The sequence below is a fragment of the Flavobacterium phragmitis genome (assembly GCF_900112575.1).
Taxonomy (GTDB): domain Bacteria; phylum Bacteroidota; class Bacteroidia; order Flavobacteriales; family Flavobacteriaceae; genus Flavobacterium; species Flavobacterium phragmitis.
Genome location: NZ_FOMH01000004.1, coordinates 1 through 95,055 on the forward strand (window position 1 = coordinate 1; position 95,055 = coordinate 95,055).

Here is a 95,055-nt window from a genome sequence, read left to right on the forward strand (position 1 = left end):
ACAGCATTGTTTATGAAATCTGTGAACTGAACACAACCAATTGTAAAACAGCTACGGCTACCGTTGATGTTGTAAACACATTGGTTGCCAATGCAGATCCATTCGGAACCAAAACATCAGGTGCAACAGCGGTAACTGTTGGAAACGTTAAAACAAATGATACCTTAAACGGAATTGCGGTTACGGCAGACAACACTACAGTAACACCAAAAACAGACGGCATACTGAGCGTGGATGCAACGGGAGTGGTTACTCTTGCAGCCAATGCACCAAGCGGAAGCTACAGCATTGTTTATGAAATCTGTGAACTGAACACAATCAACTGTAAAACAGCAACAGCTTCAGTTGATGTTGGGAATGAAATAAAAGCGGTTAAAGAAACAACGACTGCTATTAATGGAAGTATAGGTGGAACAACTATAACATTAACGACGAATGATACTTTAAATGAAAATCCAGTTAATATAGGAACTAATCCGGGCCAAGTAAGTATTAGTATTGTTGGTACATTACCAACCGGATTAACCTTAAATGCTAATGGAACAATCACAGTTGCTCCAAATACACCTGCAGCAAATTATAATGTGGAATATACAATTTGTGAAGTTGGTGCTAATCCTGTAAACTGTTCTTCTGTAATCTCAGTTGTACCGGTTACAGCAGGAGATTTGGTTGCCAATGCGGACACAACAGCATCAGTTACGGGATCAAACACTCCACAGACATTAGGAGTAAATGTTCTGGACAATGATACTAAAAACGGAGTGAAACTAAATCCTGCGGATATAATCCTGACAGAATCAACGCCTGATCCAAAAGGATATCTGGTATTGAACCCGGACGGAACGGTAACCCTTGGAGCAAATGCACCGGCAGGAGATTATGAACTGACTTATACCATCTGCGAGAAACTGAATACAGACAACTGTAAATCAAATACGGTTACTGTGACAGTGACTGCGCCGACTATCGAGGCAGTTACAGAAACGACAGCATCAATCAACGGAAATACAGGAGGCACAACCGCTTCATTAACAGCAAACGATACTCTTGACGGAAAACCATTTGTTGTAGGAAGTAATCCTGGAGAGGTAACAATCAGTATTGTCGGGACATTGCCGACAGGATTGACATTGAATGCAGACGGAACAATCACGGTTGCTCCGAATACCCCAAAAGGAAACTACAATGTAGAATATAGAATCTGCGACAATAACAATTCAGGAAACTGCGACACTGTAATCTCAGTTGTACCGGTTACGGCAGGAGATTTGGTTGCCAATGCGGACACAACAGCATCGGTTACAGGATCAAATACTCCTAAGACATTAGGAGTAAACGTTCTGGACAATGATACCAAAAACGGAGTGAAACTAAATCCTTCAGATGTAATCCTGACAGAATCAACACCGGATCCAAAAGGATATCTGGTATTGAACCCGGACGGAACGGTAACCCTTGGAGCAAATGCACCGGCAGGAGATTATGAACTGACTTATACCATCTGTGAAAAACTGAATACGGACAACTGTAAATCAAATACGGTTACTGTGACAGTGACAGCGCCGACTATCGAGGCAGTTGCAGAAACGACAGCTTCAATCAACGGAAACACAGGGGGAACAACAGCTTCATTAACAGCAAACGATACCCTTGACGGAAAACCATTTGTTGTAGGAACTAATCCTGGAGAGGTAACAATCAGCATTGTGGGGACATTGCCGACAGGATTGACATTGAATGCCAACGGAACAATCACGGTTGCTCCGAATACTCCAAAAGGAAACTACAATGTAGAATATAGAATCTGCGACAATAACAACTCAGGAAACTGCGATACGGTGACTTCAGTTGTACCGGTTACGGCAGGAGATTTGGTTGCCAATGCGGACACAACAGCATCAATTACGGGATCAAACATTCCGCAGACATTAGGAGTAAACGTTCTGGACAATGATACTAAAAACGGAGTGAAACTAAATCCTTCAGATGTAATCCTGACAGAATCAACACCGGATCCAAAAGGATATCTGGTATTGAACCCGGATGGAACGGTAACTCTTGGAGCTAACGCACCGGCAGGAGATTATGAACTGACTTATACCATCTGCGAGAAACTGAATGCGGACAACTGTAAATCAAATACAGTTACTGTGACAGTTACAGCACCGGTTATTGATGCAGTTGGAGAAACATTGAATCCATCTATTAATGGAAGCATTGGAGGAACAACTACGGATTCTGTAATTGAAAACGATACCTTAAACGGAAATCAGGCTGTTATTGGAACACTTGCAGGTCAGGTAAAACTAACAGCAGTAAATGTTCCAGCGGGATTAATATTAAATGCAGACGGAACTGTAACTGTAGTAGCGAATACGCCATCAGGAGTTTACGATCTAGCATACCGTATTTGTGAGATTACGAATCCTTCAAATTGTGATGATGCAATTTCAAAAGTGACAGTAAACAATGGAACATTGGTTGCTAACTCAGATGATATCCCTGCTGTTACACCATCAAGTACAGGAAAGAATTTAGGAGTTAATATTTTTACAAATGATACTAAAAATGGCCAGCCTTTAAATCCTTCAGATGTAACATTGACAGTTTCAACACCAGATCCAAAAGGATACTTAACAGTTGACTCTGATGGAAACGTTAGTTTAGGAGCTAATGCGCCTTCAGGAGATTATGAACTGACTTATACAATCTGTGAGAAATTGAATCCAGGAAACTGCAGTTCAAATACAGTAAGAGTAACGGTTAGTGCTTTAATAATAGATGCAGTAGAAGAAACTTTAACGCCTTCTATTAATGGAAGCATTGGAGGAACAACTACAAGTTCAGTAATTGAAAATGATACGTTGAATGGAAGTTCGGCTGTTATTGGAACACTTGCAGGTCAGGTGAAATTAACAGCAGTAAATGTTCCAGCAGGCTTAACATTAAATGCAGACGGAACAGTAACCGTAGCAGCGAATACTCCTTCTGGAGTTTACAATATCGAATATAGTATTTGTGAAAATGCAAATCCTTTAAACTGTGATACTGCGATTTCTAAAGTGTCAGTTAATAACGGAAAATTGATAGCAAATGCAGATATTATTCCATCAGTTAAAGTATCTAATACAGCACAGAATTTAGGAGTAAACATTTTTACAAATGATACTAAAAATGGAACTGCTTTAAATCCATCAGATGTAAATCTGACAATATCAATGCCAGATCCAAAAGGATATTTAACAGTTAATCCGGATGGTTCAGTTAGTTTAGGTGCAAATGCTCCAGCGGGAGATTACGAATTGACTTATACAATCTGCGAGAAATTGAATCCAGGAAACTGTAGTTCAAATACAGTAAGAATTACAGTAGAAAGTAATCTTGTGGCGAATTTGGATTCAGTTCCATCAGTAGTTGGTATTAATACACCTCAAACATTAATTAATGTTTTTGCGAATGATACTAAAGACGGAAATCCTTTAGTGCCATCAGATGTAATTCTAACAACAACTGTTGCTGATCCAAAAGGGTATTTATCGGTTGATGCAAACGGAAATGCAATACTAGCTCCAAATGCACCAGCAGGTGATTATGAGTTAACATACTCAATTTGTGATAAGTTAAATTTATCTAATTGCAGTACAAATGTTGTCAAAGTAACGGTTAAGGATCCAGTAATGAATACAATCGTTGCAAATAATGACGAAGAAGGACCAATTGATGTGAAAAAAGGAATGAATGCTACGATTAACATTTTTGCAAATGACCTTTTAAACGGAGTGAGACCAAATGCATCAGATGTTGTTTTAACAATTGTAGTAGCAAATCCAAATGTAACGCTAAACGCAGACGGAACGGTGAGCATTGCTCCAAATACACCAGATGGAGTTTACAACGTAACTTATCAAATCTGCGAAGCTGCAAATACATCAAATTGCAGTCAGTCGGCAGTTGTTAAGATTACGGTAGTAAACAGTGTAACTCCAATTGATCCAGAGCCACCAATGCCTAATAAGATTACTTTAGTTGATGATACTAATATTAGTGTAGACGGAATTAATGGAGACTTAGAGTTCGTAAATGTTTTAGCAAATGATTTAATAAATGGATTACCTATTAATCCAGCAGATGTTATCGTGAAACCTTTAACAACGGATAACTATTTTGAGTGGAATGCTGACGGAACTGTAAGCGTAAAACCAAACACACCTGGAAAAACGTATACATTAACGTATCAGGTTTGCGAAAAAGCAGATCCATCAAATTGTGCAACAGCTGTATTGACTGTTTTTGTTGAAGTTCCAGCGATTGCAGTTGTTAAAAAAGCAACATTTAATGACGAAAATAAGGATGGTTTTGCAAATGCAGGCGAGACAATTACATACAATTTTACAGTAACAAATACAGGAAATGTACCGCTTAGAGAAGTTACAATAAACGATCCATTGCCAGGAGTGACTGTTTCAGGACAAGCAATTGATTTAGCAGTAAATGAATCTAACGGAACTAATTTCACCGCAGTTTACAGAATAACTCAGGAAGATATCAACAGAAAAACTGTAACCAATCAGGCAATTGCAAAAGGAAGCAGTGTAAGAGGAGTTGTTGTAGAAGATCAGTCAGATGATTCAGATAACAATGGAGATAATCCAACTATAATCAATTTAGACGGATGTACAATCGAAGTCTTAAAAGCTTTCTCTCCAAATGGAGACAGTAAAAACGAGAGATTCTACATTAGAGGAATTGAATGTTATCCAGATAATACAGTTGAGATTTATAACCGTTGGGGAGTTCTCGTTTTCAGTATAGATCAGTATAACAATAATGATAGAGCGTTTAGAGGATATTCTAATGGACGTTCAACAATTAAACAAACAGAAGGTCTGCCAGTGGGTACGTATTTCTATATTTTGAAATACAAAGACAATGCGAATGCTCCACAACAGAAATCAGGGTACTTGTACATTAATAAATAAAATAGATTACGGCTTGGTGTAAGCCAAGCCGTTTTAAAGCTTACTAAATGAAAAAGTTAATTTTAGTTTTTATGTTTTTTTCGATTGTGTCTCATGCGCAGCAAGATGCTCAGTTTACACAATATATGTACAACACAATCGAAGTCAATCCAGCTTATGCAGGTACACGTGGTGTTATGAGTGTGTTTGGATTGTATCGTACCCAATGGGTTGGTTTAGAAGGTGCTCCTCAAACCAGTACATTTTCTGTTAATACGCCTTTAAGTAATAGTGATTTAGGGCTTGGTGTTTCTTTGGTAAATGACAAAATCGGACCTACTACAGAAAATACATTATCAGCTGATTTGTCTTATACCATACCAACTTCGGCAACCTGGAATTTGTCTTTTGGTATAAAAGGAACTGCAAATCTTTTCAACATCGATATTAATAAATTGACGACAGAAGATCAGGACGATCCACAATTTCAAAGTCTTAAAAACAGATTTTCGCCAAACGTTGGAGCAGGGCTTTATTTTCATTCAGACCGTGCTTATATCGGACTATCTGTTCCAAACTTTATTGAAACCGATCGTTATAATTCTGATGATACTGCAATTTTTAAAGACAGAATCAATTACTATTTAATTGCGGGTTATGTATTTAATTTAGATCGTTTAGAATATATTAAGTTCAAACCTGCTTTGATGACTAAAATGGTAGAAGGAGCGCCTCTACAGGTAGACGTTTCCGGAAATTTTATGTTCAACGATAAATTTGTTCTTGGAGCTGCTTACCGCTGGAGCGCTTCAGTTAGTGCGATGGCAGGATTTCAGGTTACAAAAGGAATGTACATAGGATATGGTTATGATCATGAAACTACTAGATTGAGAAAATACAATTCAGGATCACATGAAATTTTCCTTCGTTTTGAGTTTTTCAATAATTATAATAAAATGATATCTCCGAGATTCTTCTAATTAATGCCAGTTATGAAAATTAAAAAAATAGGTTATACAGTTTTATTAGTATGCTTTTTTTTCCAATTAAATGCACAGAAGCAAAAAATGAGCAAAGAGGAAAAACTAAAAAAAGCAAATGAAAAGCTGATAAGCAAAGCCGATAAAAAATACGATGATTACGAATATGTTGATGCCGTAAAAGCATATAAACATATCTTAAAAAAAGGAATAGAGGACGAAAAAGTATTTCAAAGATTGGCTAATTCGTATTATTTTACTGGAGATTTAAGAAATGCAGAAAAATGGTATGGAGAACTTTTCAGAATAAATAAAGAACAACTGCCAGAATATTTATATCGATATGCACAATCTTTAAAATCGGTTGGGCATTATGAAAAAGCTGATAAAATTTTAGAGGTATTCGATACAAAAGCAACGTCACAAAATAGAGCCGCTTTAATTAGAAGTGACAAAAATTATCTAGCAGAAATTAAATCTAATTCGGGACGATATGAAATTGGAGATGCAGGTGTTAATACTGATTTTTCAGATTACGGCGGTACTGTTTACGACAATAAAATCATTTTTACCTCTGCAAGAGATACAGGCGGAATAGCTAAAACGAATTTTAAATGGACAAACAAATCGTTCTCTAAATTTTATACAGCAGATTTACTGCCTGACGGAAGTGTTGGAATAGTAAAACCTTTTCACAAAAGAGATAACGGAAAATACAATGAATCTTCTCCAATTTTTACAAAGGATGGACGTACAATGTATTTTACCAGAAACAATTTCATTGATGGCAAAAGAGGAGAAAACAGTCAAAAGGTAACACTTTTAAAATTGTATAAAGCAGAATTGGTTGATAATGAATGGAAAAATGTAAAAGAGCTGCCATTTAATAGTGACCAATACAGCACAGCGCATCCGGCTTTAAGCATAGATGAAAAAACATTATACTTTGCTTCAGATATGCCGGGAACTTTGGGAGAATCTGATTTGTATAAAGTAGCAATAAATGCAGACGGAAGTTTTGGAACACCAGAAAACTTAGGCGCAGTTATTAATACAGAAGGAAGAGAAACTTTTCCTTATATATCGGGAGAAAATGAATTGTATTTTTCTTCAGATGGTCGTCCAGGTTTAGGAGGACTTGATATTTATGTGACCAAAATTAATGATGACGGAACATTAGATGATATTCAAAATGTTGGCCAGCCGGTAAATAGTAAACAAGACGATTTTGCTTTTACAATTGATAGTAAAAACAGAAACGGATTTTTCTCTTCAAACCGTGAAAGTTCACATGGCATGGATAACATTTACCGATTTAATGAAACCAAAAGATTGGTATGTGAACAAGAGCTTTCGGGATTAATTACCGATGCAGAGTCTAATGAAATTGTAGCAAATGCTTCTCTTTTTTTATTCGATGAAAATTTCAATACTTTACAAACTATTGAGTCAGATGAAAAAGGACATTATGTGTTTAACAAAGTAAAATGCGGAAAGAAATATTCAATTCGAGTAGTTAAAGAAGGTTATAATCGCAAAGATGTTTCAGTTACTCTGAAGAAAGAAAATGGAAAAACAGATTTCCCAATTTCACTTCAAAAAATCATCAAACCAATTGAAGTTAAACAAATCGCAGTTAATAAAGTTGTTGTAAAACCGGTAAAAGTTGCCAACATTAATATTGGAGCAGATTTAGTAAAACTACTTCATATTCCGATGAACTTTTTTGATTTAGGAAAAGCAACAATCAAAAAATCGTCAGAACCGCAATTAATGAAAGTGGTAGGAGCATTTAACCAATATCCGAATTTAAAATTAGATATTCGTTCGCATACCGACAGCCGTTCTTCATCTGAAAGCAATCAGATTTTATCAGACAAAAGAGCGCAGTCAACGAGAGATTGGTTAATAAGCAAAGGAGTTGATCCGAGCAAATTGACTGCAAAAGGATACGGTGAAACACAATTAGTCAATAAATGTGCAGATGGCGTAAAATGTACAGAACAAGAACATCAGCTAAACAGGCGAAGCGAGTTTATTGTCGTAGAAATGTAAAATAAATTAAACCCTTTTCTAAAATTATAGGAAAGGGTTTTTATTTCTGGAATATTAGGATTAACATTATCAGCATATCATTCCGTAGGAATGTTTCGTCGGTAGAAAATAATATTGGTGTAAAAGAGCCGTTAGGCTCGAAACATTTTGTAAGGCCGGATTTTTAATCCGGTTTAATTATACGATCCCAGATTAAAGAGCCGTAGGTTGGACACATATTTAGCAAACAAATGAACCGTTCCTATGGAACTCATTTGATGATGATCAATTTATTTCAACGGATTTCAATCCGTTGCTACAATATTTTACATTCCTCTGGAATTTTTGAAATATTTATAAAGAATAGTTCTCTCACAATTAAAGCCCAAGCGGAGTGAAATGTTGCTCCTTCAGATTTTTTTCTACAGTAATTTTTATTACTATAAAAATGAAATAACTCCGTTAGGAGTTACTCGTCTGTAAAAGTTAAAAAATCAAATTTTCATCAAAAAACAATTCTAAAAAATTTCATTCTTTGCGTTATAATTTTGAAAATTTAGATTTTGATGTATTTTGTTTAAAATGAATTAGTTGGGTTTTAAAAAATCGATTTCGTTGCAAATTGTGTTGGTTTTTATTTTAACTTTATAAAATTAAAAACTTTTCATTATGACTGTAGATCAAATACTTAAAGCAAAAGGACGAAATGTTTATTCTGTTGTTTCCAATTTAACGGTTTATGAAGCCTTAAAAGTAATGGGAGAAAAAAATATTGGAGCAATCTTAATTATTGACGACAATAATTTAAAAGGAATATTATCGGAAAGAGATTATGCCCGTAAGATTGTTTTAAAAGATAAATCTTCCAAAGAAACTTTTGTTCATGAGATTATGGAAAGTAATGTTTTCACAGTAAAACTTTCAGATAATCTTGAAGATTGTATGGAACTTATGAGCGAAAAAAGAATACGACACCTGCCAGTTCTCGAAGACGGAATCGTCGTTGGAATCATCTCGATCAGCGATGTAGTTAAGGCAATTATAGAAATTCAGAAAGATACCATTCAGCATTTGAATTCTTATATTTCTCAATAAAGTATAGCTAAAAGCGATAAAAATTTAAAACGAGTCCAATTCTGTTGGACTTTTTTTATTTATCCAAATAGAATTTCGGAAAAAGAAAACGCTAAAAAGACTCCATTTTAAAACTAGACTTATATCTTTGTAAGCTAGATAAAAGCTAAAATAATGAACAAAGAGAGTAAAAAAAGAGAAGCGTTACTGTACCACTCAGAGCCGACTCCAGGAAAAATTCAGGTAGTTCCAACAAAAAAATATGCAACACAAAGAGACTTATCATTGGCTTATTCGCCGGGAGTTGCAGAACCATGTTTAGCAATTGCAGAAAACATTGATGACGTTTACAAATATACAGCAAAAGGTAACCTAGTTGCCGTAATTTCAAACGGTACAGCCGTTTTAGGTTTAGGAGATATTGGTCCAGAAGCAGGGAAACCTGTAATGGAAGGAAAAGGTTTATTATTTAAAATATTCTCTGATATTGATGTTTTTGATATCGAAGTAGATACAAAAAATGTTGAAGAATTTATTCAGACCGTAAAAAATATCGCTCCAACTTTTGGAGGTATTAATCTTGAAGATATCAAAGCGCCAGAATCTTTTGAAATCGAAAGAAGATTAATCGAAGAATTGGATATTCCGGTAATGCACGACGATCAGCACGGAACAGCAATTATTTCTTCTGCAGCTTTAATCAACGCATTGGAATTGGCTGGCAAAAAAGCCGAAGATGTAAAAATGGTAGTTTCAGGAGCAGGATCGGCAGCAATTGCTTGTACCGATTTATATGTTTCATTAGGAGTAAAAGTTGAAAACATTTTAATGTTTAATAGTAAAGGACTTTTAACAAAAGATAATCCTTCACTTTCGGAACTTCAATTGAAATATGCAATTGACGGAGCTAAAATAGATTTAGCAGAAGCGGTAAAAGGAGCCGATATTTTCATTGGATTATCTTCTGGAAATATCCTTTCTCCAGAAATGCTGCTTTCTATGGCAAAAAGCCCAATCGTTTTTGCAATGGCAAATCCGAACCCGGAAATCGATTATAATCTGGCTGTAGAAACAAGAAAAGACGTTATTATGGCGACAGGACGTTCAGATTTTCCTAATCAGGTAAACAACGTTTTAGGTTTCCCATATATTTTTAGAGGGGCATTAGATGTTCGTGCTAGAAAAATTAACGAAGAAATGAAAATGGCAGCCGTAAAAGCTTTAGCCATTTTAGCAAAAGAACCAGTTCCAGAGCAGGTTAACGTTGCCTACGGAGCTACAAAATTAGGTTTCGGACAAGAATATATTATTCCAAAACCATTTGATCCTAGATTAATTACAGTTGTGGCACCAGCAGTTGCAAAAGCAGCAATGGAATCTGGAGTAGCAAAAAATCCAATTACTGATTGGGTAGCTTATGAAGACACACTGCGTGAGCGCATGGGGAATGATAATAAAATGGTTCGCTTAATTACAAACCGTGCCAAATTAGATCCAAAGAAAATTGTTTTTGCAGAAGCTGATCAATTAAATGTTTTAAAAGCGGCTCAAATTGTATATGAAGACGGAATTGGATTCCCAATTTTATTAGGAAACAAAGAAGTTATCTTAGAATTAAAGCAAGAATTAGGTTTTGATGCTGATCTTGAAATCATTGATCCTAAAACAGACGAAGAAGAAGACAGACGTAACAGATTTGCAAAATCTTTCTGGGAAACAAGAGGGCGCAGAGGAGTTTCAAAATTAGATGCAGAGAAATTCATGCGCGAAAGAAACTATTTTGCAGCAATGATGGTGAATGAAGGTGAAGCTGATGCATTAGTTACGGGACATTCAAGAAGTTACCCTTCTGTTGTAAAACCAATGATGCAGTTAATCCCAAAAGCACAAAATGCTTCACTTATAGCAACTGCAAACATGATGTTGACGTCGCGCGGACCAATGTTTTTATCAGATACTGCAATCAATATTAATCCATCTGCACAAGATTTGATTAATATTGCAATTATGACTTCAAAAACAGCAAAAATGTTTGGAATTGAGCCTGTTATTGCAATGGTTTCGTTCTCAAACTTTGGTTCTTCAACTAGCGAAAGCGCTTCAAAAGTGAGAGAAGCAGTAGCTTATTTACATAAAAATCATCCGGAAATGATTGTGGATGGAGAAATTCAGGCAGATTTTGCTTTAAATCAGGAAATGCTTGAAGAGAAATTCCCATTCTCTAAACTGGCTGGTAAAAAAGTAAATACGTTGATTTTTCCTAATCTGGAATCGGCAAATATCACGTACAAATTGTTAAAAGAATTGTATAAAGTGAATTCAATTGGACCAATTATGATGGGTATGGGTAAACCAGTCCACATTTTCCAATTAGGTGCAAGCGTAGAAGAAATGGTAAATATGGCAGCCATTGCTGTTATTGATGCGCAGGAAAAAGAAAGTAAAAAGAATAAAGTAACACAATAAAGGTTCTAGTAGGGATTGGATAAATTTGTCGTAGTTTTATGGCATTTTTGTTATATTTGATACTAATAAATTATAGGTAATGATAGCACATTTGCAGGGAAGATTAGTTGAAAAGAATCCTACAGAAGTTGTAATTGATTGTGGAGGTGTTGGTTATCAGGTGAATATATCGTTGCATACCTTCTCCTTACTGCCAAATTCTGAAAATATAAAATTGTATACGCATCTTCAGATCAAAGAAGATGCGCATACTTTATATGGTTTTGCTGAAAAATCGGAGCGAGAAATTTTCAGAATGCTGATTTCTGTTTCGGGAATTGGAGCTGGTATTGCTAGAACGATGCTTTCATCAATAGAACCAAAACAAATTATAAATGCCATTGCATCTGGAGATGTTGGCATAATACAGTCCATTAAAGGGATTGGAAACAAAACAGCCCAAAGAGTTATACTTGATTTAAAGGATAAAGTTGTTAAATTGTACGATATAGACGAAGTTTTTGCAGTTCAAAACAATAGAAACCGAGATGAAGCGTTATCTGCTCTAGAAGTCCTAGGTTTTGTTCGAAAAGCTTCTGAAAAAGTAGTAGAAAAGATTGTTAAAGAAGATCCAGAAGCTACTGTAGAAACAATTATCAAGAAAGCTTTAAAAAGCTTATAAATTCATTTTATATAAAAGAATTCTATGCGTAAAATTTGTATTTTGTTGCTGGTCTTACTCTGCGGTAATGTTTTGCTTGCGCAGGTTACCCCGGCAACTCAAGATACAACTAAAACTCAATTTTCGGTTGGTAAAATTGAGCTTGAAGACCCCCCAAGTGTATTATCGGCTTACAAATACGATCCTATCACAGATCGTTATATTTATACCAACTCAGTTGATGGTTTTTCTATCGATTACCCTTTAATTCTAACTCCAAGAGAATACGAAGATTTAGTTCTGAAAGAATCCAGAAGGAATTATTTCAGAAAAAAAATGGATGCCATTGATGGCAAAAAAACTGGAGCAGAAGCTGCTAAAAAAGATTTACTTCCAAGATATTACATTAATTCAAGTTTGTTCGAAAGTATTTTCGGAAGTAATACTATTGATGTAAAGCCCACAGGATCAGTTGAAATGGATTTAGGGTTGCGTTACACTAAACAAGATAACCCTTCATTTTCACCAAGAAACAGATCCAGCTTGACTTTTGATTTCGATCAAAGAATAAGTATGAGTTTAATGGGGAAAATTGGAACACGTCTAGAAGTTAATGCAAACTACGATACACAATCGACTTTTGCGTTTCAGAACTTATTTAAACTGGCTTACACACCTTCTGAAGATGACATAGTCCAGAAAGTTGAGGTGGGTAATGTCAGCATGCCATTAAACAGTAGCTTGATAAGAGGTGCCCAAAGTTTATTTGGGGTTAAAACGCAATTGCAATTTGGTAGAACTACAATTACTGGAGTATTCTCAGAACAGAAGTCTCAAACCAAAAGTATAGTCGCAGAAAGTGGAGGGACAGTTCAGAACTTCGATTTGTTTGCGTTGGATTACGATAATGACCGACATTTCTTCCTTTCGCAATATTTTAGAAATAAATACGATAACTCTTTACGTAATTATCCACTTATCGACAGCCGTGTTCAGATTACAAGATTAGAAGTGTGGGTTACCAATAAACAGAACAGAGTAATTGCAAACAATAATAACTTAAGGAATATTATTGCACTTCAGGATTTAGGTGAAGGACAGGTAACTGGCGTGCCTGATAATGAAGTGGTCGTAATTACAAATACAGCAGGTTTTTTTAATAATCCTATAGATTCTCCTACGGACAATACAAATAATAAATACGACCCAGCTACTATTGGGCAGGCAGGAAGTTTTTTAAATTCTAATATTAGAGAAATTGTTACTGCAAATTCTGGTTTTAACAATGCAAATACCAGCGAGGGAACCGATTATTCGATTTTAGAAAACGCCCGTAAATTAACCACACAAGAATATACTTTTAATCCGCAGTTAGGATATATCTCATTACAGCAGCGCTTAGCCAATGACGAAATTCTGGCTGTAGCATTTGAGTATACAGTAGGAGGAAAAGTGTATCAGGTTGGAGAATTTGGTAGCGATGGTGTAGATGCAACTGTAGTTACAGGAAACAACAATGGCAACCAAGCGATTGTATCACAGAGTTTGGTTTTGAAAATGCTGAAAAGTAGTTTGACAAACGTTAAAAATCCAGTTTGGAACTTGATGATGAAAAACGTCTATCAAATTCCGCAGGCATACCAAATCAAACAAGAAGATTTCAGGCTTAATATCCTTTACACAGATCCATCGCCTATAAATTATATTACTCCAGTGACAGGGACAACATTCCCGACCAATCCATCACCGGAGGATATGGTAGAAAAAACTCCTTTATTGAATGTTTTTAATCTGGATCGTTTGAATTATAATAATGATCCGCAAACAGGAGGAGATGGTTTCTTCGATTATGTTCCTGGAGTAACAGTTGATGTACAAAATGCCCGAATTATTTTTACAACAAAAGAACCTTTTGGAGAACTTTTGTTTAGAAAATTAGGAGGCGGAAACTATAGTGATCCAACGACGTATAACGATAACCAGAGAAAATATGTATTCCAGAATATGTATCGAAATACTCAGGCTGCCGCTTTACAAGAGGGAGAGAAGAATAAATTTTTATTACGAGGAAAATATAAATCATCAGGAAGTAATGGTATTCCTATTGGCGCATTTAATGTACCGCAAGGATCTGTTGTGGTAACGGCGGCAGGAAGACGATTGGTGGAGGGAATCGATTATAGTGTCGATTATCAATTAGGAAGAGTGCAGATTTTAGATCCTTCGCTTCAAGCGTCAAATACACCTATTGAAGTTTCGCTGGAAAACAATTCTATTTTTGGACAACAGACCAGAAGATTTATGGGAGTAAATGTCGAGCATAAATTTTCAGATAAATTTGTTCTTGGCGGGACTATTTTAAAGATGACGGAACGTCCTTTTACTCAAAAATCCAGTTACGGGCAAGAATCTGTAAATAATACTATTTTTGGTTTTAACGGAAACTATTCAACTGAAGTTCCATTTTTGACCAGATTAGCAAACAAACTGCCAAATGTTGATACAGATGTTCCTTCTAATCTATCGATTCGTGGAGAAGTTGCCTTCTTAAAACCTGATGCTCCAAAAGCAAGTGATTTTGAAGGAGAAGCAACCATTTATATTGATGACTTTGAAGGAACCCAGACTACAATCGACATGAGGTCTGCTTATGCTTGGAGTTTGTCATCTGTTCCTTTTATTAATGAAGCCGGAGATCCAACTTTTAATGCTAATTATGAAGACTTAAGGTATGGTTACAAACGAGCAAAGCTTTCTTGGTACACTATTGACCCTGTTTTTTATGCTTCTAAACCTTCAGGAATATCAAATGATGATTTGTCTTTAAATTCTACGAGAAGGGTTTACAGCCGAGAGCTTTATCCAAATACCGATATTGCTCAAGGTCAGATTCAGGTTATTAATACACTAGATTTAACTTATTACCCATCTGAAAGAGGACCTTATAACAATAATCCTGATTTTGCGACAACTAATCCTTCAGGGAATTTTGGAGGTATCATGCGTGCTTTAAACTCAACCAATTTTGAGCAGGGGAACGTGGAGTATATTCAGTTTTGGGTTTTGGATCCGTATGTTGGAAATGGACAGGCGGAGCCGGGAAATAGCGGAAAAATCTATTTCAATTTAGGTGAAGTTTCTGAAGATGTTCTAAAAGACGGAAGGAAACAATACGAAAACGGATTAGGTCCAGGTCAGGTTATGGTAAATCCACGACCAATCTGGGGAGATGTTCCAGCCTCTCAGTCATTAATCTATGCCTTTGATACCAATGCGGATAATCGTAAAAACCAAGATGTCGGTTTAGATGGTCTTCCAAGTTCAAGAGAAGGTGAAGTTTATACAAATTATGCAGGAGAGAAAGATCCAGCAGCAGATGATTATACTTATTATTTAAATACAACAGGAGGAGTCTTAGATCGTTATAAAAATTATAATGGAACTGAAGGTAACTCTGCAGTAAGTGTAGATGATCCAAATCGTGGTTCTACGACACTTCCTGATGTTGAAGACATCAATAGAGATAATACCATGAGTACCATCAATGCATATTATGAATATAGTATTGATATAAAACCAGGAATGGAGGTTGGTGATAAATATGTTACAGATGTTAGGCCAACTACCGTTGATCTTCCAAACGGAGGGACAACCAATGCAAGATGGATTCAATTTAAAATTCCTGTTTCTCAGCCACAAAAAACAATTGGAAATATCACTGATTTTAGATCAATTCGTTTTATGAGAATGTTTATGACAGGATTTAATGATCAAATGACAGTTCGTTTTGGATCTTTAGATTTGGTTAGAGGAGAATGGAGAAAGTATACAGGAGTATTAGATGCAAATTATCCTAATCCCGCAGGTGACGGAGTTGAATTTGATGTAGCGGCAGTAAATATTCAGGAGAACGGAACAAAGCAACCAGTAAACTACGTAATTCCGCCAGGAGTTCAAAGAGAACAATTGTATAACAATAATACAATTATTAATCAAAATGAACAGTCATTGGCTATGAGAATTGGCGGGACTGGTTTACAATATCAAAATGCAAAAGGAGCGTTTAAAAGTGTGAGTGTTGATATGCGACAGTATAAAAAACTAAAAATGTTTTTACACGCAGAATCGATAACAGGAGAAGTTCCGTTAGAAGATGATGAAATGATTGGATTTATTCGTTTCGGAAATGACCTTACGCAAAATTTCTATCAAATTGAGATTCCTTTAAAAGTAACTAAACCAGGTGGCTCAGCTGCTGTAAGTCCAGATTTAGTTTGGATGGATCAAAATAATATTGATTTAGCGATGTCATTGCTGACAAGAATGAAAATATTAGGAATGAATATCGATATTAATTCTCCAAAAAGAGATATTAATGGTATTTATTATCCTGATAACGATCCCGATGTTGAAGGAGGAGATAAAGATTCTAAATTAAAATTAGGTATTAAAGGTAATCCGAATTTTGGTTTGGTTCGAAATTTAATGGTCGGAGTAAAAAGCCAGTCAGACCACAAAGATTTGAAAGGAGAAGTTTGGTTCAACGAACTTCGTATGTCCGATTTGGAAAACAAAGGTGGTATGGCAGCTCTATTAAATGTAGATACCAATATGGCCGATTTGATGACATTGTCTGCATCTGGTAAAAAGAGCACAATTGGTTTTGGATCTTTGGAACAAGGTGCGAACGAAAGAGATCGTGAAGATATTCAGCAGTATAACATTGTAACCAATATAAACTTTGGAAAATTACTGCCTCAAAAGTGGGGTATAAATCTTCCGTTTAACTATGCAATTGGAGAAGAAGTTATAACGCCGGAATATGATCCTTTTAATCAAGATATCAAACTGAAACAATTAATTGCAGAGACTACAGATCCAGCAGAAAAAGATAATATTAGAACACGTGCAGTAGATTATACCAAGCGTAAAAGTATTAACTTTATTGGAGTAAGAAAGGATAGAGCGCCAGAGCAGAAACCTCATGTTTATGATGTAGAAAACTTTACATTTTCTCAATCCTATAATCAAGTTGAAAGACATGATTACGAAGTCGAAGATTATGAAGATGAACAGTCTAGTACGGCTGTAAATTATGCGTACACTTTCCAGCCAAAAGAAATAGTGCCGTTTAAGCAAAACAAATTCATGAAAAAAAGTGATTATTGGAAAATGTTGAGTGATTTTAATTTTAATTACCTGCCTTCTAATATTTCTTTTAATTCAAATATCATCAGACAGAGCAACCGTCAACAATATAGACAAGTGGAGTTGGAAGAGGGAAGCATTGGTCTTGATCCGCTTTACAGAAGAAATTTTGCCTTTAATTATCAATACGGATTTGCTTTTAATTTAACCAAATCATTGAGATTAAATTATACAGCTGCTTCTAATAATATTGTTAGAAACTTCTTGAATGATGATAATACACCAAAACCAGATTTTAATATTTGGGATGATTATTTTGATATTGGTATACCAAACCAGCATTTACAGCAATTAAAATTAGATTATGATATTCCAATCAATAAAATTCCAATTTTTAGTTTTGTAAAGGCACAGTATTCCTATACTGCCGACTACAATTGGCAGCGATCATCAACAGCTATGTCTACTTATGTTGAGAATGATGTAACTTGGGATTTAGGGAACACAATTCAAAATGCCAATTCAAATACTTTATCTACAACATTAAACATGAATTTGCTGTATAAATATTTAGGGCTGACTCCAGGAGGAAAACCCGCAGCAAAGGCTAAACCGGCAGCACCGCCAAAGCCAGGAGAAAAAATTGTAAATACACCTAAGCAAGCTACTAGCAGCAGTCCTTTTTATGATGGATTGATTGGCGTATTGACTAGTGTTAAAAATATTCAGATTAACTATACAAAAAATAGCGGAACTGTTTTACCAGGTTATATTCCAGGTGTTGGTTTCTTTGGTACATCAAAACCATCTTTAGGATTTGTCTTTGGAAGTCAGGATGATGTACGTTACGAAGCAGCTAAAAACGGATGGTTGACGACTTATCAGAACTTTAATCAAAACTTTACACAGGTAAGCAATAAACTTTTAAAGATTACAGCAAACGTAGATTTATTTCCAGATCTAAAAGTTGATTTATCAATGGATCGTTCGTATTCAGAAAACTCTTCAGAGCAATATAGCGTAGATCCAACTACTGGAAAATACATGCCTTTGTCTCCGTACACTTATGGGATGTTTTCTATTTCGACTGTATTGATAAAAACGGCTTTTTCTACAAGCAACGAAACACAATCTGCTGCATTTGATGATTTCAGAAGTAATCGTTTGATCATTGCCAATCGTTTGGCTGAAGATCATTACGGTCCAGGACCTATTCCAAGATATGATGCGTCTACTTTGCCTGCAGAAGATCCGTCAGCACCTGCAGATGATCTCGCAAATCCAAATAATGCTCAGAGAAAGATAATCCAGTCAAATGATGGTTACCCTATTGGTTTCAGTAAAAGCAATCAGGCGGTTTTACTACCGTCGTTTTTGGCAGCTTATACCGGCGCTGATGCATCGAAGTCTTCTACTGGAATTTTTAGAAGTTTCCCAATACCAAACTGGACTGTGAAATATAATGGTTTAATGCGTTATAAATATTTTAAAGATAATTTTAAACGTTTCTCTTTACAGCATGCCTATAGAGCTTCTTATACCATAAGTCAGTTTAGATCTAACTTTGATTATTTGGAGAATCCGAATGGACAGGATGTTAATTCTAACTTCTATAATAAAACCATTATGTCGAATGTCAATTTGGTAGAGCAGTTTAGTCCGCTTATCAGAGTTGATTTTGAGTTGAAAAATTCATTACGATTATTGACAGAAGTTAAAAGAGACCGTGCTTTGTCTATGAGTTTTGACAATAATTTATTGACAGAAGTGAAAGGAGTAGAATATGTAGTAGGGTTAGGATACCGTTTTAAAGATGTTATTTTCTCTTCAAGGCTGGCAGACAATCCAACAGGAATTATCAAAAGTGATATCAACCTTAAAGCAGATTTTTCATTTAGAAATAATGAAACGTTAGTAAGGTATTTGGATTATGATAATAATCAGCTGGCGGCAGGACAGAATATCTGGACTTTAAAGTTAACTGCTGATTATTCTTTCAGTAAAAACTTGACTGCGATATTCTATTACGACCATTCGTTCTCGAAAGCTGTGATTTCGACATCATTCCCTTTAACGAATATTAGATCAGGTTTCACACTTCGTTATAATTTTGGAAATTAATTTTAGGTTTCTAAACTAGATTTCATTAGAAGATTATTACATTTGTGGCTTAAATTTTAAATTATCAATTTTCAAACATACTATTATGAGCATACCAGCAAATTTAAAGTACACAAAAGATCACGAATGGGTTAGCATCGAAGGAGATGTTGCGACTGTAGGAATTACTCATTTTGCACAAAAAGAGTTAGGAGATATCGTGTATGTTGAGGTAGAAACTTTAGATCAGACACTTTCAAAAGATGAGGTTTTTGGAACTGTTGAGGCTGTAAAAACAGTTTCAGATTTATTCTTGCCATTAACAGGTGAAATCATTGCTTTTAATGAAGATTTAGAAAGTGCTCCAGAAACTGTAAATTCAGATCCTTACGGAGCTGGATGGATGATTAAAATTAAAATTGCTGATGCTTCAGAAATTGATACTTTATTATCTGACCAAGCTTATAAAGATTTAATCGGTGCCTAAACAACTCTTATTAATTTGGGCGATTATCTGCTCGGGAATTATAGCGTATCTGTGTCTAACAGATTCGGGTAATTTGCCGGTAGTTAATTTTCCAAGTTTGGATAAAATTGTACATTTCTGTTTCCATTTTGGATTTACAATTTCGTGGATTTTGTTTTTCAAAAAAGAATTAAAAGGAAAAGAAGCAGACGATTATAAAGCGTATTTGATTTCGTTTATATTCTCTGTCTTTTTTGGGATTACAATCGAGATTCTGCAAAATGCCCTTACAGTTACAAGAGCGGCAGATATTTCAGATGTTTTGGCCAATGCACTTGGGGCGTTTGCGGCAGTTTTTTCTGCTATCGCTTTCAAAAAGCAGATAGATAAGATATAAAATAGTAAAACCCACTTCGGTGGGTTTTTTTCTGCAAGAAAATCAAAGTTTTAAAAGACTATTTTTTATCAATATAAAATGTACTTTTGTGCTGGTTTTCTGCAACTTTGATTGTTATGAATGTAAAGCAATATTTAGATTCCACTTATTTAAAAACTGCCTCGCAAGCTGGTCTTTCTGAAGCAGAAAATACTATTGTTGTAAAAAAAGCAATTGCCGAAGCGATTCAGGAAGGTTTCAAGTTGATTATGATTCGTCCAGAATATGTTTCTTTAGCCAAAGAAATGATTGTAAAAGCCAATTCAGTTTTATTGGTTGGAACTGTAATTGATTTTCCAGAAGGAAAGTCAAGTCTGGAAACGAAAATTAAGGAAGCTAATGAAGCAATTGCAAACGGAGCTGACGATCTAGATTTTGTATGCAATTACGAAGCTTTCAAAAATGGGGAAATAGATTTAGTAAAAAAAGAAATCTTAATAGGAACCCAGATTGGTTTAGCCAATAATAAAACAGTAAAATGGATTATAGAAGTTGCGGCTTTGACAGATAAAGAGATTATTCAATTGTCTGCACTAATCAAAAATGTTGTGGTTTCTCATTTTAATGAAGAAGATTTTGGTTCTGTTTTTGTAAAATCTTCTACAGGTTTTTACAAAACGGAAGACAATCTTCCAAATGGAGCGACAATTCCAACCATAATTATAATGCTCGAAAATGCTTCGCCATTACCAGTAAAAGCAGCTGGAGGTGTTCGTTCGTTTGAAGAAGCATCAGAAATGATTCGTTTAGGAGTCAAACGAATTGGAACTTCGGCAGCGAAAGCCATTGCTAATGGAGAAATTTCCCCAAATCAATATTAAACAAATACCAATATTTTAAGTGAATAAGTTTTTTTTGTCCCTTGTTTTTATTTTTTCATTTTTCATTGTTTCAGCACAGCAAAATGGTAATAATTCAATTCAGCCTGGTTTTGCAGCAGAAATGTTTCCTGTTTTTCCAAACTGCGAAAATTTAGATGGTAAAAAACTAGAAAATTGTTTTTATAAAGAAGTTCAGGATTTTGTATTTGCTAATTTTCAAGTTCCTGAGAATCTGAAACAGAATAATTACAAAGGACAAGTAAAAGTACTTTTTGAGGTAAATGCTGAAGGAGAATTTAAAGTCATTTATGTTTCGGCAGTAAATGAAGAGTTGTCTGAAGAATCAAAACGTGTATTTGGAAAATTCCCCAAAATAAAACCATCTACTTATAACGGAAAAGCAACTTATTCAAAATATACCATTTCCATTGATATTCCGCTTAAGAGTTCAGAACAGCTTGCAGCAGAAGCTTTGGCAGCAGCCGAAATTTTAAAACCAATCGAAAAACCAATGACAGAGCTGGATAGTATTGTCTATAAAAAATACAATAACCCAGAATTTGAAAGTCATTTGAATATTCCATTTTCTCATAGTTATTATGCACAGTTTGATGCGGCAATGAATCAAGTTGGAAGTAATAATCACACGGCTTCTAAACCTTATACCTACACTGAGGTTTCAAAGTATTATAATTTAAAAGCTGTTAATCAATCATTACAAAAGAATGTTTCATCTTGGCTGGGAAGAAAATGGTGGAACGAAAATATGGTTCAGATTCAGGGAGAAGATTACTGGTTTTCTTTGAATCCAATTGTCGATTTGCAGCTTGGAAAAGCTTCGGATAGTGATGCTTCCTATACTTATGTGAATACAAGAGCCTTGAATTTTAGAGGTGGTTTGGGAAAACAAATCAATTTTACGACTACATTTTTTGAAAGTCAGGGGAGATTTGCGGGGTACTTCAATGATTATGCAGAATCGATTAAGCCATCGGGAGGAAACCCGGCAATTATTCCAGGAGTTGGAATTGCGAAAAGATTTAAAACTGATGCATACGATTTCCCTTTGGCGGATGCCAATATTACTTTTGCACCAAGTAAAATTTTTGATTTGCAGTTGGGTTATGGCCGAAATTTTATTGGTGATGGGTATCGTTCACTTTTGGAAGGAGATGGGGCAAGTCCGTATCCATATTTTAAAATCAATACTAATTTCTGGAAAATAAAGTATACCAATACCTATATGTGGATGAAAGATGTTCGTCCAGAAGTGACAGAAGAAAGAACCTACGCGACCAAGTTTATGGCGAATCATTATTTGAGCTGGAATGTTTCGAATAGATTAAACTTAGGTTTCTTTGAGTCTGTAGTTTGGACCGATTCGAACAACAGGGGTTTTGATATCAATTTTGTGAATCCTATTATATTTTATCGTGCCGTAGAATTTGGCTCTTCATCAAGAAGTGGAAATGCACTTTTAGGAATCACAGGTAAATACAAATGGAACAACAGCATCAATTTATATTCTCAATTCTTAATTGACGAATTTTCTGTTTCTGATGTTGGTGCAGGAAATCAAAGCTGGAAAAATAAATTTGGTTTTCAGTTAGGAGCAAAATATTTCAATGCATTTAATGTGAAAGATTTATTAGTTCAGGTTGAATTTAATCATGTTCGTCCTTATGTGTATTCGCATAGTGCAGTTATCACGAATTACGGGCACAACAATCAAAGTGTCGGGCATCAATGGGGAGGAAATTTTAAAGAGTTAATTTTAATTGGACGCTACCATAAAGGCCGTTTGTTTGGAGACGCTAAATTTACCATTGGAACAAGAGGTTTGGATTTTGATACTGCGGCTGATTCGTATAATTATGGAGGAAATATTTATAAAAGTTACGATGATAAGCGTCCTTATAATACAGGCGTAAAAGTAGGTCAGGGAAATAAAACGAGTGTCTTTATTGCAGATGTTCAAGGAGGTTATTTGATTAATCCAATGACGAATTTAAAATTATTTGGAAGTTTAATCTATCGCAATTTTGATCCAACACAGGAAACAGCAACCACTTTTAAACAAAGTACAACTTGGTTTAGCATCGGATTACGTTCGGATATTTTTAACTGGTATTTCGACTACTAGTTTTTAATAAGATTTTTCGAAACAATAGTGTTAAAGATTTGTAAGTTCTTATTTTGTGCAGGTTTTATTGAAAAAAATCTATTTTTATAGGTTTATATTCTACAATCTAATTTGTACATTTGCAGCACTCAAAAAAAATACACAAACAATAACGGTATTGAACGCTTCGAAAAATACATTATCACTCAAATCAATATTTCTAGATTTTAAAGAGATTACTAAAGCTGGTTTGGCCATCAGTGTTTTGTTTTCATCTATTGCAGGATATTTATTAGGAGTTGACTCCGATCATCCTTTTAAATGGAGTGTTTTGCTGGTTCTGTCTATTGGAGGATATTGTATGGTTGGGGCTTCAAATGCTTTTAATCAAGTAATTGAGAAAGATATAGATTCTTTAATGGATCGTACCAAAAACCGTCCCGTTCCTTCCGGACGTATGTCTCCAAAAGTGGCATTATTGGTAGCGAGTCTTTTGACGATTTTAGGGATTGTACTTCTTTATACAATCAATGCAAAGTCAGCAATGTTTGCTGCAATTTCGATATTTCTTTACACCAGTATTTATACACCATTAAAAACAGTTACTTCATTATCTGTTTTTGTGGGAGCCTTTCCGGGAGCAATTCCGTTTATGTTAGGATGGGTTGCCGCTACGGGGGAGTTTGGTATCGAAGCAGGAACTTTGTTCTTAATTCAGTTTTTCTGGCAGTTTCCTCATTTCTGGTCTATCGGATGGTTTTTGTATGAAGATTATGAGAAAGCAGGAATCTTTATGCTTCCAACAGGAAAGAAAGATAATGGAACTGCATTACAGATTATTTTGTATACAATTTGGCTTATAATAGCATCATTGCTGCCGGTTTTAGGTTTTACAGGACAATTGTTTATTTCTCCAATTGCAGCAGTTTTGGTTTTTCTTTTAGGAATCTGGATGCTTTTTTATACAGTCCGTTTGTATAAATTAAGAACGGCAAAAGCGGCGAGAACATTAATGTTGGTAAGTGTATCTTATATTTCGCTGTTGCAGATTGTATTTATAGTAGATAAATTTTTAAGATAGTTATGGAAATGACAATGAAAATAAACGAAGAACAAGAAAGAAAGTCAAAATCGGCTAAATTGATATTGCTTTTTGCTATGGTTAGTATGACCATGATGTTCGCAGGATTAACAAGTGCATTTGTGGTAAGCAAGTCTAGAGCAGATTGGTTGAAAGATTTTCAAATTCCTGTAGCATTTTATTATAGTACCGCAGTTATCATTGGTTGCAGCGTTGCTTTTTATTTTGCAAAGAAAGCAATTCAAAAAGACAATAGAAGTGCTGCTTCGGCGTTTCTTTTAGGAACTTTGGTTTTAGGAGTTCTATTTGTTGTTTTGCAATTTATAGGTTTTGGACAAATCATCGAAAGCGGTTATTACATGACGGGACAAGGTAGCTCAATTACTACAACTTTCCTTTATGTTATCGCTCTAATGCACTTATTGCACGTTGCAGGAGGATTAATTTCACTTTTAATTATAATTTATAATCATTTTAAACAAAAATACAACTCGACTCAAACTCTTGGGATAGAGCTAGGTGCGATGTATTGGCACTTTTTGGATTTATTATGGGTATTATTATTTTTATTTTTATATTTCTTTAAATAAGAAAAAAACGTAAATTTGGGAACTTTTTAACGAATATCTTTTATGGGAGCGACAGTTACTACTGCAAACAACGACGAAAAAACTTGGGGAGGCGGTCACAATGAGCCTTTAGGAGCAAGTTATGGTAAAATGATGATGTGGTTTTTTATCGTATCAGATGCCTTAACATTCTCTGGATTTCTAGGAGCTTATGGTTTTTCTAGATTTAAATTTATTGAAACTTGGCCTTTGGCTGACGAAGTGTTTACTCACTTCCCATTTATGCATGGTGTTGCGGCTCCAATGTATTATGTAGCATTAATGACTTTTATTTTGATCTTTTCTTCTGTAACAATGGTTTTAGCTGTTGATGCGGGTCACCAATTGAAAAAGACAAAAGTTGCAATCTATATGTTCTTAACTATTATTGGAGGTCTTATTTTCGTTGGTTCTCAAGCTTGGGAATGGAAAAACTTCATTAAGGGAGAATATGGTGCAGTTGAAACAGTTGGAGGTAGTTTACTTCAATTCGTGGATAAAGATGGTAAAAGAGTAGCTTTAGCTGATTTTGCTGTTAAATTGCCAGAACAAAGAGAAGCTTTAACAAGAAGCCACTCAACTTGGTTTATGGAAGATGCTGAATCTCAACCAAGCTTTACTGTTGCTGAAGTTCAAGCAGGATTTAAAGCACATCCTGAAATTTTAATTAGAACAGAAAAACTTACAGATAAAAAGAAAAAGACAATCTTATCAAGAGAAGAATCTGAAAAACATTTAGCTAGTGCTAAATATGTAGTAGAAGGTGCTAACTTGATCAGAAACGAGTACGGTAATAAATTATTTGCTGATTTCTTCTTCTTTATTACAGGTTTCCACGGATTCCACGTATTCTCTGGAGTTATCATCAATATCATTATTTTCTTTAATGTATTATTAGGTACTTACGAGAAGAGAAGAAGCTACGAGATGGTAGAAAAAGTTGGATTATACTGGCACTTCGTAGATTTAGTTTGGGTATTTGTATTTACAGTTTTCTACCTAGTTTAATTTTAGAATTTAATTATTATGTCACACGAGCACGTATCAAATACAAAAAGAATCTGGTTTGTTTTCGGATTGCTTTCAGTAGTAACTACAGTAGAAGTTATCTTAGGTATCTACAAACCTGCATCATTAGAATTCACGCATTTTATCGGTTTGAATTTGTTAAACTGGATTTTCTATATCCTAACAATTTTCAAAGCATATTATATTGTATGGGCATTTATGCACATGGAAGGTGAAAAAAGCAGCCTTAGATGGTCTGTTGTTTCTCCTGTTATCTTCCTAGTTTTATATTTATTGTTTATTCTGTTAACAGAAGGACATTATATTTATGGGGTTTTTAAAGATTCTACTATTAAATGGAATTTTTAACATGATATTAATTCGAAAAGAGTCCCGATAACATCGGGATTTTTTTATTTTTGTACCTCAATAATTTCCGTTAATACAATGAAAAAAAATATAGTTCTCTTTGTACTTTTTGTTCTGCCAATTGTAGCTTATTTATTTTTTGCTTCTGGTGTAAATAGTTTTACAACTCTTCCTGTAATAACACCAAAAGTGGCCGATTTTGGAAATTGGAAATCATTGAACGGAAAGAAAGTTTCTCTAGATAAAAAAATTACAGTACTTGGATTTTCAGGTTCAAATATTCTGGAGAATAGAGGAAATTATTTCAACTTAAATGAAAAAATATACAAACGATATAATGGTTTTGAAGATCTTCAGTTTGTAATTTTATGCCCACTTGGTACAGAAAAAGAAGCGCAGAAAATTGTGGATGCTTTATCACCTTTTACAGATGTGAAAAACTGGAATTTTGTTTTTGCATCAAATCAAGAAATTCAGCAGTTTTATGATCAGCTTCATCTAAAAGGAAAACTAAATCAAAATCTTGGAACTTCAAACGTTTATATCGTAGATAAAGAACGCAATCTAAGAGGAAGAAAAGATAAGGACGAGTATAAAGAAGGATATGATACTTTTCATCCTTCAGAATTAAGCAATGAAATGCTGGATGATTTTAAAATCATTTTATACGAATACCGCGCCGCTTTAAAGAAAAATCATAACGCTACAAAGCAACTTTAATAATCATTTATAATGTTCAAAAATAAATCATATATAGGAATCTCCTTTATCATTTTGATTTTTGGGATTTATGCTATTCCGAAAATTGTAGATCGAGTAAGTAACGGAGATGTTGTAAAAGGAAACCGTTTAGACAATGTTGAAGCTAAATCTTCAAAAGAAGCAAAACTTTTAACAATTGGTCCAGCTCCAAAGTTTGAATTAACGAATCAGGATAATGTAAAAGTTTCAAATGAAACGTACAAAGGGAAAGTGTATGTATTGGAGTTTTTCTTTACAACATGTCCTTCGATTTGCCCGAAAATGAATATGAGTATGCTGGAAATTGAAAAGACATTTTTCGGAAATCCTAATTTTGGTATTGTTTCTATTACAATTGATCCCAATCATGATACACCGCAGGTTTTAAAAGATCATGCTAAATTGTTAGGTGTAAAATCCTCGAACTGGAATTTCTTAACGGGAGACAAGAGCGTAATTATGGATTTGTCCAATAAAGGTTTCAATCTTTATGCTGGAGAAAATGATAAAGTAAGCGGTGGTTTTGAGCATTCTGGTTTATTTGCTTTAATTGATAAAGACGGAAATATCCGTTGCAGAAAAGATGAATTCGGAAATCCGACGATTTACTATGATGGGTTAGATAAAAAAGGAGTTCGAGATATTCAACAAGACATTAAAATTTTATTAGAAGAATAAAAATGGAAGACAATACTTTAGAAAAAAAATACAGCAAATTTATTATTGCAGTTTCAATTATAATTCCAGTTGTGGTTGCGATTTTATTTGGGGTTAAATTAAAAGATTTTGGTTATAATGTAGAACCGTTATCAATGCTTCCTCCAATTTATGCGACAATTAATGGTTTAACAGCTATTGTTTTGGTTTGGGCTGTTTTAGCGATTAAAAAAGGAAATCGTCTGCTTCATGAAAGATTAATGACTCTGGCTATTGCTTTTTCTGTTGCTTTCTTGGTTATGTATGTAGCGTATCATATGACTTCAGATTCTACTAAATTTGGTGGAGAAGGAGTAATTCGTTATGTGTATTTCTTTATTCTTGTGACTCACATTTTATTGTCAATTGCTATTATTCCGTTAGTGTTGATTACTTATGTAAGAGCGTTGGCGCAGCGATTTGACAGACATAAAAAAATTGCTAAAATTACTTTTCCACTTTGGTTATATGTTGCTGTAACAGGAGTTGTAGTTTACTTAATGATTTCTCCATATTATGTATACTAAAAATAAAATCCAAAAAACAAATTCCAAAATTCAAACCTTGCTATTTGGAATTTGTTTTTTCCTAATAGGAATTTCGGCTCAAGCCCAATGTGCTATGTGTCGTGCCGCTTTATCGGGAGATTCTAACACCAAAAAAGCAGAAGCTGTAAATGATGGAATTGTTTACTTAATGGTCATTCCGTATTTACTGGTAATCATAATAGGCTATTTGATTTATCGAATGTATAAAAAGAAAAAAGCAGCGTAATTTTACGCTGCTTTTTTTATCTATTACTTCAATCCGTTGACCGAAACATTAACCGTTCCGTTTATCTTTATAAAAGCGATTATTGCTTGATTTGTGAGTTGGATTTTGTCAAACTGAATATCTTCCATTTTTCCATTTACAAATACACCAGGCATCGGAGAATAATTTTTCAAATAACCTGCCATGCTCTTTTTGCCTTCTTCTAAATTAGGCTGAATCGAATAACGACAGCTTTCTTCCATTTTTCTAAGAATGTATCCTTGTGCGAGCCAGTTTGCTGTACGCATCAATTTGCTTTTGGTGTCTAAAACATAGTCTAATTTCTCAAAGTAAATTTCTTTTGTTTGAGCATTGTATGATGGAAAACCATTCAAATAAAGTGTTCCGTTAATATACCCTAAAACATCTAACGCAATAATCATTTTGCCCTCCTTATGCCAGATGGAAACATTTTTCACGGTTATTTTTTTGCTTCCCGAGCCAAATTCCTGTCCAGCAAAATTTTTGGTCATAATTTTCGAAGCATCAACATAACTTGAAATAGCAGCAATATTGGCTGAAATCTGATTCGGAATTTTAGCAACTGGTTTTAATGCAATTTTGTTAGCGTTAAATTTTGATTCAGGTTGTTTGCCGACAATGGTTTCCATATTACATTTCATACCCATATCCAATAAAAACGAATCATTTTTAAGTTTGGCATTTGTAGAGTAGATTTCGATAGGAACAATTCGAAGCCAGCTTTCATAAGTATCACTCATTTGAAATGGTGTACATATTTTTTCAACAGCTTGAAGAACATTTGGTTTAAAATCCATTGATTTCTCAATTGCTTCGTCTATTGTTTTTTCCAGTTTGCCTTTGAAAATAGAAATAGCGGGGTTTATTAAATAAGTAATCGGCATATTTTTGCCAAAAACATTCATAGTCGGGCTTTCGCTCCAATCAATAGATTTGAATTCTGTTTTTGTAGTGAGTTTCCAGTTTGTTAAAGCAGTTTCACTGGATAATGTTATAATTCCGTTTAGATTAAATTCTCGAACATCATATAATTCTACACCCAGTTTTTTAGTGCCAATACGGTATTTGATATTCGCTTTAAGCGGTAAAATTGTTTTTATTCTTTTGTCTGGATTGGCTGGATCATTTTGGATTTTGATAGGTGCCTGTTTCCAGATTTTTATTTGAATATCGTCGTCTTCGATATTGTTGTCTTCGTAGATTAATCCGTTCAGCAGAGAATTTGTCTGGTTTTCAATATCACTTAATTTGATTGTAATGGGTAAGTTGATAAATGAAGGACTGCTGTCGTAAACTAAGGGGCTTGCATCGTCTGGTTCTGGTTTTAGAGTTTCTAATTTTTGAGCTGTAGAACAGCCAGTTAGTACGGCAAGTACTGTAAATATTGAAATAATCGAAGTCAGCTTCATTAAGGTAGGGTTTAAAAATGTAGTAAAAATACGAAAACAATCATATTTTATTAAAAAAGTGTAACAATTGATACTGTTTGAAGTCTAATACAAAATAGGTAACAAAATTATTAACTTTTTATTATCATAAATTACTTAATAAAAATGTTATTATTGTCTAAAAATTTAACAATACCATGATCGAAATCAAAGATTTACACAAGTCCTACAAGATGGGAAGTTCGGAATTACACGTACTAAAAGGTATTAATTTTAATATTGAAGAAGGTGAATTAGTTGCGATTATGGGATCATCTGGTTCTGGTAAATCCACACTTCTTAATATTTTAGGAATTCTAGATGAAGCCGATTCTGGAAGTTATATTTTGGATAAAACTCCAATCAAAAAATTAAATGAAACTCTTGCTTCAAAATATCGTAACAAATTCTTAGGCTTTGTTTTTCAGTCTTTTAATTTGATCAATTACAAAACGGCGCTTGATAATGTTGCCATGCCCTTATATTATCAGGGAGTTAAAAGAAAAGAACGCTATGATATTGCGATGAAGTACTTGGAAAAAGTAGGGTTGGGGTCTCATTCTCACCACTTGCCAAATGAACTTTCTGGCGGACAGAAACAACGTGTGGCTATCGCAAGAGCATTAGCTTCAAACCCAAAAGTTTTATTGGCCGATGAGCCTACAGGAGCATTGGATACTAAAACTTCTTATGAAGTAATGGAATTGATTCAAGGGATTAATGATGAAGGTAAAACAATTTTGATTGTTACCCACGAACCTGATATTGCTGCAATGTGCAAAAGAAACGTAGTCCTAAAAGATGGATTAATTATCGATGATAAAAGAGTAGAACAAGTTAGAGCTTCGTCTTATGTTTAATATTGAACGCTGGCAGGAAATATTTGAAGCCATTTCGAAAAACCGTTTGAGAACATTCTTGACAGGAATTTCGGTAGCTTCGGGAATTTTCATTTTGGTCATTTTACTTGGTGCAGGTAAAGGACTTCAAAATGGAATTGAAAAACAATTTGAACGTGATGCAGCAGGAATTATTGAAGTTTGGTCTGGAACAACTACAAAAGAGTTTAAAGGACTAAACCCAGGAAGACGCGTTCAATTTAGAAATAGCGATTATAACCAATCGGTTCAAAAATTTGAAGATAAATTGGACTTACGTGCTTCAACCAATAATTATTGGGGTCAGTCTTTTGCGTATGGAAAAGAATCTGGAAATTATCAGTTTCGAGGTGTTGATCCAGATTACGGTGGTATAGAAAACCTTACGATTGTTCAAGGACGTTATATAAATGCTAAAGATCTTGAAAGTAATGCAAAAGTGGCTGTTATTGGAATGAAATTGAAACAGGATCTTCTTAAAGACAAAGAGGCGATTGGAGAGGAAATCTTAATTAACAATATCAGTTTTAAAGTAGTTGGGGTTTTTACAGACCCTGGAGGAGAAAGAGAAGAAACTCGTGCTTATCTTCCTTTAACTACTGTACAAAAGACATTTGGCGGAGGAGATAAAATCAGTAATTTGTTTTTTACACTAAAAAAGACAGATAATTATGATGAGGCTTTGGCGCAATCTGAAAAATTTACGCAGGATTTAAAAGACCTGTTAAAGAGTAAAAACATGGTTGCACCTGAAGATGATAGCGGTGTGGGAGTATATAATTCGGTTAAAGATGCCAAGCAGTTTTATGATCTGAATTTATATATTAGACTTTTTTTCTGGTGGGTTGGTATTTGTACAATCATAGCTGGAGTAGTTGGAGTAAGTAATATTATGCTTATTATAGTGAAAGAAAGAACAAAAGAAATTGGAATTAGAAAAGCACTTGGGGCATCACCATTTTCAATTATTTCTATGATTCTTCATGAATCAATATTTATTACGACTATTGCAGGTTTTGTTGGATTATTGGCAAGTCTTCTTTTATTGGAGTTTGTTGGTCCAATGGTTCAGAGTGAATTTTTTAGAAACCCGGAAGTAGATTTTGGCGTAGCGTTGACAACCTTAATTTTGCTTGTATTCGCTGGTGCAATGGCAGGTTTTTTTCCTGCATATAGAGCCGCTAAAATCAAACCTATTGTAGCACTTAGAGACGAATAATTATGTTTAGTAGAGATAATTGGGACGAGATTTTACAGGCTTTGACAGCCAATGTGTTCAGAACTGTTCTGACCGCTTTTGGTGTGTTTTGGGGAATATTTATTTTGGTCATATTGCTGGCTGCAGGTAATGGACTAGAAAACGGTGTTAAGAAAGGTTTTGACGGAATTGCAACAAATACGATGTTTATGTGGAGCCAGAGTACATCTAAAGCGTACAAAGGACTGCCAAAAATACGTCGTTATGATTTTAGAAACAGCGACGTTGCAGCTTTAAGACAAGCAATACCAGATTTATTGTATGTTTCTCCGAGAAACCAGCTGGGAGATTTTAACGGAACTAATAATGTGGTCAGAGGAACAAAAAACTCGGCTTTTACAATTTATGGAGATTATCCTGAATTGATAAAACAACAGCCAATGGATATTATTAAAGGCCGTTTTGTAAACCAGCAGGATATTAATGAAAGAAGAAAAGTAGCTGTTATTGGAAAAGGGGTTATTAGTGAACTTTATGGTAAAGAAGAAGAGTCTGTAGGCACCTACATAAAAATAAACGGAATAAATTTCATGGTTGTTGGAGTTTATGCTTCTAAACAACAGGGAGGAAATGCAGAACAGGAACAGAAAAATATTTTTATCCCTTTTACTACTTTTCAACAAGCATTTAATTATGGGGATAAAGTAGGCTGGATGGCGCTCACAGCAAAAGATGAAGCGTCGATTACGGAGTTGAAGCCTAAAATTTTAGAAATAATCAAAGCGTTACATTCTGTGAATCCAACAGATGAGAGAGCAGTTGGAAATTTCGATTTATATGAGCAGTTTAATAAAGTACAGAGCTTATTCAATATCCTAAAAGTAATTGCTTATTTTGTAGGAACATTGGTACTTATTTCTGGAGTAATCGGAATTTCTAATATTATGCTTATTGTGGTTAAAGAACGTACAAAAGAGATTGGAATCAGAAGAGCTTTAGGGGCAACACCAAGTGCTATTAGAAGTCAGATATTAACAGAGTCTATATTTTTAACGATTATTTCAGGGATGCTTGGAATTGCTGTGGCAACCGGAATTATTGCACTATTAAACATGGCACTCGATTCGATGCCTCCTGGTGGAAATACAATGTTTGCAAATCCAAGTGTAGATTTGCGTGTCGTATTTGTAGCATTATTAATATTGGTGGGGTCTGGATTGCTTGCAGGTTTTATTCCGGCACAGACAGCAATCAACGTGAAACCAGTAGATGCATTAAGAACAGAATAAATTATCAATCAAAATAAATCGATTAAACCAAAAACAAATGAAAAAAGGAGTAACCGTAACCATTTTAATATTTATTGCGATCATTTTCTTTGGCGCATTATATTATTTGTACGCTAAAAATCAAGAATCGCCAATTGTATTTAAAACGGAAAAACCAGAAACGAAAACAATTGTAAAAAATACAATTGCGACCGGTAATATTCAGCCTGATGAAGAGGTCTTAATCAAACCAAATATTTCAGGTATTATTGAAGAAGTGTATATCAAAGCGGGTGAAAAAATCAAAGCAGGAGATATGATTGCTAAAATCCGAGTGGTGGCAAACGTTTCAAATGTAAGTAGTACCCAAAATCAAGTTCAGACTGCTAAAATTGCTTTGGATAACCAAGAAAGGTTATACAAAAGACAAAAAACATTGTTCGAAAAAGATGTAATTTCTGCAAATGATTTTGATGCTGCGCAAGTGGCATACAATCAGGCAAAACAGACTTATCTTGCCGCTAAACAAAGTTTAGATATTGTAAAAACAGGAACGACAGCTTCTTTTGGAAGTTATGCCAATACTTTAATTCGTTCTACTGTAAACGGAATGGTTCTAGATGTTCCTGTAAAAGTGGGTAACCAAGTAATTGAAAGTAATAATTTTAATGAAGGAACAACAATTGCCAGCGTTGCCGATGTTGGAAGAATGATTTTTATTGGAAAAATTGATGAATCTGAAGTAGGGAAAATCAAAGAAAAAATGCCTATCGAGATTACAATTGGTGCTATCGAAAACAAAAAATTCGACGCTGTTTTGAATTATATTGCGCCAAAAGGAGTGACAGAAAATGGAGCAATCCAGTTTGAGATTAAAGCTCAAATGGTAAACAGAGACGATACTTTTATTCGCGCAGGTTTAAGTGCTAACGCTTCGATTATTTTGGAAAAAGCAGAGAAAGTAATGGCGATAAAAGAATCTTTGGTTCAATTTGACAAAAAAACACAAAAACCTTATGTTGAGATAGAAACTACTCCACAAAAATTCCAAAGAAGAGATTTAGTCCTTGGAGTGAGTGATGGAATCTATGTTCAAATTAAAAGCGGTTTGAAGGCTACGGATAAGATAAAAATCTGGAATCAAGGCTTGATAAATGAAGGTGAAAAAAAATAATTTAATTTGAAGGTTTAGGGATTTTTTTGGTTTTAAAAAATGTTAAATTTGCGTAGTTCGGTTTACTGCGCTTTCATCAAAAGTATATGAAAATAAATAAATATAATAGTCTCGTTTTTGCAATGTTATTCGGTTTTGGACTAACTGGGCAAGCGCAATCAAAACAATGGACACTTGAAGAATGTGTGAGATACGCATTAGAAAATAATATTACAATCAAATTGACGGAGTTAGATTTAAAATCTGCTGCAATTGATAAAAAAGGAGCTATTGGTAATTATCTTCCATCTGTAAATGCAAATGCATCACACTCATGGAATATTGGTTTGAACCAGAATATTACAACTGGTTTACTTGAAAATCAAACGACGCAATATTCATCTGTAGGAGCATCAGTTGGAGTAGATATTTATAAAGGACTTCAAAATCAAAACAATTTAAGAAGAGCCAATCTTTCTATTGTTGCTTCAAAATATCAACTATTAAAAATGCAGGAAGACATTTCTTTAAATGTTGCCAGTGCATTTTTACAGATTTTGTCTAATAAAGAAGATTTAAAAGTCAAAAAAGAGCAATTAGCCATTGATGAAAAACGTTTTGCGCGTTCTGAAGAAATGGTAAATGCAGGAACAATTCCGCGTGGAGATTTGTTCGATTTAAAAGCGACTGTTGCCACAGACAAACAAAATATTGCAGTTTCTGAGAATAATTTATTGATTTCGAGATTAAGTTTAGCACAGCTTTTACAATTAAAAGAATTTGCAGATTTTGATGTTGTGGATAATAACAATCTGGCAGACGAAAATAATATTCTAGCACAATCACCTATTGAGATTTATAACAAAGCAAAAGATATAAGAACAGAATTAAAGCTGGCTCAGACTAATCTTGAAATTGCAGAGAAAAATGTTGCAATAGCAAAAGGAGCGTATCAGCCAACATTAAGTGCTTTCTACAATTTTAATACAAGAGCAAGTTATTCTGATATTATTACTGGTTCAACTCCTAATACGACAAACCCAACATCCCAGATTGGATATGTTCAAGGAACCAATCAAGCGGTTTTGCAAAACAATTTTTCTCCTGTTTTAGGCAGTGCAGCACCTATTTTAGATCAATTTAAAGATAATAAAGGGCAGTCTTTTGGATTGCAGCTTTCTGTTCCTATTTTTAATGGCTTTTCTGCAAGAAATAATGTAGAAAGAAATAAAGTAAGTTTAGAGAAATCTAAAATAGATTTAGAGCAAAAAAGTTTAGATTTGCAACGTAACGTTTATACCGCTTTTACAGATGCTAAAGCTGCTTTAAATACTTATGAAGCATCTACTGTAACTCTAGAAGCAAGACAACAGGCTTATAATTTTGCCAAAGAAAAATATGAAGTTGGCTTGATGAATGCATTTGATTTCACCCAAGCGCAGACATTATTGACTACAGCGCAGTCTAATGTTATTACAACAAAATACGATTACATGTTTAAAATTAAAATACTTGAATTTTATTTCGGAATTCCAATCGTTCCAATTATTACAAAATAATTCATTATGAAGAAAAAAACAGTTTATTTCTTATTAGGGGGAGCAGTAATACTTATTGTAGCTTTAATTGGTCTTTCAAAGGCTGGAGTAATAGGGAATAAAGATGAAGGAAAAGAAGTGGAAACCGCAAAAGTAACAGCTTCAACAATTGTTGAAACAGTTTCTGCAACAGGTAAAATTCAGCCGGAAATAGAAGTTAAAATTGCCTCAATGGTTTCGGGTGAGATTATTTCGCTAAATGTAAAAGAAGGCCAAGTAGTAAAAAAAGGCGATTTATTAGTAAAAATAAATCCTGATTTATATACTTCTGGATTAGAAAGATCTGTTGCAAATTTAGCTGGAACAAAAGCAAGTTTAACACAATCTGATGCTAGTTATAAAGAGGCAAAATTAAATTATGACCGTAATAAAACTTTGTACGATAAAGGAGTTATTTCAAAATCAGATTGGGATAAAGCAGTTTCAACTTATGAAGTTGCAAAAGCTACAAAACAAAGTGCTTATTATAATGTTCAAAGTGCTTCGGCTTCGGTTACTGAAGCTAAAGACAATTTAGGACGTACCACAATATATTCTCCAGCAGATGGAACAATTTCTGTTCTGAATGTAGAACTAGGAGAAAGGGTTTTGGGAACACAGCAAATGGCTGGTACCGAACTTTTGCGTGTAGCCAATCTTAACAATATGGAAGTTGAAGTTGATGTGAATGAAAATGATATTGTTAAAATTAAAATTGGTGACGAAGCAAACGTAGAAGTGGATGCTTATCTGAAAAAGAAATTTAAAGGAGTTGTAACCAGTATTTCAAATTCTGCAAGTACAACTCTAACATCAGATCAAGTAACCAACTTTAAGGTTAAAGTTCGTATTTTAAAAGAATCGTATTTGGATTTATTGGAAGGAAAACCAAGTGCGTATTCTCCGTTTAGACCTGGAATGACTGCCACTGTAGATATTATTACTACTACTAAAACAAATGTATTGGCAGTGCCAATTAGTTCTGTTGTGGTAAAATCGGATACTACGGCGGTAAAAGAATTTAAAGTGGAAGATCCTAACGAGAAAAAAGCAACTCCAAAAAGTGATAAAAAATTCGAATGTGTTTTTGTAAAAGTTGGAGACAAAGCTAAAATCAGAGTGATTAAAACTGGAATTCAGGACGATACCAATATTGAAGTAATGTCCGGTCTAAAACCCGGAGACGTGGTAATTACTGGACCTTATACAACAGTTTCTAAAGAACTTAATTCTGGGGATAAAGTAAAGCTTAAAAAAGCGGAAGCTCCTAAGAAATAATATATTTTATAGGTGTCAGGCTGAGCGAAGTCGAAGCCTTTTCTAGCTTCTACTTCGCTTATTCTGATATTAATAACTAATAATTAAAATTAAATATTTTGTCTTTTATTCTCAACATCGAAACGGCTACTAAAAATTGTTCAGTATCTGTCGCAAAAGATGGTAAAACCATTTTTTGCAGTGAACTTGCAGAGGAAGGATATTCACATGCCGAAAAACTTCATGTTTTTATTGAAGAGGTAATCGCAAAAGCAGGTATTTCTGTTCAAGATTTAAATGCGATTGCAGTAAGCCAAGGACCAGGATCGTATACTGGTTTAAGAATTGGTGTTTCGGCGGCAAAAGGGTTGTGTTATGCTTTAAACATCCCATTGATAGCGGTTGATACGCTTCAGACTTTGGCTTCTCAAGCAGGCGTTACAGATGGAAAAATTGTTCCAATGTTAGACGCACGCCGAATGGAAGTGTACAGCGAAGTTTTTAATACAGACTTAACTGTTGAAAGAGCGATTAAAGCTGAAATTATAGACGAAAATTCATTTCAAGAATATACAGACAAGCTTTACTTTGTAGGTGATTGTGCCGAAAAATGTAAAGCCGTTTTAACTAAAGAAAACTTTGTGTTTATAGAGGAAGTAAAATATCCTTCAGCACAAGCGATGAGTAAAATTAGTTTTGATAAGTATCAAAAAAGCGACACTGTAGATGTCGCTTATTTTGAACCTTATTATTTAAAAGATTTTATGATTACTGCTCCTTCTAAAAAAGAGTAATATTATTTTTGTATAGTATACGGCTGCACGGCAATTCCGGCTTGGTCTAGTGCAGCTTTGCAATTTTCTAATGTTTCAGTAAAAACAGATCCATAATCAGCATTTTTAGCCCAAGGACGCACAGCAAAATCAACGGAACTAGCGGATAGGTTTTTTACAAAAACTTCTGGAGCAGGCTTTTTCAATACTTTTGGATTTTGAACTAAAACATCTAGTAAAATTTCTTTTGCTTTCTTAATGTCTGAATCATAAGAAACAGCAAAAGTCAAATCGGCTCTTCTTTCTCCCTGCATCGAATAGTTAATGATATTCCCGTTAGATAATGCTCCATTAGGAACAAATACTGTCTGATTGTTTGCTGTAATCATTTTAGTGACGAAAATCTGAATTTCAAGAACAGTTGCAATCACACCTTGTGCTTCAATTGTATCACCAACTTTAAAGGGTTTGAAAACGATAATAAGCATTCCGCCAGCAAAGTTAGAAAGTGACCCCTGCAATGATAAACCAATTGCAAGTCCCATTGCCCCTAAAATTGCTACGAATGAAGAAGTCTCGATTCCAAGGTTTGAAATAAAGGTTACGAATAATAAAATTCGTAAAGCCCACAACAATATATCGGCAAGGAATTTAGTAAGAGTTGGGTCAAGATTTCTCTTCTCCATTATTTTCCTAATAATTCGGTTTATTAGTTTTATAGCATATAAACCAACAAATAAAACTATAAATGCCGAGATTAATTTAGGCGAATAATCAATAAAAATATTAGTAAATCGAGTAACGTATTTACCGACTTGTTCTGGGTTCAGATTCATGATTTTTAAAATAAAAAACCTTCTCAAATGAGAAGGTATATTAGTTGTGCAAATATAAAAATATTTACCTTATTAGAAAACAGACATTATATCTTGTCTGCAGCTTCATCGCCGATTTCTTCTACTGCTGCAGCCGATTTTTCGCTTGAATCAACAACCGTTTCAGAAATTGTTTCAGTGGTTTCATGAGTTAGAGAAGCTGTTTTTTCTTTAACAGTGTCAATGACATCGCTTATTGCGTCTGATGCTTTATCGGCATATTCGCTTACAGTTTCTTTTGCTTTATCAGCATAATCTGCAGCTTTATCAATGATAGGCTCAGAAACTTCTTTTACTTTGTCAATAGCTTCTTCTGCAAAAGTTTCTGCTTTTTCAATATAAGGAGCAGCAGCTTCTTTAGCGTGCTCAAAAGTGGTTTCGGCATTATTTGCCAATTCTGTTACTGATTCTTTGGTTGAACCAAACAAGTTTTTAAAAAATGAAGATAATCCCATGGTTTTTAATTAATTGGTTATAAATACAATATTAATTAATTTTATAGAATTACTCGTTTTTTTGATGGTAAATAATTGATAACTAATGTTTAAGTGTAAAAAAAAGCGCCTCAAAGAGACGCTTTAAATAAAATATATCTAACTTTAGATTTAAGCATTTGAAGCTTCTACTTTTATAGCTTCATCATTCAGCATGCTTTTCAGCATATTTTCGATCCCGCTTTTTAAAGTAAAAGTCGAAGATGGGCAACCGCTGCAAGCACCTTGTAAAAGGACTTTTACTGTTTTATCTTCTTCATTGTAAGATTCGAAAGCAATATTTCCGCCATCTGCAGCTACAGCTGGTTTAACATATTCTTCTAAGATATTAATGATTTGTTGTGATGTTACATCTAGCTTGTCAAAGGCTTCATCTTTCGCAACTTCATTTTTTGTAGCTGTTTGAATCAGACTTTCGTCTAAAACCGTACCGCCGTTTTCAATAAACTGTTTAATAAAAGTTCTTAATTCTAAAGTAATTTCAGACCAGTCATTAATTTCATATTTCGTTACCGAAATATAGTTTTCATCAATAAAAATTTCTTTTACATAAGGAAATTTGAATAATTCCTGAGCTAATGGGGAAGAAGCAGTCTGGTCGATATTTTTGTATTCAACAGCATTACGAGTCAGCATTCTGCTTACTACAAATTTTAAAGCAGAAGGATTTGGAGTTGTTTCTCCGTAAACTGTAATAGGCTGTTTTTTAGCTTTGGTTTCATCAATTTTAATGATAACCCCGCCTTTTTCAACAAAAGAGCTTATTTGTTCAGCAACAGCGTCTTTAACATCATCCCAATCTACAATGCTGTATCTTTCGATAGCAATAAAATTCCCAGATATATAAACAGTCTTAACGAATGGTAAATAGAATAATTGTTGAGCCAAAGGAGAAGCCTGGGCTTCGTCAATGTTTTTGAACTCAAAGTTTTGATTTTGAGTAATAAAATCCTCAAACTCGAACTTTAAAATAGTTGGATTTTGAGTTTCTTTTATAGTGATTTTTGTCATGGCAGTATATTTTTTGCAAATTTACTAAAGTTATTTTCTACTAATAACTATATTTGATTTTTTAATGAAATAATTAAGACTCTTCTCAAGGAAATCGTGTTAAATTGCAGGAGTGAAAATTATATTGATACAAAATTGCCTTTATGAAATTTAAAATCAGGGTTTTATTAATTTTTCTTATTTGCTCCTTTTTTTCTTACTCTCAAGAAGGAATACCTGTTTATTCGGATTATTTATCAGATAATTATTACTTAATTCACCCTTCGATGGCAGGTGCAGCCAATTGTGCCAAGATTAGATTAACTGCTAGAAAACAATGGTTCGGACAAGAAGATGCGCCAACTTTGCAAACATTAAGTTTTAATGGAAGAGTAGGAGAACGTTCTGGAGCTGGTATAATTGTTTTTAATGATAAAAATGGATATCATTCTCAAAAAGGAGTCAAACTGACTTATGCGCATCATATCATGTTTTCGAGAGATGAGATTGATTTGAATCAGCTTTCTTTTGGTATCAGCGGAGGTTTAATACAGAGCCAGTTGGACGAAACGAAATTTGGAGGAACTTTTGATCCTATTGTTTTTGGTTCTATTCAAAAAGACTCTTATTTTAATATGGATATTGGTGCTTCGTATAACTTTATGGACTTTTATGCACATGCAACGGTTCAGGGTTTATTAGAAACGAGAAGAGAGTTGTATACAGAATATGAAAGTGATAACCTGAGAAAGTTTTTATTAAGTGCCGGATATGTTTTTGGTAAAAATAACAACATTACCTGGGAACCTTCAATCCTTTTTCAGTATTTTGATAAAACCAAAGAAAAAACTCTTGATTTAAACATAAAAGCTTACAAAAATATGGACTTTGGAAGTCTTTGGGCTGCGTTATCGTACAGAAGAGGTTTTGATGGAGGACAGTATCTTGCTGGAAATAATGGTGTAGCTTCTCAAAAATTACAATTTTTTACGCCTATAGTTGGTGTTAATTTCAAGAACTTTATGTTTGCTTATACCTATTCTCAAGTAATGGGAGATGTGAAATTTGATACTGGTGGTTACCATCAGATTACTTTGGGGATTAATTTATTCTGTAGAAAAGAACGTTACGACTGCAACTGTCCTGCGGTTAACTAAATATTATTTTTATGCTGATTAAGTCTGTGAACGGAAAAGCGCCTCAAATTCCAGAGGATTGTTATGTTGCTGAAAATGCTACAATTGTGGGAGATGTTACTTTTGGTGATTCCTGCAGTGTCTGGTTTAATGCCGTGGTAAGAGGAGATGTTAATTTTATTAAAATCGGAAATAAAGTAAACATCCAAGATGGAGCTGTTATTCATTGCACCTATCAAAAGCACCCAACTGTAATTGGAAATAACGTTTCTATAGGTCATAATGCGATTGTGCACGGTTGCACTATTCACGATAATGTCCTGATTGGAATGGGAGCCATCGTTATGGATAATTGTGTTGTAGAAAGTAATGCAATTATTGCAGCAGGAGCTGTAGTCACTCAAAATACTGTTGTAACTTCTGGAAGTATTTATGCAGGAGTTCCTGCCAAAAAAGTAAAAGATATTGATCAATCTGATTTTGCTGGCGAAATTGAGCGCATTTCGAATAATTATGTAATGTATTCAGGCTGGTTCAAAAACGAAGAACAATTATAAAAAATCCAAAAAATAAAATTCCAGATTCCAAGGTTTAATGCTTTTGGAATTTTTGTTATTAGAATTTTAAACAATTATAGGTTGATTTTCTCAAAAAAGGCATTTTTATAGCTTTCGCTGATTGGAACTCTTTTATCACTTATCAAGACCTTATTTTTCTGAATCGATTTTACATGTTTGATATTGATAATGTACGACCTGTGAATTCGCGAAAAACCTTTGCTGGAAAGCAGATTTTCTAATTTGATTAAACTGATAAGGGTTAGTGTAAATTTGTTGTCTGTCGTGTAAATTTTGACATAATCTTTTAATCCTTCGATAAAAAGAATGTCCGCAAAATTTAATTTCACATTTTCGTATTCTGCTCTAACGAACATAAAATCCTGTTCGATTTCAGTTGCATTTGTGGTTTCAGAAATAGTCTGTGGAACAACTGCCGGCTGTAAAACCTGCTGTGCCCTTACGACTGCTTTTAAAAATCGATGAAAAGGAATTGGTTTCACCAAATAATCAACTGCACCGAGATTAAAACCTTCTACGGCATAATCTGAATAGGCAGTGGTAAAAATGACCAAAGGTTTTTTCTCGATAGTATTTATAAAATCAATTCCAGAAAAATGAGGCATTTCGATATCCAAAAAAATCAAGTCAACATTGTTCTGGTTAATAAATGAAACAGCGTCAATCGCATTGTTAAAAGAATTCATTAATTCCAACGAATCTACTTTTTTGACAAAATCCTGCAATAATTCTACAGCTAAAGGTTCGTCATCAATAATTACACATTTCATTCTTTCAGAATTAAGTTTTATAAATTGTTTTCGGCATTCAAAAGTAATTTTAAACCAGTGAATTAAGTTTTAAAATTTTCATAAAATACTGGTTAAGAAATTAAAATTATATTCTAGATAGAATAGTTCAATGTACTAGATGCCTGTTTTAATTTCATCCAATTTTAAATTTAAATGAACTCTGTAATATGCATTATCTTGAGTAATGTTTAATTCGTGTGCATTTGGATAGAGTAAATCAAGACGATTCTGAATGTTTACCAATCCAATTCCCGAGTTTTCAGGATCTTTAACATAGTTTTCAATAGAGTTTTCAATCCAGAAATCAAGATTATTGTCGGTAATGAGAATTTTAATTTTCACATGCGCAGCACCTTTGTAATCTGTTCCGTATTTAAAGGCATTTTCAACAAAAGAAATCAAAAGTAATGGTTCGATAAATTTGTTTTTGGTATCGCCATGTACATTTATTACAATGTCTTCGATATTGTTTAATCTCAGTTTTTGCAGTTCAATGTAATTCTGAATATAGTTAACTTCTTTTTCTAAAGCCACCGTTTTGTTATCTGTTTCATAAAGCATATAGCGCATAAGTTCAGATAACGTGACGATGGCATCAGGGACCAAATCAGATTTTTTGTGTGCCAAAGAATAGATGCTGTTTAGAGAATTGAATAAAAAATGCGGGTTAGTTTGCTTGCGCAGATATATTAATTCTGTATTTGTTCTATGCGTTTCGGCAATCAGTTTGTTTTGCTGATTATTATAAAACTCGGTTAATGTTCTAATAATCGCACTAATTGTTATAATCAAAATATAAAAAAACGAAGGCCCCAGTTTAAAGAAAATTGGTTGTCTCATCTCAATTCTTTGAGGCATCATGTGGCCAGGTCTCGGAAAAAAATGAGGTCCTTGCGGAATCATTCGTGCAGGCATTATATTTTCAGGTCTTAAATGTCTGAATTCAGGAATCGTATAATTGATTCTAATAATCATGAAAACAGCAATAAGGCCAAAAGCAAACCAAAAGTAAAGCCAGTATTTTTTTTGTAAAAGATAGGAAGGAACCAAATAAAAATAGTTCAGATAAAACAATGCAATTCCTGTGGTCCATTGTAGATAAAAATCACTGCTCATCTTAAACGGACTTTCGTAAAACTGAATTAATGAAGTTAAAATAAAGAAAACCCATATTGCGCAATGAAATAGAATTTTGTTATATCCGGTATTTTTTAAGGTATCTAACTGCATTTATAATTTTATTTTTAATAAAATTAAATCTTTTTTGGTTACCGCTGGTGATAAGTTTTGTTTGAGTTTTTGTTTTACAAGATCGGCTACTTTCATAGCATCACCTTCTGTTGCAAAACTTTTGTTTTCGCTAATTACCGGAATAACACTTTGTTTAATTAGAATTTTTTCTTTGTAAGCAATCGTGTATCCCCATCCTGAATTTGTTTGAAAAGAGGCAGATGTAAGAGCTTCTTTTTTGGTGCAGGAAATAAAGAACAAAAAGAATATAAAAAATAGGAAACACTTCTGGATCGACTTCCAGAAGTGTTTTTTAGCATTAGTTATCATCATCACTTTGTTCATCTAATGGTCTAAATTCCCAAGCATCATCAAAATAGGTAGAGCCAATTCTTCCTAACATATAATATCCTCTATTATTAATTGCAAAAGCTACAGCATCTGTTCTGATAGCACCTTCCATTGGAGTTCTTTCTTCCCATAAATCAGTTGTTGGATTATATTCCCAAACTGTTTTTACATTTTCACCACCTACAATGTATCCAAGTCCATTCATAGAGAAACTAGAAGCATTTGAACGTACAATCGCATAATCATCGTTGTATGAGTAATCATCGTCAGTATCTTTATCGACGTCACGTTTTCTTGTCCAAGTATCTGTTGATGGATCAAATTCCCAAAAATCTTCTTGGTAAGTACCATTGTTTACACCAGTTACTAAGTACGCTTTGTCTGCAATTACAAAAACGGTTGCATTACGTCTTTTGTTACCGCTGAAACCGTTTACAAGTGTCCAAGCATCAGTTTGATCATTGTATTGATAAAAATCTTTTAAATAATTTCCATCATATCCAGTACCAAAATAAGCTTTACCGCCTACTTGAAAACCAACGGCAGCATAACGAGCTGTTCCTGCAAAATCTGCTTTTTGTGACCAGCTGTTGCTGACAGGGTCGTATTGATAAAAATCTTTCAGTTTGTTTGTCCCATCATAACCAAGACCAACATAACCTTTATCGTTTAATGCAAAACTAGAAGCAGAACTTCTTCCTATTCCAGTAAAATCTGCTTTTTGTTCCCAATAATCCCCATTAGAATTGTAAATCCATAAATCTTTTAAATATTCATCGCCGGTATAACCGCCAACAACATAAGCGAAATCTCCAATAACGAAACTTGTTGCACTAGATCTTGCAGGGCCGTCAAAGGCTGATTTTTTAATCCAGTTTCCCATTAATTCGTCATCTTCATCATTACTGCAGCTTACAAAAAAAAGGCTCGAAAAAAGCGCTGTGAATAAAATTCCTTTTTTTAGATTAATCATAGTGTATTTAATTTTATTTATTGTTTGTATTTGATCCCTATTCCTAAGACGTAACCATTTCCTATGTTATAGTCATATATTTGACGATTACTGCTGTCTGCTAATTTGTATTTTTTATTAAAATCATAACCGGCCTTAAAATTTAAAAACCAATTTTTACTAACATTGCGATCGTATTCAAATGCTGTTGTTATTTGCGATAAAACTGCTTTATTGACGGCATCTGATGTGTCTAAATGATAAAAATTTCCGTTAAAACTATTCGTCAGTTTAAATTCATTTCTTTCATTATTCGAATACTTAATTTGAGAATCGGGAAATCCAACTCTTAAATTAGCTTTGTCACTAAATTTATAATCTAAACCCGCAATTGGAGTAAATTTTGGTGCTCCAAAAATGGAGGTTCTTCCTGCCCCAATAACCAAGTTTAATTTTGAACTCAACTGCTGGTTAATTGCTATATTTCCTAAAACAGTAATGTCGGATAGATCTAAATTTTGCTGAAAATTAGCTGTCGGAATAATAGAAAACTGCCATTTTGTTTTTTCTGATATTTCATGCGAAAATTCAAACCTGTTTTGAATCTGATTGAATTTATCTTGTTCCTGATAAAAGTCAAATTGATTCAGTTCATAACTCACTTTCAAATTCGAATATTCCAACGTGTTGGCTATTTTGTATTTAGTTCCTAAATTCTTTTTATACGAAACTGCAATATCAGTTTCATTAAAATTTATCTTATTTGTAGGCTCTATTTTGATATTTGCATAAGCAGCAAAATTTTCTTGTGCTTTGATACTTAAAAATGTAACCGAAAAAAGAGAACAAATTAAAAACCTTACTATCATTATCTATTTTATTGATTTCAAAAGTAAGCGGACAGCGTTCTTAAAAAAAAGAAGATATATATATGACGTGTTTTGATAGACTAAATCCTCTTTTTTAAGGTTGAAATGATTTTTTTGATGCCAATGTATATCATAGATAAATTTATGCGATTTGTAGCTTAAAAAAGCTTGATAGTATATGTTATAGTGTGGCGCGAAGGCTTGCATTTTATATTTGTTCAAAAAATAAATTATGCACAAGTTTATATTGATCTTGCTTTTTGTACTAAGCTTATTTTCATGCGGTACAGATACAGATACTGGAGATTTTTCTGTTGGGTCAGATTATCTGGCTTTAAGTAATAAGGTGGTTTTGATTGATACGGCTACAGTTAACATGTCAACTATCAATTTTGATTCACTTGCCACTTCCAGCACGGGGAGAATTTTAATCGGAAATTATGATGACCCTCTTTTCGGAAAAGTAAAGTCGGACAGTTATTTTCAGCTATCTGGAAATAGTTATGCTTTAAATAGTGTTGGATCTGATACTGAATCTACCAATTATGTTTTCGATTCTATTTCTATGATTCTTAAGTATGATAAGTATTATTATGGAGATACTACAAGAGTGCAGACCTTTAATATTTACAGATTAACTCAAAAAGTTAAACCTAATAAAGAAGATGATCAGTTTTATAATAATTCAACTTTGACTTATGATTCTGAAAGCCTTGGGAAAATTTCTTTTAAACCAAGACCAAAAGAAAAAGATTCTATAAATGTTCAAATGAGTAAGGTATTTGGGGAAGCACTTTTTCAAAAAATCAAAAAGAGAGAGGTTACGGATTTTGATAGTTTTACAGAATATCTAAAAGGGCTGGTACTGGTTCCAGAAAATTCAACTTCTTCAAATGTCATTGGCTTTAGTGTTTCTTCTAGTAAGGTTCGATTGTATTATTCTAAATACCAATCAGACAATGAAAATGCTTCAAATATATTAGATTTCTCAATTTTAGATACTTCCAAGCAGTTTAATTCTATTTCGTTGGATAAGACAGGCACTTTAATACAAGACCTCCCCATTTCAACCAGTAAATTGTCAAGTTTACTGACTAATAATCAGGGATTTATTCAAGCTGGAACTGGAGTAGCCTGTCGGATTGATTTTCCTAATATAAAACAACTTAAAAATATTTCGACAAATGGTGCTATTGTAGATGCAGAACTGATTCTTAAACCAGTTAATAATTCTTATTCGGATAAATATCCTTTGGCAGATTCCTTAAAGGTTTATGTTGGTAATAATTTAAACAGAATAAGTGGTACTCTCGCAAATTCTGCAGGTGGGGCAGTTTATGGGCGATTGAGCAAGAAAAGTGATGAATTTAATGAGAATGTAGGGTATTCAATTTCAGTTGGAAGTTTTCTTCAGAAAGAAATGCTGAAACAGTCTGATTCGAGATCTTCTCTGATATTAACCTTACCAGAACTTACTCAATCGGTTAACAGATTGATTTTAGGAGATCAAAAGCATTTAAACAATAAAATTCAGCTTAAAATTTATTACATCTCATATTAATGAAAAATAAAATTGTTTTATGGAGCTGCTTCATGTTAATGTCGCTGACTTCGTTTTCTCAAAGTATATCGAGCTCGCCTTATTCATTGTATGGTGTTGGAAGTTTGTATGATTCAGATTTTGGTTATCTGCCTTCTATTGGTTCTTCTGGAATTGCTTTACCGTCAGATAGTTTTATCAATAATTTAAATCCGGCTTCTTTGGGGTTTATGTATCAAAATCACTTTTTATTTGATATTGGTGGAAAAGCAATTGCCACTACCTATCAAAGTGGTTCACGTAAAGAAAGTCGAAATAATTTTCAGTTTTCACATTTGGCATTTGCATTTCCTGTCAGTAAGAAATCAGCATTTAGTCTTTCTCTTCGTCCTTATTCTAGTTCTACGTTTAAAATTTCAAATTTAAAACTGCCCATAATGGATGGACAAGAGTATTATTATCTTACAGCAGAAGGATCAGGAGGATTAAACAGCTTGGATTTTTCGTATGGATATCGAGCAGGTAAAAAACTCACAGTGGGAGCAACTGCTACTGTTCTTTTTGGAAATACTGTGGATGATCGTACTTTTCAAATTGGAAGCACGCTTACCACAATTAATAAAAAAACAGATTATAGTGGAGTACGTGCTACATTGGGAGCTCAATATAAAATCGATTCAACTTTTACAATTGGAACAACATTTAAGGTTCCGTCAAAAATCAATGCATCTAAAGTACAATCTGTAGCAGCAATTGCTGATGGAGTAACATCTACAATTGAATCTAATGTTGCTTCTGATACAGATGATTACTATATGCCGTTAGAAATCGGAATTGGTTTAAATAAACGATTTAAAAATAATTTGAGTTTTACTCTAGATTATGAGAAAAGTTTTTGGCAGGATACCAAACAGTCTGATTTGTATGGTAATTTTGTGAATCAAGATCGTTTCGCAGCTGGATTTACGTACAGTTCTAGAAAGAATGCCCGAAAATATTGGGATAGAGTAGGGTATGCAGCAGGTGTGAGTTATGATACGGGTTATCTTGAAGTTGATGCACATCGTGTTAATAATGCATCATTTTCGGTGGGTTTAAATCTGCCTATTGATAATACTTTTTCTTCCTTAAATATTTCGTATTCGTATGGTCAGAAAGGAAGAATAGCAAATGATTTAATAAAAGAAAACTACCATAAAATATCACTTAATTTAGCGTTGGACGGAATTTGGTTTGTCAAACGAAAAATTGAATAAATTAAAAGTCCTTTTGAATAACAGGATATTTATATTCTAAGATAGATTCCAATACTTTTGGGTCTGAATTGACATAAAAAATCGGATCATTTTGTTTGATTTCTGAAAAGCCTACTTTATCTTGAAGTAGGTTTTTTGTTTGTCTGGCTACAGCCTCACCAGAATCAATAATTTTAATATGATCTGGGATGATTTTTTTTATTTGAGGAATTAAATACGGATAATGACTGCATCCTAAAACCAGATAATCGATATTGGCTTCGACCATTGGTTTTAGATAAGACTCCAAAAGCTGTGTCATTTCTGGAGAATATAAATTGCCATCTTCAATAAGCTGGACAAGTCCATAACCAACTTGTTCCACTATTTTGGTATTCTGAAACATTTCGGCAGTTTTGTTGAACAACTCACTGTTTAAGGTTCCTTTTGTGGCCAAGATTCCAATTACTTGTGTCTGTGAATTATTTGCCGCAGGTTTAATAGCAGGTTCAATTCCAACAAACGGAATATCGTAATCTGCGCGTAGCTCTCGTATGGCATTTGTTGTAGCAGTATTGCAGGCAACAACAATTAGTTTGCAATTATTTTCAAGTAAAAACTCTACATTTTTTTTGCTTAATGCGACAATTTCATCCTTAGTTTTCTGACCGTAAGGAGCATTTTTGCTGTCAGCCAGGTAAATGGTTTTTTCGTTTGGAAGGAGATCGTGAATAGCGCTCCAGATGGAAGTTCCGCCAATACCAGAATCAAAAACGCCTATAGGATTATTGTTTGTCATAAAGCAAAATTACTATTTTTTAGATAAAATTTGTTACTCTAAGTTAATTCAATTCTTCAAATTATATAGAAGATTTATTTTAATTTTTTGTAAAAAAAAACTGCTCAATTTTGTAGAATTGAACAGTTGATTTTTGATTTTTTAGGGTTCTTAGAATCCTAAATCTTTTTTAACGTCAGCAGTGATGTTTGGACCATCAGCTAATAATAAAGTAGAACCGTCTAAGATGTATTGGAAACCTTTAGCTTTTCCAACTTTTTGGATAGAATTTTTAACTTTTTCCATCAAAGGTTTTACGATATCAGTTTCTTTTTGTTGTAGTTCTTTTTGTGCATTGTCTCTGTAATCAACAATTCTTTTTTGCATATCTTGAACTTCTTTAGAACGCTCACCGTTAACAGCATCAGTTACTGTAGCAGCTTCTGCTTCATACTTTTTGATTTTTACTTGATATTCATCAACCATCTTTTTGTATTCAGCATCATATGTCCCACTTAATTTTTGCAGCTGATTTTGAGCATCTAGCATAGCAGGCATTTTCGACATAATCTCGCTGACATCAACATGAGCTACCTTCGCTTGTGCGTTCATTGTGTTACTTGCTCCTAAAATTAGAATTGCAGCAATTAGTAAAGTTTTGATTTGTTTCATCATTTTTAAAATATTAATTAATTATTGGTCGTATTTGTTTTTTGCGTTTCAGTTTCTTTTGCTTTCTTAGCAGCTTCTCTCTCTTCTAAAATTTTCTTTCTTTTTTCTTCTAATTCTTTTTTACGCTGTTCGTAAAGTAACTGTCTTTCTTCTGCTTTTGTCATAGCTGGATCAGCAGTCGTTGTTGTTTGCTCTGTTCCAGTTGCAGCAGGTTTGGCAGTTGTATTTGTTTTAGCCGCTTCTGTTGCTGCAGGTGCTGTTGTGGCAGGCGTTGTTTTAGCTGTTTCAGAAACCGTGCCAGTTTTTTTAGCCTCTCTTTCAGCCGCTAAAGCTTTACGTCGGTCATCATATTCCTTTTTCTTAGCTTCCTGCTCCAATTTTCGATCTTGAATAAGTTTTTCTCTAGCCGCTTTTTTCTCGTCAAGAGCTTTTTGACGTTCTGCCATTGCTGGGTTTTCGTCTATTGCATTTTCAAGATTTTCTTTTGCTTCCTGTTCTTTTAATTGTTTTTTAGAAAGCTGTTCCCGTTTTTCCGTACGATTTAAAACTCTTAAAACCTGATCGCTGATGTCAAATCTTTTGTTGCTGAAAAGCATTGTAAGATCTGATGATTTATCAAAAATAAAGTCATAATTTTTAGCTTCTGCAATATCTTGAACCGCAGTAAAAACTTGATCTTGGATTGGCTTAGCCAAAGCCGCTTTTTGTCTCATCAAATTACCATCAGCACCAAATTGTTTCTGCTGGTAATCCATCATTTCTTGTTCTTGAAACTTAATTTCAGTTTCTCTCTCTTCAATTAATTCTTTTGTAAGTAAAGCTTTTTCTGTTTTTAAGCTTTCCTTCAGTGTATTTATATTTAATTTTTTAGCCTCAACTTCTTGTTTCCACTTCTGAGCTTTTTGCTCTAATTGGGATTTAGCTTCTTTATAATCGGAAACATTTTCTAAAATATATTCCATGTCGATGTAGCCAATTCTAGTCGTCTTACCTTGTGCCTGACTTGTATTTGCTACAATCAAGGCTAAAAATATAAATAAAAATTGTTTTCTCATAACATAACTTTATTTGATGATTTTTAACCAAACGCTATTTCTCTAAAATTGTTGTCCAATAATAAAGTGTGTTTCCCAGCCATTAGCTTTTGTTTGTCCAGGAAGCGCATCAAATCCGTAACCAAAGTCAATACCTAACAATCCAAATGCAGGCATAAATACGCGTAAACCAGCACCAGCGGAACGGCTCAAATCAAACGGATTGTAATCTTTAAACGTTGGATATGATGAACCTGCCTCTAAGAATGTTAAAGCATAAATAGAAGCTGATGCTTTTAATGTAATTGGATAACGCAATTCCATAGAGAATTTATTATAAATAGTTGCTCCAATTGGGTCTCCATTTGTATTTACCGGAGTTAAAGAGTTGTTAGGATAACCTCTCAACTGAATAGTCTCTCTACCATCCATTGAGTAATTTGCCATACCATCTCCTCCTAAGTAAAAACGCTCAAACGGAATAACACCTCTATCTTGATTATAAGCTCCTAAGAAACCAAATTCTGTAAGGGTTCTTAAAACTAATTTTCCATAAACTTTAGTATACCAGTCTCCTTTAAATTTAACTTTATAATATTCTAACCAATTGTATTTTTTCTGATCGACTTTAGATACATCTGTATCGGCACTTGCATAATCTGACCCAACGCTTGAAACTCTTCCTTGAGTGTCAGTTTTGATATAGTCACCATTATTTAACGGTTGACCAAAATCATCGTATCCATTAGTACCAGTATATTGTCTCTTATATTCTTTTTGATTTTTTAAATCGCTGTAATCAATTCCATTAAACAAAGAATATGGAGGCGTAACTTTTGCAGAAATACTAAACTCAGAACCATAAGTTGGAAATATTGGGTTAACCCCTTTATTACTTCTCGAAATTCCAATTGTATATGCTAAGTTTCTTGATGCACCATTACCAAAGGTAAACAAACCTGTGTTGTAATTGTTCAAGTCATAATGCTGATAACTTACAGATTGTGATAATACAAAGTAATCATCAGGAACAGTTAACCTTTTTGCTAAACCAACTTGGACTGTAAAAATATTAAAACTTTTGCTTCTATCAACAGTTCTGGTAATGTAATTGTTAAGAAATTGCTTACTGTATGAAATAGAAGAACTAAATTGTACTGGTTTCTTTCCTCCAAACCAAGGTTCAGAGAACGATAAACTATAGGTTTGGAAATAAGTACTTCCTTGTAAACGCAAAGCAACTTTTTGTCCATCTCCCATTGGCAAAGGCTTATAGGCTTCTTTGTCAAAGAGTTTTCTAGCCGAGAAGTTATTAAATGAAAGTCCTAACGTTCCGATGAAACCTCCACCACCGTAACCTCCTTGAAGCTCAACCTGGCTAGATCCTTTTTCTACAACATTATACTCAATATCAACAGTTCCTGCTCCAGCATCTACATTTTTGAATTTTGGATCAATTGCCTCAGGATCAAAGAATCCTAATTGTCCAATCTCACGAATTGTTCTTACCAGCTGTTCTTTACTGTATTTTTCGCCTGGTTTTGTTCTTAACTCACGATAAATAACGTGGTCGTTTGTTTTGTCATTACCAACGACAGTAATTTTGTTGAAGTATGCAATTGGACCTTCTGTAACTCTAATCTCAAAATCAATTGTGTCGTTAACCGTTTTAACCTCTACAGCATTAATATTTGAGAATAAATAACCGTTATTTTGGTATAAATTGGTGATGTCTTCAGCATCTGGTTTAGACTTATCAGCAATTCTTTTTTCCAGTAAAACTCCATTGTAAGTTTCTCCTTTTTTGATTCCTAAATAACTGCTTAAAAGGCGGTCTGAATAAACGGTATTTCCTAAGAATTTAATGTTACCAAAGTAGTATTTATTTCCTTCTTCTACATTAATCTTAATGGCAAGTGTGTTTTTTTGTTTGTTATACTTCACAGAATCGTAAATAATACGAGCATCACGATATCCTTTTTCTTTATAGGCAGCGATTACTTTTTCTAAGTCTGTTTTATACTTTTCTGGAATAAACTTAGACGCTTTAAAAACACGAATAAAGTTTTTCTGTTTTGTGTCTTTCATTGCAGCGCGCAATTGACTTCCCGTAAGTTGTTTATTCCCAATGAAGTCAATATTGCTGATTTTTACTTTATCTCCTTTGTCAACTCGGACAAGCATGTTTACTTGATTTCCTGCAATGGTATCGGGAGTAGTGGTAATAGTAACTTTTGTATTATAGAAACCGTCTTTTTTATATTTATTTTCAATGTAATTCTTTGTCGTTGTAATTAAGTTTTCATTGACTATTTTGTTTTTAGTCAGGTTGTTATCCTTAATTAAACCTTCCACTTTACCTTTCTTAACTCCAACAAATTTCACTTCGTTAAGTTTAGGGAGTTCAATAATATCTAAATCCAGATAGATACTATCGTGTTCTATTTTATTTACGTAAAAAGCAATTTCATCAAATAAACCAAGTTTACCTAATTTTTTAATTGCACTACTAATTTCTTCTCCAGGAACCGTGATTTCCTGACCTTTTTGAAGTCCTGAAAAGGTTACAACGGTTTGTTCATTGAAGCTTATTTTACCAACTACGGAAACTTTGGCTAGGATATATTTTTTCCCTTGATCAAAAGGAACTCTTTCTTGTGCTTTAATTTGTGAAAAACCACCCAGCATTAGGAGGGTAAGGACTATTTGTATTTTTTTTTGCAACACTAAAAAATTATTTAATTTGTTCACTGGTTTTTCCAAATCTACGTTCTCTTTTTTGATAACTAATAATAGCCTCATATAAATCTTGGTCTTTAAAGTCTGGCCACAAGACATTAGTAAAATACAATTCTGCATAGGCAATCTGCCAAAGCAGAAAATTACTTATTCTATGTTCTCCACTTGTTCGTATTAATAAATCTACGTCTGGTAAATTTTGCGTGTAAAGATGCTCATTTATAATTGAATCGTCAATAGTGTCTATTGAAATTATATTATTTTTAACTTTATCACTTATTGTCTTTACGGCACTTACCAGTTCTTCTCTAGATCCATAGCTTAAAGCAAGAGTTAGTGTTAGTCGAGAATTGTCTTTAGTTTTTTCCATAACATCCAAAAGCTCTTTTTGGGCTGTTTTTGGCAATTTGTCAAGATTTCCAATTGCATTAAGACGGATATTGTTTTCTTGAAGAGTAATGAGCTCTTTTTTTAAAGAATTAATCAATATTTTCATTAATGCTTGAACCTCAAGTTTTGGGCGGTTCCAGTTTTCTGTAGAGAAAGCATATAAGGTCAGATATTCAATACCCAGCTTAGCAGAAGTTTTGATAATCTCTTTTACAGATTTTGTTCCATTTTCATGTCCAAACGCACGAAGATAGCCTTGTTGTTTTGCCCATCGTCCGTTGCCATCCATAATAATGGCTAGGTGTTTAGGTAAGTTTGTGTGATCTATTGATTCTATTAAATTCATTTTATTCTGCGCAATAGCAAGGTTTTTTTCCGAAGGTGTATGTTAAGGTAACACCTGAAAAAACATACCAGTCATTATTATTTAAATTTCCAAACTTTAAAATGTTTGAACTACTTGTTTTAGGGTTACTTCCGTCGATATTGTCTGTAAAAGTATAACGTACTCCTGTTTCAAGTCCTAAAACGAAACGCGGTGTTATGTTCGATTTTATACCTAATATAAAAGGTATTGCAAGAGAGCTTGAATGTTCAGAATAAATTTCATTTGGACTTGCAGTATACCTATATAAGTTATCGAAGATAAAGAAATTTAATCCCGAATATACGTAAGGTGTGATTTTTGTGTGATAATCGTGCAGATTGAAATCAAAAAAATTAAACTCTAATCCCGCAGAAAGCTCTTTAATATTGTTGTCAAAATGATATCCTCTTTGATTTCTTCCTGTTTCTTCCGATTTATAATCATTTCCAGAAACTTCTGATTGTGTATAAGAGAATCTCCATGAGTGTCTTGGGCTTCTGTTCCATTTGTAAAGAACACCAAAAGCTATTTTTTCTGGAGCGATATAAGTTGTTTTGCCAACATCGCCAACAAAGTTGCTTCCGCCAAGAAAAACACCAAGCTCATTGATTTGAGCATTTAGTGTAATAAGCGGGAAAAAACATAACAATAAATTAAAAATTTTCTTCATTTAATTCAAAATTGCGTGCAAATATAATAATTATCAATACGAATCAAAGTTCCTTTAGTTAAATGTGCTTCTTTTTCAATTTACGTTATGATTTTGAGCCATTTAATGATGATTCACTATATGCAGAACGAGAAAATGTGGCATTATCGTATAGTAGAGAATTAGAAAAGAGTTTAATTTCTTTTATCCTCTCCCCAGAGTAATTTGTTTCTTAAGGTTTTCAAGAAAGTTTCCCCTGGAATTTCGACCATTTTAATTTTATAATCTGTTTTTTTAATTTTTAAAGTAGATTCGTTTTTCACCGAAGAAATTCTCGAATCTAATGAGACCAAATATTGGTCTTCTCTTCCTGTAACTCTTAAAGTGATTTCAGTATCATCCGGAATTACAAGTGGTCTGGCGGTTAAATTATGCGGAGCTATTGGCGTAATTACAAGACTTTTTACATCTGGAGTTAATATTGGGCCGCCACAGCTTAGGGAATATCCTGTAGAGCCGGTTGGAGTAGAAATAATCAATCCGTCTGCCCAATAGGAGTTTAAATATTCATTGTTTAGATAAGTTTCAACAGTAATCATCGAAGTAGTATCTTTTCTGCTCACGGTAACTTCATTCATAGCAAAGTTAAGTTCCTCAAAAGCTTCGTTTAGGGGTTCGGCAGTTAAACCTAATAAGGTACGTTCAGAAGTCGTGTAATTTTGATCGATAACATATTGCAATAAAATATCGATGTTCTCTTTCTGTACTTTGGCAAGAAAGCCTAATCTTCCAGCGTTTATACCTAATAAAGGAACACCAGAATTACGAACAAATGCGGCAGCCCTTAAAATAGTGCCGTCGCCACCAATACTAATGAGCATTTCAAAGCTATTATCTAAAGCAGTGCTTGGCGAAAAAGTTTTGTATTCTTTTTTTACAAGCTGTTTTTCATAAAGCATGTTCAGGAAATTTTCTTCAATGACCATTTCAACATTATTGGAATTGAAGAACATGAAAATGTCTTTTATAATGGGTTCTGTACTATTTTGATAATATTGTCCGTAAATGGCTATTTTCATTCTATGTTAAATTAGAGAATTTGTCAATGTGTCAATTAGATAATTGGGAAATGTGAAAATTATCTAATTAACTAATTTTCTCATTGGCACATTCATAACTTATATGTTGAGATATTTGTCTAAATAATCGGAGCGTTCTTTCAAACTGTTAATATAGGTATCTTCCTGATGTTCTGAAATAATCTCATAACCGTATCTTCTGTAAGTCTGAATAATTTCATTAATGGCTCCTAAAGCTATTTTAATGGTAATTTGAACGTTTTCTAAGTCGCCATCAGAAACAAAACAGCCTAAAACTTTACCATTATTGCTTTCTACAATCTGAGTTACCTCGCTCATAGAATAATCCAAAAGCCCTTTTTGAACAATAATAATGCCTCCCGGTTCTTTTAAAAATGGTGTTTCCTGAAAGAATTTCATGATATCTTCCATTTCGTAATAGCCAATGTAAGCGTTATTTTCGTCAAGAATCGGAAGTATATTGGTGTGGTTTTTAGCGAAAACTTCCAGAACATCCAGCCAAATCATCGATTTTCTGGCAAAAAAACGTTCCAAAGTATATTTGTAGTCGATCGCTTTTTTATCGGTGTCAAATGTTTCTACGTCTTCAGAAGAAATACTTCCAATAAAAACCCCATCTTCTAGAATTGGAAAATGAGAAAAATTTACATCAATAAAAAAGTCCTGAATCGATGCTATCGTTTCCTGACTATCAATCGCTCTGAAATCGTTGGTGATATAGTTTGTAATTTCTGTCATAAATCGTTGAAGATATTTGATGCAAAATAATCAAAAAATACCGAAAACTGCTGCGTTTTACTTTGTATTTTTGTCGTAACAAATATAGTGTTACTAGAATTAATTATCTATTTATATGACAAAGTTAAGTGTAAATATCAATAAAATTGCAACGCTTCGAAATGCAAGAGGCGGAAATGTACCTGATTTATTAAAAGTAGCTGTAGATATTCAGCGTTTTGGAGGACAGGGAATTACAATTCATCCGCGTCCAGATGAGCGTCATATCCGCTATCAGGATGCACGAGATTTGAAAGCGATTATTACAACAGAATATAATATTGAAGGAAATCCGCAGCATAATTTTATCGATTTGGTTTTAGAATGTAAGCCGGATCAGGTTACACTAGTTCCAGATGCAATTGGGGCAATTACGTCTTCAGCGGGTTGGGATACCATTAAAAATCAGGAATATTTGACAGAAGTAATTCAGGAGTTCCAAAGAAACGGAATCAGAACTTCCATTTTTGTTGATCCAGTTTTAGAAATGATCGAAGGTGCAAAAAAAACAGGAACAGACAGAATTGAATTGTATACAGAAGCTTTTGCGCACCAATATGATTTAGGAAACAAAAACGGAATCGATCCTTATGTAAAAGCAGCCGTATTAGCAAATGAATTAGGTTTAGGAATCAATGCTGGACATGATTTGAGCTTAGAGAATATTCAATTCTTCAAACAAAATATTCCTGGATTATTGGAAGTTTCAATTGGACACGCCTTGATTTCAGAAGCACTTTATCTTGGATTGGATAATGTGGTAAATATGTATTTGAATAAATTGAAGTAAGAATAAAATTAAAACAATTATAACCTGATGTAATTGGGTTATAATTGTTTATTTTCGCACTTTTCTTATTAAAATCTAAGTGTCGAAATCTGCTATTCTCTTTTTTTTGTTCTGTTTTTCTAACATTTTTGCCCAGTCAGATGTGAGGATAACGGGAATTATAACATCTTCTGATAACCAAAAGCTCGCTGGAGCAAATGTCTCTTTAGAGATTAATAAAAAACAGATTAATGCAGTTGCTGATAGCTTAGGAAGCTTCTCGGAGATTGTTTCTTCGGGAAATTTGATGATCAGAGTTAATCATTTGGATTTTTTATCGAAAACAGTTTACTGTAATGTCTTAAAAGACACTGTAATTTCGATTGTTTTAGAAAAAGATGCTGCACAGTTAAAGGAAGTAATTGTTCCAAATGACAAGAAAAGCGGCATCAAAACTTTATCTGCAGGAAAGCTTTCTCTTAATTTGAAAGAATTAAACGCTGTGCCAACAGTTTTAGGAACTACAGATGTCATCAAATTACTGCAATTGATGCCGGGAGTTCAGAATTCAGGAGATGCAAATGGGTATTTGTATGTTCGCGGAGGCGATCCTGGACATAATGCAATTTTGTATAATGAGTCGCCTATTTATGGAATGTCTCATTTGTTAGGAATCTTCCCTTTTTACAATACAGACCATATTAAAGATGTTGAATTTGATAAATCAAGTTCGAACCCAAAATACGGTGGACGATTAAGTTCTACTACACTTTTAAATACAAATAAAAAAATACCGTCGGAATTTTCTATTCAGGGTAATGCAGGTATTTTGGCTTCACAGTTAACTTTGTCGGTTCCGCTGACAGATAAAACGGGATTTTATGTTTCTGGAAGAAAAACATATATTGACGAAGTTATGGGACCGCTATTAAAATCAGGTTCAAATAACGACGTCCAAAATATGAAATATGGTTTTTCTGATGCCAATTTTACTTTTTTATCTCAGATTTCTAAGAAAAGTTTATTCTCATTAAATGCTTTTGTGAGTGGAGATGAATTAAAAATAAAAGACGGAAATCTAGCACTGAAAACCAATTTAAAATGGAGCAATTTTACAGTTTCCCCATCTTTAAATACTATCTTTTCTCCTAAAGTAAGTATGTCGAATTCTTTTTACTTTAGTCAATATTCGAATGAATTGAATATGGAGCAGGCAACAATTGAATTTGGAGTTTCTTCCTATGTGAAAGATTTTGGTTTTACCAATGCTGTCAAATTTTCGATTGGAAACATTCCGTTTGAGTCTGGGGTACAATACGTTTATCATGATTTACAGCCTCAAAAAGTGAATGTAGAAAATCTAACTACAGTAGATAATTATTCGCAAAGAACGATTTCTGCAAATGAAGCGGCAGTTTTTGTGAGTGCAAATCCTAAATTATTAGAAAAAGTTACGGCTGATTTAGGACTTCGGATGAATTATTATACTTCGGAATCGGATTCTTATTTGCATTTTCAGCCTCGCATGATACTGAATTATTATGCAAATGAGAATTATTCGTTTTATGCTTCTTACAATAGGCAATATCAATATCTGAGTTTAATCACGACTTCAAGCGTTGGTATTCCTACCGATTTCTGGATTGCCAGTTCTGACGAAATAAAACCGCAATCTTCTAATGAATTTTCTATAGGTTCAAACCAAAACATTACTAGAAATTTTTCGTCTTCTTTTGGAGGTTTTTATCGTTCGATGAAAAATCTGCTCGAATATCCATATGGAATAACTCAATTCAATGAAATCACAACGCTTAAGAATGATTTATATGTTGGAAAAGGAAAAGCTTACGGATTTGAAGTGATGCTGAAAAAAAGCAGCGGAAAATTTAGCGGCTGGCTGAGTTATACTTTAAGCTGGTCCGATCGAAATTTTGATGAACTCAACAATGGCAAAACGTATTTCGCAAAATATGACAGAAGACATAATCTTTCTGTCGTTGGAATGTACGATTTAAATGCAAAATGGAATTTTGGCATAACTCAAATATTTGGTTCAGGAAATCGATTCACAATGCCGACTTCCTGGTATTTTATCAATAATAATCCGGTGAAAGAATATTCAGGATATAATAATGCACAAATGCCAAATTATATTAGAACCGATATTTCTGCAAATTACTATTTCGTGAAAACTTCAAAGAAAGAAAGTGCTTTAAATTTTTCGATCTACAATACATTCAATATCTCAAATCCTATTTATGTAGTTTTGGATGTAGAAGTAAATGAAAACAAGGACAAAGTTGTGGTAAAACAAGAAGAGAAAGTTTTGTACAGAATTCTTCCTTCTGTAAGTTGGCGATTTAAATTTTAAGAAAAATGAAAAAGTATCTATTGTTTCTTTTCGGTTTAACGATAATGAGTTGTTCTAATGATAATTTTAGTGAGCAAAAAAAACTGGAGTCTAAAATAGTGGTTGAGGGTTGGATTGAAGAAGGTGATTTTGCAAATGTTTTATTGTCGAGCAGTATTCCGGTGACAGATGTTATCGATTCTACTAATGTTTTAAATCATGTAATCAGGTCAGCAAAAATTACGGTTTCAGATGGTGAAAATTTTGAGGTTTTGAGAGTGAAAAATGATAAAAGCAGAATTCCGCCTTTTGTGTATTTCGGTTCAACGCTAAAGGGCGAAGCAGGCAAACAATATTCTATTAAAATTGAATATCTCGACCGCGTTATCGAAGCGGTAACTTTGATTCCTAAATCGGTGCCTTTAAAAAGTGCCGAATATGTAAAGAAGAATGCGGCCGATACAACGGGTTATGTTTTTGTAAAATTCGATGATCCTGTAAATGAAAAAAACTATTATCAAATCGCTACAAAGATTGATGGAGAAGAACCGATTTTTGTTCCTTCCTTTTATGGAAATTTAGATGATAAAAATTTCGAAAGTCCTTCGGTTTCTGTGCAGATTAATAGAGGTGTTTTATTGTTTCCAAAAACAAAATTCACGCCTTATTTCGCTGATGGAGATTTAATTCATGTAAAATTGAGGACCCAAACTAAAGAAGCATTAGATTTCTGGAATAGCTGGCAGAACGAAATTGTAAACAGCAAAAATCCGATTTATCCATCCAACACCAGTTTAAAATCCAATATAAAAGGAGGAATTGGTATTTGGGCAGGATATGGGCAAAGTACAATAATTGTCAGAACGCCTCCAAAAAAATAAAGCCGATTTGATATTTTTCAAATCGGCTTTAAGCTATCGATTAAAAGGTGTTATTTCTTTTCGAAAGCAGCAATAAAATCTTCAAATTTAGCTTCAAATTTCTCAAATCCTTCAGAGAAATAAACACTCATTTCTACTTCAGTATTGTCGTTGAATTTCAAGTAATAAGCTTCATAAAGATATGGCTGTGTAAAAGTTTCGCCATTAGGATTCCAAAAGTTCCAATAGCTAGATTGAGCATTCCAAACAGGTAAATTAAATGTATATTCACCATCTTTTTCTGAATGTTGAACAATGTCAGCGATTTTAGTTCCATCTTTTTTAGAAACTAAAATTAATTTCATGTTTTTGTTAAAGTTAGCCGCGTTTCCTTCTGAGATTTTTTTCTCGTATGCGTTTAGCGCAGTGTAATATGCTTTATAATCGCTTTTTGGATTGCTAGAATCTAGGTAAGCTGGGCGAGTATTGTTTTTGTATAAAGCTTCTTTGTCGGCAGCTTCAGTAGCTAAATCCATGTCGGCAACAATAACAAAATTGTCCATTAATTTAAATAAACCGTTTGCTTTTCCTCTGTATTGAACAAGCTCATCATTGTCTATTAATTTATCGATTTCAGCATTGCTTCCGGCGCTAAAATCAATTAGGTTTTTTCCATTATAAGTAAGTACTGCTTTTGATGTGTTTTCAGTACCTTTTTTACCGCTCATTTCCCAAGTATATCCATCGTTCAGCGTCATTTTATAAGCAAACTCGTCTGGTGATTGGTTTTTTGAAGAGTATTTTGCAGTTTGCGTAAATGTTGCAGACTGTGTATTGTCGATAGTTAAAGTTGCATCTGAAGAAGATGGAAGGAAAATAGTATCATATACAGAAGCATTTCCATTGTAGCCATCAAAAAAATCAACTTTTACATCTGAAGAAACTGCTTTTGAAGTAAACACCGCATTATTTGCTGTCTGAGATTCTTTTGCTGGGAAAACAAATTTTAATTCTGTAGTAGAAGCAGTTTTAACCCAAGCTTTATTGGTATTGTTCCAAGTATATACTCCGTATACTCCAGAAATGTTTAAAATGTCTTCTACTTGATTACTGTTTTTTCCATTGAAAATATCAATGTGGTCAATATCCAATAATCTTGATAAATTTTCAAATGCCTCAATAGCGCTTGAACTTTTTGTTTTGTCTAATTGCGTAAGCATGTCGTTAGCTTCAGCTTCCAATTTTGTTTTTTGCTGTGCAGGGGTAAGACTTGAGTAAGGCTTTTTTAGTAATTCAGCAATTTGTTCTTCAACTGTTTGTTCTGTTTCAGGTTTGTCGTTGCTGTCATCACTAGAACATGAAATCATAAGTTGTGAAGCAACCAATGATAACAAAATGAATTTTTTAATCATGATTTTTGTTAATTTAAATGAATTAGTTGGTTAAATTTTATGGTGCGAAGGTAATTCCTTTAATTCTAAAAGCATTACGGGAAACCGTACTGTTGTAAACTTTTTTTTATTAATTTTTTTCAAATCAAAATGTACTGAGAATACATTCTGTTACAGATTAATAGATAAGTTTTTTACATTTGTAGTAGAATTCAAAAGGAAAATTTAATGTTATATTCAAAAATAGAAGGCGAAGGAAAACCTTTTGTCATCATGCACGGATTTCTTGGAATGTCGGATAATTGGAAAACTTTGGCTGGTCAATATGTAGAGGCTGGATTTCAGGTTCATCTTTTAGATTTAAGAAATCACGGACGCAGTTTTCATTCAGACGAATGGAGTTACGAAGCAATGGTTCAGGATGTTTATGAATATTGTCAAGCAAATCATTTGACAAGAATTGATATTCTAGGTCATTCCATGGGAGGAAAAGTAGCCATGCTTTTTGCAACAACACATCCAGAGATAGTAGATAAGTTAATTGTAGCCGATATTGGACCAAGATTTTACAAACAACATCATCAGGAAATTTTAGCAGGATTAAATGCTGTCGATTTTTCAGTAAAACCAAGCCGAAATGATGTTGAAGAAATACTGTCACAATATGTTCCGGATTTTGGGACACGTCAGTTTTTATTAAAAAACCTTTATTGGAAAGAACCTGGACAATTGGCTTTCCGGTTTTATTTGAATGCCTTCAATAATAATTTGGATGCGATTGGAAAACCTCTTCCAGATGATTTGGTTTTTAATAATCCGACTTTATTTATTCGAGGAGGAAATTCGGGCTATATTCAAGATTCAGATTTAGATGCAATTCGCAAGCATTTCCCAAATTTAAAATTAGAAACCATTCCAAACGCAGGGCATTGGTTGCATGCAGAAAATCCAAAAATGTTTTTTGAACTGACAACCGAGTTTTTAAAAGAATAATTTTATAGCCACGGATTGAAAGGATTTAAAAAGATTTTTTCTTTCAGATTTATAACTGCTAATCTGTGAAAATCTTTTAATCTGTGGCAAGAAAAAATAAATTTCAGTGGTTTGAGAATATAAAAAGTATTACTTTTAAATAAATTTAAAACCTGAATAATTATGAAATTATTACTTAGACTCCTTGTTACTGCTGCCCTTGTTTTATTGTTGTCTAACATTTTGACCGGAGTGCATGTTGCGAGTTTCGGTACAGCTGTAATTGTTGCAGTAGTTTTAGGATTACTGAATGTTTTTATAAAGCCAATTTTGGTTGTTTTGACACTTCCGGTAACAGTTGTTACACTGGGTTTATTTTTGCTGGTCATCAATGCTGTAATTATTTTGTTGTCTACTAAGATTGTGGGCGGTTTTGCAGTCGATTCGTTCTGGACAGCATTAATTTTCAGTATTATTTTGTCTCTACTTCAATCTATTACTTATAAAATACTGGGAGACGATAAATAAAAACAAATAGAGCAGATTAAAACTGCTTCAAATACAATAGATTAAAAACTTGGTTGGGTTGCAAAAATTTTATAATTTTGCAACCCAATTTTATTATGTAAATTAAAGAAGAAGATGGATATTAAAAGAGTAGCAATAGACGCTGTTAACGAGACAATTGTGATGAACGTTGTTCACATGGATTACAAAGGTCAGGTAGCAAAAAGAATTAACGAAAAAATGCCTTTAGCGCAAGTAAAAGGATTCAGAAAAGGACAAGTGCCTAAAGATCTAGTTGAAAAACAATACGGAAAAGCTATTAAGCAAGAAGAGATCAAAAAAGTAGTTGATTTGGCTTTAGAGCGTTATATTCAGTCTGAAAGATTAAATCTTTTAGGAACTCCTCTTGCTAAAGTAAACGAAGATTTTAACTGGGATGCTGAAGAATTAACTTTCGAATACGAAATTGGTTTAGTGCCAAACTTCGAAATTGATCTTGAAGCTAAAAATAATATCGTAAAATATATCGTTACTGCAGACGATAAATTAATCGACGGACAAGTAGAACGTATCCAAAAACAATTTGGAAAAGCAGTTCCACAAGAAGTTTCTGATGCAAAATCTGACTTAACTGGTACTTTCTCTAGCGAAGCAAACGGAATCAACAATACAACTACAATTGCTGTGGATGCATTCAGCAAAAAAGCTCAAAAACAATTCACAGGTAAAAAAGTTGGAGATGTTGTTACAGTAAGCACAAAAGGTTTATTTGATGACGATCACCAATTAATGGATTACTTAAAAGTAGGTCACGAAGGTGTTCACGGTTTAGATGTTGAAGTAAACTTTACTATAGAAGCAATCAACGGTTCTGAGCCAGCTGAATTAAACCAAGAATTATTCGACAAACTTTTTGGTGAAGGAAAAGTAGCTTCTTTAGAAGATTTAAAAGCTAAAATTAAAGAAGACGCTGAATCTCAATTTGCACAGCAAGCGGATCAAAAATTATTATTAGACGTTCAAGATTTCTTAATCGAAAACACAAAATTCGATTTACCAGCTGAATTCTTGAAAAAATGGTTGCAAACTGTTGGAGAGAAAAAACTTTCTGCAGAAGAAGCTGAAGTGGAATACGCAAGATCTGAAAAAGGTTTACGTTTCCAATTGATCGAAGGAAAAGCAATGGCTCAAAGTAACATCCAAATCACTTTTGAAGATTTGAAAGCTTTTACAGCAAATGCTATCAGACAGCAAATGGCTCAATTTGGTCAAACAAACCCAACTGACGAAGAAGTAGAAGGAATCGTGGCTAGAGTTTTATCTAACCAAGAAGAAGTAAAAAGACTTTCTGAGCAAGTTGTAGCAGCTAAATTGTTGGATTTATTCAAAGAAAAAGCAAATCCTACAACTAAAGAAGTTACTTACGAAGAATTTATTGCTGCGTCTTACGGAGAATAATTTCTAGAGAAACATTATATATTGGAGCGTCAGGTTTTTTTTCCTGACGCTCTTTTGTTTTAATTAATTTTTGATTACTTTTCAGAAGCTAATCCAGCTATCCGTTACAAGTTTTTTTACGGCTGTCTTTTTCTGTAAGGTAAAAAAAGAGCTTCCGTTGGTCGCTTTTTTAACCAACAAAAAATAGTTGCCATTTCAAAAAGCTTTCCATTGCTATCTGGGCTAGAAATAAGACAAATTGACATCCTTACGAAAGAGGTACAACCTTTGATGGAAGGATATATTATAAATGTAAAACTTAGAACACTTAAAATATGAACTACGGTAAAGAATTCAAAAAATTTGCTACAAAGCATCAAGGAGTAAATGCAATGTATTATGATAAAATTGTTGCTGCAATGACTCCAACAAACATGACACCATATATTATCGAAGAGCGTCAGTTGAATATTTCGCAACTGGATGTATTCTCAAGATTAATGATGGACAGAATTATCTTTTTAGGAACAGGTATCGATGATCAAATCGCTAATATCGTTCAGGCACAATTATTATTTTTAGAAAGTGCTGATGCTTCAAAAGATATCCAAATTTATTTAAACTCTCCAGGAGGAAGCGTTTATGCAGGTTTAGGAATCTATGACACTATGCAGTACATCAAACCAGACGTAGCTACAATATGTACAGGAATGGCGGCTTCTATGGGAGCAGTTTTATTATGTGCAGGAGCGGCAGGAAAACGTTCTGCTTTGCCTCATTCAAGAGTTATGATTCACCAACCGTCTGGAGGAGCGCAAGGTGTTGCTACAGATATGGAAATCAACTTAAGAGAAATGTTGAAATTGAAAGATGAGTTGTACAATATTATTTCTCACCATTCAGGACAAACTTTCGAAAGAGTTCATAAAGACAGCGAGCGCGATTACTGGATGAAAGCTGATGAAGCTAAAGAATACGGAATGATCGACGAAGTTTTGAGAAGAAGTTAAAAAAAAGTTTCAGGTTTCAGGTTTCAAGTTCCAATAGTTAACTTTAAACCTAAAACAAAATAAAACTTGAAACAAAAAAATAAAGGTTTAAGCTGCAAAGGCTTAAGTTTTTAAGTTTTTATTAAATTAAAAAGCTTAGAAACTTAGTATCTTTGCAGCTTAGTAACTTAAATAAAGAATGGCAAAAGTAGTATTAGAATGTTCGTTTTGTGGAAGAAAGAAGCCAGAAACTAATTTATTGATTGCTGGTATTAATGCACATATCTGCGATAAGTGTATTGAACAGGCACACGGAATTGTATTAGAAGAATTAAAATCTAGTGGAAGCGCAAAACATATTGGCGACTTAATTTTAAAGAAACCAAAAGAAATTAGAGCTTTCTTAGATCAATATGTAATTGGTCAAGACCAGACAAAAAAAGTGATGTCGGTTGCGGTTTACAATCACTACAAGCGTTTAATGCAACAGCAATTAGACGATGAAGTGGAAATTGAAAAAAGTAACATCATCATGGTGGGTCAAACAGGAACAGGAAAAACATTGGTAGCCAAAACAATTGCCAAAATGTTAGACGTTCCTTTGGCTATTGTTGATGCGACAGTATTAACAGAAGCGGGATATGTTGGAGAAGATGTTGAAAGTATTTTAACTCGTTTGCTTCAAGCTGCAGATTATGATGTAGCCAAAGCAGAAAGAGGAATTGTATTTATTGACGAAATTGATAAAATTGCCCGTAAAAGCGATAACCCGTCAATAACCCGTGACGTTTCTGGAGAAGGTGTACAACAAGCTTTATTAAAATTATTAGAAGGAACTGTTGTAAACGTACCGCCAAAAGGAGGACGTAAACATCCAGACCAGAAATTTGTTGAGGTAAATACGCAGAATATATTATTTATTGCCGGAGGAGCTTTTGATGGAGTAGAGCGTATTATTTCAAAACGTTTAAACCGTCAGGCTGTTGGTTATTCAACTTCTAAAAATGTAGATAATATTGATAAAGACAATTTACTGCAATATATCATTCCAAAAGATATTAAAGATTTCGGATTGATTCCAGAGATTATTGGTCGTCTGCCAGTTTTGACACACATGGATCCTTTGGATAAAGAAACACTTCGTGCCATTTTGACTCAACCTAAAAATGCATTGGTAAAACAATACCAAAAATTATTTTTAATGGATGATGTTGAATTTACAATTACTGATGAAGCTTTAGATTTTATTGTAGACAAAGCTTTAGAATACAAATTAGGTGCTCGTGGATTGCGTTCTTTATGCGAAGCTATCTTAACAGATGCAATGTACGAACTGCCAACATCAGACGATACAACTTTGACAATCGACAAAGAATACGCAGAACATACTCTAAGTAAAAACTTATTGAAACGTATGGAAATTGCTTCTTAATTTTTAAAAATATTTTTCTAAAACCTGTTCATTTATTTGAACAGGTTTTTTTATGCTTTTTAATCAAGTTTTTCATTGCAGATTTTATGTAAATTGTCATCATGAAAAATATTATTTTTGGCTTTGGTTTAGCTTTGGTTTTATCTTGTAATCAAAAAGATAAAAAGGAAATAGTGGTTTCTAAAAATGAACATAAAAAAGAAACAATTTTAGAAGAAAAACCCCAAGTCGAAATCAACTACAACAACTACTATAAAGAAGCACAACAATACTGTAAAACAAACAATCTCAATCAAAACAAATTTATCTTGATTGATTTAGGATTGCATTCGGGTTATAAAAGATTTTTTGTTTATGATTTTAAAAAGAAAGAAGTTTCGAAATCCTATTTGGTAAGTCACGGTTGTGGCGATAATCAATGGGGAAGGACTTCTTCTAAAGAGAAACCGCAGATAAGCAACGAATTTGATTCGCATTGTTCTTCGATTGGGAAATATGTTATTCTGGATCGCGGCGTTAGTCAGTGGGGAATCAAAGTGAATTATGTTTTACAGGGAAAGGATAAAACCAATTCCAATGCCCGTAATCGTGCTATTGTTCTCCATTCTTGGGAAGCGGTTTCAGATAATGAAGTTTTTCCTGAAGGAACGCCGGAAGGCTGGGGTTGTCCGGCAGTTTCCAACGAAAGCATGAAAGAAATCGATGAGCTTTTGAAAACAAATAAAAAAGTCTTAATGTGGATTATTAAGTCCTGATTTTTCAAACTTATGAAAATGAAACTTTCTAATTAGCGCTGATCGAAACAGTGTTTTAATACGTTTTTTTACTGTAGAGACGCACTGCAGTGCGTCTACGCACGCATAATAAGGTTTAAGATATTTCAAAATCAATTGTTGGACGCACTGCAGTGCGTCTCTACAAAAAAATTACTGTACTCTAAATTTCTCTCTATATTCAATAGGTTTCATACCAACCATTTTATAAAATACTTTTCTAAAGGCTTTTGGATCGTTATAACCTGTTTTTTCGATAATTTCTGAAATCGAAAGCTGTGTTTGTTCCAAGTATTTTTTAGAGCTTTCTACTCTTATATTCTGTAGATATTCAATTGGCGGAATTCCCGTAACTTGTTTAAAACGACGAGTCATATTTCTGGCGCTTGTTGGAATATCTTTGGTAATTTCTTCCAGTTTTTCGATAGTGTGATACTGACTTTCTATTTTTTGCTGTAACATAGCAACCAAAGTGTCATTGTGTAAATGGTTAGGCCTGAAAGTGCTGAAATAACTTTGCTTGTATCGATTTAAATCAATAGAAAATATCTTGGCAATTTTGACAGCCATTTCGTTGCCGCAGAATTTCTGAACCAGAAGAATCAATAAATGAAATGTTGAGGTAGAACCGCCGCTTGTGTACAGACTTCCATCGGCAGTCAAAGTTTCGTCTGGTTTTAGTTTTACCATCGGAAAAGCTTTGGTAAAAGCGCTGCAGGCATCAACATGTGTAGTGGCCAGTTTTTCATTCAACAAACCGGAAGCGGCAAACAAAAATGCTCCCGTACAGAAACTTGCCAATTCAGCGCCGGCTTTATGTTGTTTTTGCAACCACGGAATAAAGTTTTGGTTCTTTTTGATCATTTCGCTCATATTGTCAGTCGTAAAGGCTGGAATCAAAATGAGGTCTAAGCTAATGTCTGAAGTTTCAATAGAATGGCTTTCGTATCCAAATAAATTTCCTTGATCGGGTTGTTCTTTAGATTGAAAAATCATGATTTCGAATGGTTTTTCGGCTTCGGGACTCAATTTGTTTGCTGTTTCAAATACTTCCAGAATAGCAGCAATGCTTAGCAATTTATAGTCGTGAGGTACGATTAATCCTAGTTTCTTACTCATGATTGGTGTGGTTTTTAGAAATTAGCTTGGAGACAAAAATACGTATTTTGTCTCAAATGCCCCTAAAAATGACTTTTATTGACATTTTAAACTAATCTTAAAAAATTAAATTTGTTTTAATTAATTCGTAATTTTATAAAGATGAAAACAAAAATCTTCTTAAATCTTGCCGTAAAAGATTTAAACAAAGCAGTGGCTTTTTATAACGAACTTGGTTTTTCGACCAATCCAAAATTCACTAACGAAAAGGGCGCTTGCATTGTTATTGACGAAAATATATTTGTAATGCTTTTGGTAGAAGAGTTTTATAAAACTTTTACGAAGAAGCAGATTTGTGACGCTTCTAAAGCAAGCGAAGTTTTGATTTCGATTTCGCTGGACTCGCGTGAAAAAGTAGATGAAACGATACAAAAAGCAATTAAAGCAGGAGGAACAGACTATATTGAAGCAAAGGATTATGGATGGATGTATCAAAGGACTTTTCTGGATGTAGACGGACACCATTGGGAAGTTTTTTATATGGATGAAAGTCAGATTCCAAATGAGATGTAGAAAATAAATAAAAGTAAACGATATAAAACATATAATATGATAACAATAAAAAATACCGTTAATGCATCTCTTGATAAAGTGTGGAATTTCTGGAACACACCAGAACATATTACAAAATGGAGTTTTGCTTCTCCTGATTGGCACACACCTTATGCAGAAGCGGATTTGAGAGAGGGAGGAAAATTCAAATCCACGATGGCTGCAAAAGACGGAAGTATGAGTTTTGATTTTGGAGGAGAATTTACTTTGGTTAAACCAAATGAAGCGCTTTCATATGTGATGGGAGATGGAAGAAAGGTCGAAATTACTTTTACCGAAACAGCAGACGGAGTTGAAATAATTGAAAGTTTTGATCCAGAATCACAAAACCCTGAAGAAATGCAACGCGCTGGCTGGCAGGCTATTTTGGATAATTTTAAAAATTACGCAGAAAACAATTGATTTTTTTGCAGGTTCAAAGTGACAAAGGCTCAGAGGTGCAGAGTAGCTTAAAATAACTTACATTACTTATATGGTTTAAAAAAAACGAATAACTATCTAACTAACTCAAAAAAACAAAAAAAGATGACAAAACAAATATGGTTAAACCTGCCTGTGAAGGATGTAGCAAAAGCGAAAGATTTTTTCTGGAAAATTGGATTTTCGTTTAATGAACAACACGATACGCCAAGTTCGACTTGTATGGTTGTGGGCGAAAATAATTTTGTAGTAATGCTTTTTGAAGAAATGTTGTTTTCTAGTTTTTCTCAAAATGGGATTGTTGACACGAAATCCGGTTCTGAAGTTTTGATTTCGATTGATGCTGAAAGCAGGGAAGAAGTAGATGAACTTGCTAAAAAAGCTGAAGAAGCCGGCGGAACTGTTTTTGCTCCTCCAGCAGAAAGTCAAGGCTGGATGTACGGCTGTGGTTTTGCCGATTTAGACGGTCATCGCTGGAATGTTTTATTTATGGACTTTAGTAAATTACCAAATTGAGATGGAAAAATTAATTTTTAATATTGATGTAAAGGCTTCCAAAGAAAAAATTTGGAGGGTCTTATGGGATGACGAAACGTACAGAAAATGGACAAACGTTTTTGCCGAAGGAAGTTACGCCGAATCGAATTGGAATGAAGGGGATAAAATTTATTTTCTAGGCCCAGGCGGAGGAGGAATGAATAGTATTATAGAAAGGAAAATTCCGTATGAATATATGGCTTTTAAACATTTGGGAGAGATAAAAGATTTTAAGGAAGTGCCTATCGATGACAAAACAAATGAATGGAGCGGTTCAATGGAAACCTACAGATTGGATCAAAAAGGCAATGTAGTAGACCTTCATGTTGAGGTCGATGTAATTGAACAACATCTGGACTATTTTAAAGATGCTTTTCCGAAGGCCCTAAAAATTATTAAAGAGTTGTCTGAAGGATAAGAAAATAGAGCAAAGAAAATAGAAAATAGAGTAAAGAAAATAGAATTAAGAATTAAGATTTTTTTTTGTAAACAACAAACAACAAACAACAAACAACAAACAATTAACATTAAAAACTATAAAAACATCATGGCAGCAATAAATCCATATTTAATGTTTAACGGGACTTGCGAGGCAGCGTTCCTGTTTTATAAATCGGTATTTGGGGGAGATTTTCCATATATTGGAAAATATAAAGATGCTCCGGCAGAAGAAGGCGAAGTGCTTTCAGAAGAAGCTCTGAATCGGATCATGCACGTTTCGCTTCCAATTGGAAATACTATTTTAATGGGAAGCGACAGTCATCCAAGATATGGAGACGTAGGTTTTGGAGATAATTTTTCTATTTCAATCAATACAGAAAGTAGAGAAGAGGCAGATAAAATCTTTAACGGACTTTCTGCTGGAGGAAAAGTAGAAATGGCGATGGATGACACTTTCTGGGGATCATATTTCGGAATGTTTAAAGACAAATTCGGCGTAAACTGGATGGTGAGTTTTGATAAAAATCAGCCAATGGGAGAATTCTAAAGTTATGTTATTTTAATAGTAGAACATAATTGTTAAATTACTTGAAAAAGCACATGAAAATGTGCTTTTTCGTTTTAAAAAAACAAAGATTATTCTTTTTTATCAACAAGAGATTGCCGATTTTTGTCGCTTCAAAATCAATAAAGAAAAAATGGCAGTAGAGGATAAAGAGATAATTTTATTAAAAGTTTCTGGACACGATAAAATTGGGGTTACAGCAGGTTTAACGGCTGTATTGGCGGCGTATGATGCAAATATTTTAGATATTGGTCAGGCCGATATTCATGATACACTTTCTTTAGGGATTTTGTTTGAAATTGCTGCAGGATCTTCGTCTGCACCAGTTTTAAAAGACCTTTTGTTTAAAGCTTACGAACTGGAAATCAAAGTAAAATTTATTCCAATTTCTATAGATGACTACGAAAAGTGGGTAAAATCACAATCTAAACAACGATACATTATCAATATTTTGGGCGAAAAACTGGCGGCTTCTCAGTTGGCGGCTGTAACCAAAATCATGTCAGATCAAAACCTGAATATCGATTCTATTATCCGATTAACAGGGAGAACTTCTATTGTCGAAAAAGAGCAGTATCCGCGTTCTTGTATTCAACTATCTGTAACGGGAGAAATTGTAAATAAGATTATCATGACGGCAAGTTTTATGGAAATTTCCAGAACACTTAATGTCGATATTTCTTTCCAGGAAGATAATATTTACAGAAGAAACCGCCGTTTAGTTTGCTTCGATATGGATTCTACATTAATCCAAACCGAAGTAATCGACGAATTGGCAGAATTGAATGGAGTAGGCGATCAGGTAAGAGCGATTACAGAATCGGCTATGAATGGAGAAATTGATTTCAATGAAAGTTTCAAAAAACGTATGGCTTTGCTTGAAGGTTTAAGCGAAGAAGTATTACAAAATGTGGCGATTAATTTACCAATTACGCAAGGAGCACACCGCTTAATGAAAGCCTTGAAATATTACGGTTATAAAACAGCTATTCTTTCGGGAGGATTTACTTATTTCGGAGAATATCTTCAAAAAGAATTAGGAATAGATTACGTTCACGCCAATCGATTAGAAATAAAAGACGGAAAACTAACCGGTAAATATATCGGCGATATCGTCGACGGTCAGAAAAAAGCCGAATATTTAAAAGCGATTGCCGAAAAAGAAGGTATTCATATCAATCAAACCATCGCAGTTGGTGATGGAGCAAACGATTTGCCAATGCTGAATTTAGCTGGTTTAGGAATTGCTTTCCACGCCAAACCAAAAGTAAAAGAAAGCGCCTCAACCTCAATTTCAAGTTTAGGATTGGATGGTGTTTTATACCTTTTAGGATACCACGATAGATATATTGATATGATGTAATACAATTGTTGCCCTGACAAAGCAGATTTACCTCATTTTTTTTGTCATCCTGACGAAGGAAGGATCACATAAGAAATTCCGCAAAGAGTATCGTCAATCTTTGTCGAGTTCTGTGTGTGATCCTTCCTTCGTCAGGATGACATACTTAGCTTAAAAAAACAAAACCTCAGTCTTTTGAATAAAGAACTGAGGTTTTTTTATTTGGGCATGTCCCGCCAGAAAAAGGCGGGTCGGGCTATTCGTTACACACGAGCGATAGTGAACTGACGAAGTAATCTTTTGTGTCTCGTTAAAGAAACGAGACACAAAAGGATTCCCACTACTATCCCTCATGCGATTTAGTGGAATTATCGTTTTAAAATAAAGTAAGATTTCCAGTTGAATTATCTCCTGCTTTAGCTGAAGAAAAAATAAGACTTTATTAATTTGATATTTTAAATATTAACCTAAAAATAAGGTTACTTTTAAAAATTATAAAGTTTTCTTTCTTGGAAAATTTTATAAATCTGATTATAAATTTCTTCATTTTTTCCTTTAACCAAACTTAGCTCTATTTTTATAGCCAAATTATTAGGATCGGGAAGTTTAAGCATAATTTTTGCAAGCAAACCTTTTAGCTGTTCCGAATATTTTTCTTTATCTCTTAAAATAAAACGAACAAAAGTGTTTCCTCTAATTGAAATTTGATCAGCTTTAATAATATATGACCATCGAATTTTAATATCATTTACGTGGTCAATTAAATAATCATCTGTTAATTCTAATGCTGGAAGTTTTTTTAAATTTCGATATAAATTTTTGATTGTTTTTCTAAAATACCTCCCAGTTATTGTTAGTAAAATCAGAGCAATAATGATCCCTAAAGGTTGATTGTTGCTTAAAGCAAATAATAATATCCAACCACTAAAAATAATTAGAAAAAGAAGTGAATCAGCCCATAACTTAAGAGCGAAATATGGATAAAGAATTTTCATCTTCAATTTCTAGATTCCAATTCCTTCTTAATCTCTCTCAAAGTGTTCATATTCAAAATAAAAATAGGAAGCAATGCAATTGGAATAACATTCGAAGCACTAAAACCTTTATTAGCAATCAAAAAGATGTTCAGGCCAAATAAGAGAAGTAAAATAACACCAAATAAATAAGTTACCGTTTTTAATGATTTTTGCGTTTTAACTAATTCTTCACTAGTCATTTCGTTGAACTTCTTTTTCATTTTGGTTGGTTTTGTTGGGATTTGGGTAAAATTTATATTTTGGTTGGTTGCATTTCTTTCAATTGTTCCAAATAATCTCTTTCGTTGGAAAGTCTTGGAATTTTATGCTGTCCGCCTAATTTATCTCTTTCTTTGAGCCAGTCATAAAAAAGATTTTCTCTGGCAACGTTAATTACCAGCGGATTCAAAGTCATATTGTTGTAGCGTTTCGCTTCGTAATCAGAGTTTAAAGTCTGCAGGGTTTCATCCAGAACTTTTTGGAAAAGACCAACATCTGCCGGTTTTTTCTTGAATTCGATCATCCATTCGTGAGCGCCTTTTTCTTTGTCCTGCATAAAAATAGGGGCAACCGTATAATCAATCACTTCCGTTTGTGTTACCTGACACGCTTTTGCAATCGCTTGATCGGTATTTTCGACCATTAATTCTTCGCCAAAAACATTAATATGATGTTTGGTTCGTCCCGTAACTCTAATTCTATACGGATTTAACGACGTAAAACGAACGGTATCGCCAATTAAATAACGCCACAAACCAGAATTTGTCGTGATGACAATCGCATAATTTTTATTCAGTTCAACATCTGCCAGACGAACTACTTTTTGATTTGGAGTTCCAAAAGTATCCATGGGAATAAATTCGTAGAAAATTCCGTAATCCAGCATCAATAATAAATCACTAGAATTATTCAAATCCTGAATGGCAAAGAATCCTTCAGAAGCATTGTAAATTTCGTAATATCTAAAATCTTTGCTTGGCAGTAATTTTTTGTATTGTTCTTTATATGGAGAAAAACTCACACCTCCGTGAAAATAAACTTCAAGATTTGGCCAAAGTTCCAATAAGCTTTGTTTGCCTGTATTTTCTAAAACCTTATTCATTAAAACCAGCATCCAAGAAGGAACTCCTGCAAAACTGGTTACGTTTTCATTTTTAGTTTCGTTGATAATAGCGGCAATTTTGGTTTCCCACTCACTCATCAAAGAAGTTTTACTGCTCGGCGTACTGCTGAATTCGGCCCAGATTGGCATGTTTTCAATTAAAATAGCCGATAAATCTCCAAAGAACGTATTGTTGTTTTCATAAATCTGAGAGCTTCCGCCCAAGCGAAGACTTTTTCCTAAAAACAATTCAGAATCTTCGTTATTGTTCAAATAAAGGCATAGTAAATCTTTACTGCCTTTGTAGTGGCAGTCTTCCAAAGCTTCATTACTCACAGGAATAAATTTACTCTTAGCGTTTGTGGTACCGCTGGATTTGGCAAACCATTTAATGGGTGTTTCCCAAAAAACGTTTTGTTCGCCTAAACGGGTACGTTCGATAAGAGGCTGTAATTCTTCGTAAGTGGCGATTGGAACTCTTTCGGCAAAGGTTTGATAAGAGCTAATTGTCGAAAATTCATATTTTTTTCCAATAACTGTATTTTCGGATGCCGTGATTAAATTATGCAATAATTCTTCCTGAACTTCATTTGGATATTTTAAAAAAAGCTCTATTTGATGAATCCTTTGTTTAAGAACCCAAGAGGCAAACGAATTGATTATGGATAAAGGCATGAATTTGATTTATTAGATTACTGATTTCAGGTTTTAAATCTCACAATCCATGTAAAACTAAAAACTTAAAATTTGAATATCGAGAGACAAATAGTAACTTTGTCTTCATATCAAAAATAGTGTTTTTTTGTAAAAAACAATTCGATTTTAAACAAAGATTCTACTAATAAGGTCGAATTTTAACACTAAAAACTTTAATTCTGTTGATTCATCTAAATCAGCAATATAAATAAAAAGAGCAATGCAATATCAAGGTGTCCTGACAAAAATGCAAACCGAATTGGGAAGTCCAATTCAATACTATTTAGTTTTTGAAGATAGTTTTCTAAACGTGAATCAATTACTGGATAAAGAAATCGAAATTAATTTTGTTGGATTTCAATGTTTGAATTGCGGTAAAAAGAAAAAAATATATAGACAAGGTTTTTGCTACGACTGTTTTTATTCAAGTCCAGCAGTTGGGGATTGGATTATGAGACCAGAATTAAGTACAGCACACTTAGGAATTGCTGACCGAGATTTAGAGTATGAATCCAAAGTGCAGTTGCAACCACATATTGTGTATTTGGCAGCTGCTTGTGAAATTAAAGTTGGCGTAACCCGTAAAACCCAAGTTCCAACGCGCTGGATCGATCAAGGTGCTTCACAGGCCATAGCAGTTGTGGAGGTTCCAAACCGATATTTGGCAGGAATTACAGAGGTGGCGCTAAAAGATCATTATACAGATAAAACCAACTGGAGAAAAATGCTACAAAATTCGGTTGAGGTTTTCGATTTGGTTGCCGAAAAAGTAAAGATTGAAAGCTTAATTCCAGCTGAAGTTAAAGAATTTTTTTACTCACAAAAGAATGATTTGTATGAATTGCAATATCCAGTTTTGAGTTATCCTGCAAAAGTAAACAGTTTGAATTTGGATAAAACACCTTCATTTAGTGGTAAACTAACCGGAATTAAGGGCCAATATTTATTGTTTGAAAACGGAACGGTATTTAATATACGTGGTTCAGAAGGCTATGTTGTGACCATAGACGTGTAAGGTTTTATTGTTAAATCGTTATGTTTTTTGCTTTTAAGTTATTTTAATTTAAAATTTACAATTTATTTTGTGGTTTTGTGTTAATTAGTTGATGAATAATTATAGCTTTGATGTGTTGAAGCAAATTTAATTTTCAAAAACAAATACCCCTCAAACAAATACCACATGAGTAACTTAAAAAAAGTTAATGCTTTTAGGCGTTCCCTAATGCGCAATCTGACGAAGAATATCGGCAATTCAAATGTTAGTAATACTGGATCTATTGATAAGAGTAAGATCAAAAAAGTCTTAATCTGTAGACCAAATGGCCGATTAGGAAATATGCTTTTAATTACTCCATTAGTTGAAGAAGTAGCCAAAACGTTTCCAAGTTGTAAAATCGATGTGTTTGTAAAAGGTTTTGTCGCTCCAATTGTTTTTGAAAATTATGAGGTTGTAGATAAAATTATTCCTCTTCCTAAAAAACCATTTAAAGAGTTAATAAAATACTTTAAGGTTTGGACTTTAATAAAAAAACAGAATTACGACATGGTCATCAATGTCGATCAAAACTCTTCTTCGGGGAGACTTGCGGTAAAATTTTCAAACGCTAAATATAAGTTCTTTGGAAATCTTCCTGAAAATGTTACTTTGGAGCATGACGATTACGAACATATTGCGAAATATCCGGTATATAATTTTAGATACTTTTTAAGCCAGATTGGAATAGAAGATAAAAATGAACCTATAGCACTAATAGACTTAAAATTATCTGAAGCTGAAATTGCAAACGGTAAGCAGATTTTAGATAAAATTATTGATCCTAATAAAAGAACTATTGCCATTTTTACTTTTGCCACAGGCGAAAAATGCTATAATCCTGAATGGTGGGCGTCATTTTATACAGCACTAAAAAAGGAATATCCAAACGAAAATATTTTTGAAGTTTTACCAGTAGAAAATGTTTCTCAAATCAATTTTGAAGCGCCTACTTTTTACAGTAAAGATGTTCGCGAAATTGGTTCTGTTTTGGCAAATGTAGATGTTTTTGTAGGAGCAGACAGCGGTATTATGCATTTGTCCAGTGCTTCAAAAGCGCCAACAATTGGTCTTTTTTCGGTTTCAAACTTGAAAAAATATGAGCCTTATGGAAATGGAAGCGTAGGTTTAGGTACAAGCGTTCTTGGTGTTCCAGATTTTATTAAAGCGATAAATAAGATTCTAAACAAATAGAATTAAATGATAAAAAGAAAATCCTGTTCGAAAACAGGATTTTTTTATGGTAAAAAACTTAGAATCTTAGTGCCTTAGCATCTTAGTATCTCAAAAATTACGGATTCTTTTTCTTAAAAATACCATTCAGTAAGTCACTAGCTTTTTTAGTAACTTCTTGTGTTTTTTGCTCTTTTTCTGTTTTAGCGGCTTGCGTTGTATCTTTCGCTTTGGTGTTTTTGTTGATCAAATCTGTAAGCGCTGCAGTTCCTTTTTGCGTCAATTTCTCTTTTTGCTGATTCACCAATTGAGTCGTTAGATTACTCACAGCCGTTTTCATATCCGTACTGATTTTTGGATTTGAAAAATTACCAGTTAAAGAAGCGTTGATTGGAATATTTTCCAATTTTGCAGCATCAGCAGGAGATAATTTAGCAATCAAATTATTAGCTTCAGTTCCTAAATATTTAGCTGGAACATCAAATTTAATGGTGTAATTCATCGTTTGATCAAAGCCGTGAGTTCCGCCAATTGTAGCTTTAATATCTTGATATTTAATATCAAATGGTTTTACATTTACTTTTCCGTTGTTAAAAGTCAATGCCATTTTTAAGTCATTTAAATTCAAGTTGTTTAAATTAAGAAACTTAACATTTGCTGAAAGAGAATTCAAAAGTGTAGAATTATTAGCATTTACCGTAGTAGATAATAACTGTCCTAACAAATCACCAGAAATTGATTTTAGATCAGGAGTCAATTCTTTTGCATCCAAATTACCGTTCAATTTAATAGTCGAATTTAATTTACCATTAATGATTCCGGCAATTGGAGCAATTTTTTTCATCATGTCCAATTGCGTAAAAGTCTGCGCAATATCCACTTGATTAAAACCAAGATTCATATCAAAAGTTGGAACTTTTTCTTTTGTAGAAACAGCACCTGTTAAACCAATTGTTCCTCCGAAAATACTTGTTTTAAAGTTTTCTAATGTTGCTTTTTCATCTTTAATAAGCAGTTTCCCAGAAACATCTTTAAGTTTTAAATTGTCGTATAAAACCGTTGTCGCTTTTGCATTTAAAGTACAGTTTAAGAACGCTGGAATCTTCATTGCTTCAGCTGGTTTTGCTGCAGTTTTGGTTTCTTCTTTTGCAGGTTCGCCGGCAGTCATAAAATCATCAACAGCCAATTGATTCGAGCTCATGTTGAAGTTTCCTTTCAATTCTTGTTTTTTAAACATAAAACCGTAGAAATTCTCCAAAACTCCATTAATGCTAATGTCGCTTTTTCCAGTTGTAGCATCAAATTGTTTTAAGTTGATTTTACTTGGATTAAACTCTACTAATGCCGTGCTGATGTTCATCGATTTATTGTTTTCGTCAGTATATTTAAATCCTGACAAACTCATAGTTCCAGCATTTTTGATGTTTTCATACTGGCTTTTTTCAACAGAAGCCATATCAAAATTAGTCGTCACATCTGCTTTTAAAATACCTGCAAGAGGTTTGTCCATTTTAATTGGATAGGCTTTGGAAAGATTCGCCAAATTGATTGTTCCTTTCAAAGCTGCATCTACAATTGGGTTTACGGTTATGTTTTTGATATTCGCTTTAGCGTTAAAAACATCCTGATCAATTCTGAAAGATAGTTTGTCTAAGTTTACATAAGTATCGTTTAGAATTCCGGTCTCGTTGATGATTTTAGTATCAATTACAATATTCTGAACCGATTTTGGTAAGTTAGGATATTGGAAAGAAGAATTGTTAGAAGCAATCTCAATATTAAATTTAGGAACAGTGGTTTCTGTTAATTCTCCTTTAGCAAAACCATTTACGGTAAAGTCTCCAGTCGTTTTTACGCCTTCTAAACTTGAAGCATAAGCAGACGGAATTAAACCTAAGAAGTTGGTAAATGATGAGGTAGGAGTTTTAAACTTCAAGTCGTAAATCTGTTTGTTTTCGGCCATTTGAATGAAACCGTCAAACTCTAATGGCAATTGATTGATTAAAGCTTTGTTTTCTTTAAAAGTATATTTGCTTTGGTCCAAATCAATTCCAAGAACTGCGTCTAAAGTTAGTTTTACATCTTTCATGTAATTCATTTTATCCATGTCCAATGAAACTTTAGCCGTAGATTTTGTAGTTAAATCTAATTTTGAATTGGTAAAGTCTCCAGTTCCTTCATGATTTAAACTGTCAATTACCATTTTAATTTTTGAACCTTGATCGATATATCTAAAAGTGAAGTTCTCGATTTTATAATTCTGAATTTTTAAAGAAAGCGGTTTGCTTGCTTCGTCTTTTTTGTCTTCTTTTTGATCTTTCAAAGCAATGTCAAAGTTCCCAACACCATCTTTATTGAAGATAATGTTTACTAAACCGTTTGTAGAACTAATTCCTTGAATGCTCAAAGGTTCATCTTTTCCTTTGAAAAGTTCTTTAACACTCATTTTTAAGTTTAATTCTCCCAAAGAAATCAAAGTATCACCTTCAAAAGGCGCTTTGTTGATAATAACCAGTTTTTCAATTCCGACAGTTGCGTTCGGGAAATTCTTGAATAAACTTAAATCAGCATCTTTAAAACTTACTTTAGCATCAACACTTTCATTGATTGCTTCGACAATTTTAGCTTTGATCTGATCCTTAAAAAGAAACGGAATGGCAAATAATGCGGCAACAAATACCACAATAACAATGGCACTTATTTTTAAAACTTTCTTTAGCATATAATTAGATTTGAGGGTTTACTTTTTTAAATCGACTCATGCAAAAATAGTTTTTTTTAGCAGAGTGTGAAGATAAAGTTTTCTTAAAAATGTAAGAATAGTATTTATTTTGTTAAATAAAAAATCCGCCTGAAAGTATTTCAAACGGATTTAAAGTCTTATTTATTTTATTATTTCTGAATAAATGAAACAATCTTATCAATCAGTGTTTCAGATATCGGAAGTGTCTCGTTGTTATAACTCGCCATATTGTCGTTTTGATCACCATCAATGGTTTTCATAATATGATTCATTTTATCAATAATCTGCTTTTCTGAATTTTTATTCGCTTCGGCTAAATTTTCAGCATCTTGAACAGAAACTTGTAAATCGCTGTTTCCCTGTAAAATCAAAATCGGAATTGTAAGTTTTTTTATTTCTGTCTGTGGATTGTATTTGAACCAAGAAATCAGATAAGGCTGAATGCTGGGTCTGAAAAGCGAATTCAGCATTGGGTCGACTTTGTTTACGGTGTGTCCGCTTTTTAAGCTATCAATTATCGGGAACGTCATATCATCAAGCTGCTTCATCTTTTTGGCACCAATTTGTGTTTTGATGATTTTATCTGCCGAATCTCCAGCTCCAGCAATCGATACAAATTTATCTGCTTTTGCACCAGCAATCATTCCAATTAGAGACCCTTCGCTGTGACCAATTACGATTACTTTTGAAAAACGTTTGTCTTGTCTTAAAAAGTTAATCCAGCTTTTTACATCCTGAATATAGTTTTCAAAAACCAAAGTGCTTTCAGAATCTCCACCAGCGGCTTTACTTTCTCCAATTCCTCTTTTATCATATCGTAACGATGCAATTCCATTTTTAGCTAAAGCTTCTGCCAGCATTTTCAGCGAATTGTTTTTCATCATGGCATTATTTCCGTTTCGGTCTGTTGGGCCAGAACCTGCAATGATTAAAGCAACGGGATATTTTTTCGTTAAATCCGGAGTTGTCAGCGTGCCAAATAACTGATCGGTATTTATTTTTAAAACCGCTGGAGTCTCTTTAAAAGTAATCTCTTTTTTAGTCTGAGCATTTAAAACACTCAAAAATAAAACCGTCAAAAAAAGAATAATCTTATTCATCTTTCAGTCAATTAATAAATATTGATTCCGTACGGCATCATGGTTTGGATTCCTTTTTGTTTTTGGAATTTCTTAACCTGCTCGATTAGCATATAATTTTCTTCTCCGATTTCTTCTTTTAGGAAAGCTTCTTTAGATTTTGCAAAAGGCAGTCCAGAAAGAATATCGCTAAAAGTTTTTTCATACTCTGGATAATTCTGAGTACTGTACTTTTTGATTTTAGCAATCTTAGCCGCTTCTGCAATAGCGTCGTTTAAACCGCCAATTTTATCCACTAATCCTAATTTTACAGCTTCTGTTCCAGACCAAACTCTTCCTTGTGCAATAGCATCAACTTGTTCGAAAGTCATTTTACGTCCTTCGGCAACATGAGCAACAAAAGTGTTGTAGATTTTTTCAACTCCTTCTAAAGTAAACGCTTTAAATTTTTCGTCAACAGGTACAAACGGACTGTAATTTGCTGAATTCTCATGCGTTTTAACTTGTTCGGAGTTGATTCCCAATTTGTTGGCTAATGGGCTAAAGTTTGGCAACATTCCGAAAACTCCAATAGAACCTGTGATGGTATTGTTTTCGGCAAATATTTTGTTGGCGTTGCAGGCAATATAATAGCCTCCAGATGCCGCGTAATTCCCCATAGAGACTACAACCGGTTTTACTTTTTTTGTAATCTCAATTTCTCTCCAGATTAAATCAGAAGTAAGTGCACTTCCTCCCGGACTGTCAATTCTAAGAACAATTGCTTTTACATCGTCATTTTTTCTTGCTTCTTGTAAAGAACGACGCATTGAACCTTCACCGATAGTATTAACATCTCCTTCACCGCTTCCGATTTCGCCTTGAGCGTAAATAATTGCAATCTGATCAGTTGCAGTATTGGTTAAGGCAGTTGTTACATTATTTTGAGTATAATCTAAAATCGAAATTTTGTTATAGTCTTCGTCTTTATCAACTTTTAAAGCTTTTCTGATTGCATCATGATAGATATCTTCATAAGCAATAACGTCAACCAAATGCTGTTGTTTTGCCATTTCAGGAGTTCTGGCCAAAAGTCCGTTTGCAATTTCATTTAATTTCGGTAGCGGAATATTTCTGCTTTTTGAAATGTCTGCAGAAACAGTAGCCCAAACTGAGTTTAAAAGAGCCGTGATTTGTTCTCTGTTGGCATCACTCATTTTATTTTCTAAGAAAGGCTCAACAGCACTTTTATATTTTCCGTGACGAATCACTTCCATGTGAATTCCTGATTTATCCTGAAAATCTTTGAAAAACATAACTTCAGAAGAAAGACCTTTAAAATCCAAATCTCCTGCTGGATTGATGTAAATAGTATTAGCAACAGAAGTTAAATAATATTCTTTTTGCGAATAATCATTGGCGTAAGCCCAAACAAATTTCCCTGATTTTTTAAAGCTTTCCAATGCATTTCTTAAATCTTTGTATTGTGCAAGACCAAGAGAGGACTGATCGTTTAAAATCGAAATTCCTTTGATGTTGTCATCTGTTTTGGCCGCTTCGATAGCATTAAGCACATCGGTCAAACCAACCCCTTTTTGTTCAGAAAAACGAGTTACCCAAGGATCTTTATATTTTCCTGCATAATCGTTTTTGATTTCCTTTAAATTCAATTCGATAACCGAATTTGATTTAACCGAAACGGTATCGTCTCCACCAAAAAGTGCTGCAATAAATATTACTCCAAAGAAAAAGAGCATGATAAAAACAAAAATACCAATTACTGTAGCGAGTACATTTCCTAAAAATTTCATGTGTATATTTTTTTTTAAATAAGTAGCCAAAAAGTTTGGTTTGTTACAAATATAATCCAAATAAGATTGAATTTGATTTGACGGTTTGGTAAATATTGTTGATTTTTTTTTAAATAAAACGGATGCAGCATATTTTTTGAAATTGTAAGATAAATATTATTTTACATATATTTGGTTTTAATTTTTAGGATTATGAATAAAATAATAGTTTTCGGGATTTTTTTCTTGTTAAACAATTTTTTGATTGTGGCTCAAAAAGTTCAAATAATAAAAGTAGTAGCAGATAAAACATCAAAAACACCTTTGGATAAAGTTAATGTTTATAATGAAAAAGATAATTCATTAACGAATCGAGAAGGAGTATTCTCTTTTATTTCAGACAACGAGAATATTAATTTTAGTCTGATTGGTTATGAAGATTTAAAAACAAGTCTGCATCAGATAAAAAATCAGGATACTATTTTTTTACAAAGTAAAATGGTGGAACTTGATGAAGTCGTAGTTGGACAGGAATTAGCAATACTAAAAAAGGCGTATTCTAAATTAAGAGAGAATTACATTTTTGAGCCTTACAATGAAAATTTCTTTTTAAGATGTGTTTTAAAAAAAGACAATGAGTTGGTAAGATTCCAGGATATTTATGGAAAAGTTTCCAAGAAAAGTATTTTTAAAACCAAAATTCAGCCAGATAATAAATGTAAAGTAGAGGTTTTGAATATGAGGAAAGTTGGAATTTCTGAAAAATCTGATTTTGTCTATTTTAAATTTCAGAGTTTTGAAAAACTATTTGATTTAAACGCATTAATTTATATAGTGCCTGATGAATTTGAGCTAACTCAGGAAAAAGATATTCCTGCGGATTATTATAAAATTCGTTTTATCAGAAAAGAAGCTAACTCGATGGAGCAGAGAACCAGCGGTTATTTTGTGATTAATAAGTCAGATTTTGCTATAGTTGAAACTTATTTTGATTTTTATAATAATCCAGAAAAAGTACCTTATAGTAAAAAAAGTAAAACAGAATACAGAACAACAAGTTTTAAGAGAACAGCTAATTATAAAAAGAATTTAACTCTTGGGAAATATTATTTAAATAATGCTAATTCCAATGTTAAATTAGAACTTATCGCTAATGAGAAGATAAGAGATAGGGTTTATGATTATTCTACTCAGTATTTTGTACCGAATAGTTTTATTTCAGAAAAAACAAACTCAAATTTATCCATTGATAAAGATATTTTTAAAGTAAAATTTCCATACTCGGAACAATTTTGGAAAAGCCAGAATCAACTGCCTTTAACAACTGAATTGAAAGATTTTTTAAAAAAGGTTTCAGATAACAAAGAGAATAAAAAAGAGTTTGAAGTAGTTGGAAACTTCTAAGTGTTGGATCAAATAATGTAGTTAATTCTAAAATAGTTTTAGTTAATTTGCATTAATTATGAAATTACAGCATCAAGTCGTTTTATCGATAGGCAGCAACCAAGGCAGCAGACTAGAAAATATCCAAAATTGTATTGATTTAATTCATCAAAATGTCGGGACTGTCATTCAGGTTTCAAAACTTTACGAAACTCCAGCCTGGGGTTTTGAAAGTGATGCTTTTTATAATTGTGCGCTTCTTTTGCATACCAATTCTTCTGCACATAAAATATTAAGTCAGGTTTTGAAGGTTGAAAAAGAATTAGGAAGAATCCGCTCTAATCAAGAAGGTTATCAATCTAGAATCATAGATGTTGATTTGATTGCTTTTGATGGTGAGATTATCGATTCGGAGAAACTTCAGGTGCCACATCCTTTAATGCAAAACAGGAATTTTGTTTTACTTCCAATGCAAGATTTAAAATTAAATTGGAAACATCCTATTTTACACAAAACAATAGCCGAATTGATTGCAGTTACTCCAGATGAAAGTATCTGCACGGTCGTTCATGATTTAGAAAATCCTTTGGATGAAATACCGTTAAATCAATTTAATTACATTTCTTTTGAAGGAAATATTGGTGCTGGAAAAACTACTTTAGTGCATAAAATTGCAGAGGATTTCAATGCCAAAACCGTTTTAGAACGATTTGCAGATAATCCGTTTTTGCCTAAGTTTTATAAAGATCAAAACAGATATGCTTTTCCGTTAGAGATGTCTTTTCTAGCCGATCGTTATCAGCAGTTATCCGATGATTTGGCACAGTTTGATTTGTTTAAAGATTTCATTGTAGCGGATTATCATATTTTTAAATCGCTCATTTTTGCCAAGATTACGTTACAGGAAGACGAATATCGTTTGTATAGAAATCTGTTCGATATTATCTACAAAGAAATGCCAAAGCCTGATTTGTATGTGTATTTATATCAAAACACAGAACGATTGCTGCAAAACATCAAAAAACGCGGACGTAATTACGAACAAAATATTGAGTCTTCATATTTGGAAAAAATCAATAATGGCTATTTGGAATATATAAAATCACAAACCGATTTGAATGTTTTGATTATTGATGTTTCGGATCGTGATTTTGTAAAAAGACACGAAGATTATATCTTTATTCTGAATGAAATTAAGAAGAAAACTGCCTTTTAAATTATATGATTCCGAGTTGTTTTCTAAGTTTTACCGATAATTTTTCCTGAACAAGACGATAAGACTGCTGAATGTGTTTTTCCCATTCTGACTTTTTCATGCGGGTAATATCATCGATTAAAACCCATTTGTATTTTGCAACATAAGGTGCTGGTTTAAATCCTGGTTTAGTGCTCATTTCTTCAAATTCTTCATCTAAAACCTTAAATGAGGCTGACGTTGGATTCTGATCAAGTCCAACTACACAATACATTTTATTTCCAACTGAAAACACAAGATCATGTTCCCATTTGATATCTTCGGTTGTACCCGTTAATTTTTGACAGATTTCTCGAATGACTTCTATATTCATATTATCTTTTTAATGTAAAATGACCTCTTAAAACGGGCATAGTATCATCAATTTTTAGTGCATACCAATAATCTGAAGCAGGAAGAGGCACTTGGTTTAAAGTTCCGTCCCAGCTCATTTTGGATCTGCTTAATTGTACAATTAGTTTTCCGTATCGATCAAAAATAGCGACTTCTGCCTGAGGATAGTTTTCCATTCCGGTTACTTCCCAAACATCATTAAAAGTATCGTTATTTGGAGTAAAAAATGGAGGGAAAACAAGAACTACAAATAACTTTGTAACTTGTCCGCATCCGTTTTTTTCTCTGGCGTAAGCTGTTTGTAATCCAGCTGGAACATCGTAAAAGATGAAAGAATCTTGAAAGTGGATTCCATCTACAGAATATTCATAATATTCTTCTGCTTTTACAGGATAAACAATTGCTCTTGTTCCTTCGACTACAATACGGTCTATCTGTGGAGCTTTATGTTCTTCAACCACAATGGTTTTTGTACTGGAACAATTTTCAGGATCCGGACTTGTGACTTTTACAGTATAAGTTCCTCCCGAATTTACAGTGGTAGTTTGAGTTGTGGCTCCGTTGGACCAAAGATAATTCATTCCTGAAATTCCAGCATCTAAGGTAACATCTTGAAACTGGCATAAGGTTACATTTTCATTGGTAACAACAGGAGGAGTATAAATGATAATATTTATTGGAGTCCGATTGGGATTAATGCATCCGTTATTTGAAGCCTCAGCATAATAAGTTGTATTGGCTGATAGGGTAGGAGTTGTATAACTGTTTCCAGAGAATATGCTTGTGCCTCCTGCAGGACTTGTAAACCAATTCATATCTCCAATATTGGAAGTGGCTCGAATAGTTACAGTTCCAGGTCCGCAATTTGAATAAGAAGTTTGTGCTGCAATAGGCATATTTGGAGTGATATTAATAGTCGCTGTTACAGCTTTTCTATTCGTTTCACAGCCGGCATCAACATAATAAGTTGTAGTTGCATTAATAATTGGAGTGGTGTAAGTTGTTCCCGTTCCTAGTAAATTTCCTCCCGTTTGTGCATCAAACCATCTAATTGTTGTTCCGTCTGTTGCTGTTGCGTTAAGGGTAAAACTTCCAGAATCACAAATTGGAGATGGCGGGATTGCTGGTGTTGCGACAGGAATAGTAATTTTGGTACTTGCGGCGATTTCTAAAGGTGTTTCGCCTGGCATTCCACCATATTCAACAATATACCCTTTCGGTTGATAGTTATCTCCTGAAATGGTAGATCCTGTATTCGATAAATCATTCCAGGAACCTCTAATTCCGACTCCTGGTTGTGTGATATGAGCATAATCTTCGTCTCCTTGGTTGTTAGGTTCTCCCGTATTCCAAAAAGCAAAATTTGGTGTAGAGCCGTTAGCGTTGCCATTCCAGAAAATAGTTCCAGCTTCGGGGCCGGTAACCCATTTCCATACCCCTTCGGTTTCAGCATCGCTTCCTCCAATCCACCCTGTTCCAGAAGCTTGTTCACCAATTAATTTAGCTTCATCAGCAGATAATATTGTGGCTAAATAACCTTTAAGGCCGTAATAAGTACTTGATTCTGCAGCAACCTTTGCAGCGCTCCATGTAATTCCGATACTTGGAACAAATAGATAAAAGTGTTGTGTTGAAGGTAAATAATTGGCATTACCAATTGTTATTGAAAAAGTTCTTATGCCGGAAGCTGTGGCCGAAGAATTTGTGAAAACTACATCTTTTACAGCGTTAACTAAGTCGGAATATAAAACATCAGTGCCTGTTGGGCTTGTTATGTTTAATTTTCCTGCTGTAACGTCCCAGGTTGTCGTTACGTTAGGATGTGCTGCTGGATTTGAAAGCATAAGCTGATCTAAACCACTTGAGTACCCAGATGAGATTTGAATATAAACAGATTTAGTTCCTGTTTCTGCAGGATCGTGTGTAATGCTAAAATCAGTTACAATTTTTATTGCATTTTGTGGGCAGTATAACTGATCTCCAGTTGCTCTGACAATTGGAGCAGTTGTAGTTGAAGGTTTGTTGCAGTCATTCGAATAAACAGAAGTTGCGTCTTTGTAGCTTGACCAATTTATCGTGGAGTAATTCTCATTATCAACTTCTATGCAGGTAAGGGAAGAATTTTTTTGAAAAGCGCCAATAGAAAGATAGGTGTTTTTACCGTTTTTAAAATTCAATTTGGTAAGCTGGTTGTTATCGCACATTAAACGTTGAATAGCCGGATTTTTAGAAAAATCAAGTTCGGTTATTTGATTACTGTTGCAATATATATTAATTAAAGCAGTGTTTTTAGAAACATCTAAACTAGATAATCTATTATTGTTGCATTCTAAATTGGTTAAAAGTGTACTTGCAGCAATGTTTAAATTTGTAATTAGATTATTATCACAACTTAAATGATTTAATGCAGGATTTACGGAAACATTTAGATTTATGATTTGATTTTGTTCGCATTTTAAAAAATTAAGCATTGTGTTTTTGGAAACATCCAGATTCGCTAATTGATTTTCATTGCAATAAAGAATAGTAAGAGCCGTGTTTTTAGAAAGATCTAAACTCGTTATTCGGTTTTTTTGACAGTCGATTTCTTTTAAAGCAGTGTTATTAGAAGTGTTTAAACTTGTAATCATGTTAAGGCCACAGCTTAACTTAACAAGAGCAGTATTTTGTGAAACATCTAAATTAGATAATGCATTTTGGACACAGTATAATTCTTGCAACGAAGTGAAATCTTGTAAACCGGTTAAATTTGTACATCCTTTATTGGAAACATTTAAGGAAATCACTCCGGCGACACTTGATGTCAAAACTCTGCCGTCAATAGTAGGATTTGTATCAATCCCAAGATCAATTAAAGCTTTTTCGAAATTCGGATCTGGAATTGCGGTATATTGTTGGGCAAATCCAAAAAAACTCGAAAGCAGTAAAAAAAATAAAATCGATATTTTTGATAAATTGATACTTTTCATTTTATAAAAGTATCAATTTTATAATAATAAAAAAATATATTTGAATTTCTAACAATTTAGGATTCTAAATAATTCAAAAATCACAATATTTTAATAAAAGTATTCTCTAATTGTGATTTGGCCAGCTTATTTTTTGAAACAAATCCCAAACGACAATTCCGGCACTTACGGAAATATTTAAAGAGTGTTTTGTTCCAAGTTGTGGAATTTCTATACAGCCGTCGCAAATAGCAACAGCTTCTTGAGCTACACCATACACTTCATTGCCAAAAACTAAAGCATATTTTTGTCCCTTTTCAACTTGAAAATCCTGAAGAAATATAGAGCTTTCAACTTGTTCAATTGCCATGGTAAGAACATTTTCTTTTTTTAAGTTTTCAATAACTTCAAGAACATTTTCATGATGTTCCCAAGCTACGGTTTCGGTTGCACCCAAAGCAGTCTTATGGATTTCTTTGTTGGGAGGAGTAGCGGTAATGCCACATAAGATTATTTTTTCAATCAAAAACGCATCGGCGGTTCTAAAAACAGAACCAATGTTGTGTAGACTTCGAATATCGTCCAAAACTAATATTAAAGGTGTTTTTTCAGATTTCTTAAAATCTTCAATAGATTTACGGTCTAGTTCGCTGTTTTCGAGTTTTCTCATTGATGTTAAATTCTAGTCATAAAAAAAGCTTCCAAAGATAAGGAAGCTTTTTGATTATTTGAGTGTTTTTCAGATTAGCTTTTTACAGGATCTGGTAAAACAGTACCTTTAATAGTAAGGATTTTTGTAGGTTGTCCTTCAGCGTTAGATGTAACAGTTACCGTTTTTGTAAAAGCACCAACTCTGTCAGTAGCATATTTTACGCCAATAACACCCTTAGCGCCTGGCGCAATTGGTTCTTTTGGAGTAGTTGGAACAGTACATCCGCAAGATCCTTGAGTATTAGTGATAATTAATGGTTTAGTTCCGTTGTTAACAAAAACAAACTCACGTTTTCCGTCAGCATTGTGAGCGATAGTTCCGTAGTCAATAGTTTCCGTTTCGAAAAGCATTCCTGCTCCTTCAACTTTAGCAACTTTAGTAGCTTTAGCTTTTTTAGTTGTTTGTGCATTAGAAGCTGTAATACCAGCTACAGCTAACATAGCGAATAAAATTATTTTTTTCATCTTAAGGGTCTTTTTTTAAATGATAAACAAAGCTATATAAAAATCTTCAACCACAAACTAAAAAAATCTTAAAATATTTTAATTTTTGAAGTTTTCAATATACCGTCAAAAAATCATAAATTCGCTGTCTTAATTTTTCATTTAAAATATAATAATTTGGCAGCTAAAGAGAAAGTGGTGAAGGAAACACCTTTAATGAAACAGTACAATGAAATTAAAGCTAAATATCCTGATGCATGTCTGCTTTTCAGAGTAGGGGATTTTTATGAAACCTTTGGTGAAGATGCTATCAGAGCTTCTAAAATTTTAGGTATAACATTAACAAAAAGAGGTGCCGGATCTGATACTGAAACTGCACTGGCTGGGTTTCCGCATCATTCTGTAAATACTTATCTGCCAAAGTTGGTTAAAGCAGGACTTCGTGTAGCAATCTGTGACCAGTTGGAAGATCCAAAAATGACTAAAACGATTGTAAAAAGGGGGGTGACTGAACTTGTTACTCCTGGAGTTTCTTTGAATGATGAAGTTTTGCAATCTAAGTCAAATAACTTTTTGGCTTCAGTGTGTTTTACCAATAAAAATATTGGAATTTCTTTTTTAGATGTTTCTACGGGAGAATTTTTAACGGCTCAAGGAAATGCAGAATACATCGATAAATTATTGCAGAATTTTAATCCGAGTGAGGTTTTGGTTCCAAAGCATAATAAAAGTGATTTTAAGAATGCTTTTGGGGAAGATTTTCATAGTTTCTATTTAGAAGATTGGATTTATAAAGAAGATTATGCCTTAGAAACATTGACGAAGCATTTTCAAACCAATTCGTTAAAAGGTTTTGGGGTTGAAGAATTGAAAGAAGGAATTATTGCTTCTGGAGCGATTTTATATTATTTGTCAGAAACGCAGCATAATCGTGTGCAGCATATTACTGCAATTCAGCGTATTGCAGAAGATGCTTATGTTTGGATGGACCGTTTTACGATTCGAAACTTAGAGTTATATCACAGTTATAATCCAAATGCAGTTACGCTTTTGGATGTTATTGATAAAACACTTTCTCCAATGGGAGGGCGTTTGTTGAAAAGATGGCTGGCTTTGCCTTTAAAAGATGCAAACAAAGTGAAGAGCCGACATGAAGTGGTTTCGTACTTAAAGTCCAATCCTGAGATATTGCACAATATTCAATATCAAATTAAGCAGATTTCGGATTTAGAGCGTTTGATTTCTAAAATTGCAGCAGGAAAAGTATCACCACGTGAAGTGGTTTATTTAAAAGAATCTCTTGATGCCATTATTCCAATCAAAACAATTGCGCTCGAAAGTCCGCAGGAAGCAGTAAAAGTCATTGGAGATAGTCTGCATGCTTGTGATTTGCTTCGCGAAAAAATAAAAAACACTTTAAATCAGGATGCGCCTGTTGCCATTTCTAAAGGAAACGCAATAGCGGCGGGAGTAAATGAGGAATTAGATGAACTGCGTTCGATTTCAACTTCGGGAAAAGAATTTTTAGAAGGAATTGAGAAAAGAGAATCGGAGAGAACTGGGATTTCTTCGTTGAAGATTTCGTTTAATAATGTTTTTGGATATTATATTGAAGTTAGAAATACGCATAAAGATAAAGTTCCTGAAGAATGGATTCGTAAGCAGACTTTGGTAAATGCAGAGCGTTATATCACGGAAGAATTAAAAGAATACGAAACCAAAATTTTAGGCGCTGAGGAAAAGATTTATAAAATCGAAAGTGAACTTTTTGAGCAGTTAGTGGCTTGGATTTCTACTTACATCAAACCGGTTCAAATGAATGCTTATTTGGTGGCGCAATTGGATTGTTTGTGTTCGTTTACGCAAATGGCAGTTGAAAACCAATATGTATGTCCTGAAATTGATGATACGTTTGAATTAGATATAAAAAATGGAAGACACCCAGTAATTGAAAAACAACTGCCAGTTGGTACACCGTATATTGCCAATGATGTTTTCTTAGACCGAGAAACACAACAGGTTATCATGATTACAGGTCCTAATATGTCGGGTAAGTCGGCAATTTTGAGGCAAACGGCTTTGATTGTGCTTCTGGCTCAAATGGGAAGTTTTGTTCCTGCGGATAGTGTTAGAATGGGAATTGTAGATAAGATTTTTACCAGAGTAGGTGCTTCAGATAATATTTCGATGGGAGAATCTACCTTTATGGTGGAGATGAATGAAACGGCTTCGATTTTGAATAATATTTCAGATAGAAGTTTGGTTTTGTTAGACGAGATCGGGAGAGGAACAAGTACTTATGACGGAATCTCGATAGCGTGGGCAATTGCAGAATTTATACACGAGCATCCGGGAAGAGCCAAAACACTTTTTGCAACACATTATCATGAATTGAATGAAATGACAGAATCGATGCCGAGAATTCAGAATTTTAATGTGGCAGTGAAAGAGTTAAAAGATACTGTTTTGTTTGTTAGAAAGCTTGTAAAGGGAGGAAGTGCGCATAGTTTTGGTATTCATGTTGCTAAAATGGCTGGAATGCCTCAGCTGGTAATTTCGAAAGCACAGAAACTTTTGAAGAAATTGGAGAAGAACCATTCAAGTGATGCTTTGAATGGAATAAAATCGGCTAATGATGAAATGCAGATGAGTTTCTTTAATTTGGATGATCCGTTATTGGAAGAGATAAAAGAGGAGATTTTAAATCTCGATATTAATGCAATTACACCAGTAGAAGCCTTGATGAAGCTCAATGAAATCAAAAGAATGCTGGTTAAAAAATAAATTTCAGAAAAATTTCAATTTTAAAGTTTAGGTTATCAGAATGTTATAAAATAAGTGGATTTTTTTTTAGAGAAACGCTTGTTTAATTGGATAAATGTCCTAAATTTGCACTCGCAATACGAAACAAATCAAGTGTTGCGGTTCTTGATAAAATTTGAAATGCGAAAATAGCTCAGTTGGTAGAGCGCGACCTTGCCAAGGTCGAGGTCGCGGGTTCGAGCCCCGTTTTTCGCTCAAAAACCATACAATGCTCGGATGGTGAAATTGGTAGACACGCTGGACTTAAAATCCAGTGAACAGCAATGTTCGTGCGGGTTCAAGTCCCGCTCTGAGTACTAAAGCCTCTTCTTTTGAAGAGGCTTTTTTTATTTGCGGACTTGCAGATAATAAATTTACGTAGTAAATTTATTAGAATCTCAGAATCTCAGAATCTCAGAATCTCAGAATCTCAGAATCTCAGAATCTCA

General features: G+C 33.7%; 79 protein-coding genes and 2 tRNA genes. 52 read left to right on the forward strand and 29 right to left on the reverse strand.

Features of this window, described 5'->3' with window-relative positions:
* The 19 genes from BM289_RS08120 to BM289_RS08210 all read left to right on the forward strand — a co-directional run.
* Positions 1-4,982 (forward strand): T9SS type B sorting domain-containing protein (locus BM289_RS08120; RefSeq protein WP_091492349.1); only part of this gene is annotated, 4,982 nt, incomplete at its 5' end.
* A gap of 47 nt (positions 4,983-5,029) precedes the next feature.
* On the forward strand, positions 5,030-5,941 hold the full coding sequence (locus tag BM289_RS08125; RefSeq protein ID WP_091492350.1) for a PorP/SprF family type IX secretion system membrane protein: 912 nt from the start codon (positions 5,030-5,032) through the stop codon (positions 5,939-5,941).
* A gap of 12 nt (positions 5,942-5,953) precedes the next feature.
* The gene (locus tag BM289_RS08130; RefSeq protein ID WP_091492841.1) at positions 5,954-7,996 is read left to right on the forward strand and encodes an OmpA family protein; all 2,043 of its coding nucleotides are present in this window, start codon (positions 5,954-5,956) and stop codon (positions 7,994-7,996) included.
* A gap of 648 nt (positions 7,997-8,644) precedes the next feature.
* Positions 8,645-9,070: a CBS domain-containing protein gene (locus tag BM289_RS08135; protein WP_091492352.1), complete on the forward strand. Its 426-nt coding sequence runs from the start codon at positions 8,645-8,647 to the stop codon at positions 9,068-9,070.
* A 153-nt stretch (positions 9,071-9,223) separates the two neighbouring features.
* On the forward strand, positions 9,224-11,515 hold the full coding sequence (locus tag BM289_RS08140) for an NADP-dependent malic enzyme (protein ID WP_091492353.1): 2,292 nt from the start codon (positions 9,224-9,226) through the stop codon (positions 11,513-11,515).
* 79 nt (positions 11,516-11,594) lie between these two features.
* A complete protein-coding gene (gene ruvA, locus BM289_RS08145) occupies positions 11,595-12,176 on the forward strand; it encodes a Holliday junction branch migration protein RuvA (RefSeq protein WP_091492355.1) in 582 nt (193 codons plus the stop codon).
* 24 nt (positions 12,177-12,200) lie between these two features.
* A complete protein-coding gene (sov, locus tag BM289_RS08150; RefSeq protein WP_091492356.1) occupies positions 12,201-19,424 on the forward strand; it encodes a T9SS outer membrane translocon Sov/SprA in 7,224 nt (2,407 codons plus the stop codon).
* An 85-nt stretch (positions 19,425-19,509) separates the two neighbouring features.
* A complete protein-coding gene (gcvH, locus tag BM289_RS08155) occupies positions 19,510-19,890 on the forward strand; it encodes a glycine cleavage system protein GcvH (RefSeq protein ID WP_091492358.1) in 381 nt (126 codons plus the stop codon).
* Positions 19,883-20,266, forward strand: a complete 384-nt coding sequence (locus BM289_RS08160) for a VanZ family protein (RefSeq protein ID WP_091492360.1) — start codon at positions 19,883-19,885, stop codon at positions 20,264-20,266. Before gcvH ends, BM289_RS08160 begins: the two co-directional genes overlap by 8 nt.
* A gap of 116 nt (positions 20,267-20,382) precedes the next feature.
* Positions 20,383-21,126 (forward strand): deoxyribose-phosphate aldolase, encoded by a 744-nt coding sequence (deoC, locus tag BM289_RS08165; protein WP_091492361.1) that lies wholly within the window; start codon positions 20,383-20,385, stop codon positions 21,124-21,126.
* A gap of 19 nt (positions 21,127-21,145) precedes the next feature.
* Complete coding sequence (locus tag BM289_RS08170; RefSeq protein ID WP_091492363.1) at positions 21,146-23,269, forward strand: energy transducer TonB; 2,124 nt, start codon at positions 21,146-21,148, stop codon at positions 23,267-23,269.
* Between the two features lie 157 nt (positions 23,270-23,426).
* Positions 23,427-24,329 (forward strand): heme o synthase, encoded by a 903-nt coding sequence (gene cyoE / locus BM289_RS08175; RefSeq protein ID WP_091492364.1) that lies wholly within the window; start codon positions 23,427-23,429, stop codon positions 24,327-24,329.
* A gap of 2 nt (positions 24,330-24,331) precedes the next feature.
* Complete coding sequence (locus BM289_RS08180; RefSeq protein ID WP_091492366.1) at positions 24,332-24,919, forward strand: cytochrome c oxidase subunit 3; 588 nt, start codon at positions 24,332-24,334, stop codon at positions 24,917-24,919.
* Between the two features lie 42 nt (positions 24,920-24,961).
* Positions 24,962-25,945, forward strand: coding sequence for a cytochrome c oxidase subunit 3 (locus tag BM289_RS08185; RefSeq protein ID WP_091492368.1), 984 nt, complete (start codon positions 24,962-24,964; stop codon positions 25,943-25,945).
* An 18-nt stretch (positions 25,946-25,963) separates the two neighbouring features.
* The gene (locus BM289_RS08190; RefSeq protein WP_091492369.1) at positions 25,964-26,314 is read left to right on the forward strand and encodes a cytochrome C oxidase subunit IV family protein; all 351 of its coding nucleotides are present in this window, start codon (positions 25,964-25,966) and stop codon (positions 26,312-26,314) included.
* A 78-nt stretch (positions 26,315-26,392) separates the two neighbouring features.
* The gene (locus BM289_RS08195; RefSeq protein WP_091492371.1) at positions 26,393-27,034 is read left to right on the forward strand and encodes a hypothetical protein; all 642 of its coding nucleotides are present in this window, start codon (positions 26,393-26,395) and stop codon (positions 27,032-27,034) included.
* A gap of 12 nt (positions 27,035-27,046) precedes the next feature.
* A complete protein-coding gene (locus BM289_RS08200) occupies positions 27,047-27,733 on the forward strand; it encodes an SCO family protein (RefSeq protein WP_091492372.1) in 687 nt (228 codons plus the stop codon).
* A gap of 2 nt (positions 27,734-27,735) precedes the next feature.
* Positions 27,736-28,278, forward strand: coding sequence for a DUF420 domain-containing protein (locus BM289_RS08205; protein ID WP_091492374.1), 543 nt, complete (start codon positions 27,736-27,738; stop codon positions 28,276-28,278).
* Positions 28,268-28,525: a hypothetical protein gene (locus BM289_RS08210; RefSeq protein ID WP_091492375.1), complete on the forward strand. Its 258-nt coding sequence runs from the start codon at positions 28,268-28,270 to the stop codon at positions 28,523-28,525. The genes BM289_RS08205 and BM289_RS08210 overlap by 11 nt, the downstream gene beginning before the upstream one ends.
* Before the next feature lie 23 nt (positions 28,526-28,548).
* Here the strand turns inward: BM289_RS08210 and BM289_RS08215 are convergent, their stop codons facing one another.
* Positions 28,549-29,955, reverse strand: a complete 1,407-nt coding sequence (locus BM289_RS08215; protein ID WP_091492376.1) for a DUF4403 family protein — start codon at positions 29,953-29,955, stop codon at positions 28,549-28,551.
* 176 nt (positions 29,956-30,131) lie between these two features.
* Here BM289_RS08215 and BM289_RS08220 point away from each other — a divergent pair, with 176 nt between their 5' ends.
* From BM289_RS08220 to tsaB, 7 genes are all read left to right on the forward strand, one after another.
* Complete coding sequence (locus BM289_RS08220) at positions 30,132-30,833, forward strand: ABC transporter ATP-binding protein (RefSeq protein ID WP_091492378.1); 702 nt, start codon at positions 30,132-30,134, stop codon at positions 30,831-30,833.
* Positions 30,826-32,070, forward strand: coding sequence for an ABC transporter permease (locus tag BM289_RS08225; RefSeq protein ID WP_091492379.1), 1,245 nt, complete (start codon positions 30,826-30,828; stop codon positions 32,068-32,070). Before BM289_RS08220 ends, BM289_RS08225 begins: the two co-directional genes overlap by 8 nt.
* Positions 32,071-32,072: 2 nt before the next feature.
* Positions 32,073-33,338, forward strand: a complete 1,266-nt coding sequence (locus tag BM289_RS08230) for an ABC transporter permease (RefSeq protein ID WP_091492381.1) — start codon at positions 32,073-32,075, stop codon at positions 33,336-33,338.
* 37 nt (positions 33,339-33,375) lie between these two features.
* Positions 33,376-34,491 (forward strand): efflux RND transporter periplasmic adaptor subunit, encoded by a 1,116-nt coding sequence (locus BM289_RS08235; protein WP_091492383.1) that lies wholly within the window; start codon positions 33,376-33,378, stop codon positions 34,489-34,491.
* 86 nt (positions 34,492-34,577) lie between these two features.
* Positions 34,578-36,029, forward strand: a complete 1,452-nt coding sequence (locus BM289_RS08240; protein WP_091492384.1) for a TolC family protein — start codon at positions 34,578-34,580, stop codon at positions 36,027-36,029.
* Positions 36,030-36,035: 6 nt separating this feature from the next.
* Complete coding sequence (locus BM289_RS08245) at positions 36,036-37,325, forward strand: efflux RND transporter periplasmic adaptor subunit (protein ID WP_091492386.1); 1,290 nt, start codon at positions 36,036-36,038, stop codon at positions 37,323-37,325.
* Positions 37,326-37,423: 98 nt separating this feature from the next.
* Entirely contained in the window at positions 37,424-38,098 is a 675-nt protein-coding gene (gene tsaB / locus BM289_RS08250) for a tRNA (adenosine(37)-N6)-threonylcarbamoyltransferase complex dimerization subunit type 1 TsaB (RefSeq protein ID WP_091492387.1), read from the forward strand.
* A gap of 2 nt (positions 38,099-38,100) precedes the next feature.
* Here tsaB and BM289_RS08255 read toward each other — a convergent pair whose 3' ends face one another.
* The 3 genes from BM289_RS08255 to BM289_RS08265 form a co-directional block, all read right to left on the reverse strand.
* A complete protein-coding gene (locus BM289_RS08255) occupies positions 38,101-38,913 on the reverse strand; it encodes a mechanosensitive ion channel family protein (RefSeq protein ID WP_091492389.1) in 813 nt (270 codons plus the stop codon).
* 86 nt (positions 38,914-38,999) lie between these two features.
* A complete protein-coding gene (locus BM289_RS08260) occupies positions 39,000-39,407 on the reverse strand; it encodes a hypothetical protein (protein ID WP_091492391.1) in 408 nt (135 codons plus the stop codon).
* 150 nt (positions 39,408-39,557) lie between these two features.
* Positions 39,558-40,457 carry a NifU family protein gene (locus BM289_RS08265; protein ID WP_091492392.1) on the reverse strand — a complete coding sequence of 300 codons (900 nt, stop codon included), beginning with the start codon at positions 40,455-40,457 and terminating at the stop codon, positions 39,558-39,560.
* 143 nt (positions 40,458-40,600) lie between these two features.
* Here BM289_RS08265 and BM289_RS08270 point away from each other — a divergent pair, with 143 nt between their 5' ends.
* Both BM289_RS08270 and BM289_RS08275 read left to right on the forward strand, forming a co-directional pair.
* Entirely contained in the window at positions 40,601-41,593 is a 993-nt protein-coding gene (locus BM289_RS08270) for a PorP/SprF family type IX secretion system membrane protein (protein ID WP_091492394.1), read from the forward strand.
* Between the two features lie 11 nt (positions 41,594-41,604).
* Positions 41,605-42,129: a gamma carbonic anhydrase family protein gene (locus BM289_RS08275; protein ID WP_091492395.1), complete on the forward strand. Its 525-nt coding sequence runs from the start codon at positions 41,605-41,607 to the stop codon at positions 42,127-42,129.
* 74 nt (positions 42,130-42,203) lie between these two features.
* On the opposite strand, the gene BM289_RS08280 is transcribed toward BM289_RS08275, so the two are convergent.
* The 5 genes from BM289_RS08280 to BM289_RS08300 form a co-directional block, all read right to left on the reverse strand.
* Positions 42,204-42,920 carry a LytR/AlgR family response regulator transcription factor gene (locus BM289_RS08280; RefSeq protein ID WP_091492397.1) on the reverse strand — a complete coding sequence of 239 codons (717 nt, stop codon included), beginning with the start codon at positions 42,918-42,920 and terminating at the stop codon, positions 42,204-42,206.
* A gap of 135 nt (positions 42,921-43,055) precedes the next feature.
* Positions 43,056-44,171 (reverse strand): sensor histidine kinase, encoded by a 1,116-nt coding sequence (locus tag BM289_RS08285; protein WP_091492399.1) that lies wholly within the window; start codon positions 44,169-44,171, stop codon positions 43,056-43,058.
* Complete coding sequence (locus BM289_RS08290) at positions 44,172-44,504, reverse strand: DUF4907 domain-containing protein (protein WP_091492843.1); 333 nt, start codon at positions 44,502-44,504, stop codon at positions 44,172-44,174. It abuts the gene before it with no gap.
* The gene (locus BM289_RS08295; protein WP_091492400.1) at positions 44,491-45,495 is read right to left on the reverse strand and encodes a Kelch repeat-containing protein; all 1,005 of its coding nucleotides are present in this window, start codon (positions 45,493-45,495) and stop codon (positions 44,491-44,493) included. The genes BM289_RS08290 and BM289_RS08295 overlap by 14 nt, the downstream gene beginning before the upstream one ends.
* A gap of 17 nt (positions 45,496-45,512) precedes the next feature.
* On the reverse strand, positions 45,513-46,343 hold the full coding sequence (locus BM289_RS08300) for a DUF6268 family outer membrane beta-barrel protein (protein ID WP_091492402.1): 831 nt from the start codon (positions 46,341-46,343) through the stop codon (positions 45,513-45,515).
* Positions 46,344-46,575: 232 nt separating this feature from the next.
* Here BM289_RS08300 and BM289_RS08305 point away from each other — a divergent pair, with 232 nt between their 5' ends.
* Positions 46,576-47,904 (forward strand): DUF4270 family protein, encoded by a 1,329-nt coding sequence (locus tag BM289_RS08305; protein ID WP_091492403.1) that lies wholly within the window; start codon positions 46,576-46,578, stop codon positions 47,902-47,904.
* On the forward strand, positions 47,904-49,139 hold the full coding sequence (locus BM289_RS08310) for a BamG family beta-barrel-assembly machinery protein (RefSeq protein ID WP_091492405.1): 1,236 nt from the start codon (positions 47,904-47,906) through the stop codon (positions 49,137-49,139). Before BM289_RS08305 ends, BM289_RS08310 begins: the two co-directional genes overlap by 1 nt.
* 1 nt (position 49,140) lies before the next feature.
* Here BM289_RS08310 and murI read toward each other — a convergent pair whose 3' ends face one another.
* From murI to BM289_RS08350, 8 genes are all read right to left on the reverse strand, one after another.
* Positions 49,141-49,917, reverse strand: a complete 777-nt coding sequence (gene murI / locus BM289_RS08315) for a glutamate racemase (protein WP_091492407.1) — start codon at positions 49,915-49,917, stop codon at positions 49,141-49,143.
* A gap of 150 nt (positions 49,918-50,067) precedes the next feature.
* A complete protein-coding gene (locus tag BM289_RS08320; protein ID WP_179001562.1) occupies positions 50,068-50,571 on the reverse strand; it encodes an OmpH/Skp family outer membrane protein in 504 nt (167 codons plus the stop codon).
* Positions 50,572-50,585: 14 nt separating this feature from the next.
* A complete protein-coding gene (locus BM289_RS08325; protein WP_091492408.1) occupies positions 50,586-51,623 on the reverse strand; it encodes an OmpH/Skp family outer membrane protein in 1,038 nt (345 codons plus the stop codon).
* A gap of 42 nt (positions 51,624-51,665) precedes the next feature.
* Positions 51,666-54,404: an outer membrane protein assembly factor BamA gene (bamA, locus tag BM289_RS08330; protein ID WP_091492410.1), complete on the reverse strand. Its 2,739-nt coding sequence runs from the start codon at positions 54,402-54,404 to the stop codon at positions 51,666-51,668.
* On the reverse strand, positions 54,337-55,077 hold the full coding sequence (locus tag BM289_RS08335; protein WP_091492411.1) for an isoprenyl transferase: 741 nt from the start codon (positions 55,075-55,077) through the stop codon (positions 54,337-54,339). The genes bamA and BM289_RS08335 overlap by 68 nt, the downstream gene beginning before the upstream one ends.
* Before the next feature lies 1 nt (position 55,078).
* Positions 55,079-55,768, reverse strand: coding sequence for a type IX secretion system protein PorG (porG, locus tag BM289_RS08340; protein WP_091492413.1), 690 nt, complete (start codon positions 55,766-55,768; stop codon positions 55,079-55,081).
* A gap of 173 nt (positions 55,769-55,941) precedes the next feature.
* Positions 55,942-56,826, reverse strand: a complete 885-nt coding sequence (locus BM289_RS08345; protein ID WP_091492414.1) for an NAD kinase — start codon at positions 56,824-56,826, stop codon at positions 55,942-55,944.
* 99 nt (positions 56,827-56,925) lie between these two features.
* Positions 56,926-57,585 carry a CBS domain-containing protein gene (locus tag BM289_RS08350; RefSeq protein WP_091492416.1) on the reverse strand — a complete coding sequence of 220 codons (660 nt, stop codon included), beginning with the start codon at positions 57,583-57,585 and terminating at the stop codon, positions 56,926-56,928.
* Between the two features lie 115 nt (positions 57,586-57,700).
* Here BM289_RS08350 and BM289_RS08355 point away from each other — a divergent pair, with 115 nt between their 5' ends.
* The 3 genes from BM289_RS08355 to BM289_RS08365 all read left to right on the forward strand — a co-directional run bounded on the left by BM289_RS08355 (position 57,701) and on the right by BM289_RS08365 (position 61,624).
* Positions 57,701-58,414: a pyridoxine 5'-phosphate synthase gene (locus BM289_RS08355; RefSeq protein WP_091492417.1), complete on the forward strand. Its 714-nt coding sequence runs from the start codon at positions 57,701-57,703 to the stop codon at positions 58,412-58,414.
* 142 nt (positions 58,415-58,556) lie between these two features.
* Complete coding sequence (locus tag BM289_RS08360; protein ID WP_244165344.1) at positions 58,557-60,764, forward strand: TonB-dependent receptor; 2,208 nt, start codon at positions 58,557-58,559, stop codon at positions 60,762-60,764.
* Between the two features lie 5 nt (positions 60,765-60,769).
* Entirely contained in the window at positions 60,770-61,624 is an 855-nt protein-coding gene (locus BM289_RS08365; protein WP_091492421.1) for a DUF4249 domain-containing protein, read from the forward strand.
* Positions 61,625-61,674: 50 nt separating this feature from the next.
* On the opposite strand, the gene BM289_RS08370 is transcribed toward BM289_RS08365, so the two are convergent.
* Positions 61,675-63,015, reverse strand: coding sequence for a hypothetical protein (locus BM289_RS08370; RefSeq protein WP_091492422.1), 1,341 nt, complete (start codon positions 63,013-63,015; stop codon positions 61,675-61,677).
* Between the two features lie 207 nt (positions 63,016-63,222).
* Between BM289_RS08370 and BM289_RS08375 the strand changes: the two genes are divergently transcribed.
* The 6 genes from BM289_RS08375 (at position 63,223) to BM289_RS08400 (ending at position 69,086) form a co-directional block, all read left to right on the forward strand.
* A complete protein-coding gene (locus BM289_RS08375) occupies positions 63,223-63,987 on the forward strand; it encodes an alpha/beta fold hydrolase (RefSeq protein WP_091492424.1) in 765 nt (254 codons plus the stop codon).
* Positions 63,988-64,149: 162 nt separating this feature from the next.
* The gene (locus tag BM289_RS08380) at positions 64,150-64,494 is read left to right on the forward strand and encodes a phage holin family protein (RefSeq protein ID WP_091492426.1); all 345 of its coding nucleotides are present in this window, start codon (positions 64,150-64,152) and stop codon (positions 64,492-64,494) included.
* A 114-nt stretch (positions 64,495-64,608) separates the two neighbouring features.
* Positions 64,609-65,931: a trigger factor gene (locus tag BM289_RS08385; protein WP_091492428.1), complete on the forward strand. Its 1,323-nt coding sequence runs from the start codon at positions 64,609-64,611 to the stop codon at positions 65,929-65,931.
* A 314-nt stretch (positions 65,932-66,245) separates the two neighbouring features.
* On the forward strand, positions 66,246-66,920 hold the full coding sequence (gene clpP, locus BM289_RS08390) for an ATP-dependent Clp endopeptidase proteolytic subunit ClpP (RefSeq protein WP_091492430.1): 675 nt from the start codon (positions 66,246-66,248) through the stop codon (positions 66,918-66,920).
* A gap of 178 nt (positions 66,921-67,098) precedes the next feature.
* A complete protein-coding gene (gene clpX, locus BM289_RS08395) occupies positions 67,099-68,331 on the forward strand; it encodes an ATP-dependent Clp protease ATP-binding subunit ClpX (protein WP_091492431.1) in 1,233 nt (410 codons plus the stop codon).
* Between the two features lie 101 nt (positions 68,332-68,432).
* Complete coding sequence (locus BM289_RS08400; RefSeq protein ID WP_091492433.1) at positions 68,433-69,086, forward strand: murein L,D-transpeptidase catalytic domain-containing protein; 654 nt, start codon at positions 68,433-68,435, stop codon at positions 69,084-69,086.
* 171 nt (positions 69,087-69,257) lie between these two features.
* On the opposite strand, the gene BM289_RS08405 is transcribed toward BM289_RS08400, so the two are convergent.
* Positions 69,258-70,223 (reverse strand): GlxA family transcriptional regulator, encoded by a 966-nt coding sequence (locus tag BM289_RS08405; protein ID WP_091492434.1) that lies wholly within the window; start codon positions 70,221-70,223, stop codon positions 69,258-69,260.
* A 141-nt stretch (positions 70,224-70,364) separates the two neighbouring features.
* Between BM289_RS08405 and BM289_RS08410 the strand changes: the two genes are divergently transcribed.
* From BM289_RS08410 to serB, 6 genes are all read left to right on the forward strand, one after another.
* Positions 70,365-70,775 carry a VOC family protein gene (locus BM289_RS08410; RefSeq protein ID WP_091492436.1) on the forward strand — a complete coding sequence of 137 codons (411 nt, stop codon included), beginning with the start codon at positions 70,365-70,367 and terminating at the stop codon, positions 70,773-70,775.
* Positions 70,776-70,811: 36 nt separating this feature from the next.
* Complete coding sequence (locus BM289_RS08415; RefSeq protein WP_091492437.1) at positions 70,812-71,216, forward strand: SRPBCC family protein; 405 nt, start codon at positions 70,812-70,814, stop codon at positions 71,214-71,216.
* Positions 71,217-71,339: 123 nt separating this feature from the next.
* The gene (locus BM289_RS08420) at positions 71,340-71,750 is read left to right on the forward strand and encodes a VOC family protein (protein WP_091492439.1); all 411 of its coding nucleotides are present in this window, start codon (positions 71,340-71,342) and stop codon (positions 71,748-71,750) included.
* Between the two features lies 1 nt (position 71,751).
* Positions 71,752-72,189 carry an SRPBCC family protein gene (locus BM289_RS08425; RefSeq protein WP_091492846.1) on the forward strand — a complete coding sequence of 146 codons (438 nt, stop codon included), beginning with the start codon at positions 71,752-71,754 and terminating at the stop codon, positions 72,187-72,189.
* A gap of 129 nt (positions 72,190-72,318) precedes the next feature.
* Positions 72,319-72,759, forward strand: a complete 441-nt coding sequence (locus tag BM289_RS08430) for a VOC family protein (protein WP_091492440.1) — start codon at positions 72,319-72,321, stop codon at positions 72,757-72,759.
* Between the two features lie 151 nt (positions 72,760-72,910).
* Entirely contained in the window at positions 72,911-74,140 is a 1,230-nt protein-coding gene (gene serB / locus BM289_RS08435; RefSeq protein WP_091492848.1) for a phosphoserine phosphatase SerB, read from the forward strand.
* A gap of 464 nt (positions 74,141-74,604) precedes the next feature.
* Here the strand turns inward: serB and BM289_RS08440 are convergent, their stop codons facing one another.
* Genes BM289_RS08440 through BM289_RS08450 form a run of 3 tightly spaced genes read right to left on the reverse strand, consistent with a single transcriptional unit; the run spans position 74,605 to position 76,912 of the window.
* The gene (locus BM289_RS08440) at positions 74,605-75,114 is read right to left on the reverse strand and encodes an STM3941 family protein (RefSeq protein ID WP_091492442.1); all 510 of its coding nucleotides are present in this window, start codon (positions 75,112-75,114) and stop codon (positions 74,605-74,607) included.
* 2 nt (positions 75,115-75,116) lie between these two features.
* Complete coding sequence (locus BM289_RS08445) at positions 75,117-75,356, reverse strand: redox-active disulfide protein 2 (protein WP_091492443.1); 240 nt, start codon at positions 75,354-75,356, stop codon at positions 75,117-75,119.
* Positions 75,357-75,388: 32 nt separating this feature from the next.
* Positions 75,389-76,912: a GH3 auxin-responsive promoter family protein gene (locus BM289_RS08450; protein WP_091492445.1), complete on the reverse strand. Its 1,524-nt coding sequence runs from the start codon at positions 76,910-76,912 to the stop codon at positions 75,389-75,391.
* 241 nt (positions 76,913-77,153) lie between these two features.
* Between BM289_RS08450 and BM289_RS08455 the strand changes: the two genes are divergently transcribed.
* Both BM289_RS08455 and BM289_RS08460 read left to right on the forward strand, forming a co-directional pair.
* Complete coding sequence (locus BM289_RS08455; protein ID WP_091492446.1) at positions 77,154-77,948, forward strand: DUF2797 domain-containing protein; 795 nt, start codon at positions 77,154-77,156, stop codon at positions 77,946-77,948.
* Positions 77,949-78,113: 165 nt separating this feature from the next.
* Positions 78,114-79,160: a glycosyltransferase family 9 protein gene (locus BM289_RS08460; RefSeq protein WP_091492448.1), complete on the forward strand. Its 1,047-nt coding sequence runs from the start codon at positions 78,114-78,116 to the stop codon at positions 79,158-79,160.
* 97 nt (positions 79,161-79,257) lie between these two features.
* Here the strand turns inward: BM289_RS08460 and BM289_RS08465 are convergent, their stop codons facing one another.
* From BM289_RS08465 to sppA, 3 genes are all read right to left on the reverse strand, one after another.
* On the reverse strand, positions 79,258-81,861 hold the full coding sequence (locus tag BM289_RS08465) for an AsmA-like C-terminal region-containing protein (RefSeq protein WP_091492450.1): 2,604 nt from the start codon (positions 81,859-81,861) through the stop codon (positions 79,258-79,260).
* 170 nt (positions 81,862-82,031) lie between these two features.
* On the reverse strand, positions 82,032-82,982 hold the full coding sequence (locus tag BM289_RS08470; RefSeq protein WP_091492451.1) for an alpha/beta hydrolase family protein: 951 nt from the start codon (positions 82,980-82,982) through the stop codon (positions 82,032-82,034).
* Between the two features lie 11 nt (positions 82,983-82,993).
* On the reverse strand, positions 82,994-84,751 hold the full coding sequence (sppA, locus tag BM289_RS08475) for a signal peptide peptidase SppA (RefSeq protein ID WP_091492453.1): 1,758 nt from the start codon (positions 84,749-84,751) through the stop codon (positions 82,994-82,996).
* Between the two features lie 192 nt (positions 84,752-84,943).
* On the opposite strand from sppA, the gene BM289_RS08480 reads away from it, so the two are divergent.
* Both BM289_RS08480 and folK read left to right on the forward strand, forming a co-directional pair.
* Entirely contained in the window at positions 84,944-86,134 is a 1,191-nt protein-coding gene (locus BM289_RS08480) for a carboxypeptidase-like regulatory domain-containing protein (protein WP_091492454.1), read from the forward strand.
* 58 nt (positions 86,135-86,192) lie between these two features.
* Positions 86,193-87,329, forward strand: a complete 1,137-nt coding sequence (folK, locus tag BM289_RS08485) for a 2-amino-4-hydroxy-6-hydroxymethyldihydropteridine diphosphokinase (RefSeq protein ID WP_091492456.1) — start codon at positions 86,193-86,195, stop codon at positions 87,327-87,329.
* Between the two features lies 1 nt (position 87,330).
* Here the strand turns inward: folK and BM289_RS08490 are convergent, their stop codons facing one another.
* From BM289_RS08490 to BM289_RS08505, 4 genes are all read right to left on the reverse strand, one after another.
* Positions 87,331-87,681, reverse strand: a complete 351-nt coding sequence (locus tag BM289_RS08490; protein ID WP_091492457.1) for an MmcQ/YjbR family DNA-binding protein — start codon at positions 87,679-87,681, stop codon at positions 87,331-87,333.
* Position 87,682: 1 nt separating this feature from the next.
* Positions 87,683-90,670 carry an Ig-like domain-containing protein gene (locus BM289_RS08495; protein WP_244165345.1) on the reverse strand — a complete coding sequence of 996 codons (2,988 nt, stop codon included), beginning with the start codon at positions 90,668-90,670 and terminating at the stop codon, positions 87,683-87,685.
* Between the two features lie 106 nt (positions 90,671-90,776).
* Positions 90,777-91,319, reverse strand: a complete 543-nt coding sequence (locus BM289_RS08500; RefSeq protein WP_091492459.1) for an RNA methyltransferase — start codon at positions 91,317-91,319, stop codon at positions 90,777-90,779.
* A 74-nt stretch (positions 91,320-91,393) separates the two neighbouring features.
* On the reverse strand, positions 91,394-91,825 hold the full coding sequence (locus tag BM289_RS08505; RefSeq protein WP_091492460.1) for a DUF1573 domain-containing protein: 432 nt from the start codon (positions 91,823-91,825) through the stop codon (positions 91,394-91,396).
* A 156-nt stretch (positions 91,826-91,981) separates the two neighbouring features.
* Between BM289_RS08505 and mutS the strand changes: the two genes are divergently transcribed.
* From mutS to BM289_RS08520, 3 genes are all read left to right on the forward strand, one after another.
* Positions 91,982-94,588, forward strand: coding sequence for a DNA mismatch repair protein MutS (mutS, locus tag BM289_RS08510; RefSeq protein WP_167365405.1), 2,607 nt, complete (start codon positions 91,982-91,984; stop codon positions 94,586-94,588).
* 161 nt (positions 94,589-94,749) lie between these two features.
* Positions 94,750-94,822: transfer RNA gene (locus BM289_RS08515), tRNA-Gly, on the forward strand.
* 15 nt (positions 94,823-94,837) lie between these two features.
* Positions 94,838-94,923: transfer RNA gene (locus BM289_RS08520), tRNA-Leu, on the forward strand.
* The last annotated feature ends 132 nt before the right edge of the window (positions 94,924-95,055 follow it).

What these genes read in the sequence shown, in the direction of transcription:
- BM289_RS08125 (WP_091492350.1), top strand. Translation starts at nt 5,030, where the DNA reads ATGAAAAAGTTAATTTTAGTTTTTATGTTTTTTTCGATTGTGTCTCAT.
- BM289_RS08130 (WP_091492841.1), top strand. Translation starts at nt 5,954, where the DNA reads ATGAAAATTAAAAAAATAGGTTATACAGTTTTATTAGTATGCTTTTTT.
- BM289_RS08135 (WP_091492352.1), top strand. Translation starts at nt 8,645, where the DNA reads ATGACTGTAGATCAAATACTTAAAGCAAAAGGACGAAATGTTTATTCT.
- BM289_RS08140 (WP_091492353.1), top strand. Translation starts at nt 9,224, where the DNA reads ATGAACAAAGAGAGTAAAAAAAGAGAAGCGTTACTGTACCACTCAGAG.
- ruvA (WP_091492355.1), top strand. Translation starts at nt 11,595, where the DNA reads ATGATAGCACATTTGCAGGGAAGATTAGTTGAAAAGAATCCTACAGAA.
- sov (WP_091492356.1), top strand. Translation starts at nt 12,201, where the DNA reads ATGCGTAAAATTTGTATTTTGTTGCTGGTCTTACTCTGCGGTAATGTT.
- gcvH (WP_091492358.1), top strand. Translation starts at nt 19,510, where the DNA reads ATGAGCATACCAGCAAATTTAAAGTACACAAAAGATCACGAATGGGTT.
- deoC (WP_091492361.1), top strand. Translation starts at nt 20,383, where the DNA reads ATGAATGTAAAGCAATATTTAGATTCCACTTATTTAAAAACTGCCTCG.
- BM289_RS08180 (WP_091492366.1), top strand. Translation starts at nt 24,332, where the DNA reads ATGGAAATGACAATGAAAATAAACGAAGAACAAGAAAGAAAGTCAAAA.
- BM289_RS08185 (WP_091492368.1), top strand. Translation starts at nt 24,962, where the DNA reads ATGGGAGCGACAGTTACTACTGCAAACAACGACGAAAAAACTTGGGGA.
- BM289_RS08190 (WP_091492369.1), top strand. Translation starts at nt 25,964, where the DNA reads ATGTCACACGAGCACGTATCAAATACAAAAAGAATCTGGTTTGTTTTC.
- BM289_RS08195 (WP_091492371.1), top strand. Translation starts at nt 26,393, where the DNA reads ATGAAAAAAAATATAGTTCTCTTTGTACTTTTTGTTCTGCCAATTGTA.
- BM289_RS08200 (WP_091492372.1), top strand. Translation starts at nt 27,047, where the DNA reads ATGTTCAAAAATAAATCATATATAGGAATCTCCTTTATCATTTTGATT.
- BM289_RS08205 (WP_091492374.1), top strand. Translation starts at nt 27,736, where the DNA reads ATGGAAGACAATACTTTAGAAAAAAAATACAGCAAATTTATTATTGCA.
- BM289_RS08210 (WP_091492375.1), top strand. Translation starts at nt 28,268, where the DNA reads ATGTATACTAAAAATAAAATCCAAAAAACAAATTCCAAAATTCAAACC.
- BM289_RS08215 (WP_091492376.1), bottom strand. Translation starts at nt 29,955, where the DNA reads ATGAAGCTGACTTCGATTATTTCAATATTTACAGTACTTGCCGTACTA.
- BM289_RS08220 (WP_091492378.1), top strand. Translation starts at nt 30,132, where the DNA reads ATGATCGAAATCAAAGATTTACACAAGTCCTACAAGATGGGAAGTTCG.
- BM289_RS08225 (WP_091492379.1), top strand. Translation starts at nt 30,826, where the DNA reads ATGTTTAATATTGAACGCTGGCAGGAAATATTTGAAGCCATTTCGAAA.
- BM289_RS08230 (WP_091492381.1), top strand. Translation starts at nt 32,073, where the DNA reads ATGTTTAGTAGAGATAATTGGGACGAGATTTTACAGGCTTTGACAGCC.
- BM289_RS08235 (WP_091492383.1), top strand. Translation starts at nt 33,376, where the DNA reads ATGAAAAAAGGAGTAACCGTAACCATTTTAATATTTATTGCGATCATT.
- BM289_RS08240 (WP_091492384.1), top strand. Translation starts at nt 34,578, where the DNA reads ATGAAAATAAATAAATATAATAGTCTCGTTTTTGCAATGTTATTCGGT.
- BM289_RS08245 (WP_091492386.1), top strand. Translation starts at nt 36,036, where the DNA reads ATGAAGAAAAAAACAGTTTATTTCTTATTAGGGGGAGCAGTAATACTT.
- BM289_RS08255 (WP_091492389.1), bottom strand. Translation starts at nt 38,913, where the DNA reads ATGAATCTGAACCCAGAACAAGTCGGTAAATACGTTACTCGATTTACT.
- BM289_RS08260 (WP_091492391.1), bottom strand. Translation starts at nt 39,407, where the DNA reads ATGGGATTATCTTCATTTTTTAAAAACTTGTTTGGTTCAACCAAAGAA.
- BM289_RS08265 (WP_091492392.1), bottom strand. Translation starts at nt 40,457, where the DNA reads ATGACAAAAATCACTATAAAAGAAACTCAAAATCCAACTATTTTAAAG.
- BM289_RS08270 (WP_091492394.1), top strand. Translation starts at nt 40,601, where the DNA reads ATGAAATTTAAAATCAGGGTTTTATTAATTTTTCTTATTTGCTCCTTT.
- BM289_RS08275 (WP_091492395.1), top strand. Translation starts at nt 41,605, where the DNA reads ATGCTGATTAAGTCTGTGAACGGAAAAGCGCCTCAAATTCCAGAGGAT.
- BM289_RS08280 (WP_091492397.1), bottom strand. Translation starts at nt 42,920, where the DNA reads ATGAAATGTGTAATTATTGATGACGAACCTTTAGCTGTAGAATTATTG.
- BM289_RS08285 (WP_091492399.1), bottom strand. Translation starts at nt 44,171, where the DNA reads ATGCAGTTAGATACCTTAAAAAATACCGGATATAACAAAATTCTATTT.
- BM289_RS08290 (WP_091492843.1), bottom strand. Translation starts at nt 44,504, where the DNA reads ATGATGATAACTAATGCTAAAAAACACTTCTGGAAGTCGATCCAGAAG.
- BM289_RS08295 (WP_091492400.1), bottom strand. Translation starts at nt 45,495, where the DNA reads ATGATTAATCTAAAAAAAGGAATTTTATTCACAGCGCTTTTTTCGAGC.
- BM289_RS08300 (WP_091492402.1), bottom strand. Translation starts at nt 46,343, where the DNA reads ATGATAGTAAGGTTTTTAATTTGTTCTCTTTTTTCGGTTACATTTTTA.
- BM289_RS08305 (WP_091492403.1), top strand. Translation starts at nt 46,576, where the DNA reads ATGCACAAGTTTATATTGATCTTGCTTTTTGTACTAAGCTTATTTTCA.
- BM289_RS08310 (WP_091492405.1), top strand. Translation starts at nt 47,904, where the DNA reads ATGAAAAATAAAATTGTTTTATGGAGCTGCTTCATGTTAATGTCGCTG.
- murI (WP_091492407.1), bottom strand. Translation starts at nt 49,917, where the DNA reads ATGACAAACAATAATCCTATAGGCGTTTTTGATTCTGGTATTGGCGGA.
- BM289_RS08320 (WP_179001562.1), bottom strand. Translation starts at nt 50,571, where the DNA reads ATGATGAAACAAATCAAAACTTTACTAATTGCTGCAATTCTAATTTTA.
- BM289_RS08325 (WP_091492408.1), bottom strand. Translation starts at nt 51,623, where the DNA reads ATGAGAAAACAATTTTTATTTATATTTTTAGCCTTGATTGTAGCAAAT.
- bamA (WP_091492410.1), bottom strand. Translation starts at nt 54,404, where the DNA reads ATGAGGCTATTATTAGTTATCAAAAAAGAGAACGTAGATTTGGAAAAA.
- BM289_RS08335 (WP_091492411.1), bottom strand. Translation starts at nt 55,077, where the DNA reads ATGAATTTAATAGAATCAATAGATCACACAAACTTACCTAAACACCTA.
- porG (WP_091492413.1), bottom strand. Translation starts at nt 55,768, where the DNA reads ATGAAGAAAATTTTTAATTTATTGTTATGTTTTTTCCCGCTTATTACA.
- BM289_RS08345 (WP_091492414.1), bottom strand. Translation starts at nt 56,826, where the DNA reads ATGAAAATAGCCATTTACGGACAATATTATCAAAATAGTACAGAACCC.
- BM289_RS08350 (WP_091492416.1), bottom strand. Translation starts at nt 57,585, where the DNA reads ATGACAGAAATTACAAACTATATCACCAACGATTTCAGAGCGATTGAT.
- BM289_RS08355 (WP_091492417.1), top strand. Translation starts at nt 57,701, where the DNA reads ATGACAAAGTTAAGTGTAAATATCAATAAAATTGCAACGCTTCGAAAT.
- BM289_RS08365 (WP_091492421.1), top strand. Translation starts at nt 60,770, where the DNA reads ATGAAAAAGTATCTATTGTTTCTTTTCGGTTTAACGATAATGAGTTGT.
- BM289_RS08370 (WP_091492422.1), bottom strand. Translation starts at nt 63,015, where the DNA reads ATGATTAAAAAATTCATTTTGTTATCATTGGTTGCTTCACAACTTATG.
- BM289_RS08375 (WP_091492424.1), top strand. Translation starts at nt 63,223, where the DNA reads ATGTTATATTCAAAAATAGAAGGCGAAGGAAAACCTTTTGTCATCATG.
- BM289_RS08380 (WP_091492426.1), top strand. Translation starts at nt 64,150, where the DNA reads ATGAAATTATTACTTAGACTCCTTGTTACTGCTGCCCTTGTTTTATTG.
- BM289_RS08385 (WP_091492428.1), top strand. Translation starts at nt 64,609, where the DNA reads ATGGATATTAAAAGAGTAGCAATAGACGCTGTTAACGAGACAATTGTG.
- clpP (WP_091492430.1), top strand. Translation starts at nt 66,246, where the DNA reads ATGAACTACGGTAAAGAATTCAAAAAATTTGCTACAAAGCATCAAGGA.
- clpX (WP_091492431.1), top strand. Translation starts at nt 67,099, where the DNA reads ATGGCAAAAGTAGTATTAGAATGTTCGTTTTGTGGAAGAAAGAAGCCA.
- BM289_RS08400 (WP_091492433.1), top strand. Translation starts at nt 68,433, where the DNA reads ATGAAAAATATTATTTTTGGCTTTGGTTTAGCTTTGGTTTTATCTTGT.
- BM289_RS08405 (WP_091492434.1), bottom strand. Translation starts at nt 70,223, where the DNA reads ATGAGTAAGAAACTAGGATTAATCGTACCTCACGACTATAAATTGCTA.
- BM289_RS08410 (WP_091492436.1), top strand. Translation starts at nt 70,365, where the DNA reads ATGAAAACAAAAATCTTCTTAAATCTTGCCGTAAAAGATTTAAACAAA.
- BM289_RS08415 (WP_091492437.1), top strand. Translation starts at nt 70,812, where the DNA reads ATGATAACAATAAAAAATACCGTTAATGCATCTCTTGATAAAGTGTGG.
- BM289_RS08420 (WP_091492439.1), top strand. Translation starts at nt 71,340, where the DNA reads ATGACAAAACAAATATGGTTAAACCTGCCTGTGAAGGATGTAGCAAAA.
- BM289_RS08425 (WP_091492846.1), top strand. Translation starts at nt 71,752, where the DNA reads ATGGAAAAATTAATTTTTAATATTGATGTAAAGGCTTCCAAAGAAAAA.
- BM289_RS08430 (WP_091492440.1), top strand. Translation starts at nt 72,319, where the DNA reads ATGGCAGCAATAAATCCATATTTAATGTTTAACGGGACTTGCGAGGCA.
- serB (WP_091492848.1), top strand. Translation starts at nt 72,911, where the DNA reads ATGGCAGTAGAGGATAAAGAGATAATTTTATTAAAAGTTTCTGGACAC.
- BM289_RS08440 (WP_091492442.1), bottom strand. Translation starts at nt 75,114, where the DNA reads ATGAAAATTCTTTATCCATATTTCGCTCTTAAGTTATGGGCTGATTCA.
- BM289_RS08445 (WP_091492443.1), bottom strand. Translation starts at nt 75,356, where the DNA reads ATGAAAAAGAAGTTCAACGAAATGACTAGTGAAGAATTAGTTAAAACG.
- BM289_RS08450 (WP_091492445.1), bottom strand. Translation starts at nt 76,912, where the DNA reads ATGCCTTTATCCATAATCAATTCGTTTGCCTCTTGGGTTCTTAAACAA.
- BM289_RS08455 (WP_091492446.1), top strand. Translation starts at nt 77,154, where the DNA reads ATGCAATATCAAGGTGTCCTGACAAAAATGCAAACCGAATTGGGAAGT.
- BM289_RS08460 (WP_091492448.1), top strand. Translation starts at nt 78,114, where the DNA reads ATGAGTAACTTAAAAAAAGTTAATGCTTTTAGGCGTTCCCTAATGCGC.
- BM289_RS08465 (WP_091492450.1), bottom strand. Translation starts at nt 81,861, where the DNA reads ATGCTAAAGAAAGTTTTAAAAATAAGTGCCATTGTTATTGTGGTATTT.
- BM289_RS08470 (WP_091492451.1), bottom strand. Translation starts at nt 82,982, where the DNA reads ATGAATAAGATTATTCTTTTTTTGACGGTTTTATTTTTGAGTGTTTTA.
- sppA (WP_091492453.1), bottom strand. Translation starts at nt 84,751, where the DNA reads ATGAAATTTTTAGGAAATGTACTCGCTACAGTAATTGGTATTTTTGTT.
- BM289_RS08480 (WP_091492454.1), top strand. Translation starts at nt 84,944, where the DNA reads ATGAATAAAATAATAGTTTTCGGGATTTTTTTCTTGTTAAACAATTTT.
- folK (WP_091492456.1), top strand. Translation starts at nt 86,193, where the DNA reads ATGAAATTACAGCATCAAGTCGTTTTATCGATAGGCAGCAACCAAGGC.
- BM289_RS08490 (WP_091492457.1), bottom strand. Translation starts at nt 87,681, where the DNA reads ATGAATATAGAAGTCATTCGAGAAATCTGTCAAAAATTAACGGGTACA.
- BM289_RS08495 (WP_244165345.1), bottom strand. Translation starts at nt 90,670, where the DNA reads ATGAAAAGTATCAATTTATCAAAAATATCGATTTTATTTTTTTTACTG.
- BM289_RS08500 (WP_091492459.1), bottom strand. Translation starts at nt 91,319, where the DNA reads ATGAGAAAACTCGAAAACAGCGAACTAGACCGTAAATCTATTGAAGAT.
- BM289_RS08505 (WP_091492460.1), bottom strand. Translation starts at nt 91,825, where the DNA reads ATGAAAAAAATAATTTTATTCGCTATGTTAGCTGTAGCTGGTATTACA.